This is a genomic window from Mesorhizobium sp. M00.F.Ca.ET.216.01.1.1, from assembly GCF_004010325.2.
GTDB lineage: Bacteria > Pseudomonadota > Alphaproteobacteria > Rhizobiales > Rhizobiaceae > Mesorhizobium.
The window spans coordinates 1-115343 of sequence record NZ_SADR02000011.1; the positions used below are offsets into that span (position 1 = coordinate 1).

The following is a 115343-nucleotide window of genomic DNA, read 5'->3' on the forward strand; positions in this document are numbered from 1 at the left end:
CGCAACAATTCGACATCATCGAGCTCAACGAAGCCTTTGCCTCCCAGGGCATCGCCGTGCTCCGACAACTCGGCATTGCCGAGGACGCGGAGCACGTCAACCCAAATGGCGGCGCCATCGCGCTCGGCCATCCGCTCGGCATGTCCGGCACGCGCATCACCGGCACGGCCGCGCTCGAACTTCGCGAGCGCGGCGGCCGCTACGCTTTGGCCACCATGTGCATCGGCGTCGGCCAAGGCATCGCCGTGGCGCTGGAGCGGGTTTGACGGCTCACGCCGATCAATAGGGCAGGCCGACATAGTTTTCGGCAAGCGCTGTGGAAGCAGCTTTCGAATGCACGAGATAGTCGAGCTCGGCTTCCTGGATGCGCTGACCGAACTCGCCCGTCTCGGGAAAGCGGTGCAGCATCGTCGTCATCCACCAGGAGAAGCGCACCGCTTTCCACACCCTCGCCAGCGCCTTGCCTGAATAGGCATCGAGCCCGGCCTGGGATTTCTCGCGATAGAATTCGCGAAGCCCGGCAAAGAGGTAGCGCACGTCGCTGGCAGCAAGGTTGAGGCCCTTGGCCCCGGTCGGCGGCACGATATGGGCGGCGTCGCCGACCAGAAACAGGCGGCCGAAGCGCATCGGCTCGGCGACGAAGGAGCGCAGCGGCGCGATCGACTTCTCGAAGGATGGCCCAACGGTTACGGCCGCGGCCGTCTGCGGCGGCAAACGGCGACGCAACTCGTCCCAGAAGCGATCGTCCGACCATGCCTCGACATGGTCGTCCAGCGGGCATTGCACATAGTAGCGGCTGCGGTGCGTCGAGCGCATCGAGCACAGGGCAAAGCCCCGCTCATGGTTGGCGTAGACCAGTTCATGGTCAGCTGGCGGCACTTCGGCCAGCACGCCGAGCCAGCCGAACGGGTACTGCCGCTCAAATGTCTTTATCGAGCGTTCCGGCACTGATTTGCGGCTGACGCCGTGATAGCCGTCGCAGCCGGCGATGAAGTTGCAGTCGATGCGGTGGCTGACTCCATCCTTGTCATAGGTGACGAAAGGCGTCTCGCCATCGAAATCGTGCAGCGCGACATTCGCGGCTTCATAGACCGTGGCGAGCCCGGCCGCCTCGCGCTTGTCCATCAAATCATGCGTCACCTCGGTTTGACCGTAGACGGTGACATGCTTGCCGCCGGTGAGCATCGTGAGATCGATACGATGCAGGCGTCCGTCGAAGGCGAGCGAGATGCCGGAATGCTGCAGGCCTTCGGCGTTGAGCCGCGTCGCCGCACCCGCTTCGCTGAGCAGATCGACCGTGCCCTGTTCGAGCACGCCGGCGCGCACGCGGCCAAGCACATGTTCGCGGCTCGATCGCTCGAGGATGACCGTCTCGACGCCGATCGTGGCGAGCAACTGGCCGAGCAGCAGGCCGGAAGGTCCTGACCCGACGATGGCGACCTGCGTGCGCATCAGTGCCCGAGACTTTCGATCTGCCCCGCAAGTTCGGCGGCGAGCCTGAGCGCGGCAGCGGTTGCCATCACCATCTGCGGCAGGATGAGCCATTCCAGCGTCCAGGCGGTGCCCGAGCGCTCCTGCTCATGCACCAGCGCCTGGTGCATGCCGGAAAGCTGGACGGCGTTAAAGTGCGCGAGCGCCACCAGCGCTTCGGCTTTCACCGGATTCCGCTTGTGCGGCATGGCCGAAGAACCGCCGCCGCCGGAGAGCCTGATCTCCGTGCCGGCCTGCGCCATCAGCGCGATATCCTGGCCGAACTTGCCGAGGTTGCCGGTGGCGAGCGACAGCCAGCCTGCGAAGTCCACGAGCGCGTCGCGCTGGCTGTGCCATTGCGGCGCATCGGAAAGGCCGAGTTTGGCGGCGAGCGCCGCGCGCACCGCTGCACCTTTGTCGCCGAGCTTTTCGAGCGTGCCCGCCGCGCCGCCGAACTGCACCACGAGCAGCCTGCTGGACTGTTCCGTCAAACGCTGCTGATGACGCTCGAGCGGCGCCCGCCACGAAGCGACCCGATCCGCTACTTTGATAGGAATTGCCGGCTGCATGCGCGTCATCGCCGTCAGCGCCCTGCTTCCGAATTCTTGTTCTAGCCCGGTGAGCCGCACGATGTTTTCGCTGAGCAGCAGGCCGATATGCTCGACCACCTGGCGCAGGCGCAGCACCAGCGCAGTGTCGATGACGTCCTGGCTGGTGGCGCCGAGATGAACGAATTCACTATACTGCCCACCGACGGCAGCCTTGATCTGGCGCACCAGCTCCGGCACCACGACGCCATCCCTGGCGACGCCGGCGCGCAGCTTTGCCGTGTCGGGCCGGAACGCGGCCAGCGCCTTGACGATCGCCGCCCCGGCCTCGCGCGGGATCATACCGCATTCGGCTTCGGCCTCGGCCAGCGCCCGCTCGAAACCGAGCATCGCGGCGATATCCGCTTCCACGGAAAAATGCCTCGCCGCCTCTTCGTCGCCGAGCAGGCCGGAAAGCAGCGGGTGGTCGAAGGGCGATACCGTCATGTGGCAGTCGGTCAGCTGTCGAAGAAGACCGTCTCCTTCTCGCCCTGGAGGTGGACATCGAAGACGTAAGTGTCACCCTGGCGCTCGGCGATTAAGGTGGGCACGCGCACGCGGTGCTCGATGCGGGCAAGGATCGGATCCTCGGCGTTGGCCTCCTCCTCGTCGGAGAAATAGAGCCTGGTGTGCAGACCGATATTGATGCCACGCGCCACGATCCACAGCGTGATGTGCGGCGCCATCAATCGGCCATCGCGGAACGGCACGCGGCCGGGCTTGATCGTCTGGAACAGGCAGACGCCGGTTTCCATGTCGGTTGGCTGGCGGCCCCAGCCCTGGAAGTTGGGATCGGCTGCGCAGCGCAGCTCGGCCGGCGAATTGTAGAGCCCGTTGCTATCTGCCTGCCAGATCTCGATCAGCGCGTCCTTGAGCGGCGTGCCTGTGCCGTCGAGCACCCTGATTCGCAAATCGATGCGCTCGCCCTTAGTCTGGTCGTTGACCATCGTCGAGCCAAGGTCGCTCGGATATACGCCGCCGATGCCGCAGAAATTGGGCGTCAGTCCGATATGCACATAGGGACCGGCGGTCTGCGAGGGGCTTTCCTTCAGCCGGTCGAGCGACTGCGCCATCAATTGCCCTCCGGCCTGTTTTCGAACAGCGAGGAGCGCCGCCCACGCAGCACGACGTCGAACTTGTAGGCGCGCGCATCCATCGGGATCGTCGCCTGCATGTCGAGCGCTGCGATCAGCGTCTCGATCGCCGCCTTGTCGCGAATCCCGCGCACGATAGGGCATTTCCAGATCAGCGGATCCCCCTCGAAGTACATCTGGGTGATCAGCCGCTGCGCGAAGGCGTGGCCAAAAATCGAGAAATGGATGTGCGAAGGCCGCCAGTCATTAGGTCCATTCGGCCAAGGATAAGGTCCGGGCTTGACAGTGCGAAAGGCATAGCCGCCATCCTCGCCGGTGATGGTGCGGCCGCAGCCACCAAAATTTGGATCAAGCGGCGCCAGGTAGCCATCCTTCTTGTGGCGGTAGCGGCCACCTGAATTGGCCTGCCAGAATTCGAGCAGCGCGCCGGGCACGCCCTTGCCGCGCTCGTCGAGCACCCGCCCATAGACGATGATGCGCTCGCCGAGGGCGCGCTCGCCGGGCCTGGCAAAATTGTGGATCAGATCGTTGTCGAGCTCGCCGAGCATGGCGTGGCCGAACACTGGGCCGGTGAGTTCCGACGCCGTGTTGTCGAAGGCGAGCAGCGCCTTCTGCGGCGAGCGCAGCACGGAGGTCTTGTAATTCGGCGTCAGCGCCGGCGGATGCCATCTCCGGTCGCGCTGGAAGAAGGCGCCGGTCTCCGGCATCCGGTTCGAACCGAGCTCAGGCATGGGCGCTTTTGCCTCCGTCCATTTGCGAGAACACCTCCTTGGCGATCTTGAAGGCGCGATTGGCCGCCGGCACGCCGGCATAGATCGCGACATGCAGGAACGCCTCGCAGATATCCTCGCGCGAGGCGCCGGTATTGGCGGTGGCGCGCACATGCATGGCCACCTCCTCATCATGGCCGAGTGCCGCCAGCAGTGCCAGCGTCACGATCGAGCGCTCGCGCTTCGACCAGCCGGGACGCGCCCACACCGTCCCCCAGGCAGCCTCGGTGATCAGATGCTGGAACGGCCGGTCGAAATCGGTGGCGGCGTCCTCCGTGCGGTCGACATGCGGATCGCCGAGCACGGATCGCCGCACCGACAGCCCGGTCCGGTACCTGGTTGGGTTCTTGGAGACATCATCCATGGGCTTGCCTTTCCTCGGGAAGCGAGGCGACAAAGTCGCGGATCAAAGTGGTGAGCGCCTCGGGCTGCTCGACGCAGGGAATGTGCCCAGCGTCGCGGATCACCTCGAAGCGCGCGCCGGGAATGAGATCAGCCAGCGAGCGCACCAGGGCGGGCGGCGTCGAGCCGTCCTGGTCGCCGACGACGCAGAGCGTCGGCACCGCGATGCGGTGCACGGCCTCGGTGAAATCCGCGTCGCGGACGGCAGCGCAAGTCCCGATATAGCCGGCGAGCGCTTGCCTGGTCAGCATGTTCCAACAGCCGTCGAGATCGGCCGAACGCTCCGCGTGGAAGGCGGGGGTGAACCACATCTTGAGCACCCCATCGGCGATCTCCTGGATGCCCTTGCTTTCAACTGTTGCGATGCGCGTATTCCAGCTCTCCGTAGTGCCGATCTTGTGGGCCGTGTCGCACAGGATCAGTGCCTCGACGCCTTCCGGGCGCCTGGCATAAAACCCCTGCGCGATCAGGCCGCCGACCGACAGGCCGCACAACACGACCTTGCCAAGATCGAAGTGATCGATGAGCCCGCAAAGGTCGTCGACATGGTCGAAGATCGAATTGACACCGCCGATATCGGAGAGCCCATGACCGCGCTTGTCGTAAACGAGCGTGGGCATTTCATCGCCGAGAGACGAGACAACCCCGTCCCAGATCCGGAAATCGGTGCCCAGCGAATTCATGAATATGATCGGGCGCGCATCGCCAGTCCCCGGCCTGTAGCGGTGATGCAGCGTGACGCCGCCGATGCTGACGAATGGCACGATTTCGATCCTCCACAGCTACCTTGCACTAGGTGTTTGGTTCGGTAAAATGATATTTTGTGGCGTTTCATTAACTTAGAGGTTATCGAACCATGTCCGAAAGCCGCATCCGCTTCCGACATTTGCAGGCGTTTCTCGAAGTGGCGCGGCAAGGAAGCGTGGCGCGTGCCGCCGACTTCCTGCATGTCAGTGCGCCAGCGGTGACCAAGACATTGCGCGAGCTGGAAGAGGCGCTCGGCATCGCCGTCGTCGAACGCGACGGCCGCGGCATCCGGGTGACGCGGCTCGGCGAAATCTTCCTTGGCCATGCCGGCACGGCGATCACCGCGCTGAAGCGCGGCGTCGATTCCGTCAGGCAGGATGGCGCCATCAACCGCCACCCGATCCGCATCGGCGCGCTGCCGACGGTGTCGGCGCGGGTGATGCCGCTCGCCATGAGCCTGTTCCTGAGCGAGAACACGGGAGCCGCAATCAAGATCGTCACCGGCGAGAACGCCGTGCTGCTCGAACAATTGCGCGTCGGCGCGCTCGACCTCGTCGTCGGCCGGCTTGCGGCGCCGGAAAACATGACCGGCTTCTTCTTCGAGCATCTCTATTCCGAACAGGTGCTATTCGTGGTGCGCGCCGGCCACCCGCTGCTCGAGCCAGGCCAGGACGTGTTCGCCCGGCTCGACGAATTCCCGGTGCTGATGCCGACGCGGGAATCGGTCATCCGCCCCTTCGTCGATCGCCTGTTCATCACCAACGGCATGACGGCGCCGGCGACCGAGATCGAGACCGTCTCGGATTCCTTCGGCCGTTCCTTCATGCGCCAGAGCAATGCGGTGTGGATCATCTCGGCCGGCGTCGTCGCCAACGAGATCTCCAGCGGCGCGTTCGTCGCCTTGCCCGTCGACACCGAGGAGACCAAGGGCCCGGTCGGCCTGACGATGCGGACCGACACCGCCCCCTCACCGGCTTTTTCCATCCTGCTGCAGACCATTCGCGAAGCGGCCAGCCACCACCCCTGACGTCTCACGAGCAGCCTGGAATTGCTCTATTCGACCGAATGCGGCACGGCAGCAACGCCGAGCAGTCGCTCGACGGTCTGCGGGCTGGCGCGCAGACCCGCCGGGGTCCCCGTCCAGGCGACCCGGCCGCGCTCGAGGATGAGGACCTGATCGGCGAAGTCCAGCGCGGCACGGATCCTTTGCTCGACGAGCAGAATGGTCATTTCGCCACCGGATGCGAGCCGCATCAGCGCCGCCATGAGTTCGTCGCAGATCACCGGGGCCAGTCCCTCGAGCGGCTCGTCAAGCATGAGGACGGATGGACGGCCGAGGATGGTGCGGGCCGTCGTCAACATCTGCTGTTCACCGCCCGACAGCTGGGTGCCGCGATTGCGCCGGCGCTCCTTCAGCCGGGGGAACATGGCGTAGGCCTCGTCCAAGGCCGATCGCTGGCGATCCTTCAGCCCGACGAGAAGGTTCTCTTCGACGGTCAGCGACGGGAAGATGCCGCGCTCTTGCGGCACGTAGCCGAGGCCAAGCCAGGCGCGCGAGGCGCTGTCCTTGCCGGCGACATCGACGCCCCCCAGCTTGATCTCTCCGGCATGGCGCCGGGTCTGGCCGGCGATCGTGGCGAGCAGCGTCGACTTGCCGACGCCGTTTCGTCCGAGCACGGCCAGCCGGGCGCCCGCGGCGGCGCCGAACGAGAGGTCTTCGAGCACGCGGGTCTGGCCGTAGCCGGCGGTCAGCCCAGATACCTCAAGCGGCGCTGCGGTCATCGGCATAGCTCCCGAGATAGGCCTCGCGCACGCGCGCGTCTTTCGTCACCTCGCCGGGCGCGCCGTCGAATATGATCGTGCCCGCGGCCAGGACGATGACCCGTTGCGCGAAACGGAACACGAGATCCATGTCGTGTTCGATCATGAGCACCGCCAGGTCGGCGGGAAGCCCGGCAAGCGCGGACTCGATGCGCGGCGTTTCGCTTTGCGGAACACCGGCCGCGGGTTCGTCGAGCAACAGGACTTTCGGTCTCAACGCCAGCGCGAAGGCGATCTCCAGCAGCCGCTGCTGCCCGTAAGCGATCTCCGCCACCTTGTGGTCGGCAGCGCCCTCGAGGCCGAGCGTGCGCAGCAGCGCCTCGATCTCTTCGAGGACTTCCGGCATCGACCAGAACGTGCCGAACAGGCGGCCGGTACGGCCCTGGCGCTGCAGTACGGCGAGCGCCAGATGTTCCCGCGGCGTCATTTCCGGAAACAGGCGGGTAACCTGGAAGGACCTTACCAGGCCGCGTTGCACGCGCTGCATCGGATTCATGCCGTTGAGCTGCTCGCCAGCGAGGCTAACGACCCCTGAATCCGGTTTCAGATGGCCGGTGACGAGATTGACGAAAGTAGTCTTGCCGGCGCCGTTCGGCCCGATCAGCGCCACGCGGTCGCCTGGCGCCATCGTCAGCGAGACGGCCTGGGTCACTGCCAGCCCGCCGAAGGTCTTGTTCAGCCGCTCGACCTCGAACACCGCATTCATCGCCGCCTCCACTGATCGAACAGCTGGGCGCTCGTGCCGAAAATGCCGCGCGGCGCAAACAGCACGACCGCGACCAGCAGCGCGCCCATGATTGTCAACCAGTGAAAAGGATTGGCGGCGGAAACGAAATCCTCGAACAGCATGAAAACGACCGTGCCGATGATCGCGCCGTAGAGCGATCCGGTGCCACCGAGCACCAGCATCACCAGCGCCTGCGCCGAAAGGGTAAAGCTCAGGCTGTCGAGCCCCACCACCTGGGTGGAGATTGCGTTGAGGCCACCGCCGACACCGGCGACCGCGCCTGAGATGATGTACATCTTGAGCAGCGTCTTCTTGACCGACGCCCCCATCGCCGCGACCCGGATCGGGTCCTGCCGGATGCCGCGGCAGAGCATCCCGAACGGCGAGCGAGACAGGCGCTGCAGCAGGAAGAAGACGATCACCAGCAGCGCTATCCCCAGCACATAGGCGGTCCGTCCCCAAAGATCGAACCCGAACACACCGAACAGCGGGCTTGGCGCGATGTCCGTCAGGCCATCGCTGCCGCCCGTCCAGCTCGTGGCCTTGTTGGCCGCCTCGTGAAAAAGATTGACGATGGCGATCGAAAGCACAAGTTGCCCAAGCCCGTGGCTGCGCAGGACCACGAGGCCGGATATGAGGCCGGCGACCGCGCCGCCGACGGCGCCTGCCGCGATCATGGCGAACGGATCCGATATGCCGAAATGCGCGGCCGCAATGCCGGCGGCGTAGGCCCCGGCGCCGAACAGCGCGGCGTGACCGAGCGTCGCCACGCCGCAGAAGCCGGTGACCAGATCGACCGAAAGCACCAGCATGACGATGCCGATGACGCGCGTGAGCAGCGCGAGATTGTTGGGAAACAGGAGATTGCCGACGACCGAGGCCGCCAGGATCACCGCAAGGCCGATCCAATCCGCCGAAGCGGAGAAGCGCGGCTTAACGACTTGCCCGGTAACGCTTGCAGGATGATTGGCGTTCATCCGTCAGGCCCTTCCAAGAAGGCCGCGCGGAAACACGCAGACGATGACGATCACGGCAAGGTAGAAGAAGAACTCGCCATACTCTGGCACCAGATAACGTCCCGTCGTGTCGACCGCGCCAAGCACCAGGCAGGCAAGCAAGGCGCCACCGATCGAGCCGGCTCCGCCGACCGAGACGACGACGAGGAAGGTCACCATGTAGCGCAGCGCGTAATAGGGTTCGATCGGCAGCAGTTCGGCGCCAACGATACCGCCGAACGCGGCAAGGCCGACCGCAATCGCGAAGCTCGCCGCATAGACGGATTTCGTCCTTACGCCGAGCGCGGCAGCCATCGGCGCGTTGTCCACCGAGGCGCGCAGCTTCACCCCGAAAGGTGTCCGCTCGACGAGATACCAGAGCGCCACGGCGACGGCGAGGCCGCACACGATGGCAAACAGCTTGTGCGCGGCAATCGAACGAAAGCCGAGATCGACCGGTCCACTCAGCACCTCGGGCAGCGGGATGGTCTTGAGTGTCGGCCCGAACACATAATTCGCGATGCCGATGACGCAGAAGGTGATGCCGATCGTCATGAGCACCTGGATAAGTTCCGCCTTGTTATAGATGCGGCGGTAGAGCAGTCGCTCGATCGGTGCCGCAATCACGACGGTGCCGGCCACCGCAAGCACGACACCGGCGACATAGCCCAGACCAAGATCACGCACGGCATAGGAGGCAAGATAGCCGCCCACCATCGCAAAGGCCCCGTGCGCGAGATTCACCACTCGCATCAGCCCCATCGTCATCGACAGGCCGATCGAGATGACGAACAGCACCATGCCATAGGCAAGGGCGTCGACCGCGATGCTGAGCACGCTCTGCATTTCTCACTCCGAGCGCTCGCCGACGGGCCGCCGCCTGCGGACATGGATCCGATGACTGAGGGCTTGCCCCAGCAAGGTTATTTGGCGGCGGCGAGACCGGGATCGGCCATGTTCGCGAACGTCTGGATCTCCTTGTTGTAATAGGTGCCGTCCGCGGCTTTAGCGACTTCCCGCAGATAGATGTTCTGCGTGATGTGGCGGCTTCCGGCGTCGATCGAGACAGGTCCGCGCGGGGACTCCCAGGCCATTCCCTTGACGGCGTCGACGGCCTTGGCGGCATCCTGCTTGCCCCCGGTCGCTTCGATCATCTTATAGATTACCCGCATGCCGTCATAGGCGCCGACCGATGGGAAGGACAGCTCGACCGGATTGCCGATCGCGGCACGCGTCGCCTCGACAAACTTCTTGTTTTCAGCAGAGTCATGCGCGACGGAATAGTGGAATGTGGTCGTCACCCCGAGAGCGGTATCGCCGAGCGCCGGCAGATCGGATTCCTGCGTTAGGTCTCCAGGCGCCAGGAACTGGATGCCGGCTCCCTTGAGGCCGTTTTCGTTGTAGGACTTCAGAAAGCCCAGCGTGGTCGGACCGGACGGCAAGAAGGCAAAGACCGCCTCGGCGCCGGAGTCCTTTACCCGCTGCATGATCGGGCTGAAGTCGGTGGTCGAAAGCGGCATGCGGACCGATTCGACGATCTCGCCGCCATCCGCCTTGAAGGTCGTCGCGAACGCCGTCTCGGCATCGACGCCCGGTCCGTAGTCGCTGACGACGGTGATGACCTTCTTGATGCCACGCGCGGCCGCCACCTTTGCCATCGGCACCGAAGTCTGCCAGAGCGTGAAGGAGGTGCGCACGACGAGCGGGCTCTTGGTCACGATCGCCGACGTGGCTGCGTTCATGATCACCATCGGCACATTCGCCTGCTCGAGAAGCGGCGTGACGGCCATGGCATCGGGCGTAAAATAGAACCCGGCGAGATACTGAACGCTTTCCTTAACGACCAGATCCTGGGCGAGCGCCTTGGCCTGCGCGGGATTCGCGGCCGGAAGGTCCCGATAGACGACTTCAACGTCGTCGTCACCGACCTTGGCTCCGTTCAATGCCATCCAGGCGTCGATGCCGGCCTTGAAATTCTTGCCCTGGATGGCGAAGGGACCGGAGAACGGCCCGATCACGCCGACCTTGATGGTTTCTGCACTGGCGGTTCCGCTAAGCGCTATTGCCGCCACCGCGGCCAAAAGCATGCGTTTCATGGCTTTCCTCCCTTAGCGGCTACCCAGCCTCCAGCAAGGTTTTCAGCCGCATTGGCTTTGGTCTCTCATGCAGAAATGGTAATGTAAAATGAAAATAAGTCGTCGATTATTAACCTCCCGGATAGGGAAATCCGTGGAGCAAGTCGACATTTCCGCCGGTACATGGCCGACGGCACCATCGAACACGCCTTCATCATCCGCGCGAAGCGCAGAACGGTTCTATCTGCAACGCCCCCTCGCCCGCCGTAACGTCGTCGATCCCGATTGCGGATCGTGTGGTGCGACAGGCGGCGGACAAATTTGGCTAGCCTTGACCCGAGCCGTCAGCAATGCGCACGGACAGCTCTTGCTCCGACCTATGAGCCCGCTTGCGGCGTGCTTTAATTCAGCCAGTCAATGCCCGTCATCGAGCTGACCGGACTTCCGAACGACAATGCCATCGTGCGCCTCGTCGGCGCAATCCTGCTCGAACAGAACGATGAATGGGCAGTGCAGCGGGCCAAATATATGACGCTTGTGTGGATGCCAGCCGTTTTGCAACGCCGGGCGCCGGCCGGGCAGCAGCTGATAGCGCGTCCGATCCATCCGTCCGCCGGACGTGATGGGTTCTCACTGCAACAGACTCCATCATCAGGTATAGTCCCTCAACCTAAGCGATCGCCGACGGCGCAGGAAAGAGCAAATGTCCGTGGACGCGGCACCGAGAAAAGTGGACGCCGAATATGCGATTGAATACCTCCAGGAACATCCGGAGGCAGGGCTTTGCAGCGAGGATCGGCGCTGGTGGATAACGCCGAACGCCAACGAGACCGATCAGCAGGTCCTGCTTCTTGATGTGGTCGAGGCTGAGCGGCTCAAAGATGATCCTCGCCTTCGACAGTTGTCCGGGATCGCTCATGCGGGCCGGTCGCTCTGGGTCGTTCGGAGAATGACTTAACTATGTGCCATCCTCTAACACCCTGAGCGCCAGACTGTGCGTAGACAACGCGGCTACACGTGGGCGCGCCGTCTCCATCCGTGAACCTGCCGCTTCGCCGAAGCCATTCGGCCGGTCATCCCGTCCATCCGGCGATCCGGTATCACAAGCCTTCGAAGCATCGCCACATGGCGCTGAATCAACGCCGCGTCCGCACCGCTCGGGCCGGTCACTGGCAGGTGTCGAATGTGAGGAACTCTTCTAACCGGAAGCATGGAATCGGTGGGCGCCGAAGAAAATAGCGGCTGGACCGTCCGAAGAGAAAGGCGATCGGTACGCACTCAACGTACTCGTCGATGCTCCACCGGTTCTGTGTCGGCGCGCCTCCTCATGTTTCCAGAAAATCCAGTTCCGCGGTAACATGAGACAGAGGGACATGCACCAACCTCAGAAAGGGAGATCCGCCATGAAAGTCAAAGACGCAATGCACAAGGGTGTCGACTGGGTCAGCCCCGAAACCCCTGTCACCGAACTGGCGAAATTGATGCGAGCCGAGGATATCGGTTCGATTCCCATCGGAGAGAATGACCGGCTGATCGGAATGGTGACCGACCGCGACATTGTCTGTAAAGGACTAGCGGAGGATGGTTTCGACAGCCGCACCGCGACGGCGCGCGATGTCATGACGACCGGCATTCACTGCTGCCGCGAAGACGACGATCTGGCCAAGGCCATGCGGCACATGGAGGAACTGAAAATCCGCAGGTTGCCGGTGATCAACAAGAGTATGCGGATGGTCGGCATCCTCAGCGTCGGCGACGTCGGTCAGTCGGCGCCGAGGGAACTTGTGTCCGAATACGTCAAGAGCGTTTCCGCCCATCACCACTGAAGGGCGGCTCGCCCGGCGGATAGTCGATATCCGTCGGGCTTCGCCCATGCTCTCGATCGAAGACCTCAACCGGCCACAGCGCGCCGGCAGAAATGTCCGGTCCTCGTCGCCAAGCTCGACCGCCTCTCGCACGACGTCGCGTTTATTGCGGACTTGATGGCCCAGCGTGTCGTTCATCGTCGCAGAACTCGGTGCCGACACCGACCCTTCATGCTGCACCTCTACACCGCACTGGCCGAGAAGGAGCGCCGGCAAATTTCGGAACGGATTCGTGCCGAACTGGCAGCCCGGAAGCAGCGTGGCGAAAAGCTGGGTATCCACGAAATGCCAGCGATGCGGCTGCGACCGGTCACCTGGCCCAGGTTGAGGCGGCGAGCAGTTCGCCCAAATCGTGTTGCCTATCATCGCTTGCCTACAAGGCGGGCGTCACGAGCCTGCGGGGGATAGCAGCCGCGCTAAATGGTCGAGGCGTGCGGCGGCCGGTGGCCGACGGTCGATGTGGCGCGAAAAGCAACTTCGATCGCCGCTCTCGCGGGAGCATGGATCGAAACACTGCTACGCAAGCCGTGTTGATTTGGCTGGCCGGTCGCGCCCGTGGATCGAAACCGTTGCCGAGCGCACGATAAGAGGCTCGTGTCGCCCCTCTCGCGGGCGGAAGGGGCGGAACCGGTAGACTGGGAGGCGATGGCGGGGGTACTTTTAGCATAGGACAGCGCCAGTTCGCTGAGAGACGACCCTTCGGATCTGCTCACGACGCCAGCAACCGTCGCCAATTGTGATTGCCCGGCTTGTAGAAACGCCAGTTTAAACTGGGACGGTTAGCATACTATGACAAAAGTGGTTGCGGGGACACGCAATCATCTGAAATAGCGAAATGATCCCGAGTTCCTCACGCTGGTCGCATCTACAGCCTCCGCGTTGAAGTGCGGGCTCTTTTGTGCAGCAGCGTAGCACGCGGCAAACCGTCGTCGCTGATGATTCCCACTCAATTGCTTCGTCCAAAGATAGCCGTCCGACTTCGGTGCGTAATTTATTTGCAAGCCGTAGCACGGCGAGCAGATGTGCCGTCAAAAATCTGGCCTTTTGATTTCATTGACGAATTTCAGTTGTTGGTGAATCCCATACTTCGCAGACTATCTGCGATCAACTGATATCGGCCGGCCGACGCCAGCGTGCCGAAGCGAACGGGTGCCCTCGCCAGCTTTTCAAGGCATGAATTGCCCACCATTGACCTCAATGATCTGTCCGTCGACGTAGCGGCTCAATTCGTCCGAAGCGAGGAAGAGAAAGGTTCCAACGCAGTCTTCGGCAGTTCCCAGGCGACCCAAAGGAATCATTGTCCGGGCTGCCTCCAATTGCGTCGTCGTCGACACCTTTTCATGAAACGGCGTGCTGATGACCCCCGGCGAAACCGCATTCACCCGGATATTGTAAGTGGCCTCCTCCTTGGCGAGATTGCGCGTGAGCGTGCTGACCGCCGCCTTCGCAGCAGCATAGAGCCCCGCTCCGGCTGTGCCGCCGGTGCGGGCGGCGATGGAGGTGACATTTATGATGTTGCCACCGCCATGTCGCCTCATGATTGGGATAGCGGCACGGCAGGCGGCATAAACCGACGTCAGGTTCACGTCCAGCACCCGGCGGTAATGCTCCAGCGAGGCATCAACCAGCGGAACGCGCCCGAGCATGGCGCCGGCATTGTTGATGAGGATGTCGAGCCGCCCGAAATGTGCGGCCACCGCCTCGACCGCCTTGCCCAGGGCCTCGATCTCGGTGGCATCGGCCTGGACGATGAACGCCTTACCACCTGTCGTGCGGATGTCGGCTGCGACGGTTTCGGCCTCTACCCGATGCGAATTGTAGTGAACGCCAACGTTGGCGCCCAGCGCGCCGAAAGCGCGGGCAACTGCGGCGCCGATCCCTGTGCTGGCGCCGGTAACAAGGACGGTCTTCCCGCTAAATTCTTCAAACATGGCTGCGCGACCCCTGAATTGAACGGTGAGGTTAAAGTCGGATGCCGACGTTCTTGGTCTGCACGTATCCCAGCAGGGCTTCCTGACCCTTCTCACGTCCGTAACCAGACCGCTTGGCGCCGCCAAAAGGAGTCTCCACACCCCCGACCCACCAGTCATTGACGTACACCTGGCCTGCAATCAGGCGGTCGGCTGTCCAGTGGGCAAGCCGGAGATCGTCCGTGAAAACGCCGGCGGCGAGCCCGTAGTCCGTACCATTGGCGATGCGAATGGCATCCTCCGGGGTGTCGAATGGTATGACGACAAGCACCGGCCCGAAGAACTCATCATTGGCAATCCGCATTCGGGGCGCGACGCCGGTGAAGATCGTTGGCGGCATGAAATAGCCGGGCCGATCCAGTCTGCGGCCGCCGCAGGCCAGCTTTGCGCCCTCTTGAACGCCCGCCCGGCAAAGCGCCTCGATACGCGCCAGCTGCTTTTCCGAAATCACAGGTCCCATGTCACAGCCCTCGATACCAGGCCCGACCGAGCGCGCGCCCGCCTCAATCCTGAGCTTTTCCACCAGTACATCATGGATGGAGCGGTGGACGAGAACCCGGGATGCAGCGGAGCAGATTTGCCCCGAATGGTGAAAGATACCCCGCGCGACATTACGCGCCGTGCGATCGAGGTCAGCATCCCGGTAAACGATGCCAGCGGATTTCCCGCCCAGTTCCATGACGCAGGGGATGACGCGCTCTGCCGCCGCGCGCAGCACGCTCTTGCCGGTCTCGACTGAGCCGGTGAAGACGATGTGGTCGACCTCGCGGTGGGAAACGAGTGCGGCGCCCGCCTCGGCGCCATAGCCGCAGACGATACTGAGTGCCCCTTTTGGGACTCCCGCTCGTTCACAGGCTTCGGCAAACAGAAAGAGGCTGAGCGGCGAATCTTCAGGTGACTTCAGCACCACCGTGTTGCCGGTGATGAGCGCGCAGGCGATGGAACGTGCGCCCACAGGAAGGGGGCCGTTCCATGGCACAATCTGCGCTGAGATGCCGAACGGCATATGCACGGTGTAGTCGACAACCCCGTCTCCCAACGGGATCTGGCGTCCCTCCAGCTTGTCTGCCATGCCGCCATAATACCTGAGGTAGCGCTGAGTGAGCGCCACCTCTTTGTACCCGTTCGGCCGGGTCTTTCCGTTGTCGTGGACCTCGACCTCGGCAATCTCGTCAGCGAGGCCGTCGAGTTGCTTCGCAATTCCGAACATCAGTTCGCCGCGTTCCGCTGGCGTCATCTGGAGCAGGACGCGACTCTCGAAGGCGCGATGTGCGGCGGCGACCGCACGGTCGATATCCGCCGCACCACCACACGCAACTTCGGAAATAACTTCACCGCTGGCGGGGTCAACGATCGGAATGCTTCGTCCATCGGCCGCGTCGACCCATTCGCCGCCAATGAAGTTGCGCCAATAGTCCCGCACCTGGCCAGCCAAAGAAACACCTGCAGTCTAGAGAGAACTCGCACCATCAATAAAGGCACGTTGGGGGTGTGGCGAATGTCAAATTCGGATAGCGCTATGACGAAGTTGCATTTTTGACTCAGCGCAAAGCAGGCTGTCGTCGCAGCGGATATATGATGCAGGTTCGGGCGCGTAGGCGCAATTCACTGTCCCGGCCGAGCAACCGGAGCATTGATCGACGCGGTTGACTCGGCACGATAAGCAGCTGGCGCTTGCCAAGTGTGTCTGGCTGATCAGGGAGATGCACGACACTATGGAAATCCGTTGGCTCGAAGATTTCCTCAGCCTAGTCGATACGCGCAATTTCTCCCGGTCAGCCGAAGCAAGATACACCACTCAGCCCGCCTTCAGCCGGCGCATCAAAAGCCTCGAGGAATGGATAGGCGCGACACTCTTTGACCGCACCGCTCAGCCCATCCGTCTCACGCCATCTGGCGAACGGTTCAGGCCGGTCGCCGAAGATGTGCTACGGCGCCTCTATCAAGGACGCGACAGTGCCCGGCTGATCGGCGAGGCATCCGTGAGCACGGTCCGCTTCTCGGCAACGCATAGCCTCTCACTGACATTCTTCCCGATGTGGCTGCGGGCAGTCGAGCTGCGCAGTCACACGTTCAACACCCGCCTCGATTCAAACCAGTTCACTGACTGTGTGCAGTCACTGCTCAGGGGCGATTGCCACTTCATGCTCAGCCACACGCATCCGAGCATCGAAATGCACCTGCCTCCGGCCCATTTCACTTCCAAGATCGTCGGGCGGGATAAACTCATCCCCGTTACACTGCCCGATAGGACCGGCCAACCGATTGACCGGCTGCCGGGAACCCGCGATGAGCCTGTACATTACCTCGCCTATTCCGAGACCTCCGCGATCGGCCGTGCAGTCGAGCACATGCTCACCCATCTCGAGGCACCGGTCCATTTGAACCGAGTCTTTGTCTCTCATCTGGCTGCCGTTCTCAAGACCATGAGCAGCGGTGGCAGGGGCATGGCCTGGCTGCCGGAAAGCGGCATTGGCGAAGAGCTGACGGCCGGCTCCCTTGTTCCTGCCGGTGATGAGAGATGGTCCATACCTGTCGAGATCCGCCTGTACCGCTCACGAGATCCCCTACCCCCGACGGCAGAAGAATTCTGGACCCTGCTTGAGGGCGAGGAAGTCGCGACCGGATGATGCACGAGACGCATCAGACAAGGCCAAGCCTGCATTGGTTTTGTTGCGAACCTCACTGATATCTCTTGGTCACAGGAAATTGTGAGCCAACCGATGTCCCTAAGTCAGCCGAAAAAACGCGTCGCCTTGCTCGGCCTGATGCTCGAGAGCAATAGCTTTGCCCCGGTCACCAGCAGGGATGACTTCCTCAATCGCCTTTACGTGGCTGGCGACGAGTTCCGCGCGGAGCTCAATCGTACCGAGTCCAAGCTGCCTGCCGAACTGCTGAGCTTTCACGCCGCGATGGACGGCGCTGTCGAGTGGGAGCCTGTGCCGATTCTGATCGGGTTGGTCGAGGCCGGGGGACCGCTAGACCATACTTTCTTCGAAGAAACGCTGTCTGAGATGAGCGCTCGGCTGCAGGCGGCCATGCCATTGGACGGCGTTTATATCTGCAACCACGGAGCCATGATCACCACCGAGGATCGCGATCCCGACGGAACGATATTCGAGATGATTCGCGGTGTCGTCGGCCCGGACGTTCCGGTGGTCGCCACTCTCGATTTGCACGGCAATGTTTCCGACCGCATGGTCCAGGCCGCCAATGTCGTCATTGCGTACCAGACCAATCCGCACGTCGACATGATAGCACGCGGGCAGGATGCCGCCGGCGCACTGAATGAAATGTTCCATGGGTTGCGACCAGGCGCCGCCATGATCCGCCTGCCAGTGACCCCTCCCACCGTGACGCTGCTGACCGAGACGGGACCATACGCCGACCTGATCAGATATGCCCGCACGAAAGTGACGGATGATATCCTCAACATCTCGATCCTTGGCGGGTTCGCCTATGCCGACACGCCCAAGAACGGGTTGGCGATCATCGTCACCACTCGTAGCGGCAAACATGCGGCGCACAAGCTGGCCATCGAGATCGCCGAGCACGCCTGGCAGGACCATGAGCGCTATGTGCCGGCTCTGATCCCGCTGGAAAAAGCCGTGGCGGCGGCGGTGCGGGCCGGAGAGGACATGACGCTAGGGCCGGTGATCCTCGCCGACGTCGCCGACAATCCAGGCGGTGGCGCCAATGGCAACACCACCTGGATCCTGGAGGCTCTGGTGAGGGCTGGCGCCAAAGGGGGGGTACTCGGCATCTTCAACGACCCGGCGCTTGCGGCCCAGGCGATGGAACTCGGCGAGGGCGCTCGTTTCCGCGCAATATTCAATCGCAATGCGCCTGATCAATATTCACATCGCTTTGAGGTCGATGCCACCGTGTTACGCATCCGTGATGGCGACTGCGTCGGGCGGCGTGGCTTTTACGCGGGCCGTCGCATCAATGTCGGAACCACTGCACTGCTCGACCTGGATGGCGTGAGGGTCGTCGTCATCTCGATACGCACGCAATGTGCGGATCCGGTCTTCCTCGAGATGATGGGCATCGACATCGCCAAGGCCCGATCCGTGGTGGTCAAGTCACGCGGCCATTTCCGCGCCGGGTTCGATGAGTTCTTTACTCCGGATCAGGTCATCGAAGTCGACGCGCCCGGCCTTTCGTCGCCAGTCTTGTCACGCTTCGATTTCAAGTACCTACCCCGTCCGATCTTCCCGATCGACCGCAACGTCAGTTGGCCCCCGCGCCTAAGCGCGCTGGCATTGTAAACGGGAGACGCCGTCGATGGGCCTGTCCGATCTCGAGACTCCGGCTTTGATCCTGGATCGCAGCGTGGTCGCACGCAATGCGGCGAGGATGACGGATCGCTTCAGGGGGACTGGAGTCCGCCTCCGACCACACACCAAGACGGCCAAGTCCATTGACGTGACGCGTCTTGCACTGGCTGGCAACTTCGGCGGTGTGACCGTCTCCACGCTCCGGGAGGCGGAGTACTTCGCCTCACATGGCATCACTGACGTCACCTATGCGGTGAGCATCATCCCCGACAAGTTGCAGCGCATTGCCGCACTGCTGGCCCGAGGCGTCAAGGTCACCGTGATCACCGATCAGCGAGCTGTAGCCACGGAGATCAGCCGCCGGGCCGTGGATCTGGGGATCGTTCTCGACACACTGATCGAGTTGGACTCCGGCGAGAGGCGCTCCGGCGTGATGGCCGATTCAGATGTGCTGATCGACTTGGGCAAGGCGCTCCATGCTCTGCCCGGCACCCGTCTTGTAGGCGTGCTGACTCATGCCGGCCACTCCTATCAGGGGCGGAGCATCGCGGCGATCCAACAGATCGCGGAGGATGAGAGGCGCTGCGCGACGACCGCGGCCATGCGCCTGCGCATCGCCGGGCTGCCCGCCCCCGTAATCAGCATCGGCTCCACGCCGACCGCTACCCACGGGCTTTCTTTCGAAGGCATCACCGAGGTGCGGTGCGGAGTCTACATGTTCTGCGACGTCTTTCAGTCGGAAATCTTCTCCTGCAGCAGCGCCGACATAGCAGTGTCGGTCCTGGCGACCGTCATCGGTCATCGACCCGACATGAACTGCGCGCTCATCGATGCAGGCGCCTTGGCCCTGTCCAAGGACCGCAGCACCGGCGCCCCCGGCCTGCCAGAGGACGCAGGTTTCGGTCTGGTGATGGATGTGACAGGCACGCATCGCATCGGCGGCGTCAAAGTGGGGCACGTCTACCAGGAACACGGGATGCTGGTTGCGGACGGGCCGTTCCCGTTCGGCGAACTGTCGGTCGGCACGCGGGTGCGCGTGTTGCCGAACCATGCTTGCATGACCGCCGCGATGTACGATGCGTATCACGTGGTCAATGGGACCGATGACCACGAGATGCTGACCTGGCCTCGGATCAACGGCTGGTGAACCGTCGCCAAGGCGGCGCCTAGGCAGCTCGCCGGCGCGTTTCAATCAAAAAAGTTCAGAGTGGCACTAAAGACGCACACCGGTTGCGGCGTCGAACAGATGGACGTGGTCGGGATCTGTGGCAAGTCGGATCTTGTCGCCCGGCTTGAACGGGTGGCGCTGGTTGAAGATCGCGCAGACGCGCTCGGCCGCAAGCGTTGCGAAGACTTCGATGTTGGCGCCCGTGGGCTCGACGACTTCAACGACTGCTTCCGAGCCGGCATCGCCTGTAGCGAGGCTGAAGTGTTCCGGTCTCACACCATATACCACTTTCTGACCTTCCCTTCCGCCGAATTCCTGGGGCGCTGCGAGCCGGGTCCCGTCCACCGCCTCGACAACCACGCCGATGTCGCTGCGCGCGAGCGTGCCCTCGATGAAGTTCATCGACGGCGATCCGATGAAATCAGCGACGAACAGGTTTGCCGGGGTGTCGTAGAGTTGGAGTGGAGTGCCCACCTGCTCGACGCGGCCGGCGTTCATGACCACAATGCGATCGGCCATAGTCAACGCCTCGATCTGGTCATGCGTGACGTAGACAGAAGTCGTTTTGAGCCGTTGGTGGAGCGCCTTGATCTCGGTGCGCATGGTCACGCGCAGCTTAGCATCGAGGTTTGACAATGGCTCGTCGTAGAGGAAGACCTGGGCGTCGCGCACCAGCGCACGGCCCATAGCGACACGTTGCCGTTGGCCACCCGAAAGCTGGCGCGGTGAGCGCTGTAGATATTTCTGGAGATTGAGGATTTCGGCCGCTTCTTGAACACGGCTTGCAATCTCGCCTTTGGTCCTCTTGCGCAGTTTGAGGCTGAAGCCGATGTTGTCGAAAACGGACATGTGCGGGTAGAGCGCATAGTTCTGGAACACCATAGCGATGTCGCGATCCTTCGGCGGAACCTTGTTGATCACTTTGCTGCCGATGGCGATCTCGCCCTTGGATATCGATTCCAGCCCGGCAATCATTCGCAGCAGAGTGGATTTGCCGCAGCCCGATGGTCCCACCAGCACCACGAACTCCTGGTCCTTGATGTCGATGCTGACGCCGTGAAGTATCTTCGCCGCGCCAAAGGCCTTTTCGACACCGCGAATTTCTACGGAGGCCATGTCTTTACTTTCCTTCTGCTGTGTCCGGCGGTGGCTACTTTACGGCTCCCAGTGCCATGCCGCGGATCAGGTAGCGCTGGAGCCATGAGAAGACGATAGCCACTGGCACCGTAGCCAGAACCGTTCCGGCCATGACGTGGTGCCATTCAATTTGATAGCGGCCCGCAACCTGCGCGAAGATCTGCACCGGCAGGGTGTAGTTCTCCGTGGAGCGGATCATGGTGAGGGCGAGGACGAACTCGTTCCAGCTATTGATGAATGAGAAGATGCCCGTGACCACCATTGCCGGCACCGCCAGCGGCAGAAATATCTTCGTCAGGCTGACGAAATGGTTGGCCCCGTCCATCCACGAAGCCTCTTCGAGTTCACGTGGAATGGTGTTGAAATAGCTCTGCAGCATCCAAATGGTGAATGCCATGTTGAACGCCGCATAGGTGAGCACCAGAGAGTTCAGGTTGTTGACCAGCCCGAACTGCACCATCAGCCGGAATAGGCCGAGGACCAGGACGATGGGTGACATCATCTGCGTCATCAGCAGGAAGTTGCGATAGCTGCCCTTGCCGCGGAACCGATGTCGGGAAAGTGCGTAGGCCGCGGGGATGCTCAGGACCAGGGCAAGCGCAGTCGACGATACGCTCACATAGAGGCTGTTGAGCAATGCACCACCGAAATTGGTCTTCCCCCACATGTCTACGAAATTGCCCCAATGGAACTCGCTGAAGGTCCATCGGGGCGGATACACGAAGAGCTCGTCGCGTGGACGAACGGCGGTCACGAACATCAACCCGAACGGAAATAGGATGACGATCATCAGTGGCGACAGGAGCACCCAGTAGAGGATGCTTTTCTTAAGCCGCGACATCATCATCTTTGTGCTCCCCGTCAACGGTACTGTCGGTTTCGGCACGCATGACCATAACCACGTAGAGAGCCGTGAATATGAGCAGGACACCAAACATGATCAGCGAAATGGCCGAGGCTTTGCCCAGTTGGCCGAAGCGGAAAGCCAGCTTGTAGAGATATGTCACAAGAATATCGGTGCCGTTGGCGGGGCCGCCCTCGGTCATGACCCAGATAATGGGCAGCGAGTTGAACACGTAGATGACGTTGAGCACGATCGCTATGTTGATGAAGGGCTTCATTAAAGGCAGCGTGATATAGCGGAACTGGTCCCAGCCCGTCGCCCCGTCAACCACGGATGCTTCGTAGGAATCTTGGGGCAGCGACGAGAGTCCCCCGAGAAAGATCGTGGTCGTGAAGGGGATCGAGACCAGGATGCCGATCAGGATTTCAGCGGTGAACGCGAGTGGTGCGGTGGCCAGCCACTCGATCGGCTCGGCGATGACATGCAGGTCCATCAGCGTGGCATTGAGGAGCCCGGCGCGGCCATTGAGACCCCAGCGCCAGACCACTGCCGTCATCGTCAGCGAGATCGCCCAAGGCAGCATGATGATCACGCGCGCCAGGCTGCGACCGATGAAATCGTCGTTGAGGACGAGGGCGACGGGCAGCGAGATGAGCAGGGTCCCACCCACCACTGCGACCGTCCAGATTATGGTGCGCCACAGCGATTCGTAAAACAGCGGTTCACCGAAGACGTCTGTGAAGTTGTACAGTCCGGCAAAGTCCCGCAACTGCCCAAACCGGCTGACTTCATGCAAAGACGTCCACGCCAGATCGACGATCGGGTAGCCGATGACGAACATCGCCAGCCCCAGGCTGGGCAGGATCATCAGCAGGGGCGTCGAACGCAATGCAGATTTCATACGCTGAACCAGGGTTTCGGCGGGGTTATATGAATTGCCTAGAGCATCGGACCCAAAGTGGGTACCGGTTTTGGGTCCGATGCTCAAACAAAAGTTTAGAGCGGCTGTACAATTCGACTTGAAAGTCCGCCGCTCTAGTTGGAAAAAGGGGCGGCAATGGGCTGCCGCCCCTACAAACCAACGGTACTACTTGCTGCGGATAGTGTTGATTTGCGCCGCAGCGGCCTGAAGGGCGGCCTCCGGAGCCTGCTGGCCCAGATAGATCTGCTGCATCGTCCGAACGGTGATGTCGGCGATTTCCTCCCAGTTTGCGATGGTAGGAGCAAACTTGGCGTAGGGCAGACCGGCGGCGAAGCCGGAGATATCTGGGTCGGTCTTGTAAAATTCCTCTGCTGCGACGTTCTTGGTCACAGGCAGGAAGCCTTCGCCATGATCGAACTTGGTGCGCCATTCGTCCTTGTAGGCGAACTCGATGAACTTCCAGGCTGCGTCCTTGACGTCCGAATTGGCGAACATCATCAACGTATCGGTGACCCCATACGTGGCCTTTGCCTTGCCTTCGGGAAAGGGCATGATCTTGTAGTGCAGATTGGGTGCCTCAGCCTTGATTTGGGGGATCAGCATTGGAAAGGTGAAAACCATGCCGACCTTGCCCTGCTTGAACAGGTTGAAGACCTCTTCACGATTGTAGTTGGTCGGCGACGGCTGGGTCAGACGCTCGTCGATCATGGTCTTGTACAAGACCGCAGCTTTGAGAGCTTCAGGACTGTCGAGCCCGCTGGTGCCGTCGGCCTTGAGGATGTCGCCGCCGTGCGTCCACAGCGAGTAGTAATAGTATGCGTCCGTCTCGATCTCCTTGCCTTGCAAACCGAAACCAAAGGTATCGGGGAGCGCGGAAAGTTTCTTGGCCGCGTCGTAGAATTCGTCCCAGTTGGTCGGGGGCGTAGCGCCTGCCTTCTCGAACAGATCCGTGTTGATCATCATCGCACGGGCGGACGCCGCGACCGGCAGTCCCATAATCTTGCCGTCAACGACCGAAGGGGCCATGAAGGTGTCGATGAAAGTCGATTTGAATTCGGGCGTCAGGTGGGCATCCAGCGACTCAGCTACGCCCTGCGAGGCGAAGTCGAGCAGCCAGCGCGTTCCGATGATCGATATGTCAGGTGTGGTGCCGCCGGCGATGTCAGAGGTCAGCCGCTGCAGCAGCGTATCCCACGGCACGACCTGGATTTTGATGTCGATGTCCGGATTCTCTTTTTCGAAGGCAGCCGCAACTTGCTCGAAATAAGGACCGGTATTCGAACTATATTCCGCGACCGTGAAATCGACGCGGGTCTGCGACTGTGCGGGAACAATTGCTCCCAAGACGCCAATGGCAAGCGTTGAAGCTGCTATTGTCTTCCATGATATGGGCTTCATCTCTGTCGTTCTCCATCTGCCATCCTTGCTGAGGTGGAGTTCCGAATGGCGACTTCCAACAGCCTAGGCAGTAGGCTCACATTGCGCTGCACGGCACGCGCTAGAAAATAGAATTATCGCATGCCGGTATGAAGCTGCCGCATAGTTTGAGCTGTCGTCGGGCGTCGCACCGGATTGCCGATTCAGAGACGTCCCGATGCCTTCTGGCGAGGTTCCATCAAGAGGAAAACCCGAGCGCGCGAACTCATGGCTGCGCTCCTCGGGCGAATCGCCCCAAGCGAAAAATAGGACAAAACAGCAACCGTCAACGCCTTTCAGCGCTGGGTGTTCTATTGCGCATTGCGCCAGGAATATTCCGGCGTGAATCCGAGTACGCGGCGCGCCTTGTCGATGGACAGCAGGGTCTCTCTGCCGTCGAGAGCTTTTCGCAGCGGGACCCCAGGATAGATTTGCTTCATCAGCGCAGCGCTCTCGCATTCCATGACGGTGTCGGCATTGGCAATGATGAAGTGATCGGCGCCGACGAAGTCAACGTGCAGGGCCTTGCGGACAGCCTGCGCGCAGTCGCGGGCGTCGATATAACCCCAGAGATTCCATTCGCGCAGGTGCCCGTCCTCCTGCCATCCGGGGAAGCGCTTGTAGTCGCCAGGCTCCATCACATTGGAAAGGCGCAGTCCGATGAATGTCGTGTCGGGATTCCAGCGCTGCATCTGACGTGCCATCTCTTCGCCGAGGTCCTTGGAAAGCGAGTAGGCGCTCTCGGGGCGCATCGGATGCTCCTCGTCGATCGGCGCATAGGCCGGCGGATTGGCCGGATTGAACGGCAACCCCAAAGTCGTTTCGCTTGACGCCCAGACGATGCGCTTGACCCCGCTGCGGATGGCAGCGTCAAAGACGTGATAGGTCGAAATCACGTTGTTGCGGAAGGTTACGTCTTCCGGGACCAGATCGGGAGCCGGAACGGCGGCAAAATGTACCACCGCATCGGGGGTACGAAACTTGCGGAACGGATGATCCTTGCCGCCGGTCCACTGCATCGCATCGATGACCTGTCCAAAGTCCTTCAGATCCACCTTGTAGAATGGGCATATCGGATCGGTGGAGGGCTGCATGTCGATATTGAGGACGCTGTAGCCGTGCGCAACCAAGTCTCTGCAAACCGCCCGACCCGCCTTGCCACTGCCGCCGGTAACAATCACGTTTTTCATTTCGACTTCCTCCAATTTGCGCGCGGCACCGTTCGCCCAAACCCACGTGGTGGTCAGTCGGCGTTGCAGGATGGGCGAAGTCTAGTTGCACGGTGGACGCCCGTGCGAATGCCAAATTCTGATTCCGCCATGTGTCTTGGGCATTGGGCTGCGAATGATGTCGACTGCTAAGGTTAGATGTTGCTGAGCGGCGAGAATAGGAAATTGGGGCAGTCCCAGTCCCGAGCGTGGATCCAGGTGGCCTTGGCTTAAAATAGAGGAAGCAGAGATGTCGCGGCATTCCGGCACGGTGGCATTGGTGACTGGCGCAGGACACGGGATCGGACGCGCGATAGCCCTGCAGTTGGCGCGCGAGGGCGCGGCGGTCACCGTGGCCGAGATCAACGAGGATTGGGGACGCGAAACTGTCGAGCTGCTGAAGGCCGCCGGCGCCCGGACGCATTTCGTCAAAGCCGATATCACCAATTTTGCGGAAGTCGAGGCGGCGTTCGCCGATGCCACCGCCGCCCTTGGTCCCATCTCGCTCCTGGTCAACAACGCCGCCTTCACCGACGCCGGCAATCTCGCGGACATTGCGCTCGACGGCTGGCACAAGGAAATCGACGTTAATCTCAATGGCACCTATCACTGCATCCGTGCCATCTTGCCGCTGATGCGGGCGCAGGGCGGCGGGGCGATCGTCAACATCTCCTCGGTCAACGCCACGCGCTATTTCGGCAACCCCAGCTACAGCGCCGCCAAGGCTGGGATCATCAGTCTCACCCAGTCGGTGGCCAGCGAATTCGGCCGCGACGGAATTCGCTGCAATGCGGTCTGCCCCGGCTCCGTGCGCACCGACAACATCACCTGGACCACTCGCCAGCAGAAGGATCCACAGGTGTTCCAAAAGCTGGCGCGTTGGTACCCGCTGGGCCGCGTCGCCGAACCCGAGGACATCGCCAATGCCGTGGCGTTTCTCGGCTCCGATCAGGCTGGCTACATCACCGGCGCGGTGCTGCCGGTGGACGGCGGTCTGCTCGCCGGAATGAACGTGATGATCGACGAATTCATCCTCGAATCCCGCAACGACTGAGTTGGAAAGTCCACGATGCTGATCATTTCCGAAGACCTGGCGCGCCGCCTGGTGAGCGTCGAAGACGCGATCGGCGCAGTCGAACAGACCTTCGCGACGATGGCCAGGAGCTACGCACGCAATTACCCCGTGGTGCGCGAGATCGTGGGCTACCGGGATGCCGTCTTCGGGGTCAAGACCGGTGCTGACGTCAACGCCCCCTTCCTTGGGCTCAAGGCCGGCGGCTATTGGCCCCACAATTTGGGCCGGGGCCTGACTAACCATCAGTCCGCCACTTTGCTTTTCGATCCCGAGACCGGACGCGCCGCGGCGCTGATAAGCGCCAACTATCTTACCGGTGTGCGAACCGGCGCGGCCAGTGCCATCGCAACGAAATATCTTTCCCGCCCGGACGCTCAGACATTGGGCATCATCGGGACAGGAGCGCAGTCGACCTATCAGCTGCGGGCGACATTGGCGGTACGGAACATCCGCCGGGTTTTCGCCTGGGATACCTCGCTCGCCAATCTCACAGCCTTTGGTGAGACGGTCCGGGAGTTTGGTCTCGATTATCTGCCGCAGGTCGGGCGCGAGGCAGTGGCGGCCAATGCCGATGTATTGATCACGGTCACGCCGTCGCAGCAGGCCCTGGTGCAAAAGCAATGGGTCCGTCCCGGCACCCACATCAGCGCCATGGGCGCTGACACGAAAGGCAAGCAGGAGCTCGACCCTTCCCTGGTCGCTACAACGGCAATCTTCGTGGACGAGGCTGCCCAGTCCTTCACCATCGGCGAATGCCAGCACGCGTACGCTGCGGGCCTGATCGGCGAGAAGGACGTGCGCGCAAGCCTTGGCTCCGTCATCGCCGGGATAGCCGAAGGGCGACGCAGTGCCGACGAGATTACCCTGTTTGACGGTACCGGCGTCTCGCTGCAGGATCTGGTGGTGGCAAACCTGGCCGTCAAGCGCGCCACCGAGCAGGGGCTTGGTGCAAGTGTGGATTTCTGAACGCGAGCGCAGACCGCCGAGGTACATGCGCCGAACCGTGCTTCGCGCACTTGGCCGGCCGCCACAGCGCTTCGGCGAGCGGATCGGGCATAGCGCCCAACGCAAGGCGTAGATGTCGGCGCCAAGGATGAGATTTTACGGCCTCATTTCGGCTGGTCGTCGCGCCGCCATGGCGGGCATCAGATGTCGTTAACATCGCGGCCGGCCTGCATCTCGGCGGCAATAAATCCTATCCAGACATCCAGCCCTTCGGCGGGTTCGCGGACACATCGCTGTGGAAGAGGGCTTGTCAGGCTCCCAGAGAGGTCTGCACCGCACCGAAACTCAGGCATCGAGAATATTATGGCCGCGTATCGCCCTGCAGACAGCGTCGGTGACATCACTGGTCGATGCCTTGCCACCCAGGTCAGGCGTCATGATGCCGGAGGCGCAAACCCGCTCGATGGCTTGCATCAACTGGGCAGACGCGGCGCCTTCGCCCAGATGATCCAGCATCTGAACGGCCGTGCAGAAAGTAGCAATCGGATTGGCGATTCCCTTGCCCGCGATATCGAAGGCGGAACCGTGAATCGGCTCGAACATCGAGGGAAAGCGTCGCTCGGGATCGATGTTGGCTGTCGAGGCCACGCCGATGCTACCGGCCAGCGCGCCAGCCAAGTCGGACAATATGTCAGCGTGCAGATTGGTCGCAACGATCGTGTCGAGGCTTTGCGGCTTCATCACCATGCGCACCGTCATGGCGTCGACCAGCATCTTGTCCCAGACAACGTCCGGAAAGTCGCGTGAGACGTGCTCAGCGATTTCATCCCACATCACCATGCCGTGGCGCTGGGCGTTGGACTTGGTTACGACAGTCAGGCGTTTCTTGGGGCGCGAGCGAGACAACAAAAAGGCGTAACGCATGATGCGCTCGACGCCAACTCGCGTAAACACCGATACTTCGGTAGCCACTTCCTCCGGCAATCCGCGGTGAACCCGACCGCCTGCGCCCGAGTACTCGCCTTCCGAATTTTCCCTCACTATCACCCAGTCCAGATCGCCGACGCCCGCGTTGCGTAGCGGAGAAGTGATGCCCGGGAGGATCTTGGCCGGCCGCACATTGGCGTATTGGTCGAAGCCCTGGCAGATCGGCAGCCGTAACCCCCACAGAGTCACATGGTCCGGAACGTCGACCGCGCCAACAGCACCGAAAAAGATGGCATCAAAACGCTTGAGCCTTTCCAATCCATCGGCCGGCATCATCACCCCGTGGCGTTTGTAATACGCCGACCCCCAATCGAAGATCTCGTAGTTCAGCCGCAGATCGTCGCGCCGCTCGGCCAGCACCTTCAACACGGCGATGCCGGCACCGATTACTTCAGGGCCGATCCCATCCGCAGGTATCGCGGCAATAGAAAACTCTCGCACCATATATCTCCCCTCGGCCGGACCGCATGCCTCTGTGAATACTTTTACCCCGGCTTTCGAGATGTTGTAGCCAGGATCGCCTCGGTCGCGTGGTGATGCCCTGCCTTGCTGCGGGGTCAGGCCGTAGCCCCGGGGAAGATCTCAAATCCGGTGTCGATGATTGACGGTGTTTCGGGGCGTTCAGGGGCCTGAAGGATTGCCTCGATCGCCTTTTGCCCGATCAGGAAACGGTTCGAACGCATCGTGGACAGGGGCTGCGGCAATTCCCGCCCGATATCCAGACCGTTAAAGCCGAAGATCGCTAGTTTGTCCGGCATCGCAATGCCCGCCGCGAGGCAGTGGAATATGCCGCCCACCGCCATGTCGTCGTTGGAATAAACTGCGACATCGACCGATGAAGTGGCGCAAAGCTGCGCCGTCTGTTCCCGTCCTGCTGCAATGGAACTTTGGCCGTCGGCGATGGCATGGGCGATGAAGGACAGTCCCGCCTGGCCAAGGGCTTCGCACAGGCCGTCATAGCGCAGGCGCGCACGACGATCGGCGGTCCAGTCATGTCCGACATAGCCGAATCGTCGGTATCCGCGCGAGATCAGGTGCTGGCCCGAGGCATAACCCGCTCGCCGGTGCGACATGCCGACAGCAACGTCGATGGGGGCGCTGTCGATATCCATCATCTCGACCACGCGCACGCCGCTTTGGTCCAGCATGCGACGGGTGGCCATGGTGTGATCGAAGCCTGCGATGAGGATCGCCGCAGGTTTCCACGCAAGCAAGCCGCGCACCAGCGTTTCCTCGCGGTCCATGTCATAGTCGCTGATGCTGATGACCGCCTGATAGTTCGACGTTTTCAGCCCGGCACTGATGCCCCGCAACACCTCGGGGAAGACAATATTTGACAGCGAGGGAACCACGACCCCGACCAGATGTGAATCCAGTGATGCCAGCGATCCAGCGATGCGGTTGGGTACATAACCAAGGGTGCGGACGGTTTCCATCACCTTGGCGCGAGTCGCTTCGGCCACCAGCCCCTGATTACGCATGATTCGCGACACGGTGGATTCACTGACACCGGCCAGGAGCGCCACCTCGTGGACCGTCACCTTGCTTTTTTTTCCCTGAAGGCGTTGCTTGGTCTTCGTCAACGGGATCCCCTTTTTCGGAGGCAGCATTCAGACGGTGGTTGAACGGCTGTGATGCCACGATCCAAGCGGGGTTGTATATTTGTTTTGCGCCCGAAGGCGCCAAGGGGCGACATGTAGCCGCCCCTTTTTGCAAAGGTTAGCGTTTGACATAGTTGCGCCACGGGTGCGCTTCCTTGAAATTCAGAACCTCTCGGATCTTGCGGTTCGACAGCGGCGCCTCGTCGCGGCCCATCGTGCGGGTGATCGGGGTTTTCGGGCAGAACTTCGCAAGGAATTCCGCCGTGGGCAGGTCGGCGGTGATGGTGTCGTTCACGGCGTTGAATACTTGAAAGCCAAGCCCGTCCTTTTCCAGGCACAGATGCACGATCTCGCCCAGGTCACGGGCGTCGATATAGCTCCAGGCGTTGCGCTTGCGGCACATCGGATCGTCGAGGTAACCGGGGAAGTTCACGTATTCATGCGGCTCGATCACGTTGCCGATGCGCAGAGCGTAGATGTCGGCGCCGTAGCGCATTGCAAAGGCGCGGGCGGTCTTTTCGTTGACCAGCTTGGACAGACCGTAGCTGTCCATCGGGTCGTTGTCGTAATCTTCTTCCAGCGGGAAAGAGTGGTAGTCCTTGTCGCCTTCGGCAAAGCAGACGCCGTAGGTCGTTTCGGAACTGGCGATGATGACCTTGCGCACGCCCAGCTTCATCGCCGCTTCGATCACGTTGTAGGTGCCCACGGTGTTGGCGGCGAAGGTTGTGTTGTCGGGGTTGATCATCACGCGCGGCACGGCGGCGAAATGCACGACCGCGTCGGGAGCCTTGGGCGGAGCACCGTCATTGTAGCCGTCGAAGCCGAAATGCGTGGTCAGCGCGTTGAACACCTGACCGCTATCGGTGATGTCGGTGATCAGCGTGTTGACGCCCGGATGATCGAACGGCTTCAGATCGACATTGAGGACCGAATAGCCCTTGGCAAGCAGATGCGGCACGGCATGGCGACCGGCCTTGCCCGTGCCACCCGTAAAAATGATGCGTTTCGTCATGGTCAGTCTCCGTCAATTGGATAATTCGTCAGGCTGTTGCGTAATCTGTCACGTGGCGGGATCAGCCCGTAGCCGCCAGCATGACCCGTTCCTGTGTCGCATCTTCGCGGTCAAGAACACCGGCGATGCGCCCTTCCTTCAGGACCACGACCCGGTCGCTGATGGCAAGCACCTCGGGCAGGTCGGAAGAGACGACGATGATCGACATCCCAGCCTCGGCCAGCCGGTTGAGCAGGGCGTGCACCTCGGCTTTGGCGCCGATGTCGATGCCGCGCGTCGGTTCGTCGACGATCAGGATGCGTGGCTTGCGTGCTACCCACTTGGCGATCACGACCTTCTGCTGGTTGCCGCCCGACAGGTTCAGCAACTTTTGTTCAGGCGACGGTGTCTTGATCCCCAGCGAGCGGATATAGGCAAGGCAAGCGTCCGTCTCGCGCTTGCGGTCCACCACGTCCATCGTGCAGTAATCCGACAGGTGCGTCAGGCTGAAATTCTCGCGCACGGACATGGCTAGGACGAGGCCCAGTTCCTTGCGGTCTTCGGTCACGAAACCGATCCCGAGGTCGATGGCCTGCGAGGGTTCGCGAATGGAGACCTTTTGCCCCTCGACCCGGATTTCGCCGACGCTGGGGCGGCTGCCGAAGATCATTTCCATGATCTCGGTCCGGCCGGAGCCGATCAGCCCGAAGAAACCCAGCACCTCGCCCTTGTGCAGATCGAAGCTGACATCCGCCACCCGCGCCCCGCGCGAGGTGGGCCGCTTCAGCCCGAGGCCGCGTACGGACAGCAGCACGTCTTTGGTGGCGTGCGAGTTGTGTTCTCCGAAAAGCTGCGACATATCGCGGTCGACCATCTTGCGCACGAGGATGTCGCGCGTCATGTCGCCAATCAGGCGGGTGTCGACGGTTTCGCCGTCGCGCAACACGGTCACGCGATCGCCGATCTCGAAAATCTCGTCCAGTCGATGCGAGATGTAGACCACACCGACGTTCTGCGACGCCAGCTTGCGCACCATCCGCATCAACGTCGATGCCTCGTGGTGGCTGAGGGAGGCAGTCGGTTCGTCCATGATGATCAGCTTTGAGCGATAGGAAATCGCGCGCGCGATCTCCACCATCTGCTTTTGCCCTATGCTGAGGTTGCCGACCTTTGTCGTCGGCTCGATCTTCATGTCGAGTTCGGCCAGCACGGCCTGGGCATCGGCGTTCATCTTGCGGCTGTCGATCAGCCCGCCCGCGCCAAGCGGTTCGCGTGCAAGGTAGATGTTTTCGGCCACGGTCAGGTTGTTCACCACCGCCAGCTCTTGATAGATGATGCTGATCCCCAGTGCGCTGGCATGGACAGGATCCTTGATCACCACCTCTTGCCCATCGACACGGATCACCCCACCCCGATCGGCGCGATATACGCCGGTCATGATCTTCATCAGGGTACTCTTTCCGGCGCCATTCTCACCGGCAAGGACATGCACCTCTCCTCGCGCCAACTGGAGATCGACCCGGTTCAGCGCCTTGACGCCGGGAAACGTCTTGGCGATACCGTGCATTTCAAGGAAATAGGACATCGACGCCTCGGCCTTCATAAGAACAAAGGGGCGAAGCCGGGAGAAGGCTCCGCCCCGCTCGACAGCTTACTTCGTATAACTGCCGAGGTTGTCAGCGTTCACCACGGTCACGCCGGTATCGACGTCCTGGCTTTCGGTCTCTTCGCCCTTGACCTGGGCAACGAGATGTTCGACGGCCAGTTTGCCCATGGTCACGGGGCGCTGCACCATGATGCCGTTGATGTAGCCGTCCTTTACACCCTGGATGGTGTCTGGCAGGTCATCAAAGGCGAAGACGGCGATCTTGCCCTTGCGGTCAGCAAATTCCTGCTGTGCAAGAACCTTGGCCACAGCCGGGCCACCAACCTGGCTCATGCCGAAGATGCCAGCCAGATCCGGGTGGCCGCGTAGCAGCGCTTCGGTCACTGAGACGGCCTTGGCGAGGTCGTCTTCGGTGCCTTCGACGGCAACGATCTCGATTCCCGAGTACGCAGCCAGCGCTTCTTTCACGCCGTCGATACGCTCGTTCAGGTTCGATGCGCCAAGCTGCCCGGTCACGATGGCGATCTTGCCCGTGCCACCCAGCGCTTTGGCCATCGAGTTGCCCATCGTCACGCCGGCCTGCTTGTTGATCGTGCCGATATACAGGCTGCGACCGCTTTTGCCACTGTCGCTGTCAAAGGTCACGACCTTGATGCCTGCGTCCATCGCCTGCTTGATCACGCCTTCGACCGACTTCGGCTCGTTCACCGAAATGGCGATGCCATTGACCTGGCGGGCGATCAGGTCTTCGATGATCTTGACCTGGGTTGCGCCTTGAGTGTTCTGCGGAACGACCCACTGGTAGCTGACACCCAGAGCATCGGCAGCGGCCTGCGCGCCGGTGTTACAGTCGTCAAAGAACGGCACGGCAACTTTCGGCACCACGGCGATCGTGATGTCCTGGGCGAACGCCGCGGTGCTCGCCAGAATCGCGACGGAAGCCATCGCCGCCGCACGAGCTAATTTCATAAAGGTACGCATCAGTCTTTCCTCCTTGCCCGCTCGTTCCTGAGACGGGCCTTTGTTTTGTCTTGGTCGTAACTTTTCGTCTTGGCGTTGATCAGAGAGCTTTTCCTCAGCCATTCCCTCCCGTCAGTTTGTTGCGCAGCACGTCCAGGCTGACGGCGATCAGGATGACCCCGCCGGTGATTGCCTGTTGGGCATAGGTATTGATGTTCAGCAGCACGACGCCGTTGGCGATGACGCCGACCAGCGCAGCCCCGATCACGGCACCGGTGACGCTGCCGACGCCGCCTGCAAGGCTGGCCCCGCCGATTGCCGCCGCGGCGATCACATCCAGTTCAGAGCCGAAGCCTGACGCCGGTTCTGCCGTCAGATAGCGCGAGAACCCGATGATCCCGGCCAACGAGGCGATGGTCGATGACAGCATATAAACCGCCAGCTTGACCCGGTTCGTCTTGACCCCGCTGAGCCGGGCCGCCTGTTCGTTGCCGCCGGTGGCATAGACGTGGCGGCCAAAGCGCGTCCGCTTCATGATCAACGCGAACAGCACCATCAAAACAAGCATGATCACAACGGGAACGGGGACCGGCCCGAGGTAGCCCTGCCCAAGCAGGGAAAATGCAGGAGGCGTTTCGGGAGTGACGGGGACGCCGTGCGTCACCATGTACATCATACCGCGCCCGATGCTGAGGGTACCCAACGTGGCAATGAAGGGCGGCAGGCCGATGGCAGTAATCAAGAGGCCGTTGGTTAGTCCGAAGACCATGCCCACCGCAACGCCCGCGCCGATGCTGACGCCGGTCGAATAGCCGGCATCGAAGCACAGCGCCGTGACAAGCGAGGCAAGGCCCATCGCCGATCCGACCGACAGATCGATGCCGCCCGTGACGATCACCATGACCATGCCGATGCTCATGATCGCGGTCAGCGAAAAGGCGCGAAAGACGCCCATGAGGTTGTTCGTGGTCAGGAAGTAAGGCGTGTAGAGGCTGATAAGCGCGCCCACGATCAGCATGGCGACCAGCACGTTCACTTCGCGCACGTGCCGCAGTTGGTAAAGTTCATGCCAGATGCGAGCGGGCGGCTTTTCCAGCACCGCCTTGTTACCAGATATGGACATGCACGTTCCCTCCGCTCGTCTTCGGCCTGCCTGAGCCCGACCTCATGCTGTGCCAGCAAGCCCAGCCGTGCGAACCCGACAGCAACACCACCGGCCGCTCCGCGTCGGTTTCCTGCGGATCCCCATGGCGATAAAATGATAGCGCTGTCATTTTTGCGAAGGATACGGCGACCGTCAACCTTCATTTTGAGAATAACGCGATGCGTTTTTCGCAAGGAGGCGGCATGTGCGGCGAGAAATCTCTTGAAAATAGGCAGAATTTCAATTTTCTGTGGCTAACGCGATCTGCTCTGCAGCGATGACAGCGCTGCTATCCGGAAACGGGAACCGCGATTACGGTGCTACGGCCGCCTGGATCAGGGGGAAAGACAGGGAATGTCACTGATAAATCGCCCCTCGACCGGCACGCTTGCGATGATCCACACCGTTCCGGGGCTGATCCCGGTGTTCGAATCACTGGCGCGGCTCGACCTGCCCGGCTGGGCGACGTTCAACACGCTGGACGAAAGCCTGCTGCGCATCACGATCCGCGAAGGCACGCTGTCGGCGTTGACGATGCGCCGGCTGACTTGCATGGTCTGGTCGGCCGTGGACGCGGGCGCGGATGCGGTCGTCGTTACGTGTTCGTCGCTTGGTCCGGCGGTTGAGGCTGCACGCCCGCTGTGCCCGGTGCCGCTGTTCCGCATCGACGAAGGCATGGCGATCGAGGCAGTCGGAACCGGGCAGCGCATCGGGGTGCTGGCCACGCTGCGCACCACGCTTGACCCGACGACCGATCTGATCCGACGCACTGCCGCCCGCCTTGGACACGACTGCGCCATCACCAGCGTCGTGTCCGACGGCGCCTTTGAACGGCTGTCGCAGGGCGACACCGAAGGGCATGACCGCATAGTGGCGCAAAGCCTGCGCGATCTTGCCCCGCAGGTGGATGTGATTCTGCTGGCCCAAGCCTCTGTGGCGCGGGTGCTGCCATCGGTGCGGGGCGCGATGGGCGCCCTGCCCGTCCTGACCAGCCCCGAAATCGGGATGCGCCATCTGCGCAGGGCCTTGATCGCTTAACCAACTGAAATGGAAGAAAGAAATGGAATATAGAACACTTGGCCGCTCTGGCCTGAAGGTGTCTGTCCTGACGATGGGAACCTTTACGTTTGGCGGCACCGGCCCCTTTGCGATGGTGGGCCAGCAGGGCGTGCAAGACGCGCTCCGCCTTGTTGACCTGTGCATCGATGCGGGCGTCAACCTGTTCGACACCTCGAACATGTATTCGAACGGCCTGTCAGAGGAAATTCTGGGTGAGGTGCTGGACGGGCGGCGCGACCAGGTGCTGATTTCGTCCAAGGCGCGGATGCGCACAGGTACCGGACCCAACGACGAAGGCGCATCGCGCTTTCACCTGATCCGTGAATGCGAACGCAGCCTCAAGCGCCTGCGCACCGATCACATCGACATCTACTACATCCACGAATGGGACGGCGCCACTCCTGTCGAAGAAAAGATGGCCGCGCTGGATACGCTCGTCCAGCAGGGCAAGGTGCGTTACATCGGCTGCTCAAATTATTCCGGCTGGCACATCATGAAGTCGCTTGCCGTCAGCGACCGCGACCGCCGCCCGCGCTTTGTCACCCAACAGATCCACTACACGCTCGAGGCGCGCGAGGCGGAATACGAGTTGCTGCCGATTTCCGTCGATCAGGGGCTTGGCGTTCTGGTCTGGAGCCCACTTGCCGCCGGCCTGCTGTCGGGAAAGCACCGGCGCGGTGTGGCCACCCCGGAAGGTTCGCGTCAGTTCGCGGGCTGGACGGAGCCGCCGATCCGCGACATGGAAAAGCTGTGGAACATCGTCGATGTGCTGGTGGAAATCGGCGATGCGCGCGGCGTGTCGGCGGCACAGGTGGCACTGGCTTGGCTGCTGGAGCGCCCAGGCGTATCTTCGCTGGTGATCGGGGGCCGGAACGAGGCGCAGTTCCGCGACAATTTTGCCGCCGTCAGCCTGCGCCTGTCGGATGAGGAACGCGCCCGCCTGACGGCGGTCAGCACGATTCCGCTGATCTATCCCTATTGGCACCAACGCAACTTTGCCAGGGATCGTTTCTGCGAGGCCGATCTGGCGCTGCACCGAGACTTTGCCGAAGGCTGAAAAGGTTGCGCCCGGAGTACACACCGGGCGCATTCACTTTAGCGCAGAGCGGTCACCCAGCCCAAACCGGCCACGGTTTCGCCCGCAGGGCGGTATTCGCAGCCCACGAAACCGCCATACCTCAGCGCATCCAGTTCTCGCAAAATGCGGGCGTCGTCCAACTCTCCCGTGCCCGGTTCGTTGCGCAGGGGCACGGCGGCGATCTGCACATGCCCGATGATCGACATCAGCTTGCGCAGGCCGGTCAGCACATCGCCGTGGATGATCTGGCGGTGGTATATGTCGAATTGCAGCTTGAGGTTGGGCAGACCCATCTCGGCGATCAGGTCGGCTGCCTGATTGAAATCGTTTAGGAAATAACCCGGCATGTCGCGCGGGTTGATCGGTTCGATCAGCACGTCAAGCCCCGCCGCCCCCGCAGCGTCGCACAGATGAGCCAGCGACGCGCGATAGGTTTTCTGCGCTATCGGGTCTGCCCTGTCGGCAAGCCCGCTCATGACATGGACGCGGCCCACGCCGGTCGCCGCCGCATAGGCAAGCGCCGTCTGGACCGAAGCGCGAAAGTCGTCCTGCCGATCCGGCAGGGCCGCAAGCCCACGCTCGCCCGCGTCCCAGTTTCCCGGCGGCAGGTTGAACAGCGCCTGCGTCAGGCCGTTCCGGTGCAAGGCATCAGCGATGCGGCGCGCATCGAATGCATAAGGGAACAGGTATTCGACCGCGTCGAAGCCGGCACTGGCGGCAGCGGCGAAGCGATCCATGAACCCGACCTCGTTGAACATCATGGTCAGGTTTGCGGCAAGACGCGGCACGATCAGCCCTCCATTCCCGGCAGTTGCAGCCCGGCGATGCCCGCGATCATCCGCGCGACCGAGGCGTCGTCGTCGCGGCCCATGCCGGCGGCAGCCGTCATCACGAACATCTGCAACGCCATCGAGGCGATCGGCGTTGGGAACTTCATCCCCCGCCCGATATCGGCCACGATTCCCAAATCCTTGGTAAAGATATCGATGGCGCTGCGCGGCGCGTAGTCGCCATCAAGGATGTGCGGAACGCGGTTTTCGAACATCCAGGAACTACCCGCCGATGCGACTATCACCTCGTAAACCCTGGCGAGATCCAGATCCATCGCCTTGGCGAAGGTGATCGCCTCGCAGGCGACGGCGATATGAACACCGGCCAGCAGCTGGTTCACGATCTTGAACGCAGCCCCCGTCCCGGCCTTTTCTCCCAGCTCGTAGACCTTGGCTGCGATGCAATCCAGAACCGGTCGGGCGTGTGCAAAGGCGGCGGCCGCGCCCGATGCCATGATGGTCAGTTCGCCCGACGCGGCGCGCGTCGCACCACCGCTGACCGGCGCGTCGATGTAATTCAAGCCCAGCGCTTCGGCACGGACCGCGAAATCACGGGCGGCATCGGGGGACATGGTCGCGCAGGACAGTATCGTGCCGCCCGTGGCCATCGCGGCGGCCGCGCCGGCAGGACTGTAAAGCACCGTTTCGGTCTGCGCGGCGTTCACGACAAGGCAGATGGCGAAATCCGCGTCTTTGGCTGCCGCACCCGGGCTGTCGGCGGTCTTGCCGCCAAGGGCCGAAAACTGCGCCATCGCGTCTACGCTTACGTCAAACCCCACGATATCGAAGCCATCGCGTAGCAACGAGGCGGCCACCCCGAACCCCATCGACCCCAAGCCAATGACGCAGACTTTCAGGCCGGACTTGCTGTTCATGTCAGAACCTCGGTTTCAGGATGTTTTGGCACGGGTGCCGCTGAGTTTTGGCTTGATCTTTTGTTGATAACATACGAATGATAGCGCTGTCATCATTAGCCTAAAACTGGAACGAAAAGCAAGACCCTCCGGCGGTGGCGGGTCAGACGTAGCAGGGTTCGCGAAATGCCCTGCCCGACGACCGCCCCCGAACAACGACCGGAAGGGTGCAGCCCTTCGCAGAGAAAAGGACCAGAATCTTGTTGATTGGCGCAGTTGCAGACGACATCACCGGTGCCACCGATCTGTGCCTGATGTTGTCGCGCGAGGGTCTGCGGACGGTTCAGGTCATGGGTGTTCCCTCGCCGGATGCCACGTTGCCGGATGCCGATGCGGTTGTCATTGCGTTGAAATCACGGTCAATTCCTGCAGATGATGCCGTGGCGATATCGATTTCTGCCGCCCGCGTGCTACTGGGACAGGGGACGCAGCAGATCCTGTTCAAGTACTGCTCGACCTTCGATTCAACCGACGACGGCAATATCGGCCCGGTGGCCGAAGCGCTGATGGAAGAGATGGGCGCGGAGTTCACCATCGCCTGCCCGTCCTTTCCCGCGGCGGGGCGCACGACCTACAAGGGACATCTTTTTGTCGGCAGCCAGTTGCTGTCGGACAGCCCACTTAAAGATCATCCGCTGAACCCGATGCACGATTCCGACCTCGTCCGTGTGCTGTCGCGGCAGACAGCGCTGCCAGTGGGACTGGTGGACATCAATACCATCTGGCAGGGTGCCGACGCCGTGCGCGCAGCGTTTGCCCAGCAGCACGCGACGGGAAAGCGCATCCTGATCCTCGATACGCTCGCCGATGCCGATTTGCGCACCATCGGTGCCGCCTGCGCCGACATGAAGCTGGTTACCGGCGGATCGGGCATTGCCCTTGGTCTGGCCGCGAATTTCGTGCAAGCGGGCAAGGTGGCTCCCCGCCCCGCAATGACCCGGATGCCCGCACCTGCGGGCCGCGCCGTCATACTGGCAGGTTCCTGTTCGGTGGCGACCCGTGGCCAGATCGCGGCAGCACAGGCCGCTGGCTTACCCACGCTAGCGTTGGATGTCGCGGCCCTTGCCAACGGTCGTCAGACCGCCGCGCAGGTGGCGGAATGGGCGATCAGCCAGCCCGAAACCACAACACCCGTGATCTATTCCAGTGCCGACCCAGAGACGCTGCAAGCCATCCAGCAGCGCATGGGCCAGCACGAGTCCGGCGCGCTGGTTGAAGGGTTGCTGGCCCGTACCGCGGCCCTGCTGCGGGATGCGGGGTTCCGCCGGTTCCTGATCGCGGGTGGGGAAACATCCGGCGCCGTCGTCGCCTCGCTCGGTGTGACGATGCTGGAAATCGGCCCCGAGATCGACCCCGGCGTCCCATGGACCCGCAGCATCGGTACGCCCAACTTGGCGCTTGCGCTGAAATCCGGCAACTTCGGCGCGCCCGATTTCTTTCTGAAAGCCTGGGGCCTGCTTGAGTTGGATCCTGCACATGTCTGATGAAACCCGCGCCCGGGATGAAATTTGCCGCGTAGGTGCCTCGCTCTTCGATCGCGGGCTGACGGCAGGGTCAAGCGGCAACATCTCGGTCAAGCTGCCCGATGGCGGCTGGCTGATGACGCCGACCAACGTGTCGATGGGGTCGCTCGACCCGGCACGCCTGTCGCGGTTCGATGCGCAGGGGCGCCTGTTGTCGGGCGACGCGCCGACGAAAGAGGCGTTTCTGCATTTTTCGATGTATGACGAGCGCGCTGACGCGGGGGCTGTGGTGCATCTGCATTCCAGCCATGCCACCGCTGTCAGCATCCTTCGCGACGTCGATCCGCAGGATGTACTGCCCGCCCTGACCGCCTATTACGTGATGCGGGTCGGCCGCCTGCCGCTGGTGCCCTATTTCGCGCCCGGCGACCCCGATCTTGCCCATGCGGTCAAGGCCCTTGCCAGCCGCCACCATGCGGTCCTGCTGGCCAATCACGGCCCCGTCGTGGCTGGCACTACGCTGGCCAATGCCCAATACGCCACCGAAGAGCTGGAAGAGACGGCCAAGCTTTTCCTGATGTTGCAAAACCACGTCGTGCGCTCGCTGACCCCTGAACAGGTGGCCGACCTGCGCGTGCGCTTCAACCTTCCCTAACATTGCGAAGATCGGACAGACAATGACACAGACAAACGAGAAGATCGGCTTCATCGGCATCGGACTGATGGGCCAGGGTATGGCGAAGAACATCCTCGAAAAGGGCTTTCCGCTGACCGTGGTCGCGCACCGCAACCGCGCACCGGTCGATGACCTTGTATCGCGGGGCGCGGTCGAGGCGGCATCGTTGGAGGAGATGGCCCGCAGTTGTACGATCATCTTCCTGTGCCTGACCGGATCGCCCGAAGTGGCTGCGACTATTATGGCGCTGAAGCCCGGCCTTCAGGCGGGCAGCGTGATCGTTGATTGTTCCACTAGCGATCCGACGGTGACCCAGCGCATCGCGGTGGAGCTGGCCGCGATCGGCGTGCATTTCGCCGATGCTCCCCTTAGCCGCACCCCGAAAGAGGCATGGGCGGGAACGCTCGATTGCATGGTTGGGGCCGAGGTCGACATCTTCGACCGGGTCCAGCCAGTTGTTGCGACATGGGCTGCCAAGATTGTGCATATCGGAGGGGTCGGCGATGGCCACCGGATGAAGCTTTTGAACAACTTCCTGTCGCTTGGCTATGCCGCGCTTTATTCCGAGGCGCTCGCGCTGTCGCGTAAAGTCGGCATCCCGGTGACCGAGTTCGACAAGGTGATCCGCGGCGGGCGTATGGATTGCGGTTTCTACCAAACCTTCATGGGCTATGCGCTAGAGGGCAACCGCGAAGCACATAAGTTTAGCCTCAGCAACGCCTACAAGGACATGCGTTACGTCGAATCGATGGCGAATGCCGCGACGGTGACCACGACAATGGCCAGCGCCGTGAAGAATTCTTTCGCAGTGGCGATGGCGAATGGCGGGAACGGGGCCGCTGATTACGTGCCCCACTTGTCCGATTTCATCGCGCGGGCAAACGGGATCGAATAACCGTGCGGCCACAACCGCCCAAACTGCGGTGCGGCTGGCTCTTTTGGTCGAATGTCCGCCAATCGTGGGTAGTGTGCTGAGAGTTCTGCAAATTCGTTGAGAGAGGGCGGTCATGGCAGGCTGGTGATGTTCAACGTCACCTGATTCCCGCGAAGGAACGCCACCATGACCAAGACTGAAAGTAAGACCGCCAGCGCCGCCGTCAAAGACATTCTGCTTTCGAACCCAGAGCGTCTGCACGAAGTGATACGTGCGGCGGAACTCGTGCCCCGCTAGGCGGTAACAACAGAGGCGAGCCTGACGCGCCGGTCCTAGTACCTTCCGTCGACAGCGCGAGTCCGTTGCGTGTGGGCCTGCGCTCAAGCGCCGATTCCCACCCTGTGAGTGTCTCTCCGTTGATCCGGGGGATCAACCTTCGCGCTCGCCCGCTGGCGCGGATGCCAGCGAGCGATTGGCGCGGAGAGATATCATTTCCTGTTGTTGAAAATGGCCAACTTACTGAAATAGGGGGCGGCAGTGCTAACCAACGCCCCCATTTGGACCTCAGTTCCGGCAGTCGGGGCTGACTGGGTCGTATGCTCTCGGGCTGACCCCGAGGCACTTGGACGTTGAAACGGCACCAGCGTTCCCGTTGGATCCTGTCTGGGAGGGATCCACCAGTGTCTTTGAAACGAATGAATGTTGACTCTTGACCGCACCCGGAGGCTCGAAGTCACCATTGTCGGCACGAAGGCTGTGGACGAAGTTTGACTCGATCGCCAACGAAGGTGCCGTGAGCATGAATAATGCAGACATAGCTACGATGATCTTATACATATTTTAGCTCCTTTGGTAGTATATTTATGGCATCACAAGTTTTGTGATGAGAACGAAATTGGCTGAGTTTCGAACACCAACATCCTCTTTGGACTCTGATCTTGGTCATTCCCATCAGAGCTGTCCGGTAGAGAGGCTACATTGCCTGTTCTCATATTTCTTGTACGCCACCCGCAAAATATGTATGTGAGCGAATTCACAAGAGGTTGCTAATATGACCAAGAGCGCTTCGGGCAAGTTCTCCGCCTTCGGGCTGAAAGGTCAGGTTGATCGCTTCCTGGGCTGCGACAGCCATGCTGTGGCGGCTGCGAAAGCGCCATTGCTGTAATTCGACCGCCAGCTAAGTTTGGCATGCCACATCGACATGCGCCGTGTGCTGCCACTTGGTGTGGTAAGGCCCCATTCATCGTTTCGCCGCCCGGGCGCTCGCGTGATGGGGCTGCGGGCATATCCAGATAGCGGCCGTAGCGTACGGGCCTTGCCAATTGGAGGGCTGATAATCCGAACGAACTTTGTGCCGGCCGATTGGTGCACGCCGGCTGATCGCTTTGTTCGACGTCAACGCGGTTTCGTCGGGGGAAGCGGTCACCGTCAGCCCGGTTCGAGACAGAACCAGTGCGATGGCTCCCTCAGCTTGGCGAAACCGGAGCCGCCAAGTTTGCTGCATCCAGAGTAGTCGCAGACGCAGTTGTCAATCAGGTGGTCATCACGCAATCGATCGCGCCCTGAGATGGTTAAATCATAAGAGGCGCCTGTATGCCTCCCAATCCCAGGACCACGCTCTGCGAAACACGCGAAACCCTTCATATGCTGCGAAAGGCTGTTTTCGTACGCGGCGGTCCCGGCGCTGGCAGGCAGGGGATCAGCGGCGCCGAGATCGAGCAAGAAATCGGCGGCGTCTATGAGGCGATCCTCGATGCGATCGTCCGTCATGAAGCAGACATGCCTGAATAGGATCTGGCATGGGTAGCGCTACACCCGGATGACCGCAGCGAGCTTAAGGTGCAGCCTCTGGCTCTCCGCGAAGGCCAGCGCGACAGGTTCCAGCTCGAAGGAGTAGGTGCGTTCTTCGTCGTCCTCGACTACGCGAACGAACCATTCATCGTCGGCCTCAATCAGTTCAACTCGGGTCCCTAAAAGGCCACCATAGCTCTCCAGATAAGCACGCACATAGCTTTGGGGATAAGGCACTGTTTTCCTCCCATGTAGCGAAACGGAACTATGTAATGATACCCTTCCTCCTTCAATAAACTGTGACGTAGCTCTCACTGGACAGGAGTACATTGGAAAGGGGAGAAGACAGAAAGGTTGAGAAGCTCGCATAGCCGACTATAAACATCGACTCGCTTGGCGTGCACACATCCGGGTACGCCGAAAAGTCCGTCGGTCAAAAGTCGACCAGCGGCGTGTCCACGATCTGGTGCTCGAACAGCAGCCAGAACGGCGATCCCCGGGATTCGGCGTACCAATGCTCAAAAATCGCAAGGGCCTCGCCAATATTGGTGGCGGGTTCGTCCTCGGGCGGCTCTGCGGCCTGGAACAGCACAAGCGCAACGGGACCAAAATGCGTGATCACTTCCGTGCGCGCCTCGCTGTCCGCATTCCAGCCGAGCCGCAAGCGCAGGACGGCCAAAGCGCTGGCCACGGCGATCTCTTCGCTTTCGGCCGAGGCCACGGCGTCAGAGATCGCCTGCATGAGATTGAGCCGCCTGAAGGCGAAAGCGCGCTCCTGCTCCAGCGCCGCGATTTGATTGGCCGCTTGCCGCCGGAAGTTTGCTTCGGTTGACCTGGCGGTCTCAGCCGTCATTTTCAGGTCGTGCAGAAAGGAAGCTGTTGGGTTCATGCTGGCTACTCATGAGGATGGCGGAAGAGAGTGGGAGTCGAACCCACCAGAGACCGACTCGCGGCCCCTCCCGGATTTGAAGTCCGGACGCCCCACCGGGGACGATGCTCCTCCAGATATTTCCGTGATCGGCGGTTCATGACTGGCTTCCGGGCGAAACAGGTCCAGCCTGTGCCTGTTCAGGCGGCGCAAGTCTCCCCGCCGCAGTGTCACGCCGTGACGATCGAGAAATTCGAGGATATGGATGGCTACCTTGCGTCCGCTGCCCACGCGATCACGAAATTGAGCAGCGGTGAACTGCTCTGTGGGCATCGACGCAGCGAGGTCGCACGCAATCTCCACGATCTGCGCCAAGGCCACGCGCTGGAAGAAGTGGTCATGAGCGACCTCATGGACCTTCCCCATGCGGCCGGCAAGCTTCAGAAGCCGCCGGATTTCCGTCTCCGGCGCGGCCAGCACCTCGGCAATATCCCACACTCTAGGCGGATGGAATCGGTCACGTCCGCCGATGAGAGGCTGGATTTGCTGCCAGAGCGTCTCATCCTTCGCCGTCAGGCGCGCCTCATGGCCGGGCAGCCGCACCCAGGCGCCATCCAGGGCAACTTCTCCAGCGTGCGAAAGGCTCCGCAGAACTGCCATGAAAGAGGGGGCCGGCAGACGTGGATCAAGCCCAATACGCAATCTCTCCATTGCCACGCCCGGCAAATCCGGATTGTCGGCATGGAAGGTCTCCAGGGTCGCGGCCAAGTCGCGCTTGAATCGCAACCAGCGCTCGGGCGACAGCACGAGAATCGTTTCTCCGACGGCAAAACGGACCAGCCCGAGCTGATCGATCAGACCTTCCGTCTCGCAGTCACTAAGCGCCCTGTCGCGCGCGAAAGCCTTCAGGTCGAAATAGCGGGGCGGCGCATCGAGGAGTGCGGCGGCGGCCAGTTCGGGCGCCGATAGCGCATGCGCATCGAGTTGGATCAGCCGTTCCGGTGTACGGCGCTTGCGGCTCGGCGCCCGCAAATCGAGAAAATGTCCGCCGCCGATGGTTCGCTGCGCGGAGGTGTCGCGCACCACGTAAACGTCGCCGGCGGCGGCTGCGATCGGACTGTCCAGCACCAATTGAACCTTGGCCGTGCCGCCGGGCCCGATCGGTTCGTCGCCGAGAAGTACGATGCGTGCCCCGACCTCCGTCGCGGCATGATGGAGCCGCACTGGAAACCATTGTGAAATCGTCTTGGGCTCTCCCGGCAGAACGCGAAGGCTTGCATCGATCCGGTCCGACGGCGCGTGAAGCTTCGGATCGACAATCACGTCGCCGCGCCGGATCGCCTCCTTGGAAACCTTTTCGCCGGTCAGATTGAGCGCGCAGCGGTCTCCCGCGCGGCCACGTTCGGCCGGCTGGTTCTGGGCATGGATCGATCGAACCCGTGCAAGCAATCCCGACGGGCTTACGACCACGTTGTCCCCAAAACCGACAGAACCCGAAAGCACGGTGCCCGTCACGACGGTGCCCACGCCGCGCAATGTGAACGAGCGATCCACCGCCAGTCGAAAACGGCCCGAATCTGCACGCCGGGCAAGATGCGACGCCTCCTCGAACAAGAGACACTTGAGTTCATCGATACCTTCGCCTGTAACGATCGAGACGGGAATCAGGTGGGCCTCGGCAAGCATCGTCCCGGCAAGCACCGAGCGGATATCGCTCGCCACCGCAGTGCGACGCTCGGCACCGGCCAGATCGCATTTCGTGAGCAGGACGGCGCCGCGCTTGACACCGAGCAGATCGACGATGGCGAGATGCTCCCGGGTTTGCGGCATGACGCCGTCGTCGGCGGCCACCACGAGCAACACGAAGTCGATGCCGCTGGCGCCGGCGAGCATCGTGTGCACGAAACGCTCGTGCCCGGGAACATCGACGAAACCGATGCTATCCCCACCCGGCACCTGCAGATAGGCGAAGCCGAGATCGATCGTCATGCCGCGTGTCTTTTCCTCCTGCAAACGATCGGTGTCTATACCGGTCAGCGCATGCACCAGCGCAGTTTTGCCATGATCGACATGTCCCGCCGTGCCAACGATCATGATGCGGTCTCCGGCAACGGCGCGGCGGCGCGACGCTCGGCCTCGCCGGCATCGCCCGCGCTCAATTCGGCCCGCACAGCAGCCAGATAGCGGCTGGCAAGGGCGCTGCCGCCTGCCTGGGCACGCAGGAGCCAAACCAGCGCCTCGACCGCGTCGGCCGGCACGCCCGTGCCAAGATGGCAGGCGGCGCCGAGCATTGCCTGCCCTTCGGCGTCTCCGCGCATGGCAGCACGGCGCCACCAGCGGACAGCCTCGTCCGGATCGCGCGGCACGCCGAGCGCATTGTGATAAAGCATGCCGATCCGGGTCATCGCGGATGCGATGCCCTGATCGGCCGCGGCAAGCGCCCAGCGTCGCGCCTCGCCGACATCGGGAGCCATCACTTCGCCCTCCAGCAGCATCCAGCTCAGCATATCCTGCGCCGGTCCGTCGCCAGTTTCCGCTGCGGCCTGATAGAGCTCGGCCGCCCTGCGAAAGTCCTGCTGGACGCCTTCGCCGCGGAAATAGAGCGACGCCAGGTTCCTTTGCCCGACAGGATCTCCTGCCTCGGCGGCGAGCGTCAGCCAGCGAAAGGCCAGATCCGCATCACGCTCGACGCCGAGCCCTCCGGCGAAGCAGGCGCCGATATTGTTCTGAGCGCGGGCAACGCCCCGGTGAGCCAGCGGCTCCCATATGGAGAGAGCCACGGCATGATCGCCTCGCCGCGCGGCTTCGAGGGCCTCGGCCATGCGTGCAGCCACAGGCGTCTCAGCTGGCCGGCGCGCAAGGCGGTCAAGCCAGCGCATCGGTTCCTCCCGGATTTAAGCCGGCTAGATTGGCGATGAAGTTCGCCTCGTCTTCCAGGCAGCGCAAATCGAGCACGAGCGCCTGGTTTTCGATGCGCCCGATCACGGGGACGCCCAGCCCACGCAGCGCAGCCGCAAGCGCTTCGAGCGCCCGGCCGCTCCCTGAGCGCGGCTTGAGAGCAAGCCCGGCACTTGGCACAGTTTCAAGCGGCAGCGCGCCGGATCCGACCTGGCTCCGGCACTCCACCGTGTCGACCGCAAAGGCTTCGCCCACTGCGCCAGCAACCAGGGGAGCAAGGCGCTTTGCCTGCGCTGCAATCTCCCTCACCGAGCGCGAGAGCAGCCTTAGCGTCGGCAGGCGCTCAGCCAGGCGGTCGGGGTCGCGATAGAGCTTCAACGTCGCCTCGAGCGCGGCCAGACGAAGCTTGTCGACCCTGAGCGCCCGCTTCATCGGGTTGCGGCTGATCGCGGCGAGCAGGTCCCTGCGGCCGACGATGAACCCCGCTTGCGGACCGCCAAGCAGCTTGTCGCCGGAGAATGTGACGAGATCGGCGCCGTTGGCGACGGCCTCGCGCACGGTCGGCTCGCGCCCAAGGCCGTAGCGGGCTAGATCGACCAGCGTGCCCGAACCGAGATCATGGACCAGCGGTATCCCATGCGCCTTCGCGATTGAAGCGAGCTCGGGTGCCCGGATCTCGGCCGTGAATCCTTCGACCCGGTAGTTCGACGTGTGCACCTTGAGGATGAGCCCGGTCTCCGGGCCAATCGCCGCGACATAGTCTTTGCGATGCGTGCGGTTGGTGGTGCCGACCTCGACAAGCTTGGCGCCGGCGCGTGTCATGATCTCCGGCATACGGAAAGAGCCGCCGATCTCGATCAACTCGCCTCGCGAAACGATCGCTTCGCGACCGAGCGCCAGCGTGTTGAGGACGAGAAGGACGGCAGCCGCGTTGTTGTTGACGACGGTTGCATCCTCGGCTCCGGTCAGCTCGCGGACCAGTGATCGAAGATGATCGTCGCGTTCACCGCGCTCGCCTTTCTCGACATCGAATTCGAGGGCCACCGCCTCGCGCATCGCAAGGCGAACAGCCTCCATCGCCTCTTCCGCGAGGAGGGCTCGTCCCAGATTGGTATGCAGCACTGTCCCGGTCAGGTTGAACACGGGGCGCAGGGAAGAGCGTTCGCCGTCCCTGAGCTGCACGAGTGCGTCGCCGGCAAGATCGTTTGCCTCCGGCACGACGGCTCCGGCATTGCGGGAGGCCATTCGTGCATCGGCGACGACTCGGCGAATGGCCTCCGTCGCGGCCTGCCGTCCGAAGCGCTCGATTGCGGCCGCCGCCAGCGGGGTCCCCAGCACTTGGTCGACCGACGGAAGATTGCGCAAAGGGTTTGCGGATGAAGCGGTCATCGTATCCTCAATAGCCAACAAGGAACGGATTGAACGATCCGCGGCGATGGCCGCCCTCGCGGACGAGCAGGTCGAGGCCGAGCGTCGCCACGTCGTCGGCTACCGGATCGAGAGCCGGATCCTTGTGCTGGTACAGGATCTTTACATAGCAGCCGCATGCATCGCAGGTCTCGGCCTTGACCGTGCCAGGGCCTCCCTCGATTTCCTGATAGCCTATCCCCTTCGTCGAGCCGCACAGCGTGCATTTGATACGGACGTGGTTCCACAATGTTCCACACAGCGCGCAGACGCAGAACCGCGCCCCGTGTGCGCCGTGCCAGCCGACGATGATCGAGGATACGGGCGGCCCGCCGCAGGCCGGACAGGCGCCGTCGGCGACCGGAACCAGCTTCGGGCCGTCGAGACGTGCGGCAAGGCGGGCGAAGTGAACCTGCAGCGCGGCCGCGACATAGACATGCTCGGCAAGCGCGTTCATTGGGATCGCATCGGTGAGCACATTGCGCACCATGGAGTCGACCCCGGACGCATCGGCAATCGTCAGCCGGCTCAAGGCGGCTGCGGCCGCCTCGGGTTTTTCGATCGCGGTTGCCGCTTCGAACAGGCGGGCGAGTGTCATCCCCAGCGCGGCATCTGAGGTGAATTGGTTGCGATCGAGCGGCGGCATACCGAAGGTTCGTGCGCGCTCGCGCGCCTCCGCGGTCGGCAATTCGACATCCGGCAAGCCGTCCTGGATTCGGTGCTGCGCACCGGTCAGTGCAGCGAGGAAGCGGAGATAAAGGCCGAGCTGATGGTCATCCGCCAACGCCTCCAATCGCTCGGAGCGGTGAATGAACAAGGTCTGCGGATCAGGCAGGCGCGCAAACGGCGGGGCCGAGACCTCGCCGATTACAGTCGGATCAGGGCGCGACGGATCTTGTTGCCTTGGCATTTCAACCTCACGAACCTCACGGGCCACGTGGTCGGCTTGATACTGCTCCAGAGCAATTCCAGGAAAAGTGTATAACAGTTTTCCGTCCGGAATTGCGTAAGAACAAATACCCGCTCATTCGGCGGGATTCGATCCTGAACGTCCGTCCGGTTTGCCTGCGGTCAGTTCACGCAGCCATTTGCGATGATGCCGCCACGCCCAGCCGCCGGTCACCCGTCCGCGCGTCATGGCGGGAATGGTGCCGCGCACCCAGATGGCCGAGTAGAAATGGACAATCCAGACGCCGATGATCGCCACGGCAGCGATCGAATGAACAAGCAGCGCCACCCGCTGCTGGCCGATCGTGGTGTAAGCGGCGAAATATTGTTGCCAGATGACGATGCCGCTCGAAATCAGGATGACGATGAGGATCGACATTGACCAGAAGACGAGCTTTTGGCCGGCATTGTACTTGCCGACTTCAGGGACGTTGTCCTCGTGATTGGACAATACATCACGGAAACGGGCGAGCCACGTTCCGTCCTCGGGCCTCCACAAATTGGCCTTCCAGAACCGAAGGAAAAGCCCAAGGAAGCTGAAGAAGAGCAAGACACCGATCCATGGGTGAATGAAGCGCGTGAACTGGCCGCCGCCAAACAGCCCCGACAGGAAGAACAGGCTAGGGTGAAACATGGCAAGGCCGGACAAGGCGAGCAGGATCAGGCTGGCCGCAGTGATCCAATGGTTGATCCGCGCGCCCACCGTGTAGCGGTCCACGATGACTGGCTTGCCGGGATGTACCCGCTCGTTCGGCTTCACGTCATACGCGGCCATCGTTGTCGCCTTCCGTCAGCTCTTCGGCATGCTCCTCATCCGTCTCGGAGACCCTGTTCGGTCCCATGACCAGATGGTGAAGCAGGCCGACGCCGGCCGCCACGCCGAGAATAGTGAGGCCGGCATATTTGGTCACGCCCTTCCACGCCTCCACGAGCGGACTGATCTTCGGCTCCTTCGGCAGACCAGAATAGAGTTCCGGCTGGTCGGCATGGTGCAGCACATACATCACATGCGTCCCTCCGACGCCGGGCGGATCGTAGAGGCCGGCATTCGAATAGCCGCGCGATTTCAGGTCCTTGATGCGGCCGTCGGCGTGCTTTTTCATCTCGTCTTTCGTGCCGAACACGATCGCCTGGGTCGGGCAGGCCTTGGCGCAGGCTGGCCCCTGGCCGACAGCCACGCGGTCGGAGCAGAGCGTGCATTTGTAGGCCGTGTGATCGACTTTGGAGATGCGCGGAATGTTGAACGGGCAACCCTTGATGCAATAGCCGCAGCCGATGCAGTTCTCATGGACGAAATCGACGATGCCGTTCGAATACTGCACTATGGCGCCCGGCGCCGGACAAGCCTTGAGGCAGCCCGGGTCAGCGCAGTGCATACAGCCATCCTTGCGGATCAACCATTCGAGTTCGTTCGTCTCGGGATTGTCCCATTCGCTGTAGCGCATCAGCGTGAACATGTCCGGCGTGAGATCGGCAGGATTCTCATAGACGCCGGCATTGAAGCCGACCTCCGGATGCGTGTCGTTCCACTCGATGCAGGCCGTCTGGCACGCCTTGCAGCCGATGCATTTCGAGACATCGATGAGCTTGGCGACTTCCGTCAATTGCTGCTCGGGCGCGGGAACCGTCGAAGCAGAGCGGCGGATGAGGTCCTTGTCGGAAAAACGCGGTACGGTATCCGTCGTCGAAGGATTTGGAAGTGGAGGAAACATCGCTTACTCCTCCTACGCTACCGGCCCGGCGATGGGCTCGATGTTGACAAGGAACGCCTTGTATTCCGGCGTCTCGATGTTGGCGTCGCCGACAAAGGGGGTAAGCATGTTCGGGCCAAAGCCTTTCTTCGCCGCTCCCGTGAAGCCCCAGTGCAGCGGTATTCCGACGATGTGGACAGTCTTGCCATCGCAGGTGAGCGGCCTGATCCGCTTGGTCACCATGGCCTTCGCCACAACGGAACCGCGCTTCGACCAGACGCGCACCCAGCCGCCTTTGGTGATGCCCTTCTCGGCCGCAAGCTGTTCCGAGATTTCCACGAAAAACTCCGGCTGCATCACCGCATTGACGATGACGTGCTTGGTCCAGAAGTGGAAATGCTCGGTCAGTCGGTAGGAGGTTGCCGCGTAGGGGAACTCCCGCGAAGCCGATTCGGCGAACTGGGCCATATCGCCTTCGAACACCCGCGCTGCGGGGTTTCCGCGGACTTTGGGAGCTATCGGGTTCGCGATGGGCGACTCGAATGGCTCGTAATGCGCCGGGAATGGTCCGTCGCGCATCATGCCCCGGGTAAAGAGGCGCGAGACACCTTCCGGATTCATGATGAACGGGCCGACTTGATCGGGCTTTGCCGTTGGCAAGATGTCGGGGACATCGTAGCCCGACCATTTCGTGCCGTCCCATTCAATCACCTTGCGGCTTGGATCCCAAGCCTTTCCGGTGAGGTCAGCCGATGCCCTGTTGTAGAGAATGCGGCGGTTGGCGGGCCATGAGAACGCCCATTTGGAATAGGCGCCGGTTTCGTCAGGATCGGTGGTGTCCCGCCTGGCCATGTTGTTGCCGTTTTCGTTGAAGCAGCCCGAATAGATCCAGCAGCCGCAGGAGGTGGAGCCGTCGTCGCGCAGCGCTGCGAAGCCCGGCAAGAGCTTTCCGGCCTCCGCCAGCACCTTTGTCGGGTCGGCCGTGTCGGTTACCCTGGCGAGCGCTCTGCCATTGATCTCCTGGGCAAGCTCCTCGGCCTTCGGATCGCCGGGATCGGCATAAGGCCAGTTGAGCTTGACGATCGGATCGGCGAAGGCGCCGCCTTCCTTGGTGTAGAGCTCCTTCAGGCGCAGATAGAGCTGCGCCATAATCCAGGTATCGCGTTTGGCCTCGCCGGGGGGCGTGCCGCCGGCCCAATGCCACTGCAGCCAGCGCCCCGAATTGACCAGCGAGCCGTCGTCCTCGGCGAAGCAGGTAGAGGGAAGCTGGTAGACTTCCGTCTGAATCTGCGAAGGATCGACATCGTTGTACGGCCCGTGGTTCTCCCAGAACCGGCCCGTCTCCGTGTCTAACGGATCCATGATCACGAGATATTTGAGCTTCGAGAGGGACTCGATCACCTTCTTCTTGTTCGGAGCTGCCTGTAGCGGGTTGAAGCCCTGGCAGAAATAACCGTTCATCTTGCCCTGGTGCATCAGCTCGAAAGCCCGCAGCAGATCGTAGCCCGGCAGGTCGAGCTTCGGCAGGTAGTTATAGGCGAAGTCGTTCTCCGGCGTTGCCGCGTTGCCCCACATCGACTTCTGGAAGCTTACGAAGAACTTCCTGTAGTTCTGCCAGTAGCTCATTTGGTTCGGCCGGAGCGGCTTGAAGCCTCGGGTCGACATGTAGGCTGCCAGATCGACCTCCTTCTCAGTCGGCAGCGTCAGATAACCGGGCAGCAGGTTCGACATCAGCCCGAGGTCGGTCAGCCCCTGGATGTTGGAGTGACCGCGAAGCGCGTTCATACCGCCGCCGCGTATACCGATATTGCCAAGAACAAGCTGCAGCATCGCCATGGCGCGGATGTTCTGCGAGCCCTTCGAGTGCTGGGTCCAGCCGAGCGCGTACATCGAGGTCATCGCCTTGGTCGGAGACGATGTCTCGGCGACCATCGCGGCCACCTTCAGGAACCGGTCCTTCGGCGTGCCGCAGATGCGCTCGACCATCTCCGGCGTGTAGACCGCGACATGTTTCTTGAGCAGATTCCAGACGCAGCGGGGATTGGCCAATGTCGCGTCGACAACGGCAAAGCCGTCCGTGCCTATGTCATAGTCCCAACTGGACTTGTCATAGTCTCGCTTCGCCTCGTTATAGCCGGAGAAGAGGCCGTCCTGATAGGTGAAGCCCTCCTTGACGACATACGTCGCGTTGGTGAAGGCCTTCAGATAGTCCCATTGCACCTTGTCGTTCTGGATGCAGTGGTTGATCAGCCCGAGCAGGAAGGCGATGTCCGTTCCCTGGCGGATCGGCGCGTAAAGATCCGACACCGAAGCTGAGCGCGTAAAGCGCGGGTCGATGACGATGAGCTTGGCGCCGCGGTTGGCCTTCGCCTCTGTGACCCATTTGAAGCCGCAAGGATGCGCTTCGGCAGCATTGCCGCCCATGATGACGACGAGATCCGTGTTCTTGATGTCGGTCCAGGAATTCGTCATTGCGCCGCGGCCGAATGTTGGGGCGAGACTCGCCACCGTCGGGCCGTGTCAGACACGTGCCTGGTTGTCGAACACCAGCATGCCCGCGCTGCGGACCACCTTATAGGTCGCGAACGCGGTTTCATTGGTCGAAGCTGAGGCGGCGAGGAAGCCGGTGGTGATCCACCGATTGACCGTCACGCCGTCATTGTTCGTCGCAACGAAGTTCTTGTCGCGATCGTCCTTCATCAGGCGGGCGATGCGGCCGAGCGCGTCTTCCCAGCTTATCGGCTCGAACTTGTCCGAGCCCGGTTTGCGGATCATCGGATGTTGCAGACGGGTCGGCGACTTGACAAATCCGAGCAGGGCCGACCCTTTGGGGCACAAGGTGCCGCGATTGGTCGGATGATCAGTGTCACCCTCGATATGGGTGATCTCGGCCGGCTCGCCCTTTCTGAGATCGCCCTTCGAATACAAGATTATGCCGCAAGCCACCGAGCAGTATGGACAGGTGTTGCGTGTTTCGGTGGCGTTCGCGAGCTTGAAGGCCCGTATCGCCGCCGCGTGTGCGGCCTCGCTATCGCCGAAGCCGAGGGCTCCGAGCGTAGTACCGGCGAGACCCGCGCCTGCTGTTTGCAGGAACGCGCGTCGAGAAAGATCGATGTTCATGGGTTCCTCCCGAAGCCGATGCCCCACGGCAACTCGAACCAACGGTTCAATCCGAGTAACTAGTCTCGGACCAAATAAAATCAATGCCAAAGAGCGAGGTGCGTACGGTGCAGCAAAAATGCTCCTCCGAACCGCCTTCCTGCAGCAGGTTTGTGCCCACAAATCGGCATTGTGTATTATTGTTGAATATTCTTGTCATCTTTTCGTGACCGCGACCGCGATTGACGAAAACGAGCGCATTACCATACAGTAAAGTGTGGCGGTGAAACAGCTCCCGCGGGTCGGGGCGCCTTTCGATCGATACCCAATGACGGCGGTGCCTCGCACGCCGGATACGGTTCTTGCCTTTCCTAACTCAACGAAATCCGCTGAGAGCAAGCGTGCTCCAAACGTGCCATGCATTGGGCGTTCGTATTTTCCATTCCGGTTGACTTTGATCCCTACTAAAGCGTGCCAGCAGAGGAGGCTCGACGATCATGGCAATGGCCCTCTCGCCTGAAATCACCGGGGCGCCCGTTGTGCGCCTGACCAGCCTTGCCCATGGCGGCGGTTGCGGCTGCAAGCTGGCACCGTCAGTGCTGCAGCAGCTTCTCGCCGATCCGGTGGCTGCCAGTCCCTATCATCAGCTTCTCGTCGGCACGGAGACCGGCGACGATGCGGCAGTCTGGCAGCTCGACGGCGCGACTTGCGTCATCGCGACCACCGACTTCTTCATGCCTATGGTAGATGACCCCTACGATTTCGGCCGGATTGCCGCAACCAACGCCCTGTCCGACATCTATGCGATGGGTGGCCGGCCGATCATGGCGCTGGCTATACTCGGCATGCCTCTCGACAAGATCCCGACGCTCATGGTCCGCGAAATCCTGAAAGGTGGCGAAGCTGTCTGCGCCGACGCCGGAATCCCGGTTGCCGGCGGCCACTCGATCGACTCGCCGGAGCCGATTTACGGCCTCGCAGTCATCGGCACATGCCGACCCGGGGATATCCGACGCAATTGTGACACCAGGCCGGGTGACGCCTTGATCCTAACGAAAGGGCTCGGCGTCGGCATCTACTCCGCCGCCATCAAGAAGCAGGCGCTTTCCGAGAGCGGCTACCGCGAAATGATCGCCTCCACCACCCTTCTCAACCGGATCGGATCGGAGCTGGCGCAGGACGCTAGCGTCCACGCCGTCACCGACGTGACCGGATTTGGCTTGCTCGGACATGCCCTCGAGATGGCACGCGGTTCCGGGTGCACGCTGACAATTTGCAGCCACGACGTGCCGCTCTTTTCCGAAGCTGCCTCGCTCGCGGCCGACGGCCACGTCACCGGCGCATCGCGGCGCAACTGGGCGAGCTATGGCGACGCGGTAAGCTTACCTCCCGGCATGCCCGAGTGGCGACGCCATCTTCTCACGGACCCACAGACTTCGGGCGGGCTGCTGGTTGCTTGCGAGACCGACCGCGCTGCGGCGCTGGTCGAGAGGATCGTCGCGGACGGCTATCCTTCGGCTCGCATCATCGGCCATGCCAGGCCCGGCGCGCCGGCAATACCGGCAATAGTAGTAGAGGCCTGAACGGCCGCTCCGCTTCCCGCCAGATGACGGGGCGCGACCTCCAGCTCGCGGCACTCCACCTCCTGCCACCACAGCATCGGCAGGCAAAGGCGCCGTCTGCCCTGTCCACGCTGGATTGGCGGCGAACGCCGCGGACTGTTTTGGTGATCGGATGATCCAATCGAGCCTGAGTTCGCCAGATCATGACTGCGCGCCAGCACGAGCTTGAAACATCAGCGCCTCTGGCCCGGCGAACTGCGCGCTGGCGCCCAGAGCCTCCTCTATCCGGAGAATCTCGTTCCACTTGGCCATGCGTTCGGAACGTGTGATCGAACCAACCTTGAGCTGTCCGGCATTCCAGCCGACGGAGAGATGCGCCACGGTCACATCCTCGGACTCACCCGAGCGCGCCGACACAATTGCGCCAAGGCCAAACCGCTGCGCAGCATCGATTGCGGCCTTGGTCTCCGAAATAGTGCCGGCCTGGTTCGGCTTGATCAGCACGCAGGTGACGAGTTTGTCCCGCGCCGCCTCCTCGACCAGAGCCGCGTTCGTCACCAGCAAGTCATCGCCGACGATCTGCACCCGGTTGCCAACGGCGGCGGTGAATAGGCGGAAGCCCTCCTTGTCATCCTCGGCAAACGGATCCTCGATGGAGAGGATCGGGTAACGCTCGACCCAATCCACCAACATTTCGCCGAGGCCGTCGCGGTCGAGCTCGCGCTTTTCGAGGCCCAGCCGATAGCAGCCGTTCGCGCCGAATTCCGAAGCCGCCACGTCGAGCGCGATGGAGACCTCGTCCCCCGGCGCGTAGCCGGCGCGTTCGATCGCGCGCACCAGGAAATCGAGCGCCTCTTCATTGGCGGAGAAGGCCGGCCACCAGCCGCCTTCGTCCGCGACACCTTGTTGCAGCCCCTTTTCGGCAAGCAGGGCGCCCGCGGCACGGTAGACCTCCGCTGTCCGCTCCATCACGGTTCCGAAATCCGGTGCGGTAGGGCAGATGACTAGGAAGTCCTGGATGTCGACGCGACGGCCGGCATGCGCACCGCCGCCGAAGATCTGGATCTCGGGCACAGGAATCCGCACTGGCCGCCCACCTGCGGCATAGGCCCAGAGCGGCCCACCGGCAGCCGCCGCGGCGGCATGCATCACCGCCATGGACACGGCGATCATGGCATTGCCGCCGAGCCGCGCCTTTTGCGGCGTACCGTCAAGCGCGATCAGAATGCTATCAATATCCTCCTGATCGGCCGCATCCAGGCCAATCAGGGCGCGGCCGATCTCGGCATTGACGTTGCCGACGGCATGCATCACGTCGAAGCCGCCGAGGCGTTGCCCTCCGTCGCGCAGATCGAGCGCTTCGCCGGACCCGGTGGAGGCGCCGGCCGGCGCGATGGCGCGGCCATAAGCGCCGCCCGAGAGCACGATTTCGGCTTCGACGGTCGGCCGTCCCCGCGAGTCCCACACGCGGCGTCCCCGGACGGAAGCAATGGATGTTGTCATGTCTTGTCCACTATTCCAGGCAGGGCCTCGGCCCATCTGGCCCTGACGAGCGAAAGCTCTCCCGCGGGCGTTTCGATCAGCGGAATGGCGAACGCCCGTATACCGCGCTTTATCATCTCATCCTGGATATATTCGACTGGGGATTTGCCGTCGATGCGCGCCAGGAGCAGGGCCGGAAGCAGGGCCGCCGCGCGCGCCTCAAGCTCTGTGAGCGGCTCCCATGTGATCTCGCGGAAATAGGCGTCTCTCAGCGCCTCGAAACTAGCGAGGAAGCCCGCGCGTGCCGACGGCGTCCACAGGCATTTCAGGAGCAGGTGGTTGAGGCAGAAGGCGAGGTCGAATGCCGGGTCGCCGAACCACGCGCATTCGGCGTCGAGGAACACCGGGCCTTTCGGGCCGACCAGGATGTTCTTCGGCGAAATATCGCCGTGGACCAGCGCCTTGCGGTTCTGCAAAGTGCGGTCAACCAGGCTCAGCAAGGCGCCAGAAATCGCCGGATGTTTGGCGGCGGTGAATTCCAGATAGGGCTCAAGCCTTATGGCGCGGAACAATGTATTGTCATTGAAGTCTTGTGCGATCTCAAGATGCCCGGCGGTGCTCGCGTGGATCATGGCCAAGCTTGCGCCGACCTTCGCTGCAAAGGTCGGGTCGGCCCTCCCCGCCTGCAGTTCGCGCTTCCAGACCGGATGGCTGGCTGGCGGCAGGTAGTTCATGACGAAATAGCCCTGCGCCGGATCGTGTGCCAGGATGACCGGCACGGCGTCGGGCGCGGCCATTCCGGCGTGCCTGAACCAGGCGACTTCGCTGGCGTTGCGGCTGACGGGTGCCCGCCAGTCTGCGGCGACACGCAATTTCTCCAGCGCGCGTTTGACGACGAACTCCCGACTTCCGGCTCGCACCAGCCAAATGTCCGATGCGACGCCTCCGGTCAGAGGCGTCAACTCGGGCTCGTTGCCGGCCAGGATCAGCCCAAGTCGCCTGAGGCCGGCGACTGTCGCATCAAGAGCGTCAGTCATGCGGCGGTTCGATCGGCGACGGGTTTTGCAACCACAGACATGATTTCCGCCTGCTTCTCTTTTTCGACTCCCGTCTTGACACATACCTTTCAGGCGTAATATCGACAAGATGATACCAACCTGTCATACAGGTTTGGGAAATTTGACGTTGGAGGATGCCCTGAACGCAGCCATACCCGCCAAGCCTTCCGATGGGCCCAGCCTGGTCAGCAACACGATCGGCGCGATCACAAATCATATCCGCACACATGAGCTGGGCCCTGGCGACCGGCTGCCGAGCGAAGCCAGGCTTTCCAAGGAATTGAGCGTCTCACGCACGGTGGTGCGGGAAGCCTTTAGTTCGCTCGCCGCAATGCGGCTGATCGACTTGAAGGCGGGCCGGCGGGCGACGGTGGCCGAACTCGACTATGGGACGATGTCGCTGGTGATCGAGCACGGGGTTCATACCGAACAGATCACCGTTCAGCAGATCTACGATGTGCGCCGCACGATAGAAACGCGCACCGCCATGCTGGCGGCCTTGCGCAGGTCGCCCGACGAGGCAGAGAGCATCCGCGATCACGCACTTGCCATGCGCGAGCATCTCGAGGATCCGGCTCAGATCATGGAACATGATCTCGCGTTTCACGTCGAGATCGCCAAGGCGGCGAAAAATCCGGTCTTCAGCCTTATCGTCGGAGCATTCGACAGGGTCACGCGCCAGACTTGGCCGATCGGCTGGCGCAGCCGCAGCTCCGACGCCGAGCAATTGGCGATGATCCAGATTCATATCGATCTTGCCGGGTCCATAGTGGCCGGCGACCCGCAATCCGCACGCGACCTGATGGCCAGGCATTTCGACCAAAGCGTCAAAGCCCTGCTGACGGCCGGGATCGCCTGAGGGGAGCGGGCCGATGAAGATCACGAAAATAGAAACACTGCGCATAAAGGAGCGACCCAACCTCCTCTGGGTTCTCGTGCATACGGACGAAGGCCTGGTCGGGCTGGGCGAGACATTCTTCATCGCCGAAACCGTCGAAACCTATATGCACGAATATCTCGCCCCGCGCGTGATAGGGCGCGATCCCTTGCAGATCGACCTTCTGGCCGCCGATCTGATCGGCTATCTCGGCTTTCGATCCACCGGGGCCGAGGTGCGGGGTAATTCCGCCTTCGATATTGCCCTTTGGGACCTGTTCGGAAAGGCGACCGGCCAGCCGATCGCCCAGCTTCTGGGCGGCTTCACCCGGCAGGAAATCCGTACCTACAACACGTGCGCCGGAACCGAATACATCAAGCAGGCGACCGGCCAGACGACGGCCAATTACGGCCTAACCGGAACTGGCGGCAAAGCCTATGACGATCTGAACGGCTTTCTTCATCGTGCCGACGAACTGGCACTGTCGCTGCTGGAGGAAGGCATCACGGCGATGAAGATCTGGCCGTTCGATGCCGCAGCGGAGAAAACCCGCGGTCAGTATATCTCTCAGCCCGATCTGAAGGCGGCGCTGGCGCCATTCGAGAAAATCCGCCACGCGGTCGGCGACAAGATGGACATCATGGTCGAGTTCCACTCGATGTGGCAGCTGCTGCCGGCCATGCAGATCGCCAGGGAACTCGCGCCGTACAGGACCTTCTGGCATGAAGATCCGATCAAGATGGACAGCCTCTCAAGCCTGAAGCGGTACGTGGAGGTTTCGCCGGCACCGATATCGGCCTCCGAGACGCTCGGCTCACGCTGGGCGTTCCGCGACCTTCTGGAAACCGGCGCTGCCGGCATTGTGATGCTTGACGTCAGCTGGTGCGGCGGGCTTTCGGAGGCGCGCAAGATTGCTGCGATGGCGGAGGCGTGGCACCTGCCGGTTGCACCGCACGACTGTACCGGTCCGGTCGTGCTCTGCGCGTCGACCCATCTGTCGCTGAATGCGCCGAACGCGCTCGTCCAGGAAAGCGTGCGGGCCTTCTACAGGACCTGGTATCGCGACTTGGTGACCGCCTTGCCCGAGGTGAAGAACGGCATGATCACCGTGCCTCCCGGTCCAGGCCTCGGCACGGACCTTCACCCGGAGATCGACCGCGCCTTCACGACGCTTCGACGGGTAAGCGACACGTCCACTGTGTGAAATGAATGGATAACGAAGTTTAAGAACGGAGGAGAACCATGAAAAAGCTACTTGTCTCAACCGCCTTGGGTGCAATGATTTTGGGAGGCCTGACAACAATGTCCTCCGCGGACGCCATGAACATCGTGTTCACACACCATTCGTCCGCATCCAATCCTTTCTGGCAGGCAGTCAAGAAAGGCTTCGACGATGCCTGCAGCAAGATCGCCGCGAACTGCCAGATGATCTTCACACAGACCGAAGGGTCGATCGAACAGCAATCGGCCAATATGCAGGCAGCACTTGCCCGCAAGCCGGATGCGCTCATCACCAGCATCGTGGACAACAATGCTTTCGACCAGATCATCAGCGACGCCCGCGCCGCCGGTGTGACCGTGATCGCCTCGAATGTGGACGATACGGAAGGCGCCAAGGGCAATGCCCGTCAGGCCTTCATCGGGCAAGGCTTCATTCCGGCGGGCTATTCGCTCGGCAAGGCGATGTCCGAGAACTTTCCGAAAGACGGCCCGATCAAGGCGCTGGTCGGCGTATCGGCGCCGGGCCAGAACTGGTCCGAGCAGCGGGCAGCCGGCGTGATCAAGTTCCTCGAGGAATTCAAGGCCGCCAATCCGAGCCGCCAGGTCGAGATCAACCGCCTCGATACAGGCACCGATGGCGCAGTCGTCGCCGACCGTGTCGGAGCATATCTGAACGCGCACCCCGACACTACCGTTTATTTCGACACCGGTCTCTGGCACGCTAGCGTCGCCCGGGCTCTGGCCGACCGCGGCGTTGAGCCGGGCAAGATCCTTCTCGGCGGCTTCGACATCGTCGCGGAGGTCCTCCAGCAGATGCAGGCCGGCTATATCCAGGTCGAGGTCGACCAGCAGCCTTACATGCAGGGCTTCATGCCGGTCATGGAGGCCTATCTGGCCAAAAATATCGGCCTTTCTGCCGCGGACATCGATACTGGACAAGGCATCGTGCGCCCGGCCGATGTCCCCAAGCTTTGGGATCTCGCCAAGCAGGGCGTGCGCTAGCGCAACGGGCCCTTTTTGCGCGTTCGAAAGGCCGCGCGCATAGCCGCGCGGCCTGGCACCGAAGGGAAGCTGGAGGATGGCTTGAAACGTCTGCTGAAAATCTATTTCGAGAAGCCTGAGCTCGCCGGCGGCCTGCTGCTGGTGGTCCTCGTCATCGTGTTCCAGGTGCGATCGAACGGCGTCTTTCTAAATCTGGACAATTTGCGTGGAATGCTCGGCCTCCTGCCGGAGATGGGGCTGGTCGCCATCGGTGTGACCATCCTGATGATCTGCGGCGAGTTCGATCTGTCCGTGGGATCGGTTTTCGCGTTGATGCCAATGGTCATGGCAATCGCGATGGAAGGCGGGATGCCGTTCGTCCCGGCCTTATGCGTCGGCCTGCTGGTGGCCGCCACGATCGGGTTCCTGAACGGTTTTCTCACCATCCGCTACGCCATCCCGAGCTTCATCACGACGCTCGGAATGCTCTTCATCGCGCGGTCGCTGACCGTGGTCATTTCCGGCGGCTTCCCCCCGCTTTTACCCAACGACCTCCCTAAATGGCTGTTCACCGCTTTCGTCGGACCGGGCACACTGTTCCGCATGTCCTTCGTCTGGTTCGTTGCGATAGCCTGCATCGCCAGCCTCGTAATGTCGCGAACCAATTTCGGAAACTGGGTGCGCGCCACCGGCGGCTTTCTGCCGGCGGCGAATGCCATGGGCATACCGACAGCGCGGGTGAAGATCGCCTGCTTCATGCTCTGCTCCATTCTCGCCGGCTTTGCCGGCATGATCCAGGTGCTGCGCCTGGGCTCGCCGCTGCCTTCGATCGGCGAGGGGCTGGAATTGCAGGCGGTGGCGGCCGCCGTCATCGGCGGCACGGCACTCACCGGCGGGATCGGGACGGTGATCGGTGGCATTCTCGGAGCCGTGCTGATCCGCGTGATCGACAACGGGCTGGTTCTCAGCCAGGTCGACGCGAACTGGTTCAAATTCGCCATCGGCACCCTGACCATCTTCGCCGTGGTGGCCAACGCCTGGCTGCTCAGGCGCGCCAAGCAGATAAGGGCGGAAACCTGACGATGAATGCTCCGATCATCTCGATCCGTAATTTGCACAAATGGTATTCCGGCGTCCACGCTCTCAAAGGCGTGTCGCTCGACATCTATCCGAACGAGGCGCTGGGCCTGATCGGAGACAACGGCGCCGGCAAATCGACGCTGATCAATATCCTGTCCGGCGTGCAGAAGCAGAACGAGGGCGAGGTGCTGATCGAGGGCAAGAAAGCCCACATCAAAACCCCGCGCGATGCGATGGAACTGGGGATAGAGACAATCTACCAGTACAACTCCATGGTTCCGACCATGTCGATCGCCCGCAACATGTTCATCGGGCGCGAGCCGCTGAAAATGGCGGTCGGCGGTATCGGTGTGATGGATCTGAAGCGGATGCGGCGCGAAAGCGTCAAGGCCATCGCCGACGTCGATTTGCACCTGCGCTCTCCCGATGCCCTGGTCGGCGAGTTGTCGGGCGGCCAGCGACAGGGCGTGGCCATCGCCCGGGCGATGCATTTCAAATCGAAGGTGATGATCCTCGATGAGCCGACGAACCATCTGTCGGTCAAGGAGACCAAAAAGGTGATAGGCTTCGTGCGATCGCTCAAGCAGCAGAACGTCACCGGCATCTTCATCAGCCACAATATGCACCATGTCTTCGAATGCTGCGACCGGGTGGTGGCGATGGCGCGCGGCGAAATCGTCCTGGACAAGCGGATCGGCGAGACCTCGATCGAGGAAGTCCAGGATGTTCTGTAACAGGGGATATCCTGTAGCGGAGGCATGTCCTGTAGCGGAGGGAGGCTCTGTGATCGGAGTAGAACATGCCTGATCTGAGCGGCAAGAAAGTTCTTCTGACCGGAGGGCTGGGGACGCTCGGCCGCGCCCAGGCCCGCAAGCTGTCGGCGGAAGGCGCCGACGTCATCGTGCTCGACCGCCCTGGCATCGAAGGGGCCGAGCAGCGGGCAAAAGAGCTTGGCCCGACCGTCAGCTTCGTCGGCTGCGATCTGAACGATCTTGCGAGCGCCGTGAAGACTGTTGAACAAATTGCGGCGGACGCCGGCATCGATATCCTGATCAACAACGCAGCACTCATCATCAACAGGCCCTTTGCCGAGTTCAGCCTGGAGGAATACGAGGAACAGATCCGCGTGAACTCCTCCGCCGCCTTTGCACTGGTGCAGGGCTGTGCGCCTCACATGAAGAAGAGAGGCTGGGGCAAGATCATCAACTTCACATCGATCACGCTCAACGGCCAGCTCGACGGCTATGTCCCCTATATCGCGTCGAAAGGTGCGCTGCTCGGCCTCACCAAATCGCTGGCGCGCGAGCTCGGCCCGTTCGGCATCTGCGTGAACGCCGTCGCCCCCGGCGCGATCGTATCCGAAGCCGAAGAGCGCGTCTTCGGACACAAGGCCAAGGAGTACAGCGACTGGGTGCTCGACCGGCAGTGTCTGAAGGTCCGCATCATGCCCGAGGACGTGGCCGAACTGGTGCATTTTCTTGCCTCGCCATCCTCCGACAGGATCACCGGCCAGAACATCGGCATAGACGGCGGCTGGTAGGCGGCGTGGATACGCTCGTCCTGCAGGATTCCCGGACCAGGATCGGGATCGTCCCGGAACTCGGTGGCGGCATCGCCTTCATCGAGGCACTTCTGCCGGATGGACGCACGGTCCCCGTCCTGCGGCCATGGACCGGTAACGCGGTGGACGGTCCGTTCGCGTTCGCGTGCAACATACTGGTTCCCTTCTCGAACCGGATATCGGGCGGCGGCTTCGCCTTCGATGGCGTCTTTCATGAGATCGCCCCGAATCTGGCGGGCGAGACATTTCCGATCCATGGCGACGGTTTCCAGCGCGCTTGGGCAATCGAGGCGGCAAGCGGCCAAACCGCGAGCCTCGTCTTGCCGGGAGGAGAGATAGGCCCGTTCCGATACGAGGCCCGGCAGGGATTCCATCTGAAGGACGGAGCTCTGCATGTCGAACTCACGGTCACCAACACGGCGCCGCGACCCTTGCCTTTCGGCGCTGGTTTCCATCCCTGGTTCCCGCGCCTTGCCGAAACGACGCTCTGTTTTCAGGCGTCACAAATCTGGCTGGAGGATGCGCGCCATCTGCCGACCGTACAGGTCGATGTGGCCGCCCGTCCGGAGTGGGATTATTCGGCCGTCCGGCCTCTGCCCAGGGATTGGATCAACAATGCGTTCACACATTGGCCCGGCATCGCCACGATCAATCAGCCGGAGCTGGGCATCTCGATCGAAATCGCGGCGTCGCCGAACCTCGACGTCGCCGTCGTCTACTCACCCGGCTCGGGCGCGGATTTCTTCTGCTTCGAGCCGGTCAGCCACACGATCGATGCACACAACCAACCGGGATATCCCGGATTGAAAATACTGGCGGAGGGTCAGTCTCTGGCTGTCCAAATGACATTGCGATGGCTGCCGGAGTGAAAGCGATCGACTGTGGCCCCGTCTGCTTACTCGCGGCCTTGCCTTGCCTGCCTGGCGGCACCGGCCATAAAGCGCTCGTTCATAAGCTGATGCGCTTCCTCGTCTAGCCGAACCGAATCTCCGGAACACCGGCGATACCAGGCCGGATGGCGAACAGGCCGCCTTCCTGGGGATTTGCAGCCAGATGGTCGGACGTCATCGTGAACCGTGCCGAGGTGATGAACAGTGTCGCCAGTCCGGGTCCGCCGAAGGTACAGCTCGTCGGCCAGGAACAAGGCAGCTCGATCACGCGGTCGAGCGTACCGTCAGGAAGGGTGCGGGTGATACAGGCGCCGCCGACCACGCGGCAGGTCCACACCGCGCCTTCGGCATCCATGCAGGCGCCATCAGGAAGACCGCGCGGAAAGGCATGGCAAAAAGAGCGGCGGTTGCTGATCGATCGCATGTCCGGCGAAACATCATAGATGTAGATCGCATCGTCCACGGTATCGGCGGTTACGAAGCTGCCACCTGGCAGCCAGACCATCCCGTTGGTGATGCCATAGAGATCGTCGCTGAGCAATGTAGTGTTTCCCGATGCGTCGACACGGTAGTAGCGCCCGGCCTTCGTATCGATGTCCTTTGGCGCGCCCGTCTCGGTCAGGTTGCTCTGCATGGTGCCGACCCAGAAGGAGCCGTCCGGCGCTACACGGCCCTCGTTCAGCCGGTTGGCGACGAAATCCGGCTCGGGCACCGCTAAAGTTTCGAACGCGCCCTTGAAATCCCAAAGCGCGACGCGACGCGTCAAGCCGACAATGGCGCCGCCGTCAGCGCGAAGCCCGATCGAGGTCGGGAATTCGTCGACGGCCCACCGCTGTTGCGTGCCGCCTGTGGGATCGCAGCGGCGGATCGCACGGCCGACGATGTCCACCCAGAACAGGCAGTGGCGCTCGACATCCCATACAATGCTCTCGCCGACGATGTCGGTGCCCGGCAGAAGTTGGCGCACGGCACGATCAGTCATTTCCCGGCTCCAGCGGCGCCGCCGCCGAGCACGCCATGTTGCCAGGCCAGGCCGTGCTGGACTTCAGTCATCGAACCAGGCCGGATCGACAATCTCTAGCCCTCCCTTGTCGAAATATTCCGGATGTGCGTCGAAGGGGATGTGCGTCGAAGGCCGGGCCGAGGAAGGCGAAAATCCGGCGCAAATGTGCTTTCAAGGCCAGCTCCGCCGCATCCCGGTTTGCCCCCTCGATCGCATCGACGATCCTTTCGTGCTGCTCGACAGGCGCCTCGGTGGAACGTGTGGTCGCCTTGGCCATCAGGTAATGGTAACTGCGCGGATGTCTTCAATGGTCATTTGGCTATTCTTTCTTGGGCGAGCCGCCGAGCCGTGCCATAAGGCCGCCATCGACGCGCACGACCTCGCCGGTCACGAATGATGCTGCCGACGAGAGGAGAAAAGCGACCACCTCGGCGATCTCGTTGGCGCCTGCCGGCCGTCCGAGTGGATGCATGGCATTGATGGCGTCCCATACAGCGTCGGGATCTTCGGCCAGCGCCACCGCATCGCGCAGCATCGGAGTGTCGACCGAGCCCGGGGCGACGCCGTTGACACGCACGCCGTAAGGCGCGGCGTCTACCGCCATGGCGCGCACCAGGCCGATCAGCCCGTGCTTGGCCGCCGAATAGGCCACCACGCCAGTCTGCGCCGCAAAGCCCTGGACGGAGGCCATGTGGACGACCGAACCCTTGCTGTCGCGAAGCAGTGGCATCGTAGCTTGGGAAATCAGGAAGGCGCCCTTGAGGTTAACGTCGAACACTTCGTCCCACAGAGCTTCCGATGTCGTCTCGACTGTGCCGTAGCGCTGAATTCCGGCGTTGTGGGACAGCGCATCGAGCCCGCCGAGCTTCGCGGCTGCCACTGCAGCGCGCTGGCAATCCTTGCCGCTCGCCACTGAACCGACGACGACCTCGACCTTCGCCTGACTGCTCAGTCCATCTGCCATCTTGGCAAGACCCTGGCTGTCGACATCCATCAGCACCAAGGTCTGGAATTGCCCAGCAAGCCTGGACGCCACGGCCGCGCCGATTCCCTTGGCCGCACCTGTCACCAATGCAATTGCCATTCGTTCCTCCCTACCATGGTAGTCAACATGGGTACGATGGCCAGCAGGCATTCCGCAAGCGGTGATACCCGGAGGAGATACCAATGACTGAGAGCCCCAATTTCCGCTCCTCTGATTTCCTGCTCGGGCACAATGATGGCGGCTACTTCAACGAGTACCGGCATCACCCGGCGGGAGAAACCGTGACCTTGTTCCGGATTTGACGCATGGCGGACTCGTGGTCATGCTGGACCGATGACAAGGGGCGCGCTGCTGGACCTCGCAGGTGTCATCTATGACGGCGAAACCGCCATACCAGGCGGGGTCGACGCGGTCGCGCGCTTGCGCGACGCCGGTTTGGCCGTACGCTTCGTAAGCAATACCACGCGCTCGTCGAAACAGGGGGTTCTCGAACGTCTGCAAGCCATGGGACTACCCGTTACCGAGGCGGATGTCTTCACGCCGGCGCACGCCGCACGCGAATGGCTCCTTCGGAACGGCCGTGCGCCGTACCTGTTGGTTCACCCCGGCATTAAATCGGATTTCTACGATCTTCCGGATCGCGATAAGCGCGCTGTCGTCATCGGCGATGCCGGAGAGGCCTTCACCTATGCAGCGTTGAACGACGCGTTCCGCGAGCTGAGTAAGGGCGCCGAGTTGCTGGCCCTTGCCGCCAACCGGACGTTTCGTGATGCCGACGGCGGGCTCAGCCTCGATGCTGGGCCATTTGTCGCGGCATTGGAGTTCGCCTCCCTGAAACGCGCAACCGTTCTCGGCAAGCCCTCGTCGGCATTCTTTCTGTCAGCGCTGGCAAGCATGGACTGTCCGCCAGATCAGGCGATCATGGTCGGCGACGACGCCGAGGCTGATATAGCTGGCGCCCTGCGCGCCGGATTTTCGGGCGCATTGCTGGTGCGGACAGGTAAATACCGGCAGGGCGATGAGAAACGCTTTGATCCGCGCCCGACCGCAACCGTTGCCGATCTCGCGGCGGCAACCGACTGGATCATTGCGCACCGAGACTGATCGGCAAGTCTCTCAGCCGTTCGCATCCTGGAATCCTGAGATCGGGATCGATCCACAGGGCCGAGTAGGTGAGGTCCACGTCCCGGTAGAAGCCGAGCCGCTCGGCACCCGCGGGCACGAAGGTGAGGGCTCCGGGACGATCCATTCCGTCGTACACGGATTTTGCCTCGTACCGGATGGACGTATGAGACGTTCCGCCTTCCTTGGTCAGCACGACCAGGTGATGAGGGGCTGTCCAGCGAAGCTCCGCCTCCCGGCACGCCCACCGCCGATTGTCGAAAACAATCGAGGACCCGGCCCATGACGCGGTTTGCAGAGGCTCCGACCTCTCCTCCTGGCTCCGAATCCGTCCGTCACCAAGCAACGGTTTGAATGACATCGCGGCATCTCGCTGGTTCCCGACAGAGCCGCGGCCGGGCCGCCTTGAGCGCCCACATCGAGCATTGTGCACTGAATGTCCCCGTCGCCACGAATGTGGGGCAAGCATCGAGCCTTGATAACCGCGCCGCATTCAAGAATTCGTGAGATCAGCCAGATCCGATGCTGTGTTCCATCCGGCAGCAGATGTTTTGTGGTTTGCCCTGACAGGCCCGTCAAAGTCCGCGCAGACTTTCCAAATTGTGGACATGAACATGGTCGCCGGCGGCGACTGGAGCCGTGAGACGGTCGATGACCTCTCCGTATTTGCGAACTTTGGCGCGTCAGCCCAACTCCAAAGTCGTTATTCCGAAGATCCCCGACGGGGTAATCCCAGGCGCGGTCCCCTTGTACATTCGGGTCGTCGTGAAGTTTGCTGAAAAGCCGGCCGCCTCAAGCGCGGCGGCAAAACCGCTGTTACCTGCCGGAACATCGATGTGCAGAGCGTCGGTTCCCGGCAGGTTTGCCAGTCCGGCCAGAAGTCGCAGCGCAACCTCCTTGTCGTCGGCGAACAATGGCCCGATCTTGAAGCCGTCTCGGCACCGTCGCGCGACGCCATAGCCGGAGACCCTTCCGGCATTCACGGCCATAAGCACCCGGCGCGGTGGCTGCAGCCATCCTTGCAGGAAGGGTTGCCGTGGCGCCGGGAAACAGTTGCGATCGTAAGCCAGGATATCGGACACGTCCTCCGGCGTGACAGACCGGACGTCGCTTGGGCTGGCCAAGGTCGCGGTGGGCCCGCTGTAGCGAACGGTATCATAGGCCGGCACGAAACCCATGCGCCGGTAGTTGGCCTGCTGTTCGGCAACACCGTCGAGGCCGATTGTGCGACCGGCAAGCCGCGCCATGCCGGCATCCCAGACCACCTTGCCATGCCCCTCGCCACGCCGGTCCAGACGGCAGATGTAGAGGCCGATGAAGCCGAAGTCGTCGCCATAGGCCACAGCCGAAATGCCGGCCACCATCTCGCCGTCGACAAAGGCGCCGATGAAGCCTTCGGGATCAGCCGCCCGGAATACCGCGGCATCGTCGAGCCCAGGGTTCCAGCCTTCGGCTGCCGCCCAGTCGACAAGGGTTTCCACTTCGTTGGGGGAGAGTGTCCGGATCGTTCGGGGCATTGCAATCACTCGCCGGCAACAGCACCGGGGGCGAAGGATTTCAAGGCACCATGATAGGGCTTTGCCGACGGGTTTGCATAGGCGCCACGCTTGGACGTCGACAGGCCAAGCGCGATCAGGGCCTCGGCCTGCTTGACCGCGGCGCCGACGCCGTCGATGATCGGAACGCCGAATTCCCGCTGCAGCTCGGCCGCAAGATCGGCCATGCCAGCACAACCGAGCACGATCGCCTCGGCGCGATCCTTTTCGATTGCGCGCGCGATCTCGTCCCGCAATTTCGGGACAGCGTCCGACGTCGGATCTTCGAGAGCAAGAACCGGAATATCCGCGGCACGCACGCGTGCCCGCCCTGCCATACCATAGCGATGCACCAGCCCCTCGACCGGTACGCGCGAGCGCTCGGTCGTGGTGACGACGGTGAAGCGCTGGGCAATGAATGAGGCGACGGCAAGCGATGCCTCGCAAATGCCGATGACAGGAATGTTTGCCATCGCGCGCGCAGCATCCAGGCCGGTGTCGTCGAAACAGGCGATGATCGCCGCCTGCGCGCCAGAGCGCTCGCCGGTGGCGATCTCGACCAGCAGGCCCGGCACGGCAAGCGCCTCATCATAATAGCCTTCGATTGAAACCGGGCCCATCGACGAGGTGACAGCGACGACTTCCGTCCAGGCGCCGGCGACCGACCGCGCCGCCGCTGCGATGGTCTCAGTCATGCTGGCGGTCGTATTCGGGTTCACCACGAGGATCTGCACGTTGGCTCCGTTCAAGCCCGCGCCCGGCGGCGGCCGACATAGACGATCGCGCCGAGCGTCATCAGGATAATCAGGAAGGAAAACACCGTCGTCACCGTGCCCAGCGCATAGAGCACCGGCGTCGTCACATTCGTCGTCATGCCGTAGATTTCGAGCGGCAACGTGTTGAACGTTCCCGAGGTCATCAGCGTACGGGCGAATTCATCATAGGATAGCGTGAAGCCAAACAGGCCGACACCGATCAGGCTGGGTGCGATCATCGGCAGCACGACATGCGCGAAGGTCTGCCAGGACGAAGCGCCGAGATCTCGCGCGGCTTCCTCATAGGCCGGCGAGAACCGGTTGAAGACCGCAAACATGATCAGCACGCCAAAGGGCAAGGTCCACGTCAGATGCGCACCGAAGGCGGATGTGTACCAGGCGGGGCGGAAGCCGATCTGCTGGAACACGACGCCGATGCCGAGGCTGATGATGATCGAGGGCACGACGAGACTGGCGACCGCCAGATAGAACAATGCCGTTGCGCCGCGAAACTTCTGACGGAAGGCAAGCCCGGCAAGAAGCGACACGACAACGGTCACCACCATCACCATCAGGCCGAGCGCGAAGGAGCGTTTGAAACTGCCGCCGAAATCACCCACCGCCTGGCGCTCGAACAGATTGGCGAACCAGTGCAGCGAAACGCCGTTGAGCGGAAACGTCAGCCCGCCATTCTCGCCCTGGAACGAAAGGATGACGATCGCCGAAAGCGGGCCATAGAGAAACAGCACGAAAAGCGCGAAGAACGCCGCAAGCACGTAGAATTCGAAGGTGCGCTTCTCCCGGCTCATCGCCTCACAGCTCCTTGCGAATATCGACGATGCGCAGGATGCCCGCGACCATCAAAAGCACCAGCACCAGGAGCACGACCGCGTTGGCGGCCGCTGCCGGATACTGCAGCAGCGACATCTGGTTCTTCATCATCAGCGCGACGGAGGCGCTCTGCCCGCCGGACATCACCTGCACCGTCGAGAAGTCGGCCATCACCAGCGTGACGACGAAGATCGTGCCGATCGCCATGCCGGGCTTGGCGAGCGGGAGAATGACGTTCCAAAGCACTTGCCAGCCGGAAGCGCCGGCGTCGCGCGCGGCCTCGATCAGTGACTTGTCGATGCGCATCAGCGTGTTGAAGATCGGCGTCACCATAAACAGCGTGTAGAGATGCACCATGGCCAGCACCACTGCGAATTCCGAATAGAGCAGCCACTCGATCGGCTTCGGGATCAGCCTCAGTTGCACCAGCGTCGAGTTGACCAGACCGTTGCGGCCAAGCACTGGAATCCACGAGATCATGCGGATGATGTTGGAGGTTAGGAACGGCACCGTGCAGACAAGGAACAGTACCATCTGCATGGCTGTGGTGCGAATGTGGAAAGCGAGGAAATAGGCAACCCAGAAGCCGATGATGAGCGTCAGCGCCCATACGACACCAGCGTATTTCAGCGTATTCAGATAGGTCTTCCAGGTGACCCAGGAGCCGAGCGTGTCGGCGTAGTTGGTGGTCAGGAAATCCGGGTACATCGCCGCGAAATCGTAGTCCCAGAAACTGACCACGACGATCATCAGAATCGGCAGCAGCAGGAACGCCCCTAGGATCAGGGCCAGCGGCGTCGCCTGCAGATAGGGAGCAAGGGCGGCGACCGAGAAGCGGCGGCGTCTGGCGGGTTTGGTAGCGGCGACGGTTGCAGGCTGGTTGAGAGCCACGGTCATCTGGAACAGCCCTGGCGTGTCGCGGAGGGCCGACAATCTGGCAAGCTGTGGTCCTTCGCACCCCCCTCTGTCCTGCCGGACATCTCCCCCTCAAGGGGGGAGATTGCGCCGTCATCTCTGCTTTCGCCAATTGCCAACGCTATTAGGGGAGACCCATCGGCGGAGCTGCCAATCTCCCCCCTTGAGGGGGAGATGTCCGGCAGGACAGAGGGGGGTGCGAAGGAATGCAACATCTCAGCTATTGCCTGCCTTACATCACGCAGCGATGAACTCGTTCCAGCGCTTCACCATGTAGCGGTCCTCGTCCATGACTGAGTTCCAGCAGGCGACCTTGCCCATGCGCTCGACGAAGGAGCCGCCGTCACGCACGGCGCCCGCCTTCTCCATGACCTTGCCGTCCGGCGCCAGGATATCGCCCTTGGCCGGCTTGCCGTCGACCCAGTAGCCCCATTCGTCCTCGGACATGAACTGCTTGGCCGTATCCATGGCGGCCGAGTAGTAGCCCTGGCGGTTGAGATAGGCGCCGACCCAGCCGGACAGGTACCAGTTGATATATTCGTAAGCCGCGTCGAGCTCGGCGCCCTTGAGGTGCGCTGCCAGGCCAAGACCGCCGCCCCACGAGCGATAGCCTTCCTTGAGCGGCTGGTATTTGCAGGCGATGCCCTTGGAGCGCACCGCTGCGACCGCCGGCGACCACATCGACTGGATGACCACTTCGCCCGATGCCATCAGGTTGACGCTCTCGTCGAACGATTTCCAGAACGCGCGGAACTGGCCGTCCTGCTTGGCCTTGATCAGGAAGTCGATCGTCTTGTCGATCTCTTCCTTGGTCATGTTGCCCTTGTCGGCGTATTTGATATTGCCCATGGCTTCCATGATCATCGCCGCATCCATGATGCCGATCGATGGGATGTTGAGGATGGCGGCCTTGCCCTTGAAGGCCGGATCCATGATATCGGCCCAGGTGGTGATGTCGCGGCCGACGAGGTCGGGGCGGATGCCGAGCGTGTCGGCATTGTAGATGGTCGGAACCATTGTCATCCACTGGGTCGGTTCCTTAGCGAAGGTCTTGGAGTCCTGCGCCTCGACGAAGCCGACCGTATGCGGCGCGGTGCCCTGGGCAATCACGCTGTCCGGCGTCAGCTTGCCGGTGATGAACAGCGGCACGATCTTGTCGTAGTATTTCAGCTTCTTGACATCCATCGGCTGCATCACGCCGGTGGGATAAACCTTCTTGGCGATCCAGTATTCGATGTCGGCGATGTCGTAGCTGTCGGGCTGCGTCACCGCCCGCTGGGCCGCGGCGTCGGAATCGGTCGCCGTCATCTCCAGCGTGATGCCGAGATCGGCCTTGCACTTGTCGGCGATGGCGTTGAGGTTCGACACGCCGGTGCCAAACTGGCGCAGCGTGATGTTCGACTGCGCCCAGATGGTCGGGAAGCCGGTGATGGCGCCGGAGCCAGCGGCAAAGCCGACGGCGGCAGCACCTGTCTTGAGCAGCGAGCGGCGGGAAATTCCTGTCTTCTTGTTGGTGGTGTTGGTCATGGTCAGTTCCCCTGTTTGTTGTGGTTGGTTATGCTGGTTCAAGAATCGAGACGACCGAGGACGATAGCGTCCTCGGAGTCCCAGGCGATCGGCACCGCGTCACCGACGGCAACCGGCTTGGCGAAGAAGCTGCCGTCGTCGATGATCACCGTGAAATCCTCGATGCCGGCACCATTGACCGACAGCTTCACGGTCGAACCGCGGTACTCGATGTTGGAAACGATGCCGGTGAAGCCCAGCCCTGCGGCCGGCGCAGCGCCGATCCGCACATGGTCCGTGCGAATGGCGATATCGATCGGCTCGCCGATCTCCCTACCCTGCCCGCTGGCCGCAAGCGAGACGCCGCCCGGCACCTCGAAAACGACCATGCCGCCGCGGTTGCCGGTAACCCGGCCGGAGATGACGTTGTGATCGCCCATGAAGCGGGCGACGAATGCCGTAGCCGGCCGCTCGAATACCGTGCGTGGGTGCGCCGCCTGTTCGATGCGGCCGTCGTTCATCACCACGATCAGATCGGCCAGCGCCATCGCCTCCTCCTGGCTGTGGGTGACGTGGACGAAAGTGATGCCGAGGGACGTCTGCAGCTTCTTCAGTTCCGCCCGCATGCGGATCTTCAGGAACGGGTCGAGTGCCGACAGCGGTTCGTCGAGCAACAGCGCCTCGGGGTCGGTGATCAGCGCACGCGCCAAAGCGACGCGCTGCTGCTGTCCGCCCGAAAGCTGCGCCGGGCGGCGGCCGGCATAGCCCTCCATCTGCATCAGCTTCAGCATGTCGAGCGCCTTGGCGCGGCGCTCCTCCTTGCCGACGCCCTTCATCTTGAGGCTGAACGCAACATTGTCGATCAGGTCGAGATGCGGAAACAGCGCGTAGGACTGGAACATCATGGCGGTGCCTCGCCTGGCCGGAGGCAGGTCGGTGACCACCGTGTTGCCCAGGCGCACGTCGCCGCTCGAGATGCTCTCGTGGCCGGCGATCATACGCAGCGTCGACGTCTTGCCGCAGCCGGACGGGCCGAGCAGGCAGCAATAGGTTCCGGCAGGGATTTTCAGGTTGATGTCTTCGACGGCAGTCGTTGCGCCATAGACTTTCGAAACGGACACGATGTCGATTTCGGCGGCTTTGGACATTCAGCTTCCTCTCTGCTCAATTAAGCAAAGCATCATGCGTGCCAGTTGCTCACCGCAGCCTCAAGCGATTGAATCCTTGGGAAAATTAGAGGAACAGCCGGCCGCCCGCTAGAGAAGCATGCTTGTGCGATGCACAAATTATGGGCGATTGTCAGCGATTTGCGCAAAAATCGTATGCAATCTTTTCTCACATCGTGTTCACTTTGGCACTCGTGCGAGCGACCCGATTCAGGATAGAAAGGCGCAGGAACCGCCGCCATGAACATAGCAGACCAGACTTTCCCTGTTGTCGACAGCGCCATCGAGGATCGCGCCCAAGCGATCCGCGACCAGCTGCGCGACGCGATTGTCGACCGTCGGCTGGCGCCCGGAACCAAGCTGTCCGAAGGCGAAGTAGGCACCCTGTTCGACGTCAGCCGCACCGTTGCGCGCGCAGCACTGCAGATGCTCTCCTTCGAGGGACTGGTGCGCACCGAGCGCAATCGCGGCGCGTTCGTCGCCAATCCGTCGCCGGAAGAAGCCCGTCAGGTCTTTGCTTCGCGCCGGCTGATCGAACCCGGCATTGCGATCGCCGCCGCCGGGCGCATGACGCCGGCGCATGTTGTTGCGTTCAAGGCTCAGCTCGAGGAAGAAGGCCGCTTCATTGCCGAGCGCGGACCGAATGCAAGACGATCTGAAATCAAGGCCTCGGGCGACTTTCACCTGCTTCTGGCGTCGGTTGCAGGAAATGTGATCCTGCAGCGCTTCATGGAGGAGTTGGTCGCGCGTTCCTCGTTGGTGATCGCGCTTTACGGTCGCTCCGGTGTCTCAAGCTGCGGCCACAGCGAACACATGAATATCCTGGACGCGCTCGAGAACGGCAACTCCGAGCGGGCCAGCGCATTGATGCTGCATCACATCGACCATATCGAAGCCGACCTTGATCTTCGCGTCAGGAGCGGTCCGGCGCTCAGGCAGGCACTTGAGCTCTAACGGTTGCCGTCGATTTCAGTATCTTTTACCCTTGTTGGTGGTGGCTTTCAAAAGCGCCGTTCAGCTTGAACAGTGGGTAAGGTGATGGCGCTAAGCGCTGAGGATATTGCCGACCGTCCGGCGTTGCATCGTTCTGTCCAGGCGCAATCGCAGGCGCTTATTCGTATCTATGAAGCAAGCCCGCGCCTCGCTGCCGTGTTTGCCACGCAGCAACGTTGGCTGATGGGCCATGTTGGTCTTGCCTTGCACTTCAGGCGAGACCCGCGCGACCATCGCAAGCAACTGACGATGGCGCGTTTCATCGAGGTGATATGTCAGAATTCGGTCGCCAGCCGCAACACCGCCGAAGCCTTCGTCAAAGAGATGCTGCACTACAAAATCGCCGAATATCTGCCGGCGAGGGACGGACGTACCCGCCCGCTGCAGCCGACAGCCTCCACCGTAGAAACATTCACCGGCTGGGTTCTTGCCCATCTTCGAACGCTGGACCAACTCGATGGCGGCAACCGGCTGGCCAGATTCCTCGAGCAGCCTGAGATGCTTGCCAGATTGCAGCCGCTGGTGGCGGACGGCCTGCTTTCCTCTCATCCGGTGCGCGAACCCAAACAGACCTTCTCCCTGTTCATCTGGCTCACCAACGGCGGCATCGTCATGGATTGGCTGATGTCCGGCATAGATCCGGACGACGCTGGCCTGGACCGGATCCCGACCAGCGTGGTTGCGATCGGAGACTTTGCCAAATGGCTCAAGCTCTCTCGCACCCATCTTGCACGCAAGTTGCACGACGCTGAGGAACTCGGCAGCGTCGGCTGGTTGGGCCAGCGCGGCCATTCAGTCATGTGGGTCTCCAGCCAGTTCTACCAGGAATATATGACCGTCCAGGCCGCCAAGCTCGCCATCGTCGATGCAGCCTTTGAAACCTGTTTTCCGACGCCGGCGGATGGCTGAACGAGAGCATTTTTGTCGCCAGGTGGAATCACTTGGCGTCGCAGAAATGCAGCTAAAATAAATAGATAGAGCGGGATGCCCTATTTGAATGCATCCCGCTCCAGAGACCTGAGGCCCACTGAACCTGCTCAGTCGATATCAAACGACACGCCCTGCGCGAGCGGCAGCGCCTTGGAATAGTTCACCGTGTTGGTGGCGCGACGCATATAGGCCTTCCAGGCATCGGAGCCGCTCTCGCGACCGCCGCCGGTTTCCTTCTCGCCACCGAAGGCGCCGCCGATCTCGGCTCCAGAGGTGCCGATGTTGACGTTGGCGATGCCGCAGTCTGAGCCGTCGACGCCGAGAAAGCGCTCGGACTCCTGCAGGTCGCGGGTGAAGATCGACGACGACAGCCCGGCGCCGACGGCGTTGTGCTCCTCAAGCACGGCGTCGAAATCCGAATATTTCATCACATAGAGGATCGGCGCGAAGGTCTCTTCCGTCACCGGCGAAACCTGCCGGGGCATTTCGACCAGCGCCGGATGTACGTAATAGGCGTCGGAATAGCCGTTCTCGACCCGCGAGCCGCCAGTCACCTTACCGCCATGCGCGACCGCCTCCTCCAGCGCCTTCTGCATGTTGTCGTAGGCGGCCTTGTCGATCAGCGGCCCGACGAGCGCGCCTGTCTCCAGCGGATTGCCGACCGAAACGCTCTCATAAGCCTTCTTGAGACGCGGCAGCAAAGCATCATAGACGCTCTCGTGCACGAACAGGCGCCTGAGCGTCGTGCAACGCTGGCCGGCCGTGCCCATGGCGCCGAAGGCGATGGCGCGCAAGGCCATGTCGAGATCGGCCGTCGGGCAGACGATGCCGGCATTGTTGCCGCCGAGTTCGAGCACTGCGCGGGCAAAGCGCTTCGCCAGCCGCGGGCCGACATCCCGGCCCATGCGTGTCGAGCCGGTGGCCGAAACCAGCGGCACCTTCGGATGATCGACCAGGATCTCGCCGACGGCGCGGTCGCCGATCAGCACCGATGCCAGGCCTTCCGGCACGTCGCCGAACCGTTCCGCCGCGCGCTTGAAGATCGCTTCGCAGGCGAGCGCTGTCAGCGGCGTCTTTTCCGACGGCTTCCACACCACGGCGTCGCCGCAGACCAGCGCAAGCGCGGCGTTCCACGACCACACCGCCACCGGGAAATTGAAGGCCGAGATGACACCGATCACGCCTAGCGGGTGCCAGGTCTCCATCATGCGATGGCCCGGACGCTCGGTGGCGATGGTCAGGCCGTACAATTGCCGGGAGAGACCAACGGCGAAATCGCAGATATCGATCATTTCCTGCACTTCGCCGAGGCCTTCGGAGGGGATCTTGCCGACCTCGATCGACACCAGCCGGCCAAGCTCGGCCTTGTGTGTGCGCAGCTCCTCGCCGAGCAGCCGCACCAGTTCGCCGCGCTTCGGCCCCGGCACCAGCCGCCAAGCCTGGAACGCCTTGTGGGCATTGTCGATGGTCTTTGCAGCATCGGCCGGCGAAATCGTCTTCAGCGCGGCGACCTGCTCGCCGGTCACCGGGCTGCGCACGATAAGATCGCCGCCGGAAAGCACCTCAGCGGCGACGCCCAGTTTCGCCAGCAGCCCGGCCGTTTCCTTCGCTATCGTCATTTTTGTCCCTTTCAGATCCCGTCGCTTATATGGCGTCGATCAAAGCCTTGCGCCATCCGCCCTGTGCCGGGCGGCACGTCAGGCGCTGTTATGGCGTGGCATTACTCGTTTCGGGGAAAAATCGCCACCCCGGCATGGTCCAAGCTTAGACCACAAGATTGAGCCAGGCGGGCGAGCAAGGTTTCAGTGCGTCGTATGCGCGGTTCCCCGCGCGGCGCCTTCCTTGAGCCGGTCGATATGCATCCGGATATGGGCTGCCTCCGCGGCCGTGTTGGCAAGTGCGATAGCGCGGTCGAAGGCGACACGCGCCTCCTCGCCACGACCAAGCTGCATCAGCAGGCCGCCCTTGAGGCCGAAGAAATGGAAATAGCCGGACAGCCTTTGTTCGAGCGGCTCGATCATGGCGAGCGCCGCTTCCGGCCCGCGCACCTTGGAAACGGCTACGGCGCGGTTCAGCGTCACCACCGGCGACGGCTGCATCTGCTCGAGCAGGCTGTAGAGCAGGTCGATCTCGTTCCAGTCGGTATCCTCGGGCCTCGCCGCCCGCGCATGTAGGGCCGCGATAGCCGCTTGCACCTGGTAGGGACCGGGCTTCTGGTGGCGCAACGCCTTGTCGACCAGCGCCAGGCCCTCATCGATCATCTTGCGGCTCCACAGGCTGCGGTCCTGGTCTTCCAGAAGCACGATCTCGCCGTTCTCGTCGAAGCGGGCCGGCGCGCGCGCATGCTGAAGCAACAGCAGCGCCGTCAGGCCCATGATCTCCGGCTCGGTCTGGAACAGCCTGAGCAGCAGCCGGGCCAGCCGGATCGCCTCCTCGCAGAGCGGCGCGCGGGCCGGCGCCTCGCCGCTGTTGGTCGAGTAGCCCTCGTTGAAGATCAGATAGACCATGGCGGCGACCGCGGCGAGCCGTTCCGAGCGCTCGACCGCGCCCGGCGTCTCGAACGGCACGCCGGCATCCGCGATGCGTGCCTTGGCACGGGTGATGCGCTGCTCCATCGCGCTTTCACCGACAAGGAAGGCGCGGGCAATCTGCCTGACGGTCAGGCCGGAGACGATGCGCAACGCCAAAGCGATCTGCTGCGTCGCCGGCAGGTCGGGATGGCAGCAGATGAACAGCAGTCGCAATATGTCGTCGCGGTAGTGCTCTCCGTCCAGCCGTTCGGCGACGTCAGTCTCGGCATCCTCCAGATCGGAGATCTGGTCCTCTTCCGGCAGCGGCGCCTGTTTTGAGCGCTTGCGCACCGCGTCGATGCCGCTGTTGCGGCCAACAAAGATCAGCCAGGCTGCCGGATCGCGCGGCGGGCCGTTTTTCGGCCAGTTCTTCAGCGCTCTCAGGCAGGCGTCCTGGAACGCTTCTTCCGCTGCGTCGAGATCGCGGAAGTAGCGCAGCAGCGCCCCCATCGCCTGCGGACGGGCGGTGCTTATCGCCGTGCTGATCCAGGCAAGGTCGGTCATGCGGCAACACTGGCGGGGTTGAAAAGAGAAATCGGCCTTATCTCGTAGGAGCCGCCGCTCGGATTGACCTCGGAAAGCTCCCGCGCGAACTCGACGGCCTCGTCGAGATCGGTGCATTCGAGCGTATAGAAGCCGAGGAACTGTTCCTTGGTTTCGGCAAACGGACCGTCGATGACGACCGCCTCGCCCTTGACCTTCCTTAGTGTTGTTGCTGCGGTCGTCGGCAGCAGCCGTGCCACCGGGCCAAGCCGGCCGGCCTTGGCGTACTTTTCCTGCACGCCGATAAGTTTCGCGATGACTTCATCATCCTGTTCCTTGCTCCAGGAGCAGACGACGTCTTCGGAGGCATAGCAGAGGATAGCGTAGAGCATGGGACGTCCTTTTCTGTCAAAGGACGAAACACTAAGACCGATCCCGACATGGCGTCGATAAAAAAATTCGTCCTGCAAGGAGCATGAAGGTCCACGAGAGCTCCGTGCTCTGCGTCAGCTTTCCCGCGCCTTCAGCCATCTCAAAACAACGGCTTCCTCGTCATCGAGACCAGGTACCGGTCGCCTCTGCTTGTTCGCATCCGCCATTTCACTGAGCAGCCGTCCTTCGGACCAGGCATCGAAGACCTGCGGATGAATATAACATTTGCGGCAGATGGCGCGCGTGTTGCCCAGCCGCTCGGCGACCTTGTCGATGACGGCGTTCATCACCCTCTTCATTTGCGCCTGGCTTTCAGGGCGATGCGTCTGCGCAAACAGCGATGCAGCATGGATGGTGCCGCCCCAAGTGCGGAAATGCTTGGAACTGAAATCCACGCCGGCGCTCTGTCTGATATATCGGTTGACGTCGTCGGAGCGCACCGGACACCTGCTTCCATCCTCGTCGAGATACTGGAAGAGCTTCTGGCCCGGCAGATCCTGCGCCCCGCGCACGATCCTGGCGATCCGGCGATCGACCAGCTTCAGTTTCCACTCCTTGCCGGACTTGCCTTTGAAGGCGAACCGCAGGCTCGAGCCACTGATGTCGACATGGCGATCGCGCAGCGTGGTCAACCCAAAACTATTGTTGTCACGCGCGTAAACGGCATTGCCGACACGGATCATCGTGTTGTCGAGCAGCCAGACCACGGCGGCCACCACGCGATCCAATGGCAGGCCTTGGCGGCGCAGATCGGCATCGATCTGGTGTCGCAGATCAGGCAGGCTTTCAGCAAAGGCAACGAGGCTCGAATATTTCGCCCCGTCACGTTCCTCAGCCCATTGCGGATGATATCGGTATTGCTTGCGCCCGCGCTGGTCCCGGCCTGTCGCCTGGATATGACCGCCGGCATCGGGCGAGATCCACACATCCGTCCAGGCCGGCGGGATGGCGAGCGCCTTGATACGCGCAAGGGTGCTCTTGCCCAAGGCTTGCCCGTTTGGCCCTTTGTACGAAAATCCCTTGTCTGTCCTTAGGCGGCGGATCCCCGGTTCGGTATCGGTGGCGTAGGTAAGCGAGGCTTGATCGGCAGACGCTTGCGCCCCGTTCTTCGGCGCAGCGTCCCCGGCAAGCGGCGACCCGGATTTTTCCACATATTTGCTCCACGGTATTTCCCGTAGATAAGCGCAGCATCAGCCGCCGGTTCCGCAACGTCCTTGAAATGGTATCAGATCGCTGATCCTTGAAGTCATCTTTGCTCGGCTGGAAAGTCCCTATGTGGTTTTGGATGTCCGTCATGCCTTCTCAAGAATGACCGGAATGACGTCGACCGCTTGCTCGCCGACCTGTCCGCCCGTGGTTTTCAGAACACCGACGATCGGCGCCACATCGGAATAGTCGCGACCATAGCCGACGGTGATGTGATCGTTGCTTGCACGCATGCCGTTGGTCGGGTCGAATTCCTGCCAGCCGGCATCGCGCCCACACCATGCCTTAACCCAGGCATGCATGGCATCGGCGCCTTCGAGCCGCGGCTTTCCGCGCGGCGGAATGGTGCGAAGGAATCCGCTGACGTAGCCCGCGGGAATACCGAGGCCGCGCAGACCGGCGATCATGATGTGTGAAAAATCCTGGCATACGCCCCGCTTCAGGTCGAAGGCATCGCTGGCCCGTGTCTGAACCGTGGTCGCCTTTCCGTCATAGGTGAAATCGCGGTGAATGCGGTTGCACAGATCCATGACGGTGCCGACGGTCGAGCTGGCCACGCTATCTCGCGCGTAGCTGGTGATCGCCGCATCGATGCCGGCGTGATCGCTGGCGGCCAGGAAGTGATGCGGTGAATCGGGCGTCAGCGAGCGCACTGCGCCGAGTTCCTCCCCCAGCCGTCGAATGTCCGGCGACACGTCCAGGCCGGGCTCGGGCCGCGATACGGCCACGCGCGCACTCATCCTGATGTCGAGCGCATCATGGGCGTCGCGAAAGGCGATCGACGTGACATTGTTGCCGAAGAAATCGGAAAAGTCCGAGCGTTCGCTCGGCGCCGGCGTAAAGGACAGCGAGGCGGCGATAACGCGCTGCACGCCTGATATCGTCGGCGGCAGCACGCGCACCTGATGGCGGCCGCCGCCTGCCGCGGCATCGTAGTCGTATCGCAGAAGGAGCCTGATGTCGTAGAGCATGTCCGCCTACCCGCCTCTACCCGAAATAAGCCTTGGCGAGGCTGGTGTAGAGACTGCCGATCTCATTGGCGAGATCGTCGAGGGCCTTCGCCGTCATGTCCGATGGCTCCATGACGGCGATCGCTGTGTTGAGCTGCAGGATCTCTTTCGCTGCCGGCGACATATGCCCTTCGCCGCCGACGGACGGCAACAGCCCGATTTCAGCCTTCAGCCGCTCGAGCTGGAACAGGATCGAGCGTGGGTTGAGCGGATCGAGCGCCAAAAGGTCGATCACCGTGCGCCGCCCCGCCTGCACCGGGTACTGCCGCCGGTGGGTCATGACACTGTCGCCGATCTCCAGCATCATGTCGAGCGCGCCATCCGGCGCCGTCGTCCCAGTCAGCCTTGCCAACGTACGCGCGATCTGGATGCCGCGCTCCAGCCGCCGGCCGATCTCGAGGAAACGCCAGCCGGTGAAGCGGTACATGTTCTCATGCAGCAGCCCGGAGAAGCCGGCAAGCTTACGCAGGATGACCGTCATAGCCCGCGTCGCATCGTCGCCCGGCGCCACCGTCCTCGCGAATTGATGAATGGTCTTCGACAGATCCTTCAGCGCCAGCCAACCATCAGGCGAGAAACGGTCGCGGATCTGCCCGGCGCTGTAGACGGCGCTGTCGAGCGTGGCGATCAGCCCGTACGGGATTGCCGTTTCGACATCGATGCCGAACGGTTCGAGGTAGTCCCTGATATCGGCAAGCAGCGGCATGTCGGGATCGGAGGTCTCGGCCAATCGCACGTGATAGGCGCGCAGGATGCGCACCGTGTCTTCCGATCGCTCGATATAGCGGCCAAGCCATGTCAGGTTTTCCGCCGCACGGCTGGGCAGGCTGCCCGGCATGGCGCGGGTGAAGCTGTCATGCTCCTGTGGCAGCAGCGTCTCGCGCTCCACCGGCCTGTCGCTGACCACCCACACATCCGCCGCCTGGCCGCCGCGCTGCATGGCGATGGCTGTCGGGTCGAGCGACAAGCCGACACGGGCAAAACCGCCGGGCATCACCGTCCAACCCTCTGGCGTTCGCGCCAGATAGACGCGCAGGCTTGCCGGCCGCGGCTCCAGCCAGCCGCCGACATAGACCGGCGTCGTCGAAAGCGTCACCGCTTCCTGTCCGACGTAGTCACCACCGTCTCGTTCGATGCGGGCGACCAGGTCGGCCCGTTCCTCATCGGACAGCGCCGACCCAAGCTTGGTCGCATCGTCATCCTCGAACGCAAGCCGTGTCGATAGCGCCGGCCCGATCACCATGCGGTCGAGATTGGCAAGCACATGCCGGCGCTCCGTCTCCTGCCCGCACCACCAGGTCGCGACGCTCGGCAGCAGCAGCTCCTCGTTGCGCAGTTCGCGCGCAATCTTCGGCAGGAAGGAGAGCAGCGCCCGCGTTTCCATCAGGCCCGAGCCGAGCGCATTGACGGTTGAAATGGCTCCCCGGCGGATCGCCTCGACCAGCCCCGGCGTGCCGATCTGCGAATCCGGCCGCAGTTCCAGCGGATCGGCAAAGGCGGCGTCGAGCCGCCGCCACAGCACGCTGACCGGCATCAGCCCCGAAACCGTGCGCACCATCAGCCTGCCGCCGGAGACGGTCAAATCCTCGCCTTCGAGCAGCATGATGCCAAGATAGCGGGCGATATAGGCATGCTCGTAATAGGTTTCGTTGAGCGGTCCAGGCGTCAGGATGGCGACGCGGCCGCCGGCCTCCCTGGCCATGCCGTTCAGCGCGTCGCGAAAGCGGCGGAAGAAGCCGGCAAGGCGATGCACATGCATCTCGCCATAGATGTCGGAAAGCGCACGCGTGGTGGCGACGCGGTTCTCCAGCGCAAAGCCCGCGCCCGACGGCGCCTGCGTCCGGTCGCCAAGTACCCACCAGCGGCCGTCCGGACCGCGGCCGAGCTCGAAGGCGCAGAAATGCAGGAAATGGCCGCTGGCCGGCCTGGTGCCGACGACGGGCCGCAAATACTCCGGGCTGGCGGCAATCAACCCGGCGGGCAGGATGCCTTTCTCGATCAGCCGGTTCGGCCCATAGATGTCGGCGATCGTTTCCTCGAACAGCTCGGCCCGCTGGACGAGGCCGGCGCTGATGTCAGCCCATTCCTTTTCCTCGATCAGCAGCGGGACATGCGCCAGTGGCCATTCGCGCTCATTGGCGCCGGCCTTGTCGTAGACGCGGTAATAGACGCCGGCGTCGCGCAGATACTGGTCGGCACGAGCGAAGCGCTGGGCAAGCTTTTCCGGCCCCAGTTCCTCCAGCGCCTCGATGAAGTTCCGCCAGGCCGGACGCGGATTGCCTGACGTATCGACCATCTCGTCGACGACGCCGTCGATCGGCTGGTAGTGCTCCAGCAAACTATGGATCTGCGGCTTGCCGCGCAGCTTCTTGTGATTCCCCTTCGCCATCGCTGATCAGAGTCTTGCTGGCCGCCGCAGGTCAAGGGTCATCGGGAAATCTTCAGAAGCTTCTTCGTTGCGCAGCACATAGCCGGACGGCGTATGGCCGCGCGGCTCGAAGCGGGCGAGCCGCCGCGCCTCGGCTTCGTTGCCATTGATCGGAAAGGTGTCGTAGCTGCGCCCGCCGGGATGCGCGACATGGTAGATGCAGCCGCCAACCGCCCGGCCCGACCAGCGGTCATAGATGTCGAAGACCAGCGGCGTGTTGACCGGCAGCGCCGGATGCAGGCCTGAGGCCGGCTGCCAGGCCTTGAAGCGAACGCCCGCCACCGCGATCTCTCTGATATCGGTCACCTTCATCGGCACGATGCGGCCATTGCAGACGACGGCATGACGCTCCGGGTTGAGCCCTTCGGTCTTGACCTGCAGCCGCTCGATCGAGGAATCAACGAAGCGTACAGTTCCGCCGATTGCACCTTGCTCGCCCATCACATGCCATGGCTCCAGCGCTTGCCGCAGCTCCAGCTTGACGCCGGCATGCTGGACCTCGCCACAGAACGGGAAGCGGAATTCGAGCTGCGCGTCGAACCATTCGGGACGGAATTCAAAGCCGTTCAGTTTGAGATCGTCCAACACATCGAGGAAATCCGCCCAGACATGGTGCGGCAGCATGAAGCGGTCATGCAGCGACGTGCCCCAGCGCACGAAGCGGCCGTCGAGCGGGTTCTTCCAGGCGCGTGCAATAATGGCGCGCACCAGCAGTTGCTGCGCTAGGCTCATGCGCGCATTGGGCGGCATCTCGAAGCCGCGAAACTCGACCAGTCCCAGCCGGCCGGTCGGGCCATCGGGTGAAAACAGTTTGTCGATGCAGATTTCCGAGCGGTGCGTATTCCCCGTCACGTCGGTCAGAAGGTTGCGAAACAACCGGTCGACCAGCCACGGCAGCGGCGCTTGGCCCTTGTCGGGATGCGGCACCTGCGCCATCGCGATCTCGAGCTCGTAGAGCGAGTCATGTCGCGCCTCATCGAAACGCGGCGCTTGGCTGGTGGGGCCGATGAACAGGCCTGAGAACAGATAGGACAGTGACGGGTGCCGCTGCCATTGCAGCACCAGGCTCTTCAGCAGGTCGGGGCGGCGCAGGAACGGGCTGTCATTGGGCGTCGCACCGCCGACGACGACATGGTTGCCGCCGCCGGTGCCGGTGTGGCGGCCGTCGATCATGAACTTGTCGGCGCCAAGCCGCGTCTGCCGCGCCTCCTCGTAGATCGCGGTAGTCGTCGCCACGCACTCCTGCCAATTCGCCGCAGGATGGATGTTGACCTCAATGACGCCGGGATCGGGCGCCACCCGGATGACGTTGAGGCGCGGATCGTGTGGCGGGCCGTAGCCCTCGATATGCACCGGCAGTCCGATGGCCCGTGCCGCGTTCTCGGCCGCCGCGACCAGTTCGAGATAGTCTTCCAGCGCCTCGACCGGCGGCATGAACACGCAAAGCCGTCCGTCGCGCGGCTCGACCGAAAGCGCGGTGCGCACCGCGCCACCGATCTCGGTGATCTCCTGCTCGATACGATCCTGCTGGCCGGTCGTGGCGGTGAACGACACTGCCTGCTGACGTCGTGCCATTTCGTCGGCACCTTCCAATTCGGCCGGAGCGGCCTCAGGCAAAATAGCCTCGCGCGCCGGCAATGGTCCACGCGGCAGCGAAGGATCGACCGGCACGATGTAGGGGAATTGCGCCGGCGGCACATAGGGCAGCGTGCCGAGCGGCAAGCGGTAGCCAACCGGCGAATCGCCGGGCACCAGAAACAGCCGGCCGCGCCGCGTCTTCCATTTCTCCGAGCGCCAGCGCGGCCCCGACGCCTGGCTGTTCCAGCGCTGGACGGGGAGCACATAGCCCGACGGCTTGGTCAGGCCGCGTTCGAACACCCGCGCCATGCGGCTGCGTTCCTCGGGGTCATCGAGCCTCGAGTTGGACGGGTCGACATTCTCCGGTAGCTTGCCTTCCTTGAGCAGCCACTCGGCCGGATCCTCATAGGCTTCGCTGACCATGGTCTTTTCGATGCCAAGTTCCTCGGCAATCGCCGTCAGCAGGCTTTCGGCCTGCTTCGGTCCGACATCCGCTTCGCTGTTTTCCCGCGCGATCAGCGACGGGTCACTCCACACTGGCTCACCGTCGGCGCGCCAGTAGAGGGAGAAGGTCCAGCGCGGCAGGCTTTCGCCCGGATACCACTTGCCTTGCCCGTAATGCAGGAAGCCGCCCGGCGCGAAACGTTCGCGCAGCCGACGGATCAGGGCATCGGCCTTTTCGCGTTTTGTCGGGCCGACGGCAGCAGTGTTCCACTCATCCGACTCGAAATCATCGATCGACACGAAGGTCGGCTCGCCGCCCATGGTCAGCCGCACATCCCCAGCCTCGAGCGCGGCATCGACCCGGTTGCCCAGCGCATCGAGCGCCTGCCAGCTTTCGTCGGAGAATGGCTTTGTAATGCGCGGATGCTCGGCGATGCGGTCGACCCGCATGTCGAAGCCGAACTCGACATTGGCAAAGCTCGCCATGCCGGAAATCGGCGCGGCGTTGCGGAAATGCGGCGTTGCGGCGAGCGGCACATGGCTCTCGCCGGTGAGCAGGCCGGACGTCGGGTCGAAGCCGATCCAGCCGGCGCCCGGAAGATAAACCTCGCACCAGGCATGCAGATCAGTGAAATCGACGGCGGTTCCGGGCGGTCCGTCAAGCGCGACAAGGTCGGGCTTCAACTGGATCAGGTAGCCGGAGACGAAGCGTGCGGCAATGCCGAGGTTCCTGAGGATCTGCACCAGCAGCCAGCTCGAATCCCGGCAGGATCCCTTGGCAGCAGCCAGCGTTTCCTCGGGCGAGAAGACGCCGGTTTCCATGCGCACGATGTAAGCGATCTCGCGCTGCAGGCGCGCGTTGAGATCGACGAGGAAATTGACCGTGTTGGTCGGGCTTCGGTCGATTGTCTTCAGGAATGCCGACAGCAGCGGCCCTAATGGTTCCGGCGTCCGGTAGATGGCGAGATCATCTCTGATCTCTTCCGGATAGTCGAACGGAAACGTCTCGACCGACGGCTCGACGAAGAAATCGAACGGATTGTAGACCGTCATGTCGGCGACGAGGTCGACCTCGATCTTCAACTCAGTCACCGGCTCCGGAAAGACGAAGCGGGCGAGGAAGTTGCCGTAGGGGTCCTGCTGCAGATTGACGAAATGGTTCGCCGGCTCGACCTTCAGCGAATGGCTCAAGACCTTGGTGCGGGAATGCGGCGCCGGCTGCAGCCTGATGACCTGGGGGCCGAGAATGACCGGCCGGTCATATTTGTAATGGGTCAAGTGGTAGACGGCTGCCAGAATTGCCATGGGGCCCCGAAAAGTCGGCGTTTCAAAACGAATTGGCCGAACCCTGACACAAATGGCGGCCATTCTCCAAGCAGAGATGTTGCGTTGCACCCAATTTAAGCAACGGGAGCCGGCTTAGAAAAACGCCTGTATTCCCGTCTGCGCCCGCCCTAGGATCAGCGCATGTACGTCATGCGTGCCCTCATAGGTGTTGACGGTTTCGAGGTTCTGCGCGTGGCGCATGACATGGTAGCCGATCTGGATGCCGTTGCCGCCATGCATGTCGCGGGCTTGGCGGGCAATGTCGAGCGCCTTGCCGCAATTGTTACGCTTGACGATCGAGATCATCTCCGGCGCCATCTTGCCTTCATCCATCAACCGCCCGACCCGTAGGCTTGCCTGCAAGCCGAGCGCGATTTCGGTCTGCATGTCGGCGAGCTTCTTCTGGAACAGCTGCGTGCCGGCGAGCGGCTTGCCGAATTGCTTGCGGTCGAGGCCGTACTGGCGGGCCCGGTGCCAGCAATCCTCCGCGGCGCCCATCGCACCCCAGGAGATGCCGTAGCGCGCCCGGTTGAGGCAGCCGAAAGGCCCTTTCAGGCCGGAGACGTTGGGTAGCAGCGCGTCTTCGCCGACCTCGACGCCTGCCATCACCACTTCGCCGGTGATCGACGCGCGCAACGAAAGCTTGCCGCCGATCTTCGGCGCCGACAGCCCCTTCATGCCCTTTTCCAGGATAAAGCCGCGAATTTGGTCGTCATGCGCGCCCCCACTCCTGTCAGACAACTTCGCCCAGACGACGAACACGTCGGCGATCGGCGCATTGGAAATCCACATCTTCGAACCGGAAATCCTGTAGCCGTCCGCCGTCTTCTCGGCCCGCGTCTTCATGCCGCCCGGATCGGAGCCGGCATCCGGCTCGGTCAAGCCGAAACAGCCGATCCATTCGCCTGACGCCAGCTTCGGCAGGTACTTCTTGCGCTGCGCCTCCGAGCCGTAGGCATGGATCGGATACATCACCAGCGACGATTGCACGCTCATCATCGAGCGATAGCCCGAGTCGATGCGCTCGACTTCCCGCGCCACTAGCCCGTAGGTGACATAGTTTGCGCCAAGCCCGCCATACTCTTCCGGGATGGTGAGGCCGAGCAGCCCGGCTTCGCCCATCTCGCGAAAGATCCCGGCATCGGTCTTCTCCTCGAGATAGGCTTCCTCGATCCGCGGCGCGAGCTTGTCGGCCGCGAAAGCCGCGGCGCCATCGCGCACCATGCGTTCGTCCTCGGAAAGCTGGTCCTCGATCAGGAAAGGGTCGTTCCAGACGAATGCGTTCTTGTCGGCGGCCATGGTCTCGGTCCTCAAACTCCTGCATGTCGCCCAAAGGGTGTTCAGCGGTTTTGGGATAACGACATGCATAAAACAAAAAACTTGAAGTGCCCGGCTTATCGGCCTCCAGCCCAAAAAAATCAAACGAAATTGCTTCAGCGATCAATGAGCGTTAGTAATGGATCATGAACGTCCAACGCCGTCTTTTGCCGAACATCAGCGCGCTTGCCGCCTTTGAGGCAGTGGCCCGTCTGGGCAGCTTCACCGCCGCCGCGCAGGAGCTCGATCTGACCCAGGGCGCTGTCAGCCGGCAGATAAGGCTTCTGGAAGACCAGTTCGATCGCCGGCTGTTCGAGCGTGACAGCCGCAATGTCAGGCTGTCGGCGGCAGGCGAAATCTACGCCGAGGCGGTGCGCTCAGCCCTCGGTCAATTGCGTGAGGCCGCCCTCGGATTGATGAGCAATCGGCATAGTGGCATTTTGAACCTCGCCATTCTGCCGACCTTCGGCACGCGCTGGCTGATGCCGCTCATTCCGGATTTTGTCGAAAACAACCCGGACATCACCATCAACTTCGTCACCCGCATCGGCCGCTTCGACTTTGCCCGCGAAAGGCTTGACGCCGCCATCCATTACGGCCTGCCCGACTGGCCGGACGCCGACTCCACGCTGCTGGTCCGAGAAACGGTGGCGCCGGTGGTCTCGCCTGGATTTCTGGCCGAGCGTGATATTGCCACGCCGGCCGATATCGGCCGCCTGCCGCTGCTGCATATGGCGACGCGCCCCGGTGCATGGAAAGAATGGTTCGAGCACCAGGGGCCGAGCGCGCCGACTGGACCGGGCATGCAGTTCGAGCAATTCGGCACCGCCGCCCAGGCCTGCATGGCCGGGCTTGGCGTCGCGCTGCTGCCGCAGATCCTGATTGCGGGCGAACTGCAGCGCGGCCAGTTGGTGCCGGCACCGGGCCGGCCGATGCAAAGCCGCAGCGCCTACTATCTCGTGATTCCGCATGACAAGCGCAGCCATCCGCCGGTCGCCTCTTTTCGCGATTGGCTGCTCGACCGCGTGTCGAAGGCCGAATAGTTACTTCCTCTTCAGGGCATCCGCCAACGCAGCGCCGAAGGCACCCTGTTGCGCCGGCCGCTCCGGTTGACGCTGCGGTGCCGGCGAGCGTGGCACCGCTTTGCCGCTATTATCGCGCGGGCCGCCCCTCGATGCGCCGCCATCGCCATCCTTGCGCATCGACAGGCCGATGCGCTTGCGCTTGATGTCGACATCAACGACACGCACTTTGACCACGTCGCCGGCCTTGACCACCTCATGCGCGTCCTTGACGAAACGGTCGGCAAGTTGCGAGACGTGAACCAATCCGTCCTGATGCACGCCGATATCGACGAAAGCGCCAAACGCCGCGACATTGGTGACGGTGCCTTCCAGCAGCATGCCGGGCTTCAGATCCTTGATGTCGTCGACGCCATCGGCGAACGTTGCTGTCTTGAAGCCGGGACGCGGATCGCGGCCGGGCTTTTCCAGCTCCGCCAGTATGTCGCGCACCGTCGGCAGGCCAAACCGCTCGTCGACGAAGACACGCGGGTCAAGCGCCTTGAGGGCGGCGCTGTCGCCCATCAGCGAGCGAACGTCGCGGCCGCAGGCGGCGACAATCTTCTTCGCCACGCCATAGGCTTCCGGATGCACGGCCGAGGCATCGAGCGGTTCGGAGCCGTTCGCAATGCGCAGGAAGCCGGCGCATTGCTCGAAGGCGCGCGGCCCGAGCCGTGCCACCTTCAGCAACTCGCGGCGGTTGGCGAAGGGGCCGGTCGCGTCGCGATGCGCGATGATGGCTTCGGCCAGCGATGCGCCAAGACCTGAAACCCGTGCCAGCAGCGGGGCCGAGGCGGTGTTGAGATCGACACCGACGGCATTGACCGCATCTTCGACCACCGCTTCCAGCGAGCGGCCGAGCCGGTACTGGTCGACATCGTGCTGGTACTGGCCGACGCCGATCGACTTGGGTTCGATCTTGACTAACTCGGCCAACGGATCCTGCAGGCGCCGCGCGATCGATACCGCACCGCGCAGTGACACATCCAGGCCGGGAAATTCCGCTGCCGCGGTTGCCGAGGCGGAATAGACCGAGGCGCCCGCCTCGCTGACGATCACCTTGAGCGGCTTCGGCCCAGAATTGGCAGACAAATCGGAGGGCATGTCAGCCAGCATGTCGGCCACCAGCCTTTCCGTCTCGCGGCTGGCGGTACCGTTGCCAATCGAAATCAGCTCGACCTTGTGCAGGCGGACGAGCTTCGCCAGTTCAGCTTGCGTGCCGCGCACATCATTCTTCGGCGGAAACGGATAAACCGTCGTCGTCGCCAGCAGCTTGCCGGTGCCATCTACCACAGCCACCTTGACGCCGGTGCGAATGCCGGGGTCGAGCCCCATCGTCGCGCGCGAGCCGGCGGGCGCGGCGAGGAGCAAATCCTTGAGGTTGCGGGCGAAGACATGGATCGCCTCCTCTTCAGCCCGCTCACGCAGATCCCGCATCAGGTCGAGCGTCAGGTGCAACGACAGCTTTATCCGCCAGGTCCAGCCGGCAACCTCCATCAGCCAGCGGTCGCCCGGCAGCTGGCGGCCAATGGCATAGGCATCGGCAATCATCCGCTCGACCGGCTTCACCGGCGACGCATCCTCGACATCGACCTCTATGTCGAGCGACAGCACCTCTTCGTTGCGGCCGCGCAGCATGGCCAACGCGCGATGGCTCGGCACGTTGGCCCAGCGCTCGACATGGTCGAAATAGTCGGAGAATTTCGCGCCCGCTTCCTGCTTGCCTTCGACGACACGTGAGCGCAGGAAGGCGCGTTCCTTCATGTAGGTCCGCAATTTGCCGACCAGATCGGCATTCTCGGCGAACTGCTCGGACAGGATGTCGCGTGCGCCTTCGAGCGCCGCCCTGGCATCGGCCACCTCGTCGCTGATATAGGCGAGCGCCAGTTCGGCGGGCACCGCCGCACGGTCGGCGAGGATCGCTTCAGCCAGCGGTCCCAGCCCACGCTCGCGTGCGATCTCGGCCTTGGTCCGCCGCTTCGGCTTGTAGGGCAGATAGATGTCTTCGAGTTCCGCCTTGGTGGCGGCCGCGGCGATCTTGGCTTCAAGCTCCTCGGTCAATTTGCCCTGTTCGCGGATCGAACCGAGGATGGTGTCGCGGCGGGCGTCGAGTTCGCGCAGATAGGCGAGCCGTTCGTCAAGCAAACGCAGCTGCGTGTCGTCCAGGCCGCCGGTGACCTCCTTGCGGTAGCGCGCCACGAACGGCACCGTCGCGCCTTCGTCAAGCAATCCGATCGCCGCCGCGGCCTGTTCAGGCCGTGCGCCGATCTCGGCCGCGATGAGTGCTGCGATGCGCTTGATGTCCGATGCCATGTCGTTCCTGCTAATATGCCCTGTCGAAAAGAGCAGCGACCATAGGCGTTGAGCATCGCCGCGCCAACCGCGGCGTTTTCAACCGCTTGAGAGGTCCACAGGAAAGCTCGCCTGATCGGGGTCAGACCATTCGGCTCAGCGCCTCGAAGAAAGCGACTGTCTCGATATCCAGCGGATCATTGACTGGCTCCGGCTGCGACGACATTTTTGCTATCACCATTTCGGCCTTCGGATCGACATAGAGCCACTGGCCGTGGATGCCGATGGCGCAGAAGGCGCCGCTTTCAGCGCCCGTCTGGTACCATTTGTTGCGGTAGCGACCTTGCGGAAAGAGGAACGCCATCGTACCGCGTTGCCAGGCTTCAGTGTCGCCGCCTGTGCTGACAGTGTCGCGCACCCAGGCTTCCGGCACGATGCGGCGGCCATTGGCCGTGCCGCCTTGCCGCATCATCTCGCCGACGCGCGCCAGATCGCGCGGCGTCACCGAAATGCCGCCAGCGGTGCGCGCCGTGCCTTCCATATCGACCGTCACCGAGGCTTCGCTGGCGGCACCAAGCGGCAGCCACAGTTTCTCGCGCATCAACTCGGCGAAGCGCTGGCCGGATGCGCGCTCGAGCAGGATGCCGAGCAGGTCGGAATTGGGCGAACGATAGCGGAAGGTCCGGCCGTGCGGCTCGGCCAGACGCTGCAGCGTCAGGAGGAAGGCAGCGAGGCTTTCCGTGCCGCCGCCCGGATTCCACAGCATGGCACGGCGGTAGCGGGCAAAGGCGCTCTCCGGATCGAGATAGGCTTCTTCGAAATCGAGGCTGACGGTCATGTCGAGCACGTGCCGTACGCTGGCGTCGCCATAGGCCGAACCGGCGGCCTCTGGCAGATAGAGGGTTACCGGCGCTTCCGGATCGAAAATCCCCTCGCCTTCCAATATGCCGGCAACAATGGCGGTCAGCGACTTGCCGATCGAAAAGACGATATGGCGGGCGTCGAAATCCATATGCGGTGCGAACCAGTCGCCGACAACATTGCCAGCTTTCATGATCGTCAGCGCGTCGGTATCCGAGCGAACGAGAAAATCCGCGACGGTCTCCTGGCCGCCGGCCAGAGTGACGCTGTCGCCAAGCAGCCCGCTCAAATCCTGCAGCGGCGCCTCACCGTTGTCCGAAGCCGCAGCGATACGCGCGCTCGGCACCAGCTCGCCGGCGTTCTGGAACGACCACCGGCTGAACGGGCTTTCCCGCCAGTTGGCGAGCAGCACCTCGTTGCGGGCAAAGCCATATCTGGTCTCAAACACGGTCTTGCCAGTCATGGCATTTTCCTTCCGGACTTTTCTTCTTTTGAGAGTTTCAAGCGAGCGCGGCAGCGATGGCGTGCACGGCCCTCAAAGTCGCCACCGAATAGGCGATATTGGTGAAATCCGGATAGCTCGAAAGCTTCACCACGACCATTCTCGTGTTCCAGTCGATATGGATCAGCTGCCCGAACACGCCCCGGCACATCAGCGCGCGCGAACGCGGATCCTCGATCCAGAACTGGTTGCGGTAGCTGCCTTCCGACAGGCTGGGATTGAAATCCGGTCCATGCCTGCCGTTGCGCGTCGCCTCGATCCAGTCGGCCGGCACCACGCCGCCGCCATTGTCGAGGATCAGCTGGCCGAAGCGGCCATAGTCGCGCAGCGTGGCGTTGAAGCCGCCGTCGGCCACCGCATATCCGGCGCTGTCGACGGTGAAGCAGGCGCTTTCGTCGGCGCCGAGCTTTTGCCAGACTTCTTCGGAAACCAGTTGCGCCAGCCGTCTGCCGCTCACCCGTTCCATGATGAAGGCGAGCACGTCGGTCTCGATCGAGCGGTATTCGAACGCGGTGCCATGCGGCCGGCCTTGCTCCTTGAGCCCCAGGATCAGCTCGAACATATGCGACGGCCACCGGAAAGCCGGATCGCTGCCCGGCGGCACCGGCTTCCAGCCGGTGGCGACATCGACCTGGCCGATGTCGGAATAGGGGTTGGTGTATTCCTCGGAAAAGCGCACACCGCTCGTCATGTCGAGCACATGCTGCACGCTGGCACCCGCCCATCCGGTCGCAGCCAGTTCCGGCAGGTAGGTCGTCACCGGCAAGGCCGGATCGATCAGGCCGCGCCCAACCAGTATGCCAAACACCGAGCCGGTGATCGACTTCGCCATCGACTGCGACAGGTGCAGCGTGCGGCCGGTCATGCCGTTGAAAAAGCGCTCATAGGCGATCTTGCCGTCCTTGAGCACGAGGAACCCGTCCGTGTAGGTCTCGTCGAGCAGTCCGGCCAGTGTCGTCGGTGCGCCTGTGCTGTCGCTCACCGGCAGCGCGTCGAGATTGACCTCGGCACGCTCGAAACGATGCCGATGGCCGTTGCCGCGCCAGACTTCGATGGTCGGCAGAAATTCGCGGATGTGCTGGAACGCCCAGCGGTTCCAGGGCGGCCGATCCCAATCGAGCTTCGGCGGCACCATGCTTGGCGGCGAACCCTGCATGATCGGTGGCGCCGGTTCGCTGTTGCGGTAGGATTCCATGAGATGCGTCCCGACAAAACAATATGAAAACGGCCCCGGCGACACTGGACGCCGGGTCCGTTGTGAGGCGATTACTTCTGCAATTCGGTCCAGATCTTCGTATAGAGTTCCTGGACGTCCGGCGGGCACATCAGCTGCAGTTCGGCATGCGGCTTGTCCGCCTCCGGAATGACCACTTCCGGCGCATCCTTCATGTCGGCCGGCATGTATTTGTCGGAACCGGTGATGGCATTGGCGTAGCGGTGGAAAGCCGAGAGGCCGGCGGCGTTTTCCGGATCCATGATGAAATTTTGGAACAGCTTGGCATTCTCGACATTCTTGGCCTCCTTGAGAACGACCACATTGTCGCTCCACAGGCCAAAGCCTTCCTTGGGATAGTTGTAGTGGATGGCAGGGTTCGCGAGCCGCTGACGCAGCGCCGACCCGTTCCAGTCGCTGGTCGCCTTGAAGTCGCCCGCGTCCATCTTCTCGATGGTGTTGTATTCCATGGCGATCCAATTGGGCTTGGCCGCGACAAGCGTGTCGCGCACCTTCTTCAGAACCTCCTTGTCGGTGGTGCATTGCTGCCCGCCGACATACTTGATCGCCGCGAAGATGACGTCGTTCATTTCGGGAACGACATTGACCTTGCCCTTGAGCTCGTCCGGCGTGTTGAAGATGATGCCCCAGCTGTCGGCCGGCCCTTTGTAGGCCTCCGTGTTGACGACGACGCCGACAGTGCCCAGAGCCCACGGCACCGAATATTTGCGGCCGGGATCGAAATCGGGATTGGCCCATTCAGGCGCCACATTCTTGAAATTCTCCATCTTGCCCGGATCGGTTTCCTGAACGAGCCCTTCCTCGATCCAGATCGGAACATAGGTCTGTGAAGGCACCGCAATATCGAAACCGGTGCCGCCCTGGCGCACCTTGGCCAGCGCCGTATCATTCGAATCGTAGTCAGTGATGGTCACCTTGACGTTGTATTTTTCCTCGAACTTCTTGATGACGTCGGGGCTGGTGTAGTTGCCCCAATTGTAGATGTTCAATACGCCGTCGGCGAAAGCGCCGCTTGTCGAGGCGAGCAGCGCCAACCCCATGGCGGTCGCTGTTGTCTTCCAGTTCATGGTTTTAGCTCCCATTTTGGATTTCAGTCCCGTTTCCTGCTGATGAAGAAAAACAACGTCACGATGGCGACCGACAGCAGCAGAAACACGGTCGATATCGCGTTGATCTCAGGTGTTATTCCTCGCCTGATCTGGCCAAGCATGTAGGTCGGCAAGGTGTCCTGGCCGCCCGACTTGACGAACTCGGTGATGACAACATCGTCGAGCGAGATAACGAAGGCCAGCATCAGCCCGGCCAGAATGCCGGGCCAGAGCAGCGGCAATGTGATGCGCCTGAACGTCCGCCACGGCGTGGCGTAGAGATCGGCGGCAGCGCGCTCCAGCGTCAGGTCCATGTTTTCCAGCCGCGCCCGGATCGGCAGGTAGGCGAAGGGGATGCAGAACGCTGTATGCGCGGCGATCAGATAGCCGAGACCGGAATAACCGGTGAATATCTTTATGCGCGAGAAGAAGATCAGCAGCGCCACGCCGGTGACGATCTCCGGCACCATCAGCGGCTGGTTGATCGCCGCATATTTGAACGTCAAGCCCGGATAGGCCGCCGTGCGTGTGGTTGCGAGCGCCGCCATGGTGGCGGCGATGGTCGCCAGGATTGCCGCTGTGGCGCCGATCTGGAAGGAACGCAGCGTCGCATCGATGACCTGCGTATTCTGCCATGCCGACTGGAACCATTTCAGCGAGAAGCCACCCCATTCGGACGTCGATGCCGCGGCATTGAAGGCATAGACGACCAGCACGACGATCGGCAGATAGAGCACGACGAAGCAAGTCGCGGCGATCGCGGTGAATCCTGGCTGATGCTTGATGGAGAAGCTGCTAGCCATGGCGCACCTCGGACCGTCCGGCATTGCGCACATAGGCAAGCAGCGCCACCATGACGATGATCATGACGGCGATCGACAGCGCCGAGCCAAGGGGCCAGTTGCGCCCCTGCCCGAACTGCAATTCGATCAGGTTGGAAAGCATCATGTTCTTGCCGCCGCCCAATACGCTCGGCGTCACATAGGCGCCGATCGCCGGTATGAAGACGAGGATCGATCCTGCGATCACGCCCGGTTTGACCAGCGGAAAGATGATGCGCCGCAGTACCTGGAAGCGAGTGGCATAAAGGTCGTAACCCGCCTCGACCAATCGGAAGTCGAGCTTTTCCATGCTGGCATAGACCGGCAGCACCATCAGCGGCAGATAAACATAAGCCATGCCGACAAGGATGGCGGTGTCGGAGTAGAGGATCTGGATCGGCGCCGAGATGATGCCGAGCTTGAGCAGGGCCATGTTGATGATGCCCTCGTTGCGGATGATCTGCAGCACCGCGAAGGTGCGGATGAGAAGGTTGGTCCAGAACGGGATGGTAATCAGGAACAGCCAGAGATCACGCGTCTTTTCGCTGCGCGTCGCCATGAAATAGGCGGTCGGGAAACCAAGCGCCAAAGTGGCGATCGTGGTCACGATCGCAAGCTTGATGGAGCGCCAGAAGATGGTGACATGGGCGGCTGCGAGCGAAAGCGTATCGTCGAAAATGTCGCGCTCCATGAACACCGATACCCAGGCCTCCGACGAGAACTGCCATTTCACGTCGCCATAGGGTCCGGGCGTCAGCAACGAATAGACCAGCACGATCAGTAGCGGGCCGGTCGCCGCGACAAAGATGATGACGAGCGCCGGTGCCGACAGCAGCCAGCGCGTGCGGATGTCACGCCGTTCCGCTTCCCTGGCGACTTCCTCTGCCCTGGCCATCAGTCCCTCAGCACCTGCGCAGCGTCGTTGCCGACCGAGATGCCGACCTTGTCGCCCTTCTCGAAACCACAGCTGGCGCTGCGCGTGTTCTGCTGGCGCACGGTGAAGGCTTCGCCGCTGTCCAGATGAACATGGATATGCGTGTCGGTGCCGAAATAGACGATGTTTTCGACCGTCCCCGACAGGTCGCCCTTGCCATTGGTCAGCTTGGCGTGCTCCGGCCGGACCACCACGGTGGCGTTACCCTTCGGCTGGAAGCCTTCGGCCACGGTCGCCTCGATCGCCGCGCCGGATTTGAGCGTCGCGCGCACCTTGCCGTTGCCCATGACGGTGATGGCGGCGGTGAGGAAATTGGTTTCGCCGATGAAGTCGGCGACGAAGCGTTCCGCTGGCTTGTCGTAGATGTCCCAGGGCGTGCCGACCTGCAGTATCTTGCCCGACGACATCACCGCGATGCGATCCGACATCGTCAGCGCCTCTTCCTGGTCATGGGTGACGAAGATGAAGGTGATGCCGGTCTCATGCTGCAGCCGCTTCAATTCGATCTGCATCTCCTTGCGCAGCTTGTAGTCGAGCGCCGACAGCGGCTCGTCGAGCAACAGCACTTTCGGCTGTGGCGCCAAAGCGCGCGCCAGCGCCACCCGCTGCTGCTGGCCGCCGGAAATCTGGCTGGTACGGCGACCGCTGAGCGCCTCCATCTTGACCAGCTTCAGCATCTCGCCAACGCGCGCCTTGATCTCGGCCTTCGGCTTGCCCAGCATTTCCAGGCCGAAGCCGATGTTCTCGGCCACCGTCATGTGCGGAAACAGTGCATAGGACTGGAAGACGGTGTTGACCGGCCGCTTGAACGGTGGCAGTGGCGCGATGTCCTGGCCATACAGCAGAATTTCGCCGGCGCTCGGGAAATCGAAGCCGGCAATCAGCCTCAGAAGCGTTGTCTTTCCGCAGCCGCTGGGCCCGAGCAGCGTGAAGAACTCATTCTCGCGGATCGACACCGAGACCGTGTCGAGAGCGGCAACCTGGCTTTCACCAGTGCCGTACACCTTGCGCACACCACGAACTTCGATCGCATTCCTACCCGGTTGTTCCGGCACGATTACCCCATTGAGAGAAGCCTGCTCTTGGCGGCAGGTTCGTTCCTGTTCGATTGTCACCACATGCCGGTCGGCTTGGCAACTGCGGAGCTGAATCCCAATTCAGAAAGCAAGCCTCCTGCCATCAAGCCTGATACGTGATCTTGCCGCCATAGATGGTCGTCACCGGACGCACGGTATGCAGCGCCTCCGGCGCGGTCCTCTCGATATCGGCGGAGAGCACCACGAGGTCGGCCATATAGCCTGATATCAGGCGGCCCTTGCTATGTTCCATGAACTCGGCATAGGCGCCCTCCACCGTGTAGGCGGCGAGTGACTCCTGCAGCGAGAAGCTCTGGTCCGGATCGCCGTCTGCCCATGGTTTGCGCAGTACTGCCGCCTGAATGCCCAGGATCGGATCGATCGGCGACACCGGCCAATCGGAGGCGAAGACAATGCGCGCGCCGCCATTCTTGAGCGTCCGCCACGCATAGCTCAGCGGCCAGCGAGCAGGCCCGATGCGCGACACGGTCGGCTCGAGGGGAAAGCCCATGGCCCCTGGCGGATGCGGCGGCTGCATCGAGGCGATGACGCCCAGCTCCGCAAAACGCGGCACGTCGGCGGCGGTGACCACCTCTATATGCTCGACCCGATGCCGGCTGTCGCGCCTGCCATTCGCCTTTTGCGCCGCCTCGTAGCCGTCGAGCACCGCACGCACGGCGCCGTCACCGATCGAGTGCACCGCCATTTGCAGGCCACGCCTGTCGACGGCCACGGCAAGATCGATGAACTGCTGCGGCGTGAAAAGCGGCTCGCCGACCCAATCGGGACGATCAGCGTAGGGCTCGACCATCACCGCCGTCCATGAATCGAGCACGCCGTCATAGAACACCTTGACCATGCCCGACGACAGCCATTCGCCATTGTAACACTCGGCCATCATCGACGCCTTGTCGAGCATGTCGAGCGTCATGAAATTCTTGTAGTGGAACGGCACCTGCACACGGCAAGGCAGTCCTTCCTCCGTCTCGATCTCGGCAAGCAGCTCGAGCTGATAGAAATTGCCATCCATGTTCTGGATCGAGGTGATGCCGTGGCGCGCGCACCAGGCGAGGCCGCGCCGCATGATGTCGCGATCGGCGGCGCGCTCCGCAGCGGTCGGCATCGGGTCCGGCTCACCGCCGGTCGCCAGCCCCAGCCGCACCCGGCTTTCGCCAGCAAGGTCGAGCACCGGGCCGAAGGCTTCGCCTTCGCGCAATTCGCCGGCCGCCAGCCCGTCGTCGCCCATGACGATCTCGTTGCCTGGGCCGAGCGTGCGCCCGTGCAGGATATCGGCCATCTGCAGCGCTGCGGTGTTGGCCAACATGGTGTGATGGTCGGGCGCTGCCATGCAGAAGGGTCGATCCGGCAGGATGGCATCGAGATGATGCCGCGTCACCCGTTCGGCTCCGAGCACCGTGTAGTCGACGCCCTGGCCAACGAGCATCTTTGCGTCAGGCCGGCTTTGCGCATAGGCGCGGATCGCCTTTTGCAGCGCCTCGAAACCGCCGACGCCTGCCAGTTGCAGATGAGCGAGTTCGGCTGCGCCCGAAAACAGATGCATATGCGCTTCGATGAAGCCCGGCACGACCGAGCCGCCCTGCGCATCAACGATTTTCGTCCCGTATCCCTTGAAGGCCTCAATTGTCTTGCGATCGCCGATTGCAACAATAACGCCGTCCTTGATCGCCACCGCCTCGGCTGTCGGATTGCCTTCGTCCATGGTCAGCACACGGCTGTTGGTGACAATCACATCGGCGGCTGAACTCATGATTACCTGCGGTTCTTTGCGATTGCGGCAAGCTAGACGACTGGCTGCCGTGTCAGCAAGCCGTTGCCGGTTGGCCCAGCGGCTTGCGAAAGGCGATGCGGCGCGGTTAGGGTCGTCCGCTTGTCTCGGAAGGATTTTCATGAAGACTGTTTTTTCGCCGCTTCACGCCGGCCATGCCGGGCAGATGGAATTGGTCGCCGCCGCCATCGTGCCGGGCTTCGAAAAACCCTCGCGGGCCGAGTTCATCAAGGCGCGGGTCGAAAGCGAGAAGCTCGGCCCGATCATTGCGCCGGTCGAGCATGATCTCGCAGTCGCCAAGCGCGTCCACAAGGCCGACTATATCGACTTCCTGCCGACCGTATGGCCGCTATGGACGGCCGCCGGCTTCAAGGGCTCGGCCATGCCCTTCACCTGGTCGACGCGCGGCTTGCGCGGCGACGTGCGCCCGCAGCGCATCGACGCCCAGCTCGGCTACTATTCCTTCGACGGCGGCGCCACCTTCGTCGAAGGCACCTGGCAGGCGATCAAGTCGTCCTATGACGTGGCGCTGACCGCAGCAGCCTTGGTCAAGGCCGGAGAGCCGGCAGCCTTCGCGCTCTGCCGTCCTCCCGGCCATCACGCCGGCGCCGCCTTCATGGGCGGCTATTGCTACATCAACAACGCCGCCGTTGCCGCGCAATGGTTTGGCGACCAAGGCGCCAGGCGTGTCTCGATCCTCGATGTCGATTATCATCACGGCAACGGCACCCAGGAGATCTTCTATGACCGTGGCGATATCCAGGTCATCAACCTGCATGGCGACCCGCTGACCGAATACCCGTTCTTCCTCGGCCATGCCGACGAGCGCGGCAGGGGCGAGGGCGAAGGCTTCAACCTCAACTATCCCCTGCCGTTCGGCACCGGCTGGGACGCCTGGAACGCGTCGCTGGAAGATGCCTGCGCCAAACTCGCCGGCTACGCTCCGGATGTCGTTGTCGTCTCGCTCGGCGTCGACACGTTCGAGAAGGACCCGATCAGCCAGTTCAAGCTGAAAAGCCCCGACTATCCCAAGATCGGCCGCCGCATCGCCAAGCTCGGCCTGCCAACGCTGTTCGTCATGGAAGGCGGCTATGCCGTCGAAGAGATCGGCATCAACGCTGTCGGCGTACTGACCGGCTTCGAGGATCGATAAGAAGCGAACGGCTCGAAAATCCGCCTCTGAGTCGCAGCCGAGTCCATAAGATTCGATTTTGTCAAATCGCGTTTGATGTCGGATTCAACTGCGGGTAGATTAGACCCGAATCAGCCGGTCCTCGGGGGGCGCGGCGACCACCCAAAGTCTCAAGTTCCGGCGTTTGTCCGGCACCAGACGCGGACGGCTTCGCGTTCCCTGAAGGGATTCGGCCTGGTCGGGCGCCGTTCCGCGCCTTGAGTGTGTCTTCGTGAAAGTGATGCGTATTCGGGTTCGGCCGCTGGCAATGCCGGCACCGGGCACATGGATCGATTCCGGCCAAAGTATCAAATGAGCAGTCCCGCCGCGCAACTCCAATCTGACACGTTAGGCTCGCGCCTGGCGTCCCGCGGCGACCTCACCAGCTTTTTCATGCAGCTTGCCGCAGAGATCGGCGCCGACAGCTACATGCTCGTCGCTATCGTCCACGATCAGGACCGCAATGACGCGCGCATCGTCTCTTCCAACTGGATCTTCGACGCCATCGAGCTCATCGGCAAACGGCTGATCGCCAACCTTGCCCAGGGGCCGCTGACGGCCGCGCCCGGCATCCGACCGACGGCGCTGGTAGCCGCCCAGGCACCGGACGCCGGCGGGCTGCTGACCGGCGAAGAGGCCCACCTTCTTGACGTGCTCGGTCATGCGGAAATCTATTCACTGCGGCTGAATATCGGCCGCCGGCGCCTGTTCGCGCTGTTCTCGGCCGCCGAGGCCGGCAAGATTGACCAGCCGGCGCTGATGAAGGCCCAGTTGAAGTGCTGTTATGCACTCTCCAACATCCCGCAATTGATCGCCGCCGCCGCCATGCAGGATCCGCTGTCGGACCGCGAACGCGAATGCCTGTTATGGGTGTCGGAAGGCAAGACCACCGACGAGGTCGCGCTCATCCTTGGCGTGTCGTCGAACACCGTCAACAGCTACATCACCCACGCCATTCAGAAATTCGCGGCCAGCAACCGCGCGATGGCCATCGCGACGGCTATCAGGAGCGGCATCATTTGAAACACGCACATGTCAAGGAGGCAGCCGAAGCCCTTTTCAACGAGCAGCGCAATCCGTTCGGCGCCTTCTCGCTCGGTTCTGAAACGCATCACGCTGTCACCATTCCGGATGCAGTACGCCGCTGCCGCTGGATCGCCGTCGACATCAATGCTTCGGCCTTCGGCCTGTTCTTCGTCAGTCCCTCGCCGGAACTCGCACGCCTCGTCCCCTGCTTCGATTCCGACTACCCGGGCACGGCCGCCGCAACAAGGGTCATCTCCGGCGCCAATGGCGAGGAGATGGTACGCCACACTCGCACCTCGACGGCGCCGCGCTGGTGGGCCGACGACGGCACGCCTGGCTCGGAACAGATCTTCCAGAACCTTGCCTGGTCGGAGCGGATGGCGCCGCTGGCGCCCGGCACCAACGGCATTGGCTTTCCGGTCCATGCCGATCGCGGCCACTGCGGCGTTGTCGTCTTCCTGGGTATGGAAATCGCCCTGCCGGAAGACGCGCTCTACGAGATCCACGCCCGCTGTTTCTCGCTGTTTGCCGCGGTTGCCCGCATCCGTCCGAGCGACGCCGGCAGGACGCGGTCGATCTCCAAGCGCGAGCTCGAATGCCTGAAGCTGACCGCCAACGGCAACACCAGCGAGGAGATCGCCAGGCTGCTGAAGCTCTCGGTGCACACCGCCAACCAGTATCTGACCCAGTCGACCCAGAAGCTCAACGCGGTCAACCGCAACCAGGCGGTGGCCAAGGCGCTGCGGCTTGGGCTGATTGAGTAATGCATGTCGCCCAAAGTGCGCAGCGGTTGGGATAACGACATGCACGAAAACAAAGATTTTCAGCGATAGGCGAGCGGCTCGGGCTTGCGGATGCGCGCCTGCTCGATCACCGCCTGTAGCAAGGTCGTGTTGCGCTCCGGATCCTCGCCCGGTTTCTCGAACGACACGTAGTTGACCACGACCGACGCGTTGTTCTCGCTCAGCGTCAGCTGGAAATAGACCGTGACACCGGGCGGCCTGAGCTCCAGGTCAAGCACGATGCGCGGACTACCGCTCCAGTCGACATGCGCCTCGCCGCCATGGCCGAGCCTGAGCGTGCCCGGCATGAAGTACAGCTCCGCGGCCGAATCCACCAGGTCCGACAGGCAAGCGAAATGCTCCAGACGGATGAAGGCGATGTAGTCCGCAACTTCGATCAGCCGCAGTTCGCCCACCACTTGCTCGATGGCGCTGGCGACGATGATCTCGCGGGAATTTGCGTGCGGTTGGCGGTTCATGAGGTCTGTCTGCGCCCAGCCTTTTTCGAGTAGACGATCCGCACCAGCTCGGCGACGGCCTGATAGAATTGCGATGGGATCACACTATCAACCGAAACTTGCTTGTACATGGAGCGGGCAAGCGCCACGTCCTCGAAGATCGGGATGTTGTGCTCCCTGGCGATCTCGCGGATCTTGAGCGCCACCAGGTCCTGTCCCTTGGCCAGCACCAGGGGTGCGGCGTCCTCGTCGCGGACATATTTCAGGGCAATGGAAAAGTGCGTCGGGTTGGCAATGATCAGCGTCGCGCGCGGCACCGCCGTCATCATCCGCCGCCGCGCGCGGTCGCGCGCCAACGACCGCAGCCGTGACTTGATGATCGGGTCGCCCTCGGACTGTTTCAGCTCGTCCTTGACCTCCTGCTTGCTCATGCGCAGGTCCTGCTTCCAATGGAAGCGTGACCAGACAAGATCGACCGCCGCGATCAAAGCCATGACGAAGACGATCGCCACCAGGATGTCGACGGCGATGCTCCTGATGACGAGGCCGAAGGCGACGGGATTGGTGATCATGCCTGTCAGCAGCCTGCGGTGGTCTTCCGACAGAGTGAAGACGAGCACGACGATAGCAAAGCCGAGCTTGCCCAGCGACTTCAGGAACTCGACGAAACCCTGCACGCCGAACAGCCGGCTCCAGCCCTTGGCTATCGAGATGCGTGAGAATTGCGGCCTGATCCGCTCGCCGACGAATTGCGGCATGTTCTGGAACACCGAGGCGCCGACACCGGCCACGACCAGCAGCACCAACAGACTGACGACGGCGCGGCCGATTTCCATCATGACGGTCCTGTAGAGCGCGATGACGTCGGTCTCGGTGTCCATCGGCCAGGCTTCCGGCTTCTCCAGGAACATCGATAGGAACATGCCGAGATCTATGATGGCATCCTTGGCGTAGAAGACGGTGAACACCAGTATGGCGACGAAGGACGCGAGGATCGCGGTTTCCCGTGAATGGGGCAGCTTGCCCTGTTCGACGGTGTCGCGAATCTTCTTTTCTGTCGCTTCTTCGGTTTTCGAGTCTTTGTCGACCGCCTCAGCCATTGTGCGTTTAGCTGCTCAGCGCCCGTCAGGCCGCGGCGTTCTGGGTCGCGGGCAGCTCGAAAGCCCCCTGGCGCGAAAGGCGGATCGTCGCCACCGAGATCGTCTTGCGTGCCGCCATGATGTCTGCAAGGGCGATCCCCTCCGAGCCCTGTCCGAGTTCGGATTCGATCATACGCCGCGACCTTGCGCCGATCGCCGACAGCACCGATTCAGTGAGTGCGGGCGGCGCGCCGCGCAGCGCCAGCGTGACCAGTTCGGTCGACAGGCCGTCGAACAGCAGCACCCGCGCCTTTTGGGTGAGCAGCGGCAAGTCGTCGAAGGCGAACAGCCGGGACCTGACACCGTCGAGATCGGGCGTGCCGACCGCCTCCAGATCGTGCATGACTTCTTCGAGCTGCGGCTTGTCCATCTCGTTGAGCACGCTGGCGACACGTGCCTGCCCGGCCGACGTGTCCTTGGTCGAGGTTTGCGAGAGCACGCTGCTGCGCAGCTGGTTTTCGACGATCTTGGTGGCCGCTTCCGGAATGGTCGCCATCGTCACCATGCGCTTGATGATCTCGCTGCGCATCGGCTTTGCCATCGCCAGCAGTACATTGGCCGCGGCCTGCGGCGAAAGCTTCGACAGCACCATGGCCGCGGTCTGCGCGTGCTCGCCGGTGAGGAACGCACCCAGACGTGCCGGCTCGAGCTTTTCGAGATCCGGCCAGATCGGCGGCGGTCCCTCTGGTGCGACCTCGAACTTCTTGTCGCCCATGATGGCGCTCATTTCTTCCGGCGACAGCGATTCATTGAGGATGATGTCCATCCTGTCGGCGGAATCGAGCAGCCCCGCACCTTCGGTGAATTCGGCTTCGAATTCGGCAACGATGCGTTCGAGGTCGCTCTGCGGAATGGTGCGTAGCAGGCGGGCGCCTTCGATCAACGCCTTCAGCTCCTCCTGCTTGAAGAATTTCAGCAGCCGGCTGGCCGAAGGCTTGCCCATCGCCACCAGGATGGCGGCAGCCTTCTGCGGGCGCGTGAGCGTGGTCAGCGCCGTCATGCCATCGACCCCCACCGCAAGTACCCACACGTGCTACGCATGCTTACACGCCCTTCGTTGCCGCGATGATTTCGGTCAGCCTGATGCCGAAACGCGATGGATCGCTTTCCAGCACGGTGATCTCGCCACGTGCAATCCTGCGGCCGTTGACCACCACGTCGACAGGTTCGCCAATGCGGCGGTTCAGTGCCACCGTCGAGCCCTTCTGTAGCGCCATCAACTCGGACACCGGCATCTCGGTGCTGCCGAGGATGATCTGCACGTCGACCGGTATGGTCATGATGATGTTCGAGTTCCCGTCGGAAGCGCCCCGCAAGGTCGCGTCCGGTCGCCTCTCCTCTTCCTGGAGAACGCCGCGCAACTCTTCGATGGCGCGGTCGAGTTGCTCGTCCGGCTGATCGAGATCGGCTTCCACCTTGGTCTTGGCCATGCGTCTTCTCCAAAATGCTCGAGCTTGCCCGGCTTCAGCCCGGCATGAGCCCGTCGATAAAGTCCTGTCCGGCATCGTAGGGATGCCTGATCCGGACGGTGTAATTCTGTCCCAGCTTGCCGAACTCGCATACGAACAGCGTCTTGTTGCGCGCGCTCAGCCGCGCCTGTGACTGCGCATTCTCCTCGAATTCGATGATCTGGCCTGCCTCGAAGCCGGCGAGGTCGCCAAGCGTCAGCCGGGCCAGGGGCATGGTCGCTTCGAGCGCCACCGTCGAGCGCATCACTTCTTTCGAAAAACGCGCCCGCCAGTCGGAGCCTGTCGTGTGATCGTCCTCATTGGCTGCACCGCCTCGGGTCGCTAGCAGAATGCGCTGCGGGATCATCACGGTGACCGTGCCGGTATCGGTCGGCGTCGAGATGCCGAAGACGATGCGGATCGCGGCGCCGTCGCGCAGCACGCGCCGTTTCGCCTCGATACCCGAAATCGCCCGTGGCACCGGCAGCCGCAGCTCGAGTGACCGCCGTCCGGATCCGTTGAGCGCCTCGGCGACCTCCTGAAATACCATCGTCGCCACATCCGTCTCGATCTGCGACAGCTCGCGCTCGATCGGCGATACCGGCAGATCCGGATCGCCGCCAAACAGCGCACAGACCATAATCGCGATCGCCGGCGAATCGATCACAAGGGTCATCGCGTCGGAAGATGTCGGCGACGCAATGACGGTCATCGCAAACGTGTCGCCGGCGCGTACGCGCGCTTCGGGGACGCGGCTGACCTCGACCGCCTGCAAGTCAACAGTCACCGGGGCGCCGAGCCCGGTCAGGCTCTTCTGCAGCAGCGGCACGGTGCGCTCGCCCATGGACCGGCCGGTTCCGATGACGTGAGCAGCCTCGCCGCTGTCACCGACCAGGCGCTCGATGATCAGGGAACGGGTCTGCGATGGGCTGCCTGGGCTGGTCATGACGGCGCGCGGCCTTTTTTGTCGTCGCGCATGGCTCAGGCTGCCTTCTTCTCGGCGGTACCCGTGTTCATGGTGCTCTGCTCGACGGCGTCGATCGTCGGCCGCTCATAGGAGGAGATGGTCTTGCGGCCGAACTCGATCGCAACCTGCGGCAGCGCGCCGTTCATATAGGCCAGCAGCGTCTGCTTGACGATGATGTAGAGGCGGTTCTTCTTCTCGCGCACCGTCTTGATCTTGGTGGCGACCGGCCCGACCACCGCATATGACAGGAAGATACCGAGGAAGGTTCCGACAAGGGCAGCGCCGATCAGGCCACCGAGGATTTCCGGCGACTGGTCGAGCGCGCCCATCGCTTTCACCACGCCGAGCACGGCGGCGACAATGCCAAGCGCCGGCAGGCCGTCGCCCACCGCCACCAGCGCGTGATAGGCCTTCATCTTATCCGACTTGATGGTCTGGATTTCCTCGTCCATCAGCGCCTCGATCTCGTGCGAGCGTGCATTGCCGATGATGATGATGCGGCAGTAGTCGCAGATGAAATGCGTCAGGTCGTGGTTTTTCAGCACGGTCGGGAACGCCTGGAAAATCGCCGATTCCTCTGGATTGTCAATATGCGCCTCGACCTCGCTGCGTGACTTGGAGCGCAGTTCGCGCATCAGGCTGTGCAGCACGCCGAGCGTTTCGAGATAATCCCGCTCCTTCGGCACCGCCTGCTTGAAGGCTTCGAGAATGCCCTTGCCGGTATCCTTGACCGTCTTCATCGGGTTGGCGACGAGGAATGTGCCGAGCGCTGCACCGCAGATGACTACCGCTTCCCATGGCTGCATCAGCACGTGAAGATGGCCGCCCATGGCCATGAAGCCGCCGAGAACGCAACCGAGCGTCACCACCAGTCCGATCAGAATGCCCACGCAAGATCCTTCCGCATGCCATGTCGGGACCAACGGATAGTCCCCGTGCCTTGTGTGAGGCTTGAATCCTTAGTCCCGAAACCGATTCAGCTTCGCGCAAGGAAGTGGGGCTATTGTCTGCGCATAGCTTCGGCCGGAGGCGGAACGCGTTGAACACCTATACGAGCTATCAGCTCATCGCCAAGGACATCACCAAGTCGCTCGATCAGGTCGAGGCGCAGCCCGCCGTCCAGCGCGATACCGACTACTATCTTGCCAATATCGGCAAGGTGAAAACCATCGACGATTTCGTCAAGGACAGCCGCCTGTTCAACTATGCCATGAAAGCATATGGCCTGGGTGACATGGCCTACGCCAAGGCGTTCATGGTCAAGGCGCTGAAGGAAGGTGTCGAATCCGACGACAGCTTCGCCAACAAGCTTACGGATAAGCGTTACGCCGACTTCGTGAAGGCATTCAATTTCGAAGCCTTCGGCGAAACCGCCACGCTCTTTCCCGCTGCCCAGCAAGGCACTGTCGACAGGTACATGCGCCAGACGCTGGAGGAGAATGCCGGCAAGACCAATGAAGGCGTGCGGCTGGCGCTGTATTTCGACCGCAAGGCGCCCGATATCACCAACTGGTACGACGTGCTGGCTGATACCGCACTTGCCAGCGTGGTTCGCACCGCGCTCGGCCTGCCCGATTCCTTTGCCTCCGCCGACATCGACAAGCAGGCCAAATTGTTCGAGCAGAAGCTCGACATTGCCGACTTCACCGACCCCGCCAAGCTAAGCAAATTCCTGACGCGCTTCACCAGCCTGTGGGAGGTCAATCACCCGACCTCGACCGCCCAGACATCGGTCAGCGTGCTGTTCGCCCAGCCGACAACGGTCGGCATATCGACCGATCTGATGATAGCCATGCAGAAACTGAGGTTCTGAGAATACCATGCAGGACAGCCTCTACGTCGCCCTTTCATCGCAGATCGCGCTTGAGCGCCGTCTCGACACCGTCGCCGACAATGTCGCCAACGCCTCGACCGTCGGCTTTCGTGCCACCGGCGTGAAATTCGAGGATGTCGTCTCCGGCAGCGGCTCCAAATCCGTGTCGTTCGCGTCTTCGGGCAACACCTATCTTTCCGGCGCGCACGGCGCGATGACCGAAACCGGCAACCCCTTCGACTTTGCCATCCAGGGCGATGCCTGGTTCGCCATCGACACCCCGGTCGGCACGGTGATGACCCGCGACGGGCGCTTTTCGATGAACGAGAATGGCGAACTGATGTCGATCGAAGGCCATCCGGTGCTCGATGCCGGCGGCGCGCCGATCCAGCTCGATCCGCGCAACGGCCCGCCCAAGGCCGGCGCCGACGGCTCGCTGCGCCAGGGCGACCAGCTTGTCGGCGCCATCGGCCTCTACAATTTCGACCCCGGGCAGAATTTCGTCCGCTACGGCAATTCGGGCATCGTTCCCGCGCGTACGCCCGACCCGGTCACCGACCGCTCCGATCTCGGCGTCGCGCAGGGCTTCCTCGAGGAATCCAACGTCAACCCAGTGCTGGAAATGACCCGCCTGATCATGGTTCAGCGCGCCTTCGAGAACACGGCGGCGCTGATGCGCCAGACCGCCTCCTCCACCGACGACGCGATCAAGACGCTCGGCTCGAAGTAGCGGCATGTCGACCGGCCTGTCATCGATGCGCGCTCTCGAAAGGCAGCCCGACGCGCCACAAGACCGGCTGGCCGCGTTGGAGCGGATCTGGCGTCGCTTCGACGACACAGAAACATTGCTGCGGCGCGGCGGCCGTGTCACCGAAGTTTCGCCCACGCATTACAAGGTACGCGGGCTTTCAGAAGTCGCCAGGCTGGGCGATATCGTCGAGCAGCGCGGCCAAGCCGGAACGCGCCGCGGCGAGATCGTCATGATCGGCAGTGATGAGGTCGTCATCGCGCCCTTCGAACGCAGCGCCGATGCCGGCATAGGCGACGCCGTGTTTCGCCGCGGGCCGCTGACGGTGACGCCGCACGCCTCGTGGCGCGGGCGCGCCATCGACGCGCTCACCCGTGCCATCGACGGCGGCCCGCCGCTGATCAGGACCGACGCCGCTGCAAGCGGTGACGGCGTGACGCCAGGTGCGATGTCGCGGCAGCGCGTCGGCACCGCCTTCATGACCGGCGTGCGGGTGATCGACATCTTCACCCCGCTCTGCTTTGGCCAGCGTCTAGGCATCTTTGCTGGGTCGGGCGTCGGCAAGTCGACGCTGCTCGCCATGCTTGCCGGCGCCGACGCCTTCGATACGGTCGTCGTTGCACTGATCGGCGAGCGTGGCCGCGAGGTGCGCGAATTCCTGGAGGACACGATCGGCACTGAGAGCATGGCCAAGACCGTCGCTGTTGTTGCCACCAGCGACGAGAGCGCGATGATGCGCCGGCGCGCGCCGGATACCGCCATGCGTGTCGCCGAGCATTTTCGCGACCAGGGCCACCGTGTGCTTCTGGTGCTCGATTCAATCACCCGCTTCGCCCATGCGCTGCGCGAAGTCGCGACGGGAACTGGCGAGCCGCCGGTCGCCCGAGGCTACCCAGCTTCCGTTTTCACCGACCTGCCCAAGCTGCTCGAGCGCGCCGGACCGGGCGCCGAGGGCAAAGGCTCGATCACCGCCATCATTTCCGTGCTGGTCGACGGCGACGACCACAACGACCCGGTTGCAGATTCGGTACGCGGCATCCTCGACGGCCATGTCGTGCTCGATCGTGCCATCGCCGAGCAGGGCCGCTATCCACCGGTCAATCCGCTGTCATCCATTTCCCGCCTTGCCAACAAGGCCTGGAGCGCCGAGCAGCGCATGCTGGTGACCAGGCTGAAGTCGATGATCTCCCGCTTCGAGGACACGCGCGACATCCGCCTGCTTGGCGCCTATCAGGGCGGCGCCGATGCCGAGCTCGACATCGCAGTGCGTCAGGTGCCGCTGATCTACGAGGCGCTGACGCAATCGCCGAAGGACCGCGCTTCGGCCGACCCTTTCGCCGACCTCGCCCGCCATCTCAAGGGTAAGCAGAATGCCGATCCAGCAGACTGAGATCCAGCAGACCGAGCGCATCCTGCGCGAGATGATCGCCGAGGCGAAGGCCGCCGAAGAGGTCGAGGCCAGTCGCAACTCGGCCATCAAAGGCCTGTTTTCCCGGACCGAATGGCGGCAGCCGCCGAGGGCGCAATTTCCCAGGCTGGGAAAAAAACCCGACCGCCGCAGTGATTTCGTCGTCGCCGCGCTCGGCATCACGCTTGGCCTGATCTGCGCATTGTTTCCCTGGTATATCTTCTTCAATCAGGAGCAGTTCGGCGTGCAGGCCATCAAGTTCGGCGGCAGCGGTTCCAATGCCGGGCGCGTTGCCGGCGGCTCGCAACTGCAAAATGCCGATGCGCCGCTGACGGCAAACGACGTTCCGGTGGTCGATCTGTTCGCCACCGGTACGCTGCAGGATCCCGAGGACCCCAGCCAGGCTCCCGGTGTCGACCAGCAGCCCTTCCCCGTCGACGCCAGGTTCCGCATGGTTCACGTCGCCAATGGCCGTGCCATGATCGAGGACGACGCCGGCCTGTGGATCGTCCAGCGCGGCTCGCTGCTGCCCGATTCCAGCCGCGTCTCGGCGATCGAGCAGCGCGGCGGCAAATGGGTCCTCGTCACCAGCTCCGACCAGGTGATCGAACTCTCCAGGTAGCACCGCTTCCAGGCACGCGACGTTCCGCTCCGCGCAAGGTCCGCGCAAGACTGGCAGCCTAGTCTCTGGGAACCAGCCCGGAGATTCCCATGGAGCCCGTCAACCTTTTCGATCTCGCCACCAAGCAGTCACAATGGCTGGCCGTGCGCCAGTCCGCCATTGCCAGCAACATCGCCAACGCCAACACGCCGGGCTACACCGCCGGTGACGTCGAACCATTCGACAAAGTGCTCGATCGCACGGCGGTGTCGCTGCACGCCACCCAGGCTGGGCATCTGGGCAGCGAGGCGACCAATGCCGGCTTCGCGATCAAGCCGGAGGAAGCTACCGGTTCGATCATGCCGTCGAAGAACACGGTCGTGGTCGAGAACGAGCTGATGAAGGCCGGCGAGGTCCGCCGTTCCTTCGAGCTCAACACAGCGATCGTCAAGGCCTTCCATTCGATGATGACGATGGCGGTGAAGGGCTGACTATGGATGCGCTCACCGCAGCCCTCAAAGTCGCAGCATCCGGCCTCGGCGCCCAGTCCGAGCGCTTGCGCGTAGTGTCGGAAAATCTTGCCAACGCCCAGTCGACCGGCAGCTCGCCCGGCGCCGACCCCTATCGCCGCAAGACCATCAGCTTTGTCTCCGAGCTCGACCGGACGTCTGGCGGCTCGCTGATCGAGGTCGGTTCGATCGCCCGCGATCCGGCGGATTTTCCCGTCGAGTTCCAACCTGGCAACGAGGCCGCTGATGACAAGGGCTACGTCAAGATGCCCAACGTCAACGTGCTGATCGAAATGGCCGACATGAGCGAGGCCAACCGCTCCTATGAGGCCAATCTCCAGGTCATCAAGCAGGCACGTGACCTGATTTCCATGACAATCGACCTGATGAGGAACCAGTAATGATCGGCGGCATTGGCGGCATCGGCGCACTCCATCTCAAACCGGCCATCGACGGCGGCGATGCCGCGACCACCCTGTTCCAGGGTGGCGCCGCACCATTGGCCGGCACCGATGTCGGCACCACCTTTGCCGAGGCGCTCAGCCAGGCCGCCTCGAAGACCGTCGACACCTTGCAGAATGCCGAACAGGTATCGATCCAGGCGCTCAAGGGCGATGCCGACACCCGCGAAGTCGTCGACGCCGTCATGAGCGCGCAGCAAGTCCTCCAAACGGCAGTCGCAATCCGCGACAAGGTCGTTTCCGCCTATCTCGAAATCAGCCGCATGGGCATCTGAGGACCTTGCAATGAAAGCACTCGCCATCGCCGCCACCGGCATGAATGCCCAGCAGACCAACCTGGAAGTCATCGCCAACAACATCGCCAACATCAACACCACCGGCTACAAGCGCGCCCGCGCCGAATTCTCGGACCTGCTCTATCAGGTCGACCGCACCCAGGGCGTGCCCAACCGCTCCAATACGTCGCTGGTGCCGGAAGGCGTCTCGATCGGCCTCGGCGTCAAGACCACCGCTGTCCGCAACGTGCACACGCAAGGGGAGTTGACCAGCACCGGTAACAGCTTCGATGTGGCGCTCACCGGCAGGGGCTGGTTCCAAATCGAGGGCGCCGACGGCGGCACGCTCTACAGCCGCGCCGGCGCCTTCAACACCAACGCCACCGGCCAGTTGGTGACCGTCGATGGCGCCAATGTCATCCCGGCCATCACCGTGCCGGCCGACGCGATCGAAGTCATCATCAACAAGACGGGACAGGTTTTCGCCCGCATCGACGGCCAGACCGATCTCCAGCTGCTCGGCCAGCTCCAGCTCGCCAACTTCGCCAATGAAGCCGGCCTCGCGCCGCTCGGCGACAATCTCTTCCAGGAGACGGCGGCTTCGGGCCCGGCAAATGTCGGCGTGCCTGGCGACCCCGGCTTCGCCACGGTCGAGCAAGGCTATCTCGAGGCGTCCAACGTCGATCCGGTCAAGGAAATCACCGAGCTGATCTCGGCGCAGCGCGCCTATGAGATGAATTCCAAGGTCATCCAGGCCGCCGACGACATGGCCTCGGTCGTCTCCAAGAACATCAGGTAACAGATGATGTTCTTGTCGGCCTCCCGCCCCGCTCTCCGCTGCGCCGCTCTGGTCACCGCGCTGGTGACCAGCGGCGCACCGGCTTTTGCCCAAGAGGTCGCCAATCAGGTCGTCAACCAGCCCGCCAAGCAGACTGCCAGCGAGGTTGTGCTGATCCCGAACCGGGTCATCTATCCAGGCGAGGCCATCGAGCTCGGCGCCCTGAAGCAGGTGACGCTCGTTACGGGCAAGCACAAGCCGGACGCGGTCGCGACCCGTGCCGAAGAGCTCGACGGCAAGGTCGCCAAGCGCACACTGCTGCCCGGTCGCTACATACCGGCCGCCGCCATCCGCGATGCCTGGCTGGTCGAGCAGGGCGCGGCGGTCCAGGTCTTTTTCGTCGCCGGCACGCTCACCATTTCGGCCACCGCCGTAACCTTGCAGCCCGGTGCGG

At 62.5% G+C, this 115343-nt stretch carries 106 protein-coding genes, 1 tRNA gene and 3 pseudogenes (1 of these 110 running past the window's edge); 40 read left to right on the top strand and 70 right to left on the bottom strand.

Features of this window, described 5'->3' with window-relative positions:
- Nucleotides 1-266, top strand: a pseudogene (locus tag EN859_RS15645) (3-oxoadipyl-CoA thiolase); the annotation flags it as partial.
- Nucleotides 267-279: 13 nt separating this feature from the next.
- Here the strand turns inward: EN859_RS15645 and pobA are convergent.
- Genes pobA through pcaD form a run of 6 tightly spaced genes read right to left on the bottom strand, consistent with a single transcriptional unit; the run spans nt 280 to nt 5087 of the window.
- Nucleotides 280-1452, bottom strand: coding sequence for a 4-hydroxybenzoate 3-monooxygenase (gene pobA / locus EN859_RS15650; protein WP_127853800.1), 1173 nt, complete (start codon nt 1450-1452; stop codon nt 280-282).
- A complete protein-coding gene (locus EN859_RS15655; RefSeq protein ID WP_127853801.1) occupies nt 1452-2504 on the bottom strand; it encodes a 3-carboxy-cis,cis-muconate cycloisomerase in 1053 nt (350 codons plus the stop codon). Before EN859_RS15655 ends, pobA begins: the two co-directional genes overlap by 1 nt.
- An 11-nt stretch (nt 2505-2515) precedes the next feature.
- Nucleotides 2516-3130, bottom strand: a complete 615-nt coding sequence (gene pcaG, locus EN859_RS15660; RefSeq protein ID WP_126034495.1) for a protocatechuate 3,4-dioxygenase subunit alpha — start codon at nt 3128-3130, stop codon at nt 2516-2518.
- Nucleotides 3130-3882: a protocatechuate 3,4-dioxygenase subunit beta gene (pcaH, locus tag EN859_RS15665; RefSeq protein ID WP_127853802.1), complete on the bottom strand. Its 753-nt coding sequence runs from the start codon at nt 3880-3882 to the stop codon at nt 3130-3132. Before pcaH ends, pcaG begins: the two co-directional genes overlap by 1 nt.
- Entirely contained in the window at nt 3875-4285 is a 411-nt protein-coding gene (gene pcaC, locus EN859_RS15670) for a 4-carboxymuconolactone decarboxylase (RefSeq protein WP_126034497.1), read from the bottom strand. Before pcaC ends, pcaH begins: the two co-directional genes overlap by 8 nt.
- Nucleotides 4278-5087 (bottom strand): 3-oxoadipate enol-lactonase, encoded by an 810-nt coding sequence (pcaD, locus tag EN859_RS15675; protein WP_127853803.1) that lies wholly within the window; start codon nt 5085-5087, stop codon nt 4278-4280. The genes pcaC and pcaD overlap by 8 nt, the downstream gene beginning before the upstream one ends.
- 92 nt (nt 5088-5179) lie before the next feature.
- Here pcaD and pcaQ point away from each other — a divergent pair, with 92 nt between their 5' ends.
- Entirely contained in the window at nt 5180-6097 is a 918-nt protein-coding gene (gene pcaQ, locus EN859_RS15680) for a pca operon transcription factor PcaQ (RefSeq protein ID WP_127853804.1), read from the top strand.
- 26 nt (nt 6098-6123) lie between these two features.
- Here the strand turns inward: pcaQ and EN859_RS15685 are convergent, their stop codons facing one another.
- From EN859_RS15685 to EN859_RS15705, 5 genes are all read right to left on the bottom strand, one after another.
- Nucleotides 6124-6852, bottom strand: a complete 729-nt coding sequence (locus tag EN859_RS15685; protein ID WP_127853805.1) for an ABC transporter ATP-binding protein — start codon at nt 6850-6852, stop codon at nt 6124-6126.
- Nucleotides 6833-7597 carry an ABC transporter ATP-binding protein gene (locus EN859_RS15690; protein WP_127853806.1) on the bottom strand — a complete coding sequence of 255 codons (765 nt, stop codon included), beginning with the start codon at nt 7595-7597 and terminating at the stop codon, nt 6833-6835. The genes EN859_RS15685 and EN859_RS15690 overlap by 20 nt, the downstream gene beginning before the upstream one ends.
- Complete coding sequence (locus tag EN859_RS15695) at nt 7594-8595, bottom strand: branched-chain amino acid ABC transporter permease (protein WP_127853807.1); 1002 nt, start codon at nt 8593-8595, stop codon at nt 7594-7596. Before EN859_RS15695 ends, EN859_RS15690 begins: the two co-directional genes overlap by 4 nt.
- Nucleotides 8596-8598: 3 nt before the next feature.
- Nucleotides 8599-9459, bottom strand: coding sequence for a branched-chain amino acid ABC transporter permease (locus EN859_RS15700; RefSeq protein WP_127853808.1), 861 nt, complete (start codon nt 9457-9459; stop codon nt 8599-8601).
- Between the two features lie 77 nt (nt 9460-9536).
- The gene (locus EN859_RS15705; protein WP_127853809.1) at nt 9537-10709 is read right to left on the bottom strand and encodes an ABC transporter substrate-binding protein; all 1173 of its coding nucleotides are present in this window, start codon (nt 10707-10709) and stop codon (nt 9537-9539) included.
- 682 nt (nt 10710-11391) lie between these two features.
- On the opposite strand from EN859_RS15705, the gene EN859_RS15715 reads away from it, so the two are divergent.
- From EN859_RS15715 to EN859_RS40475, 3 genes are all read left to right on the top strand, one after another.
- Nucleotides 11392-11646 (top strand): hypothetical protein, encoded by a 255-nt coding sequence (locus tag EN859_RS15715; protein ID WP_127853811.1) that lies wholly within the window; start codon nt 11392-11394, stop codon nt 11644-11646.
- Nucleotides 11647-12091: 445 nt separating this feature from the next.
- Nucleotides 12092-12514, top strand: coding sequence for a CBS domain-containing protein (locus tag EN859_RS15720; protein WP_127853812.1), 423 nt, complete (start codon nt 12092-12094; stop codon nt 12512-12514).
- A 156-nt stretch (nt 12515-12670) separates the two neighbouring features.
- A complete protein-coding gene (locus EN859_RS40475; protein WP_348632927.1) occupies nt 12671-12961 on the top strand; it encodes a recombinase family protein in 291 nt (96 codons plus the stop codon).
- A 758-nt stretch (nt 12962-13719) separates the two neighbouring features.
- Here EN859_RS40475 and EN859_RS15730 read toward each other — a convergent pair.
- Both EN859_RS15730 and EN859_RS15735 read right to left on the bottom strand, forming a co-directional pair.
- Entirely contained in the window at nt 13720-14484 is a 765-nt protein-coding gene (locus EN859_RS15730) for an SDR family NAD(P)-dependent oxidoreductase (protein WP_127853982.1), read from the bottom strand.
- Between the two features lie 31 nt (nt 14485-14515).
- Complete coding sequence (locus tag EN859_RS15735) at nt 14516-15958, bottom strand: aldehyde dehydrogenase family protein (protein WP_127853813.1); 1443 nt, start codon at nt 15956-15958, stop codon at nt 14516-14518.
- 280 nt (nt 15959-16238) lie between these two features.
- Here EN859_RS15735 and EN859_RS15740 point away from each other — a divergent pair, with 280 nt between their 5' ends.
- From EN859_RS15740 to EN859_RS15750, 3 genes are all read left to right on the top strand, one after another.
- On the top strand, nt 16239-17153 hold the full coding sequence (locus tag EN859_RS15740) for a LysR family transcriptional regulator (RefSeq protein WP_189501998.1): 915 nt from the start codon (nt 16239-16241) through the stop codon (nt 17151-17153).
- 93 nt (nt 17154-17246) lie between these two features.
- A complete protein-coding gene (locus EN859_RS15745) occupies nt 17247-18794 on the top strand; it encodes a M81 family metallopeptidase (protein ID WP_127853815.1) in 1548 nt (515 codons plus the stop codon).
- 16 nt (nt 18795-18810) lie between these two features.
- Entirely contained in the window at nt 18811-19950 is a 1140-nt protein-coding gene (locus EN859_RS15750) for an alanine racemase (protein WP_127853816.1), read from the top strand.
- A 66-nt stretch (nt 19951-20016) separates the two neighbouring features.
- On the opposite strand, the gene ugpC is transcribed toward EN859_RS15750, so the two are convergent.
- From ugpC to EN859_RS15775, 5 genes are all read right to left on the bottom strand, one after another.
- A complete protein-coding gene (gene ugpC / locus EN859_RS15755) occupies nt 20017-21087 on the bottom strand; it encodes a sn-glycerol-3-phosphate ABC transporter ATP-binding protein UgpC (RefSeq protein WP_127853817.1) in 1071 nt (356 codons plus the stop codon).
- 34 nt (nt 21088-21121) lie between these two features.
- The gene (locus EN859_RS15760; RefSeq protein WP_189502001.1) at nt 21122-21955 is read right to left on the bottom strand and encodes a carbohydrate ABC transporter permease; all 834 of its coding nucleotides are present in this window, start codon (nt 21953-21955) and stop codon (nt 21122-21124) included.
- A complete protein-coding gene (locus EN859_RS15765) occupies nt 21936-22853 on the bottom strand; it encodes a sugar ABC transporter permease (RefSeq protein ID WP_127853818.1) in 918 nt (305 codons plus the stop codon). Before EN859_RS15765 ends, EN859_RS15760 begins: the two co-directional genes overlap by 20 nt.
- 186 nt (nt 22854-23039) lie before the next feature.
- Nucleotides 23040-24272 carry a sugar ABC transporter substrate-binding protein gene (locus tag EN859_RS15770; RefSeq protein ID WP_127853819.1) on the bottom strand — a complete coding sequence of 411 codons (1233 nt, stop codon included), beginning with the start codon at nt 24270-24272 and terminating at the stop codon, nt 23040-23042.
- A gap of 329 nt (nt 24273-24601) precedes the next feature.
- The gene (locus EN859_RS15775) at nt 24602-25480 is read right to left on the bottom strand and encodes an NAD(P)-dependent oxidoreductase (protein ID WP_127853820.1); all 879 of its coding nucleotides are present in this window, start codon (nt 25478-25480) and stop codon (nt 24602-24604) included.
- A 268-nt stretch (nt 25481-25748) separates the two neighbouring features.
- Here EN859_RS15775 and EN859_RS15780 point away from each other — a divergent pair, with 268 nt between their 5' ends.
- The 3 genes and pseudogenes from EN859_RS15780 to EN859_RS15790 all read left to right on the top strand — a co-directional run.
- Nucleotides 25749-26552 carry a glucose 1-dehydrogenase gene (locus tag EN859_RS15780; RefSeq protein ID WP_127853821.1) on the top strand — a complete coding sequence of 268 codons (804 nt, stop codon included), beginning with the start codon at nt 25749-25751 and terminating at the stop codon, nt 26550-26552.
- Nucleotides 26553-26567: 15 nt separating this feature from the next.
- Nucleotides 26568-27539: an ornithine cyclodeaminase family protein gene (locus EN859_RS15785; RefSeq protein WP_127853822.1), complete on the top strand. Its 972-nt coding sequence runs from the start codon at nt 26568-26570 to the stop codon at nt 27537-27539.
- 129 nt (nt 27540-27668) lie between these two features.
- Nucleotides 27669-27805 (top strand): annotated as a pseudogene (locus EN859_RS15790) (mandelate racemase); the annotation flags it as partial.
- A 58-nt stretch (nt 27806-27863) separates the two neighbouring features.
- On the opposite strand, the gene EN859_RS15795 reads toward EN859_RS15790, so the two are convergent.
- From EN859_RS15795 to EN859_RS15820, 6 genes are all read right to left on the bottom strand, one after another.
- Nucleotides 27864-28946 (bottom strand): tartrate dehydrogenase, encoded by a 1083-nt coding sequence (locus EN859_RS15795; RefSeq protein ID WP_127853984.1) that lies wholly within the window; start codon nt 28944-28946, stop codon nt 27864-27866.
- Between the two features lie 116 nt (nt 28947-29062).
- Entirely contained in the window at nt 29063-30088 is a 1026-nt protein-coding gene (locus EN859_RS15800; RefSeq protein ID WP_245525587.1) for a LacI family DNA-binding transcriptional regulator, read from the bottom strand.
- A 136-nt stretch (nt 30089-30224) separates the two neighbouring features.
- Nucleotides 30225-31118, bottom strand: coding sequence for an NAD(P)-dependent oxidoreductase (locus EN859_RS15805; protein ID WP_127853824.1), 894 nt, complete (start codon nt 31116-31118; stop codon nt 30225-30227).
- A gap of 61 nt (nt 31119-31179) precedes the next feature.
- Entirely contained in the window at nt 31180-32700 is a 1521-nt protein-coding gene (locus EN859_RS15810; protein ID WP_348632928.1) for a sugar ABC transporter ATP-binding protein, read from the bottom strand.
- A 48-nt stretch (nt 32701-32748) separates the two neighbouring features.
- Nucleotides 32749-33684: a sugar-binding protein gene (locus EN859_RS15815; RefSeq protein ID WP_210237697.1), complete on the bottom strand. Its 936-nt coding sequence runs from the start codon at nt 33682-33684 to the stop codon at nt 32749-32751.
- A gap of 94 nt (nt 33685-33778) precedes the next feature.
- Nucleotides 33779-34762, bottom strand: coding sequence for an ABC transporter permease (locus EN859_RS15820; protein ID WP_210237698.1), 984 nt, complete (start codon nt 34760-34762; stop codon nt 33779-33781).
- A gap of 438 nt (nt 34763-35200) precedes the next feature.
- Here EN859_RS15820 and EN859_RS15825 point away from each other — a divergent pair, with 438 nt between their 5' ends.
- Together EN859_RS15825 and EN859_RS15830 are read left to right on the top strand one after the other, a co-directional pair.
- Nucleotides 35201-35845 carry an aspartate/glutamate racemase family protein gene (locus tag EN859_RS15825; RefSeq protein WP_245525588.1) on the top strand — a complete coding sequence of 215 codons (645 nt, stop codon included), beginning with the start codon at nt 35201-35203 and terminating at the stop codon, nt 35843-35845.
- Nucleotides 35846-35867: 22 nt separating this feature from the next.
- Nucleotides 35868-36923, top strand: coding sequence for an aldo/keto reductase (locus EN859_RS15830; RefSeq protein ID WP_127853828.1), 1056 nt, complete (start codon nt 35868-35870; stop codon nt 36921-36923).
- 38 nt (nt 36924-36961) lie between these two features.
- On the opposite strand, the gene otnI is transcribed toward EN859_RS15830, so the two are convergent.
- Complete coding sequence (gene otnI / locus EN859_RS15835; protein WP_127853829.1) at nt 36962-37732, bottom strand: 2-oxo-tetronate isomerase; 771 nt, start codon at nt 37730-37732, stop codon at nt 36962-36964.
- A 2-nt stretch (nt 37733-37734) separates the two neighbouring features.
- Entirely contained in the window at nt 37735-38649 is a 915-nt protein-coding gene (gene ltnD / locus EN859_RS15840; RefSeq protein ID WP_127853830.1) for an L-threonate dehydrogenase, read from the bottom strand.
- Between the two features lie 239 nt (nt 38650-38888).
- On the opposite strand from ltnD, the gene otnK reads away from it, so the two are divergent.
- The 3 genes from otnK to EN859_RS15855 are packed head-to-tail and all read left to right on the top strand — an operon-like array spanning nt 38889 to nt 41722.
- Nucleotides 38889-40172 carry a 3-oxo-tetronate kinase gene (gene otnK / locus EN859_RS15845; RefSeq protein ID WP_127853831.1) on the top strand — a complete coding sequence of 428 codons (1284 nt, stop codon included), beginning with the start codon at nt 38889-38891 and terminating at the stop codon, nt 40170-40172.
- Complete coding sequence (gene otnC / locus EN859_RS15850) at nt 40165-40806, top strand: 3-oxo-tetronate 4-phosphate decarboxylase (protein WP_127853986.1); 642 nt, start codon at nt 40165-40167, stop codon at nt 40804-40806. The genes otnK and otnC overlap by 8 nt, the downstream gene beginning before the upstream one ends.
- 22 nt (nt 40807-40828) lie before the next feature.
- A complete protein-coding gene (locus tag EN859_RS15855) occupies nt 40829-41722 on the top strand; it encodes an NAD(P)-dependent oxidoreductase (protein WP_127853832.1) in 894 nt (297 codons plus the stop codon).
- A gap of 1407 nt (nt 41723-43129) precedes the next feature.
- On the opposite strand, the gene EN859_RS15860 is transcribed toward EN859_RS15855, so the two are convergent.
- The 11 genes and pseudogenes from EN859_RS15860 to fdnG form a co-directional block, all read right to left on the bottom strand.
- Nucleotides 43130-43471: a hypothetical protein gene (locus EN859_RS15860; RefSeq protein ID WP_127853833.1), complete on the bottom strand. Its 342-nt coding sequence runs from the start codon at nt 43469-43471 to the stop codon at nt 43130-43132.
- Nucleotides 43472-43510: 39 nt separating this feature from the next.
- Nucleotides 43511-43729, bottom strand: coding sequence for a hypothetical protein (locus EN859_RS15865; protein ID WP_127853834.1), 219 nt, complete (start codon nt 43727-43729; stop codon nt 43511-43513).
- 196 nt (nt 43730-43925) lie between these two features.
- Nucleotides 43926-44234, bottom strand: a complete 309-nt coding sequence (locus EN859_RS15870) for a hypothetical protein (RefSeq protein WP_127853835.1) — start codon at nt 44232-44234, stop codon at nt 43926-43928.
- Between the two features lie 165 nt (nt 44235-44399).
- Nucleotides 44400-44495: transfer RNA gene (locus EN859_RS37950), tRNA-Sec, on the bottom strand.
- 123 nt (nt 44496-44618) lie between these two features.
- Nucleotides 44619-46454: pseudogene (selB, locus tag EN859_RS15875) on the bottom strand (selenocysteine-specific translation elongation factor); the annotation flags it as partial.
- Nucleotides 46451-47239, bottom strand: a complete 789-nt coding sequence (locus EN859_RS15880; protein WP_127853837.1) for a tetratricopeptide repeat protein — start codon at nt 47237-47239, stop codon at nt 46451-46453. The pseudogene selB and the gene EN859_RS15880, both read right to left, overlap by 4 nt.
- Entirely contained in the window at nt 47226-48647 is a 1422-nt protein-coding gene (gene selA / locus EN859_RS15885) for an L-seryl-tRNA(Sec) selenium transferase (RefSeq protein WP_127853838.1), read from the bottom strand. Before selA ends, EN859_RS15880 begins: the two co-directional genes overlap by 14 nt.
- A gap of 7 nt (nt 48648-48654) precedes the next feature.
- Entirely contained in the window at nt 48655-49575 is a 921-nt protein-coding gene (gene fdhE, locus EN859_RS15890; protein WP_127853839.1) for a formate dehydrogenase accessory protein FdhE, read from the bottom strand.
- Between the two features lie 114 nt (nt 49576-49689).
- Entirely contained in the window at nt 49690-50388 is a 699-nt protein-coding gene (locus EN859_RS15895) for a formate dehydrogenase subunit gamma (RefSeq protein ID WP_127853840.1), read from the bottom strand.
- Nucleotides 50375-51325, bottom strand: a complete 951-nt coding sequence (gene fdxH / locus EN859_RS15900; RefSeq protein WP_127853841.1) for a formate dehydrogenase subunit beta — start codon at nt 51323-51325, stop codon at nt 50375-50377. The genes EN859_RS15895 and fdxH overlap by 14 nt, the downstream gene beginning before the upstream one ends.
- 12 nt (nt 51326-51337) lie before the next feature.
- A complete protein-coding gene (gene fdnG, locus EN859_RS15905; protein ID WP_127853842.1) occupies nt 51338-54424 on the bottom strand; it encodes a formate dehydrogenase-N subunit alpha in 3087 nt (1028 codons plus the stop codon).
- Between the two features lie 476 nt (nt 54425-54900).
- On the opposite strand from fdnG, the gene selD reads away from it, so the two are divergent.
- The gene (gene selD / locus EN859_RS15910) at nt 54901-55986 is read left to right on the top strand and encodes a selenide, water dikinase SelD (protein WP_245525589.1); all 1086 of its coding nucleotides are present in this window, start codon (nt 54901-54903) and stop codon (nt 55984-55986) included.
- Between the two features lie 180 nt (nt 55987-56166).
- Here the strand turns inward: selD and eno are convergent, their stop codons facing one another.
- On the bottom strand, nt 56167-57468 hold the full coding sequence (gene eno / locus EN859_RS15915) for a phosphopyruvate hydratase (protein ID WP_127853843.1): 1302 nt from the start codon (nt 57466-57468) through the stop codon (nt 56167-56169).
- Nucleotides 57465-58484: a phosphotransferase gene (locus EN859_RS15920; RefSeq protein ID WP_127853844.1), complete on the bottom strand. Its 1020-nt coding sequence runs from the start codon at nt 58482-58484 to the stop codon at nt 57465-57467. Before EN859_RS15920 ends, eno begins: the two co-directional genes overlap by 4 nt.
- Before the next feature lie 148 nt (nt 58485-58632).
- On the opposite strand from EN859_RS15920, the gene EN859_RS15925 reads away from it, so the two are divergent.
- The 7 genes from EN859_RS15925 (at nt 58633) to EN859_RS15955 (ending at nt 65094) form a co-directional block, all read left to right on the top strand.
- Entirely contained in the window at nt 58633-59364 is a 732-nt protein-coding gene (locus EN859_RS15925) for a FadR/GntR family transcriptional regulator (protein ID WP_245525590.1), read from the top strand.
- A 13-nt stretch (nt 59365-59377) separates the two neighbouring features.
- Complete coding sequence (locus EN859_RS15930; protein ID WP_127853846.1) at nt 59378-60586, top strand: mandelate racemase/muconate lactonizing enzyme family protein; 1209 nt, start codon at nt 59378-59380, stop codon at nt 60584-60586.
- Between the two features lie 38 nt (nt 60587-60624).
- A complete protein-coding gene (locus EN859_RS15935) occupies nt 60625-61605 on the top strand; it encodes a sugar ABC transporter substrate-binding protein (RefSeq protein ID WP_127853847.1) in 981 nt (326 codons plus the stop codon).
- An 81-nt stretch (nt 61606-61686) separates the two neighbouring features.
- Nucleotides 61687-62664, top strand: coding sequence for an ABC transporter permease (locus tag EN859_RS15940; protein WP_127853848.1), 978 nt, complete (start codon nt 61687-61689; stop codon nt 62662-62664).
- 2 nt (nt 62665-62666) lie between these two features.
- Nucleotides 62667-63398 carry an ATP-binding cassette domain-containing protein gene (locus EN859_RS15945; protein WP_127853849.1) on the top strand — a complete coding sequence of 244 codons (732 nt, stop codon included), beginning with the start codon at nt 62667-62669 and terminating at the stop codon, nt 63396-63398.
- 65 nt (nt 63399-63463) lie between these two features.
- A complete protein-coding gene (locus EN859_RS15950; RefSeq protein ID WP_127853850.1) occupies nt 63464-64204 on the top strand; it encodes an SDR family oxidoreductase in 741 nt (246 codons plus the stop codon).
- A 5-nt stretch (nt 64205-64209) separates the two neighbouring features.
- Nucleotides 64210-65094, top strand: a complete 885-nt coding sequence (locus tag EN859_RS15955) for an aldose 1-epimerase (protein ID WP_189502003.1) — start codon at nt 64210-64212, stop codon at nt 65092-65094.
- A gap of 103 nt (nt 65095-65197) precedes the next feature.
- On the opposite strand, the gene EN859_RS15960 is transcribed toward EN859_RS15955, so the two are convergent.
- Nucleotides 65198-66097, bottom strand: coding sequence for an SMP-30/gluconolactonase/LRE family protein (locus EN859_RS15960; RefSeq protein ID WP_127853852.1), 900 nt, complete (start codon nt 66095-66097; stop codon nt 65198-65200).
- Nucleotides 66098-66437: 340 nt separating this feature from the next.
- Nucleotides 66438-67202, bottom strand: coding sequence for an SDR family NAD(P)-dependent oxidoreductase (locus EN859_RS15965; protein ID WP_127853853.1), 765 nt, complete (start codon nt 67200-67202; stop codon nt 66438-66440).
- Nucleotides 67203-67436: 234 nt separating this feature from the next.
- On the opposite strand from EN859_RS15965, the gene EN859_RS15970 reads away from it, so the two are divergent.
- Nucleotides 67437-68207: a TIGR01458 family HAD-type hydrolase gene (locus EN859_RS15970; RefSeq protein ID WP_127853854.1), complete on the top strand. Its 771-nt coding sequence runs from the start codon at nt 67437-67439 to the stop codon at nt 68205-68207.
- On the opposite strand, the gene EN859_RS39270 is transcribed toward EN859_RS15970, so the two are convergent.
- From EN859_RS39270 to EN859_RS16010, 7 genes are all read right to left on the bottom strand, one after another.
- Nucleotides 68188-68364: a hypothetical protein gene (locus EN859_RS39270; protein WP_245525591.1), complete on the bottom strand. Its 177-nt coding sequence runs from the start codon at nt 68362-68364 to the stop codon at nt 68188-68190. The genes EN859_RS15970 and EN859_RS39270 overlap by 20 nt on opposite strands.
- Nucleotides 68365-68908: 544 nt before the next feature.
- The gene (locus EN859_RS15985) at nt 68909-69742 is read right to left on the bottom strand and encodes a GNAT family N-acetyltransferase (RefSeq protein WP_127853855.1); all 834 of its coding nucleotides are present in this window, start codon (nt 69740-69742) and stop codon (nt 68909-68911) included.
- 5 nt (nt 69743-69747) lie between these two features.
- Nucleotides 69748-70494, bottom strand: a complete 747-nt coding sequence (locus tag EN859_RS15990; RefSeq protein ID WP_127853989.1) for an aspartate/glutamate racemase family protein — start codon at nt 70492-70494, stop codon at nt 69748-69750.
- A gap of 11 nt (nt 70495-70505) precedes the next feature.
- Entirely contained in the window at nt 70506-71324 is an 819-nt protein-coding gene (locus tag EN859_RS15995) for an ABC transporter permease (protein WP_127853856.1), read from the bottom strand.
- A gap of 4 nt (nt 71325-71328) precedes the next feature.
- On the bottom strand, nt 71329-72243 hold the full coding sequence (locus EN859_RS16000) for an ABC transporter permease (RefSeq protein ID WP_127853857.1): 915 nt from the start codon (nt 72241-72243) through the stop codon (nt 71329-71331).
- Between the two features lie 255 nt (nt 72244-72498).
- Complete coding sequence (locus EN859_RS16005) at nt 72499-73788, bottom strand: PotD/PotF family extracellular solute-binding protein (protein ID WP_127853858.1); 1290 nt, start codon at nt 73786-73788, stop codon at nt 72499-72501.
- 38 nt (nt 73789-73826) lie between these two features.
- On the bottom strand, nt 73827-74915 hold the full coding sequence (locus EN859_RS16010; protein WP_127853859.1) for an ABC transporter ATP-binding protein: 1089 nt from the start codon (nt 74913-74915) through the stop codon (nt 73827-73829).
- Nucleotides 74916-75173: 258 nt separating this feature from the next.
- Between EN859_RS16010 and EN859_RS16015 the strand changes: the two genes are divergently transcribed.
- Together EN859_RS16015 and EN859_RS16020 are read left to right on the top strand one after the other, a co-directional pair.
- Nucleotides 75174-75887, top strand: a complete 714-nt coding sequence (locus EN859_RS16015) for a GntR family transcriptional regulator (RefSeq protein WP_127853860.1) — start codon at nt 75174-75176, stop codon at nt 75885-75887.
- Nucleotides 75888-75971: 84 nt separating this feature from the next.
- Nucleotides 75972-76835, top strand: a complete 864-nt coding sequence (locus EN859_RS16020; protein WP_127853861.1) for a hypothetical protein — start codon at nt 75972-75974, stop codon at nt 76833-76835.
- Between the two features lie 128 nt (nt 76836-76963).
- On the opposite strand, the gene EN859_RS16025 is transcribed toward EN859_RS16020, so the two are convergent.
- From EN859_RS16025 to EN859_RS16060, 8 genes are all read right to left on the bottom strand, one after another.
- Nucleotides 76964-78475: an aldehyde dehydrogenase family protein gene (locus EN859_RS16025; RefSeq protein WP_127853862.1), complete on the bottom strand. Its 1512-nt coding sequence runs from the start codon at nt 78473-78475 to the stop codon at nt 76964-76966.
- 183 nt (nt 78476-78658) lie between these two features.
- Complete coding sequence (locus tag EN859_RS16030; RefSeq protein ID WP_127853863.1) at nt 78659-79930, bottom strand: RNA polymerase sigma factor; 1272 nt, start codon at nt 79928-79930, stop codon at nt 78659-78661.
- Nucleotides 79927-80301: a YciI family protein gene (locus EN859_RS16035; RefSeq protein WP_127853864.1), complete on the bottom strand. Its 375-nt coding sequence runs from the start codon at nt 80299-80301 to the stop codon at nt 79927-79929. Before EN859_RS16035 ends, EN859_RS16030 begins: the two co-directional genes overlap by 4 nt.
- 114 nt (nt 80302-80415) lie before the next feature.
- On the bottom strand, nt 80416-81492 hold the full coding sequence (locus tag EN859_RS16040; RefSeq protein ID WP_189502005.1) for a DNA topoisomerase IB: 1077 nt from the start codon (nt 81490-81492) through the stop codon (nt 80416-80418).
- Nucleotides 81493-81633: 141 nt separating this feature from the next.
- Nucleotides 81634-82518, bottom strand: coding sequence for a transglutaminase family protein (locus tag EN859_RS16045; RefSeq protein ID WP_127853866.1), 885 nt, complete (start codon nt 82516-82518; stop codon nt 81634-81636).
- Between the two features lie 16 nt (nt 82519-82534).
- Nucleotides 82535-84946 carry a circularly permuted type 2 ATP-grasp protein gene (locus EN859_RS16050; protein WP_127853867.1) on the bottom strand — a complete coding sequence of 804 codons (2412 nt, stop codon included), beginning with the start codon at nt 84944-84946 and terminating at the stop codon, nt 82535-82537.
- A 6-nt stretch (nt 84947-84952) separates the two neighbouring features.
- The gene (locus EN859_RS16055; protein ID WP_127853868.1) at nt 84953-88312 is read right to left on the bottom strand and encodes a transglutaminase family protein; all 3360 of its coding nucleotides are present in this window, start codon (nt 88310-88312) and stop codon (nt 84953-84955) included.
- 114 nt (nt 88313-88426) lie between these two features.
- Nucleotides 88427-89632 (bottom strand): acyl-CoA dehydrogenase, encoded by a 1206-nt coding sequence (locus EN859_RS16060; protein WP_127853869.1) that lies wholly within the window; start codon nt 89630-89632, stop codon nt 88427-88429.
- 164 nt (nt 89633-89796) lie between these two features.
- Here EN859_RS16060 and EN859_RS16065 point away from each other — a divergent pair, with 164 nt between their 5' ends.
- Nucleotides 89797-90693: a LysR family transcriptional regulator gene (locus EN859_RS16065; protein ID WP_127853870.1), complete on the top strand. Its 897-nt coding sequence runs from the start codon at nt 89797-89799 to the stop codon at nt 90691-90693.
- Here the strand turns inward: EN859_RS16065 and EN859_RS16070 are convergent, their stop codons facing one another.
- From EN859_RS16070 to EN859_RS16105, 8 genes are all read right to left on the bottom strand, one after another.
- Nucleotides 90694-93024 (bottom strand): Tex family protein, encoded by a 2331-nt coding sequence (locus EN859_RS16070; protein ID WP_127853871.1) that lies wholly within the window; start codon nt 93022-93024, stop codon nt 90694-90696.
- 121 nt (nt 93025-93145) lie between these two features.
- Nucleotides 93146-94327, bottom strand: coding sequence for a serine hydrolase (locus tag EN859_RS16075; RefSeq protein ID WP_127853872.1), 1182 nt, complete (start codon nt 94325-94327; stop codon nt 93146-93148).
- Between the two features lie 37 nt (nt 94328-94364).
- Nucleotides 94365-95561 (bottom strand): serine hydrolase, encoded by a 1197-nt coding sequence (locus EN859_RS16080; protein WP_127853873.1) that lies wholly within the window; start codon nt 95559-95561, stop codon nt 94365-94367.
- Nucleotides 95562-95632: 71 nt separating this feature from the next.
- Nucleotides 95633-96667, bottom strand: a complete 1035-nt coding sequence (locus tag EN859_RS16085; protein ID WP_127853874.1) for an extracellular solute-binding protein — start codon at nt 96665-96667, stop codon at nt 95633-95635.
- A 23-nt stretch (nt 96668-96690) separates the two neighbouring features.
- Complete coding sequence (locus EN859_RS16090) at nt 96691-97491, bottom strand: ABC transporter permease (RefSeq protein WP_127853875.1); 801 nt, start codon at nt 97489-97491, stop codon at nt 96691-96693.
- Nucleotides 97484-98404 (bottom strand): ABC transporter permease, encoded by a 921-nt coding sequence (locus tag EN859_RS16095; RefSeq protein WP_127853876.1) that lies wholly within the window; start codon nt 98402-98404, stop codon nt 97484-97486. The genes EN859_RS16090 and EN859_RS16095 overlap by 8 nt, the downstream gene beginning before the upstream one ends.
- Nucleotides 98404-99498: an ABC transporter ATP-binding protein gene (locus tag EN859_RS16100; RefSeq protein ID WP_127853877.1), complete on the bottom strand. Its 1095-nt coding sequence runs from the start codon at nt 99496-99498 to the stop codon at nt 98404-98406. The genes EN859_RS16095 and EN859_RS16100 overlap by 1 nt, the downstream gene beginning before the upstream one ends.
- 124 nt (nt 99499-99622) lie before the next feature.
- The gene (locus EN859_RS16105; RefSeq protein ID WP_127853878.1) at nt 99623-101287 is read right to left on the bottom strand and encodes an amidohydrolase; all 1665 of its coding nucleotides are present in this window, start codon (nt 101285-101287) and stop codon (nt 99623-99625) included.
- A gap of 139 nt (nt 101288-101426) precedes the next feature.
- Here EN859_RS16105 and EN859_RS16110 point away from each other — a divergent pair, with 139 nt between their 5' ends.
- The 3 genes from EN859_RS16110 to EN859_RS16120 all read left to right on the top strand — a co-directional run bounded on the left by EN859_RS16110 (nt 101427) and on the right by EN859_RS16120 (nt 104266).
- Nucleotides 101427-102458 carry a histone deacetylase family protein gene (locus tag EN859_RS16110; RefSeq protein WP_127853879.1) on the top strand — a complete coding sequence of 344 codons (1032 nt, stop codon included), beginning with the start codon at nt 101427-101429 and terminating at the stop codon, nt 102456-102458.
- Between the two features lie 330 nt (nt 102459-102788).
- A complete protein-coding gene (locus EN859_RS16115) occupies nt 102789-103499 on the top strand; it encodes a helix-turn-helix transcriptional regulator (RefSeq protein ID WP_127853880.1) in 711 nt (236 codons plus the stop codon).
- A complete protein-coding gene (locus EN859_RS16120; protein ID WP_127853881.1) occupies nt 103496-104266 on the top strand; it encodes a helix-turn-helix transcriptional regulator in 771 nt (256 codons plus the stop codon). The genes EN859_RS16115 and EN859_RS16120 overlap by 4 nt, the downstream gene beginning before the upstream one ends.
- Nucleotides 104267-104325: 59 nt before the next feature.
- On the opposite strand, the gene EN859_RS16125 is transcribed toward EN859_RS16120, so the two are convergent.
- The 6 genes from EN859_RS16125 to motA are packed head-to-tail and all read right to left on the bottom strand — an operon-like array spanning nt 104326 to nt 109186.
- A complete protein-coding gene (locus EN859_RS16125; protein WP_127853882.1) occupies nt 104326-104763 on the bottom strand; it encodes a hypothetical protein in 438 nt (145 codons plus the stop codon).
- Nucleotides 104760-105842: a flagellar biosynthesis protein FlhB gene (flhB, locus tag EN859_RS16130; RefSeq protein ID WP_127853883.1), complete on the bottom strand. Its 1083-nt coding sequence runs from the start codon at nt 105840-105842 to the stop codon at nt 104760-104762. Before flhB ends, EN859_RS16125 begins: the two co-directional genes overlap by 4 nt.
- Nucleotides 105843-105867: 25 nt before the next feature.
- Nucleotides 105868-106881, bottom strand: a complete 1014-nt coding sequence (locus EN859_RS16135; protein ID WP_127853884.1) for a flagellar motor switch protein FliG — start codon at nt 106879-106881, stop codon at nt 105868-105870.
- A gap of 43 nt (nt 106882-106924) precedes the next feature.
- Nucleotides 106925-107311, bottom strand: a complete 387-nt coding sequence (gene fliN, locus EN859_RS16140; RefSeq protein WP_127853885.1) for a flagellar motor switch protein FliN — start codon at nt 107309-107311, stop codon at nt 106925-106927.
- A 34-nt stretch (nt 107312-107345) separates the two neighbouring features.
- Nucleotides 107346-108275, bottom strand: coding sequence for a FliM/FliN family flagellar motor switch protein (locus EN859_RS16145; protein ID WP_127853886.1), 930 nt, complete (start codon nt 108273-108275; stop codon nt 107346-107348).
- 35 nt (nt 108276-108310) lie between these two features.
- Nucleotides 108311-109186 carry a flagellar motor stator protein MotA gene (gene motA, locus EN859_RS16150; protein WP_127853887.1) on the bottom strand — a complete coding sequence of 292 codons (876 nt, stop codon included), beginning with the start codon at nt 109184-109186 and terminating at the stop codon, nt 108311-108313.
- 149 nt (nt 109187-109335) lie between these two features.
- Between motA and EN859_RS16155 the strand changes: the two genes are divergently transcribed.
- From EN859_RS16155 to flgA, 9 genes are all read left to right on the top strand, one after another.
- The gene (locus EN859_RS16155; protein WP_127853888.1) at nt 109336-110109 is read left to right on the top strand and encodes a DUF1217 domain-containing protein; all 774 of its coding nucleotides are present in this window, start codon (nt 109336-109338) and stop codon (nt 110107-110109) included.
- Nucleotides 110110-110116: 7 nt separating this feature from the next.
- Nucleotides 110117-110839 carry a flagellar basal-body rod protein FlgF gene (gene flgF / locus EN859_RS16160; protein WP_127853889.1) on the top strand — a complete coding sequence of 241 codons (723 nt, stop codon included), beginning with the start codon at nt 110117-110119 and terminating at the stop codon, nt 110837-110839.
- 4 nt (nt 110840-110843) lie between these two features.
- Nucleotides 110844-112247 carry a flagellar protein export ATPase FliI gene (fliI, locus tag EN859_RS16165; RefSeq protein WP_127853890.1) on the top strand — a complete coding sequence of 468 codons (1404 nt, stop codon included), beginning with the start codon at nt 110844-110846 and terminating at the stop codon, nt 112245-112247.
- Nucleotides 112228-112887 carry a hypothetical protein gene (locus EN859_RS16170; protein WP_127853891.1) on the top strand — a complete coding sequence of 220 codons (660 nt, stop codon included), beginning with the start codon at nt 112228-112230 and terminating at the stop codon, nt 112885-112887. Before fliI ends, EN859_RS16170 begins: the two co-directional genes overlap by 20 nt.
- An 89-nt stretch (nt 112888-112976) precedes the next feature.
- Nucleotides 112977-113357, top strand: a complete 381-nt coding sequence (gene flgB, locus EN859_RS16175; protein ID WP_127853892.1) for a flagellar basal body rod protein FlgB — start codon at nt 112977-112979, stop codon at nt 113355-113357.
- Between the two features lie 2 nt (nt 113358-113359).
- Complete coding sequence (flgC, locus tag EN859_RS16180) at nt 113360-113776, top strand: flagellar basal body rod protein FlgC (protein WP_127853893.1); 417 nt, start codon at nt 113360-113362, stop codon at nt 113774-113776.
- Nucleotides 113776-114111 (top strand): flagellar hook-basal body complex protein FliE, encoded by a 336-nt coding sequence (locus tag EN859_RS16185; protein WP_127853894.1) that lies wholly within the window; start codon nt 113776-113778, stop codon nt 114109-114111. Before flgC ends, EN859_RS16185 begins: the two co-directional genes overlap by 1 nt.
- A gap of 10 nt (nt 114112-114121) precedes the next feature.
- Nucleotides 114122-114910, top strand: a complete 789-nt coding sequence (gene flgG, locus EN859_RS16190; RefSeq protein WP_127853895.1) for a flagellar basal-body rod protein FlgG — start codon at nt 114122-114124, stop codon at nt 114908-114910.
- A 3-nt stretch (nt 114911-114913) separates the two neighbouring features.
- Nucleotides 114914-115343 carry the 5' portion of a flagellar basal body P-ring formation chaperone FlgA gene (gene flgA, locus EN859_RS16195; protein WP_127853896.1) on the top strand. 95 nt of this gene lie beyond the right edge of the window, so the window shows 430 of its 525 coding nt (coding positions 1-430); the start codon lies at nt 114914-114916; its stop codon lies beyond the right edge, outside the window.

Bases quoted from the DNA above. Each gene is read 5' to 3' on its own strand.
- EN859_RS16000 (WP_127853857.1), bottom strand. From the start codon at position 72,243: ATGACCGTGGCTCTCAACCAGCCTGCAACCGTCGCCGCTACCAAACCC.
- EN859_RS15780 (WP_127853821.1), top strand. From the start codon at position 25,749: ATGTCGCGGCATTCCGGCACGGTGGCATTGGTGACTGGCGCAGGACAC.
- EN859_RS15860 (WP_127853833.1), bottom strand. From the start codon at position 43,471: ATGACGGACGATCGCATCGAGGATCGCCTCATAGACGCCGCCGATTTC.
- EN859_RS15935 (WP_127853847.1), top strand. From the start codon at position 60,625: ATGAAAAAGCTACTTGTCTCAACCGCCTTGGGTGCAATGATTTTGGGA.
- EN859_RS16090 (WP_127853875.1), bottom strand. From the start codon at position 97,491: ATGGCTAGCAGCTTCTCCATCAAGCATCAGCCAGGATTCACCGCGATC.
- EN859_RS16010 (WP_127853859.1), bottom strand. From the start codon at position 74,915: ATGTCCAAAGCCGCCGAAATCGACATCGTGTCCGTTTCGAAAGTCTAT.
- EN859_RS15730 (WP_127853982.1), bottom strand. From the start codon at position 14,484: ATGTTTGAAGAATTTAGCGGGAAGACCGTCCTTGTTACCGGCGCCAGC.
- EN859_RS15805 (WP_127853824.1), bottom strand. From the start codon at position 31,118: ATGACGAAACGCATCATTTTTACGGGTGGCACGGGCAAGGCCGGTCGC.
- EN859_RS16170 (WP_127853891.1), top strand. From the start codon at position 112,228: ATGCCGATCCAGCAGACTGAGATCCAGCAGACCGAGCGCATCCTGCGC.
- EN859_RS15705 (WP_127853809.1), bottom strand. From the start codon at position 10,709: ATGAAACGCATGCTTTTGGCCGCGGTGGCGGCAATAGCGCTTAGCGGA.
- EN859_RS16055 (WP_127853868.1), bottom strand. From the start codon at position 88,312: ATGGCAATTCTGGCAGCCGTCTACCACTTGACCCATTACAAATATGAC.
- pcaQ (WP_127853804.1), top strand. From the start codon at position 5,180: ATGTCCGAAAGCCGCATCCGCTTCCGACATTTGCAGGCGTTTCTCGAA.
- EN859_RS16065 (WP_127853870.1), top strand. From the start codon at position 89,797: ATGAACGTCCAACGCCGTCTTTTGCCGAACATCAGCGCGCTTGCCGCC.
- EN859_RS15960 (WP_127853852.1), bottom strand. From the start codon at position 66,097: ATGACTGATCGTGCCGTGCGCCAACTTCTGCCGGGCACCGACATCGTC.
- ltnD (WP_127853830.1), bottom strand. From the start codon at position 38,649: ATGAACAGCAAGTCCGGCCTGAAAGTCTGCGTCATTGGCTTGGGGTCG.
- pcaC (WP_126034497.1), bottom strand. From the start codon at position 4,285: ATGGATGATGTCTCCAAGAACCCAACCAGGTACCGGACCGGGCTGTCG.
- pcaH (WP_127853802.1), bottom strand. From the start codon at position 3,882: ATGCCTGAGCTCGGTTCGAACCGGATGCCGGAGACCGGCGCCTTCTTC.
- flhB (WP_127853883.1), bottom strand. From the start codon at position 105,842: ATGGCTGAGGCGGTCGACAAAGACTCGAAAACCGAAGAAGCGACAGAA.
- flgG (WP_127853895.1), top strand. From the start codon at position 114,122: ATGAAAGCACTCGCCATCGCCGCCACCGGCATGAATGCCCAGCAGACC.
- EN859_RS16025 (WP_127853862.1), bottom strand. From the start codon at position 78,475: ATGACGATAGCGAAGGAAACGGCCGGGCTGCTGGCGAAACTGGGCGTC.
- EN859_RS16035 (WP_127853864.1), bottom strand. From the start codon at position 80,301: ATGCTCTACGCTATCCTCTGCTATGCCTCCGAAGACGTCGTCTGCTCC.
- EN859_RS15880 (WP_127853837.1), bottom strand. From the start codon at position 47,239: ATGCGCTGGCTTGACCGCCTTGCGCGCCGGCCAGCTGAGACGCCTGTG.
- EN859_RS15920 (WP_127853844.1), bottom strand. From the start codon at position 58,484: ATGACTGACGCTCTTGATGCGACAGTCGCCGGCCTCAGGCGACTTGGG.
- EN859_RS16045 (WP_127853866.1), bottom strand. From the start codon at position 82,518: ATGCTCTACGACATCAGGCTCCTTCTGCGATACGACTACGATGCCGCG.
- EN859_RS15895 (WP_127853840.1), bottom strand. From the start codon at position 50,388: ATGGCCGCGTATGACGTGAAGCCGAACGAGCGGGTACATCCCGGCAAG.
- fliI (WP_127853890.1), top strand. From the start codon at position 110,844: ATGTCGACCGGCCTGTCATCGATGCGCGCTCTCGAAAGGCAGCCCGAC.
- EN859_RS15930 (WP_127853846.1), top strand. From the start codon at position 59,378: ATGAAGATCACGAAAATAGAAACACTGCGCATAAAGGAGCGACCCAAC.
- fliN (WP_127853885.1), bottom strand. From the start codon at position 107,311: ATGGCCAAGACCAAGGTGGAAGCCGATCTCGATCAGCCGGACGAGCAA.
- pcaG (WP_126034495.1), bottom strand. From the start codon at position 3,130: ATGGCGCAGTCGCTCGACCGGCTGAAGGAAAGCCCCTCGCAGACCGCC.
- fdxH (WP_127853841.1), bottom strand. From the start codon at position 51,325: ATGTTTCCTCCACTTCCAAATCCTTCGACGACGGATACCGTACCGCGT.
- selD (WP_245525589.1), top strand. From the start codon at position 54,901: ATGGCAATGGCCCTCTCGCCTGAAATCACCGGGGCGCCCGTTGTGCGC.
- EN859_RS15870 (WP_127853835.1), bottom strand. From the start codon at position 44,234: ATGCAGGCGATCTCTGACGCCGTGGCCTCGGCCGAAAGCGAAGAGATC.
- EN859_RS15720 (WP_127853812.1), top strand. From the start codon at position 12,092: ATGAAAGTCAAAGACGCAATGCACAAGGGTGTCGACTGGGTCAGCCCC.
- EN859_RS16030 (WP_127853863.1), bottom strand. From the start codon at position 79,930: ATGACCGACCTTGCCTGGATCAGCACGGCGATAAGCACCGCCCGTCCG.
- flgF (WP_127853889.1), top strand. From the start codon at position 110,117: ATGCAGGACAGCCTCTACGTCGCCCTTTCATCGCAGATCGCGCTTGAG.
- EN859_RS15810 (WP_348632928.1), bottom strand. From the start codon at position 32,700: ATGAAGGCCGAGGCGTCGATGTCCTATTTCCTTGAAATGCACGGTATC.
- EN859_RS15985 (WP_127853855.1), bottom strand. From the start codon at position 69,742: ATGCCCCGAACGATCCGGACACTCTCCCCCAACGAAGTGGAAACCCTT.
- EN859_RS15830 (WP_127853828.1), top strand. From the start codon at position 35,868: ATGGAATATAGAACACTTGGCCGCTCTGGCCTGAAGGTGTCTGTCCTG.
- EN859_RS40475 (WP_348632927.1), top strand. From the start codon at position 12,671: ATGGCCCAGCGTGTCGTTCATCGTCGCAGAACTCGGTGCCGACACCGA.
- EN859_RS15760 (WP_189502001.1), bottom strand. From the start codon at position 21,955: ATGATGATGTCGCGGCTTAAGAAAAGCATCCTCTACTGGGTGCTCCTG.
- flgC (WP_127853893.1), top strand. From the start codon at position 113,360: ATGGATGCGCTCACCGCAGCCCTCAAAGTCGCAGCATCCGGCCTCGGC.
- selA (WP_127853838.1), bottom strand. From the start codon at position 48,647: ATGACCGCTTCATCCGCAAACCCTTTGCGCAATCTTCCGTCGGTCGAC.
- EN859_RS16105 (WP_127853878.1), bottom strand. From the start codon at position 101,287: ATGAGTTCAGCCGCCGATGTGATTGTCACCAACAGCCGTGTGCTGACC.
- EN859_RS15945 (WP_127853849.1), top strand. From the start codon at position 62,667: ATGAATGCTCCGATCATCTCGATCCGTAATTTGCACAAATGGTATTCC.
- ugpC (WP_127853817.1), bottom strand. From the start codon at position 21,087: ATGGCCTCCGTAGAAATTCGCGGTGTCGAAAAGGCCTTTGGCGCGGCG.
- EN859_RS15695 (WP_127853807.1), bottom strand. From the start codon at position 8,595: ATGAACGCCAATCATCCTGCAAGCGTTACCGGGCAAGTCGTTAAGCCG.
- EN859_RS16135 (WP_127853884.1), bottom strand. From the start codon at position 106,881: ATGACGGCGCTGACCACGCTCACGCGCCCGCAGAAGGCTGCCGCCATC.
- EN859_RS15855 (WP_127853832.1), top strand. From the start codon at position 40,829: ATGACACAGACAAACGAGAAGATCGGCTTCATCGGCATCGGACTGATG.
- eno (WP_127853843.1), bottom strand. From the start codon at position 57,468: ATGACAACATCCATTGCTTCCGTCCGGGGACGCCGCGTGTGGGACTCG.
- EN859_RS16110 (WP_127853879.1), top strand. From the start codon at position 101,427: ATGAAGACTGTTTTTTCGCCGCTTCACGCCGGCCATGCCGGGCAGATG.
- EN859_RS15815 (WP_210237697.1), bottom strand. From the start codon at position 33,684: ATGCGTACCTTTATGAAATTAGCTCGTGCGGCGGCGATGGCTTCCGTC.
- EN859_RS15745 (WP_127853815.1), top strand. From the start codon at position 17,247: ATGTCCCTAAGTCAGCCGAAAAAACGCGTCGCCTTGCTCGGCCTGATG.
- EN859_RS15825 (WP_245525588.1), top strand. From the start codon at position 35,201: ATGATCCACACCGTTCCGGGGCTGATCCCGGTGTTCGAATCACTGGCG.
- EN859_RS15785 (WP_127853822.1), top strand. From the start codon at position 26,568: ATGCTGATCATTTCCGAAGACCTGGCGCGCCGCCTGGTGAGCGTCGAA.
- EN859_RS16050 (WP_127853867.1), bottom strand. From the start codon at position 84,946: ATGGCGAAGGGGAATCACAAGAAGCTGCGCGGCAAGCCGCAGATCCAT.
- EN859_RS16080 (WP_127853873.1), bottom strand. From the start codon at position 95,561: ATGGAATCCTACCGCAACAGCGAACCGGCGCCACCGATCATGCAGGGT.
- EN859_RS15775 (WP_127853820.1), bottom strand. From the start codon at position 25,480: ATGAAAAACGTGATTGTTACCGGCGGCAGTGGCAAGGCGGGTCGGGCG.
- EN859_RS15700 (WP_127853808.1), bottom strand. From the start codon at position 9,459: ATGCAGAGCGTGCTCAGCATCGCGGTCGACGCCCTTGCCTATGGCATG.
- EN859_RS16015 (WP_127853860.1), top strand. From the start codon at position 75,174: ATGAACATAGCAGACCAGACTTTCCCTGTTGTCGACAGCGCCATCGAG.
- EN859_RS15770 (WP_127853819.1), bottom strand. From the start codon at position 24,272: ATGAAGCCCATATCATGGAAGACAATAGCAGCTTCAACGCTTGCCATT.
- EN859_RS15750 (WP_127853816.1), top strand. From the start codon at position 18,811: ATGGGCCTGTCCGATCTCGAGACTCCGGCTTTGATCCTGGATCGCAGC.
- EN859_RS15690 (WP_127853806.1), bottom strand. From the start codon at position 7,597: ATGAATGCGGTGTTCGAGGTCGAGCGGCTGAACAAGACCTTCGGCGGG.
- EN859_RS16070 (WP_127853871.1), bottom strand. From the start codon at position 93,024: ATGGCATCGGACATCAAGCGCATCGCAGCACTCATCGCGGCCGAGATC.
- EN859_RS16020 (WP_127853861.1), top strand. From the start codon at position 75,972: ATGGCGCTAAGCGCTGAGGATATTGCCGACCGTCCGGCGTTGCATCGT.
- EN859_RS15965 (WP_127853853.1), bottom strand. From the start codon at position 67,202: ATGGCAATTGCATTGGTGACAGGTGCGGCCAAGGGAATCGGCGCGGCC.
- EN859_RS16075 (WP_127853872.1), bottom strand. From the start codon at position 94,327: ATGACTGGCAAGACCGTGTTTGAGACCAGATATGGCTTTGCCCGCAAC.
- EN859_RS15740 (WP_189501998.1), top strand. From the start codon at position 16,239: ATGGAAATCCGTTGGCTCGAAGATTTCCTCAGCCTAGTCGATACGCGC.
- EN859_RS15995 (WP_127853856.1), bottom strand. From the start codon at position 71,324: ATGAGCCGGGAGAAGCGCACCTTCGAATTCTACGTGCTTGCGGCGTTC.
- EN859_RS16115 (WP_127853880.1), top strand. From the start codon at position 102,789: ATGAGCAGTCCCGCCGCGCAACTCCAATCTGACACGTTAGGCTCGCGC.
- EN859_RS16145 (WP_127853886.1), bottom strand. From the start codon at position 108,275: ATGACCAGCCCAGGCAGCCCATCGCAGACCCGTTCCCTGATCATCGAG.
- EN859_RS15655 (WP_127853801.1), bottom strand. From the start codon at position 2,504: ATGACGGTATCGCCCTTCGACCACCCGCTGCTTTCCGGCCTGCTCGGC.
- otnC (WP_127853986.1), top strand. From the start codon at position 40,165: ATGTCTGATGAAACCCGCGCCCGGGATGAAATTTGCCGCGTAGGTGCC.
- EN859_RS15950 (WP_127853850.1), top strand. From the start codon at position 63,464: ATGCCTGATCTGAGCGGCAAGAAAGTTCTTCTGACCGGAGGGCTGGGG.
- EN859_RS15970 (WP_127853854.1), top strand. From the start codon at position 67,437: ATGACAAGGGGCGCGCTGCTGGACCTCGCAGGTGTCATCTATGACGGC.
- EN859_RS15685 (WP_127853805.1), bottom strand. From the start codon at position 6,852: ATGACCGCAGCGCCGCTTGAGGTATCTGGGCTGACCGCCGGCTACGGC.
- EN859_RS16085 (WP_127853874.1), bottom strand. From the start codon at position 96,667: ATGAACTGGAAGACAACAGCGACCGCCATGGGGTTGGCGCTGCTCGCC.
- EN859_RS16005 (WP_127853858.1), bottom strand. From the start codon at position 73,788: ATGACCAACACCACCAACAAGAAGACAGGAATTTCCCGCCGCTCGCTG.
- EN859_RS16095 (WP_127853876.1), bottom strand. From the start codon at position 98,404: ATGGCCAGGGCAGAGGAAGTCGCCAGGGAAGCGGAACGGCGTGACATC.
- EN859_RS15715 (WP_127853811.1), top strand. From the start codon at position 11,392: ATGTCCGTGGACGCGGCACCGAGAAAAGTGGACGCCGAATATGCGATT.
- flgB (WP_127853892.1), top strand. From the start codon at position 112,977: ATGGAGCCCGTCAACCTTTTCGATCTCGCCACCAAGCAGTCACAATGG.
- EN859_RS16060 (WP_127853869.1), bottom strand. From the start codon at position 89,632: ATGGCCGCCGACAAGAACGCATTCGTCTGGAACGACCCTTTCCTGATC.
- EN859_RS15765 (WP_127853818.1), bottom strand. From the start codon at position 22,853: ATGAAATCTGCATTGCGTTCGACGCCCCTGCTGATGATCCTGCCCAGC.
- EN859_RS16125 (WP_127853882.1), bottom strand. From the start codon at position 104,763: ATGAACCGCCAACCGCACGCAAATTCCCGCGAGATCATCGTCGCCAGC.
- pobA (WP_127853800.1), bottom strand. From the start codon at position 1,452: ATGCGCACGCAGGTCGCCATCGTCGGGTCAGGACCTTCCGGCCTGCTG.
- EN859_RS16185 (WP_127853894.1), top strand. From the start codon at position 113,776: ATGATCGGCGGCATTGGCGGCATCGGCGCACTCCATCTCAAACCGGCC.
- fdhE (WP_127853839.1), bottom strand. From the start codon at position 49,575: ATGCCAAGGCAACAAGATCCGTCGCGCCCTGATCCGACTGTAATCGGC.